The sequence below is a fragment of the Paenibacillus terricola genome, from assembly GCF_014779765.1.
Lineage (GTDB): Bacteria > Bacillota > Bacilli > Paenibacillales > Paenibacillaceae > Paenibacillus_T > Paenibacillus_T terricola.
In genome coordinates, this window is the sequence record NZ_JACXZA010000010.1 from 1 (window position 1) to 115,343 (window position 115,343).

The 115,343-nt window shown below is 50.6% G+C and carries 98 protein-coding genes, 5 tRNA genes and 1 riboswitch (1 of these 104 running past the window's edge); of the genes, 15 read left to right on the top strand and 88 right to left on the bottom strand.

Annotated features, from left to right (window positions below; genetic code table 11):
- Positions 1-433: 433 nt before the first annotated feature.
- From H8B09_RS27800 to H8B09_RS27855, 12 genes are all read right to left on the bottom strand, one after another.
- Positions 434-2,077: a cellulase family glycosylhydrolase gene (locus H8B09_RS27800; RefSeq protein ID WP_224754090.1), complete on the bottom strand. Its 1,644-nt coding sequence runs from the start codon at positions 2,075-2,077 to the stop codon at positions 434-436.
- Between the two features lie 45 nt (positions 2,078-2,122).
- Positions 2,123-3,679 carry a response regulator gene (locus H8B09_RS27805; RefSeq protein ID WP_191206856.1) on the bottom strand — a complete coding sequence of 519 codons (1,557 nt, stop codon included), beginning with the start codon at positions 3,677-3,679 and terminating at the stop codon, positions 2,123-2,125.
- Positions 3,654-5,564 carry a sensor histidine kinase gene (locus H8B09_RS27810; RefSeq protein ID WP_191206857.1) on the bottom strand — a complete coding sequence of 637 codons (1,911 nt, stop codon included), beginning with the start codon at positions 5,562-5,564 and terminating at the stop codon, positions 3,654-3,656. The genes H8B09_RS27805 and H8B09_RS27810 overlap by 26 nt, the downstream gene beginning before the upstream one ends.
- A 79-nt stretch (positions 5,565-5,643) precedes the next feature.
- Complete coding sequence (locus H8B09_RS27815) at positions 5,644-7,359, bottom strand: type 2 periplasmic-binding domain-containing protein (RefSeq protein WP_224754091.1); 1,716 nt, start codon at positions 7,357-7,359, stop codon at positions 5,644-5,646.
- A gap of 96 nt (positions 7,360-7,455) precedes the next feature.
- On the bottom strand, positions 7,456-8,280 hold the full coding sequence (locus H8B09_RS27820) for a carbohydrate ABC transporter permease (protein WP_397376104.1): 825 nt from the start codon (positions 8,278-8,280) through the stop codon (positions 7,456-7,458).
- Between the two features lie 82 nt (positions 8,281-8,362).
- Positions 8,363-9,331, bottom strand: a complete 969-nt coding sequence (locus tag H8B09_RS27825; protein ID WP_191206859.1) for an ABC transporter permease — start codon at positions 9,329-9,331, stop codon at positions 8,363-8,365.
- Positions 9,332-9,583: 252 nt separating this feature from the next.
- Positions 9,584-9,669: transfer RNA gene (locus H8B09_RS27830), tRNA-Leu, on the bottom strand.
- Positions 9,670-9,714: 45 nt separating this feature from the next.
- A tRNA-Lys gene (locus H8B09_RS27835) sits at positions 9,715-9,790 on the bottom strand.
- Between the two features lie 76 nt (positions 9,791-9,866).
- Positions 9,867-9,941, bottom strand: a tRNA-Glu gene (locus H8B09_RS27840).
- A gap of 178 nt (positions 9,942-10,119) precedes the next feature.
- Positions 10,120-10,210 (bottom strand) — tRNA-Ser (locus H8B09_RS27845).
- Position 10,211: 1 nt separating this feature from the next.
- A tRNA-Asn gene (locus H8B09_RS27850) sits at positions 10,212-10,287 on the bottom strand.
- 44 nt (positions 10,288-10,331) lie between these two features.
- On the bottom strand, positions 10,332-10,796 hold the full coding sequence (locus tag H8B09_RS27855) for a SprT family protein (RefSeq protein WP_191206860.1): 465 nt from the start codon (positions 10,794-10,796) through the stop codon (positions 10,332-10,334).
- A gap of 113 nt (positions 10,797-10,909) precedes the next feature.
- Here H8B09_RS27855 and H8B09_RS27860 point away from each other — a divergent pair, with 113 nt between their 5' ends.
- Together H8B09_RS27860 and cmpA are read left to right on the top strand one after the other, a co-directional pair.
- Entirely contained in the window at positions 10,910-11,263 is a 354-nt protein-coding gene (locus H8B09_RS27860; RefSeq protein WP_191206861.1) for a hydrolase/acyltransferase, read from the top strand.
- Positions 11,264-11,461: 198 nt separating this feature from the next.
- A complete protein-coding gene (cmpA, locus tag H8B09_RS27865) occupies positions 11,462-11,599 on the top strand; it encodes a cortex morphogenetic protein CmpA (RefSeq protein WP_191206862.1) in 138 nt (45 codons plus the stop codon).
- A 276-nt stretch (positions 11,600-11,875) separates the two neighbouring features.
- Here the strand turns inward: cmpA and H8B09_RS27870 are convergent, their stop codons facing one another.
- The 4 genes from H8B09_RS27870 to uptA form a co-directional block, all read right to left on the bottom strand.
- Positions 11,876-14,122 (bottom strand): Tex family protein, encoded by a 2,247-nt coding sequence (locus H8B09_RS27870; RefSeq protein ID WP_191206863.1) that lies wholly within the window; start codon positions 14,120-14,122, stop codon positions 11,876-11,878.
- A gap of 58 nt (positions 14,123-14,180) precedes the next feature.
- Entirely contained in the window at positions 14,181-14,822 is a 642-nt protein-coding gene (locus H8B09_RS27875; protein ID WP_191206864.1) for an MBL fold metallo-hydrolase, read from the bottom strand.
- 4 nt (positions 14,823-14,826) lie between these two features.
- Positions 14,827-15,399: a thioredoxin family protein gene (locus H8B09_RS27880; RefSeq protein WP_191206865.1), complete on the bottom strand. Its 573-nt coding sequence runs from the start codon at positions 15,397-15,399 to the stop codon at positions 14,827-14,829.
- A 174-nt stretch (positions 15,400-15,573) separates the two neighbouring features.
- Positions 15,574-16,188 carry an undecaprenyl phosphate transporter UptA gene (gene uptA, locus H8B09_RS27885; RefSeq protein ID WP_191206963.1) on the bottom strand — a complete coding sequence of 205 codons (615 nt, stop codon included), beginning with the start codon at positions 16,186-16,188 and terminating at the stop codon, positions 15,574-15,576.
- Positions 16,189-16,344: 156 nt separating this feature from the next.
- Here uptA and H8B09_RS27890 point away from each other — a divergent pair, with 156 nt between their 5' ends.
- Both H8B09_RS27890 and H8B09_RS27895 read left to right on the top strand, forming a co-directional pair.
- Positions 16,345-16,800: a cupredoxin domain-containing protein gene (locus H8B09_RS27890; protein ID WP_191206866.1), complete on the top strand. Its 456-nt coding sequence runs from the start codon at positions 16,345-16,347 to the stop codon at positions 16,798-16,800.
- A gap of 79 nt (positions 16,801-16,879) precedes the next feature.
- Complete coding sequence (locus H8B09_RS27895) at positions 16,880-17,191, top strand: dehydrogenase (RefSeq protein WP_191206867.1); 312 nt, start codon at positions 16,880-16,882, stop codon at positions 17,189-17,191.
- A 179-nt stretch (positions 17,192-17,370) separates the two neighbouring features.
- Here H8B09_RS27895 and H8B09_RS31135 read toward each other — a convergent pair whose 3' ends face one another.
- The 8 genes from H8B09_RS31135 to yyaC all read right to left on the bottom strand — a co-directional run bounded on the left by H8B09_RS31135 (position 17,371) and on the right by yyaC (position 26,504).
- Complete coding sequence (locus H8B09_RS31135; protein ID WP_191206868.1) at positions 17,371-18,972, bottom strand: O-antigen ligase family protein; 1,602 nt, start codon at positions 18,970-18,972, stop codon at positions 17,371-17,373.
- Positions 18,973-19,069: 97 nt separating this feature from the next.
- On the bottom strand, positions 19,070-19,888 hold the full coding sequence (locus H8B09_RS27905) for a PilZ domain-containing protein (RefSeq protein ID WP_191206869.1): 819 nt from the start codon (positions 19,886-19,888) through the stop codon (positions 19,070-19,072).
- Positions 19,889-20,043: 155 nt separating this feature from the next.
- A riboswitch (cyclic di-GMP riboswitch) is annotated at positions 20,044-20,135 on the bottom strand.
- Between the two features lie 43 nt (positions 20,136-20,178).
- Positions 20,179-21,261, bottom strand: a complete 1,083-nt coding sequence (locus tag H8B09_RS27910) for an HD-GYP domain-containing protein (RefSeq protein ID WP_191206870.1) — start codon at positions 21,259-21,261, stop codon at positions 20,179-20,181.
- A 125-nt stretch (positions 21,262-21,386) separates the two neighbouring features.
- On the bottom strand, positions 21,387-23,156 hold the full coding sequence (locus H8B09_RS27915) for a histidine kinase N-terminal 7TM domain-containing diguanylate cyclase (protein ID WP_191206871.1): 1,770 nt from the start codon (positions 23,154-23,156) through the stop codon (positions 21,387-21,389).
- Complete coding sequence (locus H8B09_RS27920) at positions 23,156-24,328, bottom strand: class I SAM-dependent methyltransferase (RefSeq protein WP_191206964.1); 1,173 nt, start codon at positions 24,326-24,328, stop codon at positions 23,156-23,158. The genes H8B09_RS27915 and H8B09_RS27920 overlap by 1 nt, the downstream gene beginning before the upstream one ends.
- A 45-nt stretch (positions 24,329-24,373) precedes the next feature.
- On the bottom strand, positions 24,374-25,081 hold the full coding sequence (locus H8B09_RS27925) for a DUF6483 family protein (protein WP_191206872.1): 708 nt from the start codon (positions 25,079-25,081) through the stop codon (positions 24,374-24,376).
- A gap of 13 nt (positions 25,082-25,094) precedes the next feature.
- Positions 25,095-25,916 (bottom strand): alpha/beta fold hydrolase, encoded by an 822-nt coding sequence (locus H8B09_RS27930; protein WP_191206873.1) that lies wholly within the window; start codon positions 25,914-25,916, stop codon positions 25,095-25,097.
- A 36-nt stretch (positions 25,917-25,952) separates the two neighbouring features.
- Complete coding sequence (gene yyaC / locus H8B09_RS27935; RefSeq protein WP_191206874.1) at positions 25,953-26,504, bottom strand: spore protease YyaC; 552 nt, start codon at positions 26,502-26,504, stop codon at positions 25,953-25,955.
- Between the two features lie 209 nt (positions 26,505-26,713).
- Here yyaC and H8B09_RS27940 point away from each other — a divergent pair, with 209 nt between their 5' ends.
- Positions 26,714-26,938 (top strand): DUF1128 domain-containing protein, encoded by a 225-nt coding sequence (locus H8B09_RS27940; RefSeq protein WP_191206875.1) that lies wholly within the window; start codon positions 26,714-26,716, stop codon positions 26,936-26,938.
- Positions 26,939-27,075: 137 nt separating this feature from the next.
- On the opposite strand, the gene H8B09_RS27945 is transcribed toward H8B09_RS27940, so the two are convergent.
- The 4 genes from H8B09_RS27945 to H8B09_RS27960 form a co-directional block, all read right to left on the bottom strand.
- Positions 27,076-27,540, bottom strand: a complete 465-nt coding sequence (locus tag H8B09_RS27945; protein ID WP_191206876.1) for a hypothetical protein — start codon at positions 27,538-27,540, stop codon at positions 27,076-27,078.
- A gap of 276 nt (positions 27,541-27,816) precedes the next feature.
- A complete protein-coding gene (locus H8B09_RS27950) occupies positions 27,817-29,403 on the bottom strand; it encodes a UDP-glucose--hexose-1-phosphate uridylyltransferase (protein WP_191206877.1) in 1,587 nt (528 codons plus the stop codon).
- 39 nt (positions 29,404-29,442) lie between these two features.
- On the bottom strand, positions 29,443-30,432 hold the full coding sequence (gene galE, locus H8B09_RS27955; protein ID WP_191206878.1) for a UDP-glucose 4-epimerase GalE: 990 nt from the start codon (positions 30,430-30,432) through the stop codon (positions 29,443-29,445).
- Between the two features lie 52 nt (positions 30,433-30,484).
- Complete coding sequence (locus H8B09_RS27960; protein WP_191206879.1) at positions 30,485-31,657, bottom strand: galactokinase; 1,173 nt, start codon at positions 31,655-31,657, stop codon at positions 30,485-30,487.
- 250 nt (positions 31,658-31,907) lie between these two features.
- Between H8B09_RS27960 and H8B09_RS27965 the strand changes: the two genes are divergently transcribed.
- Positions 31,908-32,762, top strand: coding sequence for an AraC family transcriptional regulator (locus H8B09_RS27965; RefSeq protein WP_191206880.1), 855 nt, complete (start codon positions 31,908-31,910; stop codon positions 32,760-32,762).
- Positions 32,763-32,782: 20 nt separating this feature from the next.
- Here H8B09_RS27965 and H8B09_RS27970 read toward each other — a convergent pair whose 3' ends face one another.
- Positions 32,783-33,841, bottom strand: coding sequence for an asparaginase (locus H8B09_RS27970; protein WP_191206881.1), 1,059 nt, complete (start codon positions 33,839-33,841; stop codon positions 32,783-32,785).
- Between the two features lie 175 nt (positions 33,842-34,016).
- On the opposite strand from H8B09_RS27970, the gene H8B09_RS27975 reads away from it, so the two are divergent.
- Complete coding sequence (locus H8B09_RS27975) at positions 34,017-35,258, top strand: NAD(P)/FAD-dependent oxidoreductase (protein WP_191206882.1); 1,242 nt, start codon at positions 34,017-34,019, stop codon at positions 35,256-35,258.
- Between the two features lie 56 nt (positions 35,259-35,314).
- Here the strand turns inward: H8B09_RS27975 and H8B09_RS27980 are convergent, their stop codons facing one another.
- A complete protein-coding gene (locus H8B09_RS27980; protein WP_191206883.1) occupies positions 35,315-35,875 on the bottom strand; it encodes a hypothetical protein in 561 nt (186 codons plus the stop codon).
- A 312-nt stretch (positions 35,876-36,187) separates the two neighbouring features.
- On the opposite strand from H8B09_RS27980, the gene H8B09_RS27985 reads away from it, so the two are divergent.
- The 4 genes from H8B09_RS27985 to H8B09_RS28000 all read left to right on the top strand — a co-directional run bounded on the left by H8B09_RS27985 (position 36,188) and on the right by H8B09_RS28000 (position 39,243).
- A complete protein-coding gene (locus H8B09_RS27985) occupies positions 36,188-36,523 on the top strand; it encodes an STAS domain-containing protein (protein ID WP_191206884.1) in 336 nt (111 codons plus the stop codon).
- 17 nt (positions 36,524-36,540) lie between these two features.
- A complete protein-coding gene (gene rsbW / locus H8B09_RS27990) occupies positions 36,541-37,020 on the top strand; it encodes an anti-sigma B factor RsbW (protein WP_191206885.1) in 480 nt (159 codons plus the stop codon).
- Positions 37,017-37,790: a sigma-70 family RNA polymerase sigma factor gene (locus H8B09_RS27995; protein ID WP_191206965.1), complete on the top strand. Its 774-nt coding sequence runs from the start codon at positions 37,017-37,019 to the stop codon at positions 37,788-37,790. The genes rsbW and H8B09_RS27995 overlap by 4 nt, the downstream gene beginning before the upstream one ends.
- A gap of 142 nt (positions 37,791-37,932) precedes the next feature.
- Positions 37,933-39,243: a CorA family divalent cation transporter gene (locus H8B09_RS28000; protein WP_191206886.1), complete on the top strand. Its 1,311-nt coding sequence runs from the start codon at positions 37,933-37,935 to the stop codon at positions 39,241-39,243.
- A 117-nt stretch (positions 39,244-39,360) separates the two neighbouring features.
- On the opposite strand, the gene H8B09_RS28005 is transcribed toward H8B09_RS28000, so the two are convergent.
- The 4 genes from H8B09_RS28005 to H8B09_RS28020 all read right to left on the bottom strand — a co-directional run bounded on the left by H8B09_RS28005 (position 39,361) and on the right by H8B09_RS28020 (position 43,493).
- Positions 39,361-40,536, bottom strand: coding sequence for a fused response regulator/phosphatase (locus tag H8B09_RS28005; RefSeq protein ID WP_191206966.1), 1,176 nt, complete (start codon positions 40,534-40,536; stop codon positions 39,361-39,363).
- Between the two features lie 222 nt (positions 40,537-40,758).
- A complete protein-coding gene (locus H8B09_RS28010; RefSeq protein ID WP_191206887.1) occupies positions 40,759-41,223 on the bottom strand; it encodes a disulfide oxidoreductase in 465 nt (154 codons plus the stop codon).
- Positions 41,224-41,226: 3 nt separating this feature from the next.
- Complete coding sequence (locus H8B09_RS28015) at positions 41,227-41,961, bottom strand: DsbA family protein (RefSeq protein WP_191206888.1); 735 nt, start codon at positions 41,959-41,961, stop codon at positions 41,227-41,229.
- A gap of 185 nt (positions 41,962-42,146) precedes the next feature.
- On the bottom strand, positions 42,147-43,493 hold the full coding sequence (locus H8B09_RS28020) for a GH1 family beta-glucosidase (protein WP_191206889.1): 1,347 nt from the start codon (positions 43,491-43,493) through the stop codon (positions 42,147-42,149).
- 270 nt (positions 43,494-43,763) lie between these two features.
- Here H8B09_RS28020 and H8B09_RS28025 point away from each other — a divergent pair, with 270 nt between their 5' ends.
- Positions 43,764-44,570, top strand: a complete 807-nt coding sequence (locus H8B09_RS28025) for a lipase family protein (protein ID WP_191206890.1) — start codon at positions 43,764-43,766, stop codon at positions 44,568-44,570.
- Positions 44,571-45,056: 486 nt separating this feature from the next.
- On the opposite strand, the gene H8B09_RS28030 is transcribed toward H8B09_RS28025, so the two are convergent.
- The 17 genes from H8B09_RS28030 to efeO all read right to left on the bottom strand — a co-directional run bounded on the left by H8B09_RS28030 (position 45,057) and on the right by efeO (position 65,568).
- Entirely contained in the window at positions 45,057-45,425 is a 369-nt protein-coding gene (locus H8B09_RS28030) for an EamA family transporter (protein ID WP_191206891.1), read from the bottom strand.
- A 33-nt stretch (positions 45,426-45,458) separates the two neighbouring features.
- Entirely contained in the window at positions 45,459-46,097 is a 639-nt protein-coding gene (locus tag H8B09_RS28035) for a hypothetical protein (protein ID WP_191206892.1), read from the bottom strand.
- Between the two features lie 947 nt (positions 46,098-47,044).
- Positions 47,045-47,821 (bottom strand): GTP cyclohydrolase II, encoded by a 777-nt coding sequence (locus tag H8B09_RS28040; RefSeq protein WP_191206893.1) that lies wholly within the window; start codon positions 47,819-47,821, stop codon positions 47,045-47,047.
- A 336-nt stretch (positions 47,822-48,157) separates the two neighbouring features.
- A complete protein-coding gene (gene trhA, locus H8B09_RS28045; protein WP_191206894.1) occupies positions 48,158-48,796 on the bottom strand; it encodes a PAQR family membrane homeostasis protein TrhA in 639 nt (212 codons plus the stop codon).
- A 4-nt stretch (positions 48,797-48,800) separates the two neighbouring features.
- Positions 48,801-49,199, bottom strand: coding sequence for a hypothetical protein (locus H8B09_RS28050; protein ID WP_191206895.1), 399 nt, complete (start codon positions 49,197-49,199; stop codon positions 48,801-48,803).
- The gene (locus H8B09_RS28055) at positions 49,196-49,942 is read right to left on the bottom strand and encodes a pirin family protein (RefSeq protein WP_191206896.1); all 747 of its coding nucleotides are present in this window, start codon (positions 49,940-49,942) and stop codon (positions 49,196-49,198) included. Before H8B09_RS28055 ends, H8B09_RS28050 begins: the two co-directional genes overlap by 4 nt.
- A gap of 45 nt (positions 49,943-49,987) precedes the next feature.
- On the bottom strand, positions 49,988-50,683 hold the full coding sequence (locus H8B09_RS28060) for a lipase family protein (protein WP_191206897.1): 696 nt from the start codon (positions 50,681-50,683) through the stop codon (positions 49,988-49,990).
- A 291-nt stretch (positions 50,684-50,974) separates the two neighbouring features.
- Positions 50,975-51,832, bottom strand: coding sequence for a P-loop NTPase family protein (locus H8B09_RS28065; RefSeq protein WP_191206898.1), 858 nt, complete (start codon positions 51,830-51,832; stop codon positions 50,975-50,977).
- Positions 51,833-51,997: 165 nt separating this feature from the next.
- Entirely contained in the window at positions 51,998-56,221 is a 4,224-nt protein-coding gene (locus H8B09_RS28070) for a glycosyl hydrolase 53 family protein (RefSeq protein WP_191206899.1), read from the bottom strand.
- A 199-nt stretch (positions 56,222-56,420) separates the two neighbouring features.
- Positions 56,421-59,306 (bottom strand): glycoside hydrolase family 3 C-terminal domain-containing protein, encoded by a 2,886-nt coding sequence (locus H8B09_RS28075; RefSeq protein WP_441343353.1) that lies wholly within the window; start codon positions 59,304-59,306, stop codon positions 56,421-56,423.
- Positions 59,307-59,448: 142 nt separating this feature from the next.
- Positions 59,449-60,405, bottom strand: a complete 957-nt coding sequence (locus H8B09_RS28080; protein WP_318152801.1) for a TRM11 family SAM-dependent methyltransferase — start codon at positions 60,403-60,405, stop codon at positions 59,449-59,451.
- A gap of 15 nt (positions 60,406-60,420) precedes the next feature.
- Positions 60,421-60,672 (bottom strand): hypothetical protein, encoded by a 252-nt coding sequence (locus H8B09_RS28085; protein ID WP_191206900.1) that lies wholly within the window; start codon positions 60,670-60,672, stop codon positions 60,421-60,423.
- A 33-nt stretch (positions 60,673-60,705) separates the two neighbouring features.
- Positions 60,706-61,005: a hypothetical protein gene (locus H8B09_RS28090; protein WP_191206901.1), complete on the bottom strand. Its 300-nt coding sequence runs from the start codon at positions 61,003-61,005 to the stop codon at positions 60,706-60,708.
- A complete protein-coding gene (locus H8B09_RS28095; protein WP_191206902.1) occupies positions 61,006-61,230 on the bottom strand; it encodes a helix-turn-helix transcriptional regulator in 225 nt (74 codons plus the stop codon). It lies immediately after the preceding gene.
- Between the two features lie 163 nt (positions 61,231-61,393).
- Positions 61,394-63,259, bottom strand: a complete 1,866-nt coding sequence (locus H8B09_RS28100) for an FTR1 family iron permease (RefSeq protein WP_224754093.1) — start codon at positions 63,257-63,259, stop codon at positions 61,394-61,396.
- Positions 63,260-63,388: 129 nt separating this feature from the next.
- Positions 63,389-64,687 carry an iron uptake transporter deferrochelatase/peroxidase subunit gene (gene efeB / locus H8B09_RS28105; RefSeq protein ID WP_191206903.1) on the bottom strand — a complete coding sequence of 433 codons (1,299 nt, stop codon included), beginning with the start codon at positions 64,685-64,687 and terminating at the stop codon, positions 63,389-63,391.
- 8 nt (positions 64,688-64,695) lie between these two features.
- Positions 64,696-65,568: an iron uptake system protein EfeO gene (gene efeO, locus H8B09_RS28110; protein ID WP_191206904.1), complete on the bottom strand. Its 873-nt coding sequence runs from the start codon at positions 65,566-65,568 to the stop codon at positions 64,696-64,698.
- A 274-nt stretch (positions 65,569-65,842) separates the two neighbouring features.
- Between efeO and H8B09_RS28115 the strand changes: the two genes are divergently transcribed.
- Positions 65,843-66,829 carry a spermidine synthase gene (locus H8B09_RS28115; protein ID WP_191206905.1) on the top strand — a complete coding sequence of 329 codons (987 nt, stop codon included), beginning with the start codon at positions 65,843-65,845 and terminating at the stop codon, positions 66,827-66,829.
- Between the two features lie 101 nt (positions 66,830-66,930).
- Here the strand turns inward: H8B09_RS28115 and mmsB are convergent, their stop codons facing one another.
- The 18 genes from mmsB to H8B09_RS28205 form a co-directional block, all read right to left on the bottom strand.
- The gene (gene mmsB, locus H8B09_RS28120) at positions 66,931-68,091 is read right to left on the bottom strand and encodes a multiple monosaccharide ABC transporter permease (RefSeq protein WP_191206906.1); all 1,161 of its coding nucleotides are present in this window, start codon (positions 68,089-68,091) and stop codon (positions 66,931-66,933) included.
- Between the two features lie 6 nt (positions 68,092-68,097).
- Positions 68,098-69,627: a multiple monosaccharide ABC transporter ATP-binding protein gene (gene mmsA, locus H8B09_RS28125; RefSeq protein WP_191206907.1), complete on the bottom strand. Its 1,530-nt coding sequence runs from the start codon at positions 69,625-69,627 to the stop codon at positions 68,098-68,100.
- 102 nt (positions 69,628-69,729) lie between these two features.
- The gene (gene chvE / locus H8B09_RS28130; RefSeq protein WP_191206908.1) at positions 69,730-70,806 is read right to left on the bottom strand and encodes a multiple monosaccharide ABC transporter substrate-binding protein; all 1,077 of its coding nucleotides are present in this window, start codon (positions 70,804-70,806) and stop codon (positions 69,730-69,732) included.
- A 162-nt stretch (positions 70,807-70,968) separates the two neighbouring features.
- Positions 70,969-71,163: a hypothetical protein gene (locus H8B09_RS28135; protein WP_191206909.1), complete on the bottom strand. Its 195-nt coding sequence runs from the start codon at positions 71,161-71,163 to the stop codon at positions 70,969-70,971.
- A 263-nt stretch (positions 71,164-71,426) separates the two neighbouring features.
- On the bottom strand, positions 71,427-71,663 hold the full coding sequence (locus H8B09_RS28140; protein ID WP_191206910.1) for a hypothetical protein: 237 nt from the start codon (positions 71,661-71,663) through the stop codon (positions 71,427-71,429).
- Positions 71,664-71,946: 283 nt separating this feature from the next.
- Positions 71,947-72,558, bottom strand: coding sequence for a LysE family translocator (locus tag H8B09_RS28145; protein WP_191206970.1), 612 nt, complete (start codon positions 72,556-72,558; stop codon positions 71,947-71,949).
- Between the two features lie 446 nt (positions 72,559-73,004).
- Positions 73,005-74,216 carry a response regulator gene (locus H8B09_RS28150; protein WP_191206911.1) on the bottom strand — a complete coding sequence of 404 codons (1,212 nt, stop codon included), beginning with the start codon at positions 74,214-74,216 and terminating at the stop codon, positions 73,005-73,007.
- A 74-nt stretch (positions 74,217-74,290) separates the two neighbouring features.
- Positions 74,291-76,186, bottom strand: coding sequence for a cache domain-containing sensor histidine kinase (locus tag H8B09_RS28155; RefSeq protein ID WP_191206912.1), 1,896 nt, complete (start codon positions 76,184-76,186; stop codon positions 74,291-74,293).
- 18 nt (positions 76,187-76,204) lie between these two features.
- On the bottom strand, positions 76,205-77,212 hold the full coding sequence (locus tag H8B09_RS28160; protein ID WP_191206913.1) for a substrate-binding domain-containing protein: 1,008 nt from the start codon (positions 77,210-77,212) through the stop codon (positions 76,205-76,207).
- 151 nt (positions 77,213-77,363) lie between these two features.
- Positions 77,364-78,647: a galactokinase gene (locus H8B09_RS28165; RefSeq protein ID WP_224754094.1), complete on the bottom strand. Its 1,284-nt coding sequence runs from the start codon at positions 78,645-78,647 to the stop codon at positions 77,364-77,366.
- 184 nt (positions 78,648-78,831) lie between these two features.
- Positions 78,832-79,893, bottom strand: a complete 1,062-nt coding sequence (locus H8B09_RS28170; protein WP_191206914.1) for a glycoside hydrolase family 53 protein — start codon at positions 79,891-79,893, stop codon at positions 78,832-78,834.
- A gap of 29 nt (positions 79,894-79,922) precedes the next feature.
- Positions 79,923-80,801, bottom strand: a complete 879-nt coding sequence (locus tag H8B09_RS28175) for a carbohydrate ABC transporter permease (protein WP_191206915.1) — start codon at positions 80,799-80,801, stop codon at positions 79,923-79,925.
- A gap of 21 nt (positions 80,802-80,822) precedes the next feature.
- Positions 80,823-81,716, bottom strand: coding sequence for an ABC transporter permease (locus H8B09_RS28180; RefSeq protein WP_191206916.1), 894 nt, complete (start codon positions 81,714-81,716; stop codon positions 80,823-80,825).
- Between the two features lie 971 nt (positions 81,717-82,687).
- Positions 82,688-84,403 carry a type 2 periplasmic-binding domain-containing protein gene (locus tag H8B09_RS28185; protein WP_191206917.1) on the bottom strand — a complete coding sequence of 572 codons (1,716 nt, stop codon included), beginning with the start codon at positions 84,401-84,403 and terminating at the stop codon, positions 82,688-82,690.
- A gap of 116 nt (positions 84,404-84,519) precedes the next feature.
- Positions 84,520-86,169 (bottom strand): response regulator, encoded by a 1,650-nt coding sequence (locus H8B09_RS28190; protein WP_191206918.1) that lies wholly within the window; start codon positions 86,167-86,169, stop codon positions 84,520-84,522.
- Positions 86,166-87,968, bottom strand: a complete 1,803-nt coding sequence (locus H8B09_RS28195) for a sensor histidine kinase (protein ID WP_191206919.1) — start codon at positions 87,966-87,968, stop codon at positions 86,166-86,168. The genes H8B09_RS28190 and H8B09_RS28195 overlap by 4 nt, the downstream gene beginning before the upstream one ends.
- Positions 87,969-88,165: 197 nt before the next feature.
- Entirely contained in the window at positions 88,166-89,182 is a 1,017-nt protein-coding gene (locus H8B09_RS28200; protein WP_191206920.1) for a DUF4097 family beta strand repeat-containing protein, read from the bottom strand.
- 169 nt (positions 89,183-89,351) lie between these two features.
- Positions 89,352-89,855 (bottom strand): YfbM family protein, encoded by a 504-nt coding sequence (locus H8B09_RS28205; protein WP_191206921.1) that lies wholly within the window; start codon positions 89,853-89,855, stop codon positions 89,352-89,354.
- Positions 89,856-90,230: 375 nt separating this feature from the next.
- On the opposite strand from H8B09_RS28205, the gene H8B09_RS28210 reads away from it, so the two are divergent.
- On the top strand, positions 90,231-90,902 hold the full coding sequence (locus H8B09_RS28210; RefSeq protein ID WP_191206922.1) for a 3'-5' exonuclease: 672 nt from the start codon (positions 90,231-90,233) through the stop codon (positions 90,900-90,902).
- 34 nt (positions 90,903-90,936) lie between these two features.
- Here H8B09_RS28210 and H8B09_RS28215 read toward each other — a convergent pair whose 3' ends face one another.
- From H8B09_RS28215 to H8B09_RS28255, 9 genes are all read right to left on the bottom strand, one after another.
- Positions 90,937-91,509: a ribonuclease H-like YkuK family protein gene (locus tag H8B09_RS28215; protein WP_191206923.1), complete on the bottom strand. Its 573-nt coding sequence runs from the start codon at positions 91,507-91,509 to the stop codon at positions 90,937-90,939.
- 244 nt (positions 91,510-91,753) lie between these two features.
- Positions 91,754-92,497: an ABC transporter permease gene (locus tag H8B09_RS28220; RefSeq protein ID WP_191206924.1), complete on the bottom strand. Its 744-nt coding sequence runs from the start codon at positions 92,495-92,497 to the stop codon at positions 91,754-91,756.
- Positions 92,497-93,243 (bottom strand): ABC transporter ATP-binding protein, encoded by a 747-nt coding sequence (locus H8B09_RS28225; RefSeq protein ID WP_224754095.1) that lies wholly within the window; start codon positions 93,241-93,243, stop codon positions 92,497-92,499. The genes H8B09_RS28220 and H8B09_RS28225 overlap by 1 nt, the downstream gene beginning before the upstream one ends.
- Positions 93,244-93,475: 232 nt before the next feature.
- The gene (locus H8B09_RS28230; RefSeq protein WP_191206925.1) at positions 93,476-94,141 is read right to left on the bottom strand and encodes a response regulator; all 666 of its coding nucleotides are present in this window, start codon (positions 94,139-94,141) and stop codon (positions 93,476-93,478) included.
- On the bottom strand, positions 94,138-96,495 hold the full coding sequence (locus tag H8B09_RS28235; RefSeq protein ID WP_191206926.1) for an ATP-binding protein: 2,358 nt from the start codon (positions 96,493-96,495) through the stop codon (positions 94,138-94,140). The genes H8B09_RS28230 and H8B09_RS28235 overlap by 4 nt, the downstream gene beginning before the upstream one ends.
- A gap of 72 nt (positions 96,496-96,567) precedes the next feature.
- Positions 96,568-96,750, bottom strand: coding sequence for a competence pheromone ComX (comX, locus tag H8B09_RS28240; RefSeq protein ID WP_191206927.1), 183 nt, complete (start codon positions 96,748-96,750; stop codon positions 96,568-96,570).
- A 186-nt stretch (positions 96,751-96,936) separates the two neighbouring features.
- On the bottom strand, positions 96,937-97,851 hold the full coding sequence (locus H8B09_RS28245) for a polyprenyl synthetase family protein (protein ID WP_191206928.1): 915 nt from the start codon (positions 97,849-97,851) through the stop codon (positions 96,937-96,939).
- Positions 97,852-98,055: 204 nt separating this feature from the next.
- Positions 98,056-99,048 (bottom strand): lantibiotic dehydratase C-terminal domain-containing protein, encoded by a 993-nt coding sequence (locus H8B09_RS28250; RefSeq protein ID WP_191206929.1) that lies wholly within the window; start codon positions 99,046-99,048, stop codon positions 98,056-98,058.
- 298 nt (positions 99,049-99,346) lie between these two features.
- Entirely contained in the window at positions 99,347-101,902 is a 2,556-nt protein-coding gene (locus tag H8B09_RS28255; protein ID WP_191206930.1) for an alpha-L-arabinofuranosidase family protein, read from the bottom strand.
- A 284-nt stretch (positions 101,903-102,186) separates the two neighbouring features.
- Between H8B09_RS28255 and H8B09_RS28260 the strand changes: the two genes are divergently transcribed.
- Positions 102,187-103,095, top strand: a complete 909-nt coding sequence (locus H8B09_RS28260; RefSeq protein WP_191206931.1) for an ArsR/SmtB family transcription factor — start codon at positions 102,187-102,189, stop codon at positions 103,093-103,095.
- Positions 103,096-103,172: 77 nt separating this feature from the next.
- Here H8B09_RS28260 and H8B09_RS28265 read toward each other — a convergent pair whose 3' ends face one another.
- The 10 genes from H8B09_RS28265 to H8B09_RS31145 all read right to left on the bottom strand — a co-directional run.
- Complete coding sequence (locus H8B09_RS28265) at positions 103,173-103,424, bottom strand: peptidoglycan-binding domain-containing protein (protein WP_191206932.1); 252 nt, start codon at positions 103,422-103,424, stop codon at positions 103,173-103,175.
- 160 nt (positions 103,425-103,584) lie between these two features.
- Complete coding sequence (locus H8B09_RS28270) at positions 103,585-105,003, bottom strand: PDZ domain-containing protein (protein ID WP_191206933.1); 1,419 nt, start codon at positions 105,001-105,003, stop codon at positions 103,585-103,587.
- Positions 105,004-105,124: 121 nt separating this feature from the next.
- Positions 105,125-106,105 carry a carbohydrate ABC transporter permease gene (locus H8B09_RS28275; protein ID WP_191206934.1) on the bottom strand — a complete coding sequence of 327 codons (981 nt, stop codon included), beginning with the start codon at positions 106,103-106,105 and terminating at the stop codon, positions 105,125-105,127.
- Between the two features lie 6 nt (positions 106,106-106,111).
- Complete coding sequence (locus H8B09_RS31140) at positions 106,112-106,993, bottom strand: carbohydrate ABC transporter permease (protein ID WP_191206935.1); 882 nt, start codon at positions 106,991-106,993, stop codon at positions 106,112-106,114.
- 2 nt (positions 106,994-106,995) lie between these two features.
- Complete coding sequence (locus H8B09_RS28285; protein WP_191206936.1) at positions 106,996-109,344, bottom strand: DUF5696 domain-containing protein; 2,349 nt, start codon at positions 109,342-109,344, stop codon at positions 106,996-106,998.
- 11 nt (positions 109,345-109,355) lie between these two features.
- Positions 109,356-109,973, bottom strand: coding sequence for a Yip1 family protein (locus tag H8B09_RS28290; RefSeq protein ID WP_191206937.1), 618 nt, complete (start codon positions 109,971-109,973; stop codon positions 109,356-109,358).
- Positions 109,970-111,445 carry a hypothetical protein gene (locus H8B09_RS28295; RefSeq protein ID WP_191206938.1) on the bottom strand — a complete coding sequence of 492 codons (1,476 nt, stop codon included), beginning with the start codon at positions 111,443-111,445 and terminating at the stop codon, positions 109,970-109,972. Before H8B09_RS28295 ends, H8B09_RS28290 begins: the two co-directional genes overlap by 4 nt.
- Before the next feature lie 12 nt (positions 111,446-111,457).
- On the bottom strand, positions 111,458-112,321 hold the full coding sequence (locus tag H8B09_RS28300; RefSeq protein WP_191206939.1) for a carbohydrate ABC transporter permease: 864 nt from the start codon (positions 112,319-112,321) through the stop codon (positions 111,458-111,460).
- Positions 112,322-112,328: 7 nt separating this feature from the next.
- The gene (locus tag H8B09_RS28305) at positions 112,329-113,288 is read right to left on the bottom strand and encodes a carbohydrate ABC transporter permease (RefSeq protein WP_191206940.1); all 960 of its coding nucleotides are present in this window, start codon (positions 113,286-113,288) and stop codon (positions 112,329-112,331) included.
- A protein-coding gene (locus tag H8B09_RS31145; RefSeq protein ID WP_191206941.1) for an extracellular solute-binding protein crosses the window boundary here: on the bottom strand, positions 113,285-115,343 show its 3' portion. The gene runs 968 nt beyond the window's last position; the window shows 2,059 of its 3,027 coding nt (coding positions 969-3,027); its start codon lies off the right edge, out of view; its stop codon occupies positions 113,285-113,287. The genes H8B09_RS28305 and H8B09_RS31145 overlap by 4 nt, the downstream gene beginning before the upstream one ends.

A 115,343-nucleotide genomic window follows, 5' to 3' on the forward strand; every position in this document is an offset into this window, starting at 1 on the left:
AACTCTCCATAAAAGAAGTGCTTGTTTAGCTCATTTAAAACATTTAAACTGACAGTTTCGCTCGTTGTTCAGTTTTCAAAGAACAATTTCGACAACTTTTACATCTTACCAGATGTTAATCAGCGTGTCAACAATTTCTTTTCGTTTTGTTTCGACAACGTTCATTATCTTATCACATGATCGTGTGTCGCGCAAGCTCTTTTTTCATTCATTTATCGAAGTTATTCACTTCAACATTTGATTATTTTCAAGCTCGCCGGCGCCTACGTTTCTCGGCCGGAATTAGAATATATCATGAATCAGTCATGCTTTGCAACTACTTTTTATCATTTATTTTAATTAATTAATCGAATACTACTATATATAAAACATACATACTAGAATTAATAGAACCGAACCACGATAACATTCGCACGGTCCGGTTCTATCTCTACTATACAATATCAATCCATTCAATCTGAACGGGTCCGCCAACTGCCTCAATAACGATACGATGAAGACCAGCATCAAGCACAACCGACTCTTCCAATCTAACAATCGTCCACTCATCGTTATTATGTTGAACAGTATCCAGCTGCCACCCATCAAGGCTTACCTTAAGCCCGCTCCAGCTGACCGCTTCCTCTGATCCTCGCAGATGAATCTCAATCCCATAAGAGGCTGTCTCATCAGACTCTTCATCGCTGCTGTTATTACCCGAAGTAAACTCATAGGCCAGCCAGTCTCCTGCAGCCAATTGCACACACAACCGCTGATCCAGTTTCCAAGGCCGCCCTCCGTTATGCTGGAAGTCCGCTATCTTCCGATCACTATTAACAAACCGAATATCGGTTCCATCGTTCACACGGAAACCAATGTTCTGCTCGGCCCTTGCACCGATCTGAAAGCCAATCCCCGCACCTTGGTAACCATAGAATATAGCAGGGATCCGCACTGGCGCTCTTCTGAACAGCGATTGAACCACTTCAGCATGGTAGGTACAGTTCTCAATTGCGATATTATCCAGGTAGGCCCACAGAATCTGCTCTGCTTCTTCTCCGCTCGGCCGCTCACCGCCAGCCAAATAATCCGCCAGACGATCCCAACCTTCCGGCTTGTTCACCGAGCATGGCGAATTGATTGTGTCCATCTTCTTCCATGTCCAGAAGTTCCAAGAGATCTCATGATCCTCGAAAAGACGGAAAGCGCCTGAATACCAATCGATATTGTTCTCGCCGCCTTCGCCCATGAAGATCGGCGCATTCCAGCGCTTACGATCATTGATATACTTCTGAATGCTTTCAGTATCCGGGTTATTCCAATACTTGTGGAACTGCAGAAGCGTATTATCATCTATCATTTCATCAAAAACGGTCCAGTCCGTCGACCAGTGCGCACCTTCGAGAATAATCATATGTTTCTGGTCAACTTCTCGGATCGCCTTCACGATATCCCGATACAGCGGCATAAGCGCAGGATTAAGCGCCGCATTCCAATTCGGCAGCGGCTCGTTCAACAGATCATATCCCGCTACGATCCATTCATCCTTGTAGCGTTCAGCAAGCTGCCGCCACAATTCGATCGTCATGCGACGATAGGTCTCATCCGTATACAACTCAGATTGATCATTCTCGGAGTCGTCAATATTGGCTCCCGTCTGTCCGCCTGGCGCTCCATGCAGATCGAGTATCGCATATACATGATATTGGCGGCACCATTCTATGCAGAGGTCGAGGCGACGCAAATTGTTCCCCTTGAACCGTACCGGTTCTCCTTCCTCTATAAATGCCCGCGCATTGATCGGGATACGAATCGAGTTGAAACCCTCCTCCGCAATCTTGCGAATATCCGCTTCCGTTGTATAGCGGTCATAATAGGTCTCCCAGAACTCAGCTGCCTTCTCTTGGCCAATCAAACCTTCAATCATCCGCTCGATCCGTCTTGGGCGGTCGCCCTGCTCAGGGAATTTCCACATGTTGCCTTCTGGCAAGAACCAACTGCCGAGCCCTACACCTCGTAAAATAAATGGTTCACCATCGCCATTCACAAGCCTGCTGCCCTCAACACTCACAAATCCCGCTACTCTATCGTTCGTCAAAACCACACTGATCCCCTCCCATCATTGCAGTTATTGAATCCCCTATTATTGGTCGGCCAGCGATTCATTCATCGCACGATACTCAAGCGGCGAGACACCCTCGATTTCCTTGAACACGCGCGTAAAATGCTTCACATTCTCAAAGCCGACACTCGCGCTAATCTCATACACTTTCATCTCCGACGTCATGAGCAGCTCCTTCGCCTTCTGAAGCCGCAGCTTGCGCAGATACGCGACGAACGTCTCGCCTGTATGATCCTTGAACGCTTGACTGAAATACGAATAATTAAGCGATACATGATTAGACACCATCGCCATATTCAGATCTTCATGATAATGCTCTTGAATGTAGCTAATGGCGCGTCCGATCTCACTTCGGTCGTTATAGACCGAGCGCACTTGGCGGACATAGTCATTAAGCAGGAGCAGCAAGCTCTGCACACTGTAATAATAATCATGGAATGGAGCGTTATATATATCTCCGACCGTCCGATGCAGCTTCAGAATTTCTAGCGAACCTTCACCATAAACCTGAAAGACTTTATCGAACACATGCTCATTCAACAGATGGCTGATACCTTCTAAATAGCTAATGTCGTATCGGATAATGGTCTTAATATCGAGCACATGCTGCAACAGACGTTTTATATCCGCTTCTCGGTCAAGTCCAAGCATATTGGATATTTTCTGTATATCTTCAATCGGGAGCTTATACGATTTGCTCTTGTCAGCAAATTCCTCTGCACGAATGACGTCAGGCGAAGTCTGAAGCACCGAATAGGCTACTGCTGCAACAGCCTGCCTATATCCATGTCTAACCGCTTCCATCCGTTTTATCTGCTCGCTGACGCCAGCTTGAAACCCGCAAGCAGGATGTTCTTTCATATAAGTAGACAACCGTTCAATTGTATGAGAATTGCCCGTAATGATAACGAGACGTTCTTCTCTGTCGTAGAAACGAATGCAGTAGCGCTCATTCTCGTAACCAATCATTTTATCGATGCGATTCATGAAATCGTTACGCTCAACCGCTCGGCTGCCGCTATTCATTCGTACGATTACGACTTGGAATCCTTCATCCATCCAGCACAATGCTGCTCTTTCTAACAGACTGCGGATCTCTTGCGCAGAATAGCGATCATGCATCAGTACATTCTGAAGCTGCGTAATGGCGAACTCCGCCTTCAGCGCAATCGTATTGCGCAGCTCATCCGCCGCTTCATTCTTCTGCTGCCAATCCTCCTCCAGTCGACGGAGCACTCGGAACAACTCTTCTCTTACGATCGGCTTAAGCAAATATTCTTTCACGTCGAACCGAATTGCAGCCCGCGCATATTGGAAATCGTCATGCCCACTCAATATGACGATATCAGCACGAATACCCCGTTCCTGCATGCGTTGAATAAGCGTAATACCATCCATTACAGGCATTCGAATATCAGTGATGACGAGGTCTATTTCCGTTTCCTCCAGTACCTGTAGAGCTTCTTCCCCATCCGCAGCAAAATAAAATGTGTACGCTCCGGTAAACTCTCTATCGATCATCGACTTCAAGCCGGCTCTAATGTTCCGCTCATCATCCACGATTAATAGGTTTCGCATACGCATCATTACCTCCGGCTATGTTCAAATACGGCAGCACCATGGTCACTCGGGTATAGTTGCCATACACACTATCAACTCGAATGCCGTGCCCTTTGCCATAATTCATAACGATCCTTTGATCCACGTTGCGAAGACCGATCCCGCTGCTTTCTCTCTCCCCGGAATTGGCGGTGCTTCGCATCTCCTGATAAACGGCGTCATCCAATCGGATGAACATGTTCACATCTCGCAGTCTGCTTTCCTCGATGCCGTTGCCATCGTCGATCACTTCGATTACCAAATCGTCATTCAGCGCGTAGGCTTTAATCGTAATCGTCAATTTCCCTTTGCTTCGATGTCCGAAGCCATGCTTCACCGCATTCTCCACAATCGGCTGCAGCGACATCTTCAGCACTTCCTGCTCCTTATAAACCTCCGGAACTTCCACGTTCAGCTCGAGGCTATTATCATAGCGGATATTCATTATCGCGATATAGTTCAGAATATGAACAAGCTCATCCTGCAGCCGAACATGATTGCTCGTCCACTGCAAGTTGTACCGCATCATACCGCCAAGTGACGTCAATGCATCGGATATGGCGTATTGCGCTTCGACCTCCGCCAGCATTTTAATATTCTCAAGCGTGTTATATAAAAAATGGGCGTCGATCTGATTCTTGAGCGCATTAAGCTCCGCTTCCTTCGTGGCAGCTTGACGGCTTACCGCCTGCGCAATCAGCTCATTCATCTTCTTCAGCATCTGCCTGAAGTGAAACGCAATCTCGCCGACCTCGTCCATGCTCGTAATGGCAATATCTACATTGAAGTCGCCCTTGCGCACCTTCTTCATGGACTCTCGTAATATCTTCAGCTTCTTCAAGATAAGCGAGTGAAGCAAATAGGAAATCATCGACAGCAATGCGATGAGTATGATCGTTGCAATAATGATCGTATTCCGTTGCTTGCTGATGTCGGCAAGCGTGCTCTCTGCCGAAACAATATTAAGTAAATAACTGTCTAATTGTCCGAGATGACTGTATATGCCAATATAAGGCTTTCCTTCATACGAGAAGGAGAAGCTCGAAGATTCCTTTTCAATGCGATGAGATTCGAATTGCTTTAAGACTTCCATGACAGGAAGCTTCTGAAACAGCGGCGACGAATCCTTCGTATAAGGTACGCCGTCCCTATTCACGACGATCATTTGGGAATCGTTATCCTGCACATCGCTGAACGTCTTCATAAAGAACTTGTTAATTTCCATACTGACTTCAAGCACGCCATTATGTCGGATATCATCGGCATATTTGCGCTCCCGCAGCAAAGACACATAAACCGACAGCGGAACATCGTTCCCGCTCTCAAGAATGCTCTCCGTACTGCGGCTGATATCCCACCATACGATGCCATTCTGCTGAATGACCGTATTGTACCAAGGTTTGTTCTTGATCCGATCCTCTTTGAAGATGACGGGCCAGAACTCGTGTACATTCGGATTAACGGTATAACGCCGAATGTTCGCAATGCTCGGATTGTTAAACAGAAAGTATTGAAACATGGAGAATACCTTCGTCTTAAAATCAACCAAACCCGCCGTGTCAAGCTCAACGCCGCTCTCAAGATAATCTTCGATGTCACTGTTAGAAACGGCTAATTGCGCTGTACGTTCCATTACCTCCATGTTGCTGAGCACATTCGATTTCTCGATCTCGAGAATGATGTTGTTCTTCTTCGTTAATTCCTTGATCGTGTTCAGATAAACATTGTGGAACAAATACCACGAAACGAGAATGATCGGAATGAGAATAATGCAAATAAAAGATAGGATCAGCTTGAATTGAATCGACATTCGGCCGATTTCCAGCGAAACCTTGGAACCCCATTGCCGAGCAAGTCTTATCATGAATGCGCACCATCCTTGCCCGTTATTGTAATAAGCCTGAAAGTCTGCACGGGCAGGCTTTCAGGCTATCACAGTATGATTACTTATTAAAGGCTTGAAGTTTGGCTATGTTCTCTTCGTATTTGGTTTGACGGTAAGCGTCAATCTTGTCTTGTTTGTTGTTATTGCGTTCCGTTACATATTTGTTCCAGATCTCATCAAATTCCGCATCCGATTTCGCGAGGAGCAGCTTCGGCAGCGCTTTGCCCCAGCTGCGCGTATTCTTGCTGCCTGCGATGCCTTCTTCGGAGTTCGCGGGCGCATCAAGGTTGTCGAACTCGGACATACTGATCGACTTGCCTTTCGTCCAGTCTTCCATTTGCTTCGCCGGATCAACGCTAGGCGGAGCCCATGCCAAGTTCATGTTCGTATCCATCAGCATCCAGTACGTGTAAGAAGCGCCGTACTTCTGGTCGAATGCCGCACGGTCTTTGTTGAGCAGGTCGATAACTTCCGGCTTGAATTGATCTTTGCCGTCGATCGTATCGTACGTTACGCCTTTCTCGCCGAGGAACATGTCTTTGTTGCCCTCTTCTGAGATCAGATACGTCAGGAACTCGATTGCTCTCTTCTTATCTTTAACATCCTTGGAGATGAGCGTTACTGTCCAGCCGGAGATGCCAGGGCCAGAAAGCGTTGGCGCCGCTTTCGCCGAGTTCGCCGGTCCGTTAACTGCAATGTAAGCCGAGTTTGGATCTTTCTGGTAGAGCGAGATATTCTGCGTTGCAAAGTCAGAGCGTTGGTACAGCATTGCGAAGTAACGGCCCTGCGCGATTTTCTCTTCCATTTGCGGACGCTTGTCGATGAAAATATCTTTGGACAGCAGGCCGTCTTGGTTCGCTTGGCGGAACGTCTTCAGCCAGCTAATATATTCCGGATCCAGGCGGCGGTCATACAACTTGCCATCCTTCTCTTGCGGAATCGCCAGGAAGTTCTGCAAGTAGCCTTCGAGCGAGTAGTTACCGTTCTCCGTGAACTCATGCAGGCCGAGCGGAATAAGCGGCTGACCGTTTACTTCCGGGAATTTCTCTTTCGCTAATTTCAGCGCATTCAGGAAACCTTCTGGCGTGCTCATGTCCGGGCTGCCGATTGCTTCGTACATATCTTTACGAACGACGAACGTTTGGTTCGACGTGAAGTTGCTGCCGTATTTCTCATAGTCAGCAGGCGAAGACGATGCGTTAGGATAGCCGTATACATTGCCGTTCGGCTGCGTGTACCAGCCCAGTTTAGCAGGGTCTGCTACTTTGATGAAGTACGGATCGTATTGGTCTGCCAATTCGTTAAGCGGCAGTACAAGATCGCCTTCGATCATTTTGCGAACGCCTTCTTCATACCACCCAAGGGTGAGGAAGTCAGGCAGTTTGCCGGAAGCGATCATCGTATTCAGCTTCTCGTTCTCGTTGCCTGCAGGTACGATGAAGTTGATATTTACGCCTGTTTTCTTCGTGATATATTCGGCAGTGGCGTCTCCGCCCCATTTTTTATTAAACCAAGAGAAGTTAATATACCAGTCAAATGTAATCGGGTCCTTCGCATCTGCTTTCCAGCCCGGCTCATCCGCATTGGCCGGCGTAGTTCCCGCTGCGTCAGTGCCTTTATCCGTATTGTCAGTCGTCGCTGTTTCATTAGTCGTCTTCTCATCCGACTTCTTCTCGCTATCGTCGCTGCTTCCGCAAGCCGAGAGAGAGAACACCATCGTGAATACGACAGTCAATGCCATCATCGAGGTCCACAGTCTACGTGTTTTACTCATTGATAAGTCCCCTTTTCTGAGATTCTGAAATAATTGCATTTATTAGCAACCCGTACATCTTGAAGCGCACGGACTGATAATTAAGGTTGAACGGGATTAGCCTTTAATGGAACCAATCATGAAGCCCTTAACGAAATACTTCTGCAGGAAAGGATATACAATGACAATCGGCGCTGTCGTAACAACCATTGTCGCCAGCTTAAGGGATTGGCTGGTAACCGATACAGATACACCGCTTGGCATTGCCGCCAGCATCTGATTCGAGCTGGACTGCGCGACAACCCGGTACAGGAACGTTTGAATCGGCTGCAGATCCATATCGTTCATGTAGATCATGCCGGTGAAATAATCGTTCCATTGATACACGCCATGGAATAACGCGATTGTTGCAACGACCGGCATCGATACCGGAATGATGACTTTGTAGAAGATCTGGAAGTCGTTCGCGCCATCGATTCTTGCCGCTTCCTCCAGACCTGCCGGTATTTCCCGGAAGAAGGAGAGGAAGATGATAAGATCAAAGAAGCTGAAGGCTGCAGGAATAATATAGACCAGGAAATTATCGAGCAGATGCAAATCGCGAATGAGCAGGTAGTAAGGAATGAGTCCGCCGCCGAAGAACATCGTAATCGTACCGATGAGCATGTACACCTTGCGGCCGATGAGCTCCTTGCGCGAGAAAGCGTACGCTACCATTGCGGTAAAGAAAACGTGAACGATTACGCCGACTACCGTCTTCGCTACCGTAATCCACATTGCCGTCATAATGCCATCGCTGCGGAATACGGCATGGAAGCTTGTCAGACTGAATACTCGCGGAATCCAGTAGATGCCTCCGCGCATTGCATCCTCCCCGTCATTGAATGCATTGACGAGGACATACCAGATGGGATATAGCGTGATGAAACATATGATAAGCATCAGAAGGGTTACGAGAATTTCAAATGTAAATTCCGATGCCGACTGCCTTTTCGAAGAAAACATCCTTAGGTCACCGCCTTGATCAGAATAGGGACGTGTTGTTCAGGCGCTTCGTAACGCTGTTGGCACCAAGCAGCAGGATCAGCGCAATGACGGACTTAATCAATCCGACTGCCGCCGCATAGGAATATCTGCCGGACAACAAGCCTACCTGATAAACATACACGTCGATGACGTTGCTGGACGTTTCATTCAGCTGGTTGCGGAGGACGAGAATTTGATCAAAGTTCGAGTTCAGTACGCCGCTAATGGCGAGAATGAACAAGATCGAAATCGTCCCTTTGATCGATGGAAGCGTAATATTCCACATCTTCTGCCCGCGACCCGCTCCATCAATCGTTGCTGCCTCATATAGTTCGGGAGAAATGCTCGAAATAGCAGCCAAATAAATGATCGCCGACCAGCCGAGCTCTTTCCAAATATCAGATGTAATGACAATGCCCCAGAAGTACTTCGGCTCTGCGAGGTAAGTGATTGGTTCTTGAATAAAATGAAGCGCCATAAGCACTTTGTTCACGATACCAACGTCTGAAAGCCAAGTTGCCATAATGCCGCCAAGAACGACCCAAGATAAGAAGTGAGGCAGGTATGTAATCGTCTGTACCCACCGTTTGAATATCATGGAACGCAATTCATTCATCAACAATGCGAACAATATCGGCAGCGGAAAACCGATCACGAGCTTAATGAGGCTCATGCCAATCGTATTCTTAATGACATAGCCTAAGCTGTCATCTTCAAGAAACTCTTTGAAGTGATCGAATCCAACCCACGGCGCTGCCGAGATCGGGTGGATGATGTCGAACTCTTTGAACGCGATTATGATTCCATACATCGGGATGTAATTGAATACAATCATCCATGCAACGCCTAGCAGCGCCATCACTTGCAAATATCGCTGCGCGATTAGTTTCTGCACCCATACTTGAATGCTTGATCTGCCGGTTGCTGTTTGATGCGAACTCGGCTTCGTTTCTGCCTTGACGCTCATACCCCAGGTGCACCTCCATTTCGCTCTGTCTTTCTTGCGAAAGCTCTTACACTTGTAAGTGTAATCGTTTACATCGAGCAGTTATAGGTGTGAGATTTCAGGTATGGTGATGTTTTTTTAGGAACTTGCGCGATACGATGAAACCAAGGCAAGCTGGCCTTGCAGCCGTCAAAAAGTGCTGAAAACAAAAAAAATCACTCTGCTCTATGCCACAATCGGCACAGTAACAAGTGATTGTTGTTTGATTCATTATGGTGCGGTAGAGAGGACTCGAACCTCCACGGGCGTACGCCCACTACCCCCTCAAGATAGCGTGTCTGCCATTCCACCACTACCGCACATTTAAAGAAAACATCGCATTCGCTTCGAGGGTAAGAAGCAAATGGTGAGCCATGTAGGACTCGAACCTACGACACCCTGATTAAAAGTCAGGTGCTCTACCAACTGAGCTAATGGCTCATAATATTTAACCCCGGGGTCCCCGAAAAGTAATCGGAATAACCTTCAAAGCAGCTCTTCACTTTTTGGGGTGTATTGGTGACCCGTAGGGGATTCGAACCCCTGTTACCTCCGTGAAAGGGAGGTGTCTTAACCCCTTGACCAACGGGCCTTACTTTGCTCAACTCACCTGCTTAAATCAGGCGACTTGAAGATCATACCACGCACGAGCTTGTTTTGCAAGTACTTTATCTTGAATGTTCGAGCATCTTACCGATACTCGACATTTGAACAAAATAAAAAGACCGATCGATTGCACGGTCCTTCACCTGCAAATCCGAGAAAAAATGTGGCGGAGAAGGAGGGATTCGAACCCTCGCACCACTTACGCAGTCTAACCCCTTAGCAGAGGGTCCCCTTGAGCCACTTGGGTACTTCTCCATGGCTCCCCGAACAGGACTCGAACCTGTGACAACTCGATTAACAGTCGAGTGCTCTACCAACTGAGCTATCAGGGAAAATCGTGCAGTGACAATTAATAATTTACCACGCCCGTCCTACCCTAGTCAAGCGTTTTAAGTGATAATTTTCCCGCGCATTTGCCGCACCGATATCGAGTCGGATCGAGACGCCGCCGCCGCAAATATTCCATCCCGCATGCACCGCATACAAGCTTGTACTTAAATGGCTTCGGCTTACGCGCCTCACGCTCCGGCAGCGTACGACAGTACCGGGATGCTCCCACTTGAGTGAGCAGCTGCTTGAAATCTTGGTCGCGATGCTGATAGCCGCGCTTCATAATATGAAGATGATAATGGCACAGCTCGTGTTTTATTATTTTCTCCGTCTCCTCAGCTCCGAACGCCTCAAGCTGATGCGGACTAATCTCAATATTGTGCGATCGTGTAAAATATCGTCCGCCCGTCGCCTTCAGGCGGCTGTTAAACGTCGCGCGATGCTTGAAAGGTCTGCCGAACCACTCCAGTGATACTTGCTCGACCCATGTCTGCAGCGTTTCATCATTCATCGATAATCTCCTCCACCTACTTGAATTGTAAAGGCGGGCTGCGATACACTTCAAGTAGAAGTTCGATCTCGTTCGAGCTGTTTTTGTTATTAGAGGGGAGAATCTGTACTATTATGCCAACTATGCGCTACGTTCTGATGAAACAGAATGAAACGGTTCATTTCGTCGAAATGCCGCAATCGCACGCTTACCAGCTTAGCGCGCTCAATCTGCGTTTGCATAAAGAAATCGACAAGTTGACGGCCAGCAACGTCCCTGCGCTCCCGTACGCTATCGCGGAGTGCGACAACGTCGAGCTGCATGATACGAGCATTCAAACGATCTCCGGATTGGATTACTTGAACAAGCTGGAGCAGGATTTTGCCCAAATTAAAGAGCAATCGTACCCGCTCATCTCGCTGCTGACAGAAATCCGTGCCCTTCAAGCTCAATTGGAGCAATGGTACGAAGAAGAATACGAAGATTAAACAAGAGAAAACGCACTGCACCGTCCTACGAAGGTGCAGTGCGTTTTGTTATGCAGGAAGCTCGATCTTAATAAAATGCGAGCAATTGAGATACGTCGTGACGAATTCGCGCGAATGAAATCGTTTCGGACCTGCACATCGCCCCGCCCCTGCCCATATGCTATTCATACAGTACGGTCCGGGAGGGGGACGACGCAAATGCCGCAGTGGCTGTGCAATCAACTGATGCGCGCGTACCAGAAGAAGGACGTTCGACAGATTCGTCTGCTGAATGACTGCTGGTATTTCTACCGCGCTAAGCAGCGTCCGAGTGAAGAAACCGTTACAAGTAACTAGCGTATTCTACCCGCCTAAATCCTCTCTGCAAGGAGGACCCATGGGACTGCCGCCCCCTGAACCCCGGAATGGGGAACGTGGGATTGGCAGAGACGCCGTCGCATTATTGAGCGGCAGGAATCGCGTGCCCTTATGGGCACAACTTACTGTGTGACGTAATAAATGATCATAGATCGCAACTCAAAGTGAAATAGCTTTCCGATGCGACATTTACCTTATTAATACTCTCAAAAAAGCCGATCCCATGCAGGATCGGCTTTGTACTACATACCTCTTCTAGTCAGGCTTGACCATTGTAAGACTTACGCGGCCTTTCTTGGCGTCGGCTTCGAGAACCCAGACGGTTACGGCATCGCCAACGGATACGACATCCGTTGGATGTTTAACGAACTTGGTGCTTAAGCGCGAAATATGAACAAGGCCGTCATTCTTGATGCCGATATCGACGAAAGCGCCGAAGTCGATAACGTTACGGACCGTGCCTTGCAGCTCCATGCCTGGCTTCAGATCCTCGAGCTTGAGCACGTCTGTCCGGAAGATCGGCGGCGGCAGCTCCTCACGCGGATCGCGGCCCGGACGCTGCAGACTGTCGATAATGTCACGAAGCGTTGGAACGCCTACTTCAAGCGCGGCAGATAACTGCGCCACATCGGCTTCAGCCAGCTTCGTACGCATCGACTCCGATCCAACGTCCGACAGCTTTAGCCCCAGTGCACGGAACAGCTTGTCCACAACAGCATACGACTCCGGGTGAATCGGCGTCCTATCCAATGGGTTATTCCCATCCGGAATGCGGAGGAAGCCTATGCACTGCTCATATGACTTCGCACCCAGCCGAGGTACCTTCGACAGCTCCTTGCGCTGCGCAAACTTGCCGTTCTCTTCGCGATACTTCACGATGTTGCGGGCAATCGTCGCATTGATGCCCGCTACGTAGGACAACAGCGATGGAGACGCCATATTCACATCGACACCAACGTGGTTAACGGCTGATTCTACGACGCCGCCCAGACTTTCCTCTAACCGTTTCTGGCTGACGTCATGCTGGTATTGGCCAACGCCAATCGCTTTGGGCTCGATCTTCACGAGCTCAGCAAGCGGATCCTGCAGACGGCGTGCAATCGAGACCGCACTCCGCTCGGATACGTCGAGCGACGGGAATTCTTCCGCTGCAAGCTTGGAAGCGGAGTAGACTGAAGCGCCCGCTTCGCTGACAATCATATATTTCAGTTCATCCGCGCCTGCTGCTCCTGCCAGGCGACGCTTGCCGATCAGATCGGCGATGAACTGTTCGGTCTCGCGTGACGCCGTACCGTTGCCAATAACGATGAGGCTAACGTTGTATTTGTCCAACATGCCATTCACGATCCGCTCTGCTTCCGCCACCTTGTTGTTCGGAGGCGTCGGATACGAGACCGCTACTTCGAGCAGCTTGCCGGTGTCATCAACAACAGCAAGCTTGCAGCCTGTACGATATGCCGGATCGACGCCTAGGACAACCTGCCCATGAACAGGTGGCGACAACAGCAGGTTGCGCAGGTTAACGGAGAAGATCGAGATCGCATGTTCTTCCGCCTTCTCTGTCATCTCGCCGCGCACTTCACGTTCGATCGAAGGTGCAATTAACCGTTTGTAGGAATCCTCGATAACCGAAGCAAGTACAGTCTGAACCTGCGGTGCGGTATACTTGCGGATTACATTACGGTTCAACCAGTCATGCACGCGGTCGGTCGGAACGTCGAGCGCCACGCGCAGCACCTCTTCGCGTTCGCCGCGGTTAATGGCGAGCACACGGTGAGGCGGCAATTTGCGTACCGGCTCTTGGTAAGCATAGTACATTTCGTATACCGTCTCCGCGCTTGCATCCTTCGCTTCAGTCCGGAGTACGCCCTGATCGTGTGTGAACCTGCGAATCCAAGTGCGGATTGCAGCGTCGTCGGCAATATTCTCAGCGAGAATATCCATGGCGCCCTGCAGCGCTTCCTCTGCCGTATTGACGCCCTTGTCAGCATCGATATAGCGGACTGCTTCCACTAACGGGTCTCCTTGCTTCGGCTGGGACCAGATCCAGAGCGCAAGCGGCTCAAGTCCGCGTTCCTTCGCAACGCTCGCTCTCGTCTTGCGCTTCTGCCGGTAAGGACGGTACAGATCTTCGACCTCTTGCAGCTTGCTCGCCGACTCAATACCGCGGCGCAGCTCATCGGTCAGCTTGCCCTGCTCGTCTATGAGCCGGATAACCTCGCGCTTGCGGTCCTCCAGATTGCGCCGATATTGCAGCTTCTCTTCAATATCGCGAAGCGCATTCTCGTCGAGCTCGCCCGTCATCTCCTTGCGATAACGCGCAATAAACGGAATCGTATTGCCTTCATCGAGCAGCGACACGGCTGCCTTCACCTTCGTCAGCGGTATGGACAGCTCGGCAGCAATATCGCGGATAATCCGTTCCCGTTCCGCTGCTGCCTGCTCATCCGAAAGTTTCGTTCCATTCGCTTCTGTCGGTGCATCCTGCTTCTCAACAGCCACGTAAGCAAGCCCCTTCCCTATCTTGTACTCATATTAAAGACCGTGACAACCTCTTCAACTAGCGGTGTAAGCCAACGAACGGATTGTTCGCCTTCTCGAATCCGATCGTCGTCTTCGGACCATGACCAGGGTATACCACGACGTCATCCGGCAGTTTGAACAGCTTAAGCCGAATCGAATCATACAGATCCCGTTCACGTCCGCCAGGCAGGTCTGTACGACCGACGGACGCGCGGAACAGAACGTCGCCGCCGAACAGATCGGAGCCGCACAGCAGGCTGATGCTGCCGGGCGAATGGCCCGGCGTATGCATAACCGAGAACTTGCGGCCGATCAGCTCAAGCGTCTGACCTTCGTCCAATGCATATTCCGCCGGATCCGTCGTCAGCGGCGGGGTTACGTCTTTCCATCTCGTAGAGCCGTTCAACTGGGGATTAACGAGCCATTCCGCCTCCAGATCATGAATGTATACCGGGCATCCTTTCGCCTTGCGCACCTCGTCTACCCCGCCCATGTGGTCAAAATGCGCATGCGTCAGCAAAATCGCCTCGATGTGAATCGACTCGATCCGTTCAAGCAGGCGCTTCGGTCCCATGCCAGGGTCGATAATGACGCCTCTCTCGCCGGATTCATCCGTCAGTAAGTAACAATTCGTCTGCAGCGGGCCAAGAGAGAAGGTTTGAATGTTCAGCTTCGTCATCGGCTTAAATCGTCGTGAGCAGCTGACGCAGCTCGCTTATAATATCAGTCTGGTAGGCTGTGCCTTCGCCTTCGCCATAACGACGCATAATCTCTTCTCGCGCCGCAGTCAGCTTCTGCTGGTAGTCCGACGCTTCACGATCAGGATTGCCCAGCTTGAAGGCGATCATCGGCTCTTGCACATGCTTCGTACGAGGGCCCCATTGACCGCGCACGACACCTTCTTTATCGGCAAAAATAACAATCGGAATCGAGCGTCCGCCCATCGTCAGAAACTCGTCCATCGTATCGAGATGCTGCTCCATGATGAGCACTTCCGTCGGTATGCCGCTTACAGCGAGCGCCTGAAACACGACGGGAACGTTGCGAACGACATCGCCGCACCAGTCCGCAGCAATGATTAAGCAGTTCAGATCATCCCGGCCATTAAGCGATTCGAAATACTTGCGATCCTCCTTATTCGGCCATTCGAAGGTTTCGTATATGGAACGGAATTGTTCTTGATTTTTGGTCATGCCTTCGATGAACTGCTTCGGCGAAATGCCTTGGCCCAGCTTAGCACCTACATTTTTACCCATGATGGCGAACCTCGCTTTCATATCCGATATAATTAATCGTTATTCTTCTTATTATTGCGTGATCAAAAAGATCGGTTTTCAGTTATTGTAGCAGATTTAGGCAGATACAGGCAAAGAAACGAACATGCTCTCAGCCCAAGGGCCGGTCCATGTCCGCTTCTTAGAACAGATGTATTAAGATGATTTCTTGTTATTGCGCGAACGTACAATTTTGAACACAACATACACAATGAGGAGACCAAGCGCGATCAGAATGCCCTCATGAATATACTTGCCCGCTTCCTCTTCGATCGTGTCCCAATTGTCGCCGAGGGAGCGTCCCAAATAGACGAACAGAATCGACCACGGCAACGAGGCCAACGCTGTCAGCAGCGTGAATATGCCGAACGGCATGCGCGCCATACCTGCAGGAACGGAGATGACCTGGCGCATAACCGGAACGAACCGCGCTGTGAAGACGATGCCTTTGCCGTATTTATTAAACCAGCCTTCTGCAATGTCGAGATGCTTCTTCTTAATCTTCAGAAACTTTCCGTACTTCTCAAGGAATGGACGACCGCCGTAGCGACCGATCGCGTACAAAATCCAGTTCTGCAGGACGGCGCCTAACGTACCGAAGAGCACGGCTCCTAAGAACGATATTCTCCCGTCGTACACCAGGTAACCCGCATAGGCAAGCACGACCTCACTCGGAATGACCTCTACCATTAAGCCGAACAAAATGCCGAAGTAGCCGAGATCTTTCATCCACTCGAGCATCGTTGCCACTACATCTGACAATACGTGCATGGTTTCTCCTTCCGCCTCTCCCATAGGCATGTCTTATCTTTGCTTCGTATTCTAGCATACCCGCATACCAACTCCAAGTGCCGGAAGGGGCATGTTCAGACAGGCCTGCGCATAGACTAGCCTCGAATAGATACGTATAAGCGGAGGAGAAGTTGCATGACTAAATTTCTCGTAGTGAAAAAAAGAAATTTGCAGATCGCCGGCGCCTTTCTCGTCATGACGTTGTTGGTAGCCGTGCTATGGCGGGTACACTTGACGAGGGTTGAGCCTGCTGCGGCTGCGCCAACCGATGGGGTGCAGGTGTTTACGCTCGTAACAGGCGAGTTCGAGACGACGGATCGTAATGGCAAGATGCTCGAAGCGTACATCTTCAATCCAGGCTCGATCGTTGTTAAGAAAGGTGTGCCTGTAGAGCTGCGCATTATCGGCATCAGCGGCGACACGCATCCGTTCGTCATCGAAGGACTCGGCGTGAAGGGCGAAGTGAAGAAGGGCGAAACGACCGTCGTCCGCTTCACAGCTGAGCAAGCGGGTACGTATGAACTTAAGTGTCTGACCCATGCGGATATGCGCAGCGACGGGCCGATGGTCGGGTATATTCACGTGCAGTGAGGTTGGAGGCTCGCTTAAGGCTAGTGTCCGCCTGTGAAATCGGTGCATACGATAGCCGTAGAGAGGAGGCGGTTGTCGTATGAGGCCCACGAACGAGAAGCATGCTTCCGGGTACCCGACCGCTCGCAAAATCAAAAGAGCTTGCAGCAACGAGCTGTATCGCACCGCCAAGCGGATGAACAAATGGATTCCGAAGGAGAAGGTGGAGGAAGCCGAGAAGCTCTACTTCAAGAAGGTAGCGCTTAATCTGCCTTGGATTCACGAGAACCAGAGCAATCGCAAAGTATTGTCGGATTGGTGGGACGAGAACGTCAGCGCCGAAATCGCCGAGCTGTGGGAAGTCGACCGCGCGGCGCTATGCGAAGCGTTCCGGCACGCGTTCGGGGGATAAGAGCCGAGTTGTAGGACCGGAAATCCGAACACGGGTGTGCGTCAGTTTGAACACGGGTGTGCGTCAGTTTGAACACGAGCTGCTATGTGAGGCGATCTGGCACGTGTTCGGAGGATAACAACCGAGCTGTAGAACCGGAAATGCGAACACCGAGTGTGCGTCAGTTTGAACATGAGCTGCTATGTGAAGCGGTCCGGCACGTGTTCGAGGGATAATAACTCGTAAGTCGAGTTCGCTCGTTCATGGGCATCCACTCCGTATGCGGCAATCGCAAACAACAGCAGCCACCAGCAGCCGTAGCTCATATCGAAATCAATCGCTGCGTGCAGCAGCATGACGAGCATAGGCGCCAGCAGAATGCGATACTCGCCTGCACGCCAGACTGCGGTAAGCAATGCGCCGAATAGCAGCAGCAAGAGCGATAAATCAAGCAGGCCGCCATTGAGCGCAATGTCGAGGTACCCGCTGTGCACCTCGTTAATGCCAAATCGCTGGCCTGCGAGATGCCGCCAGGTGTCACCGCCGCGGCCCATTAGGGGCGCTTCCCGCCATAGGCGAAGCGCCTCTTGGTATAGAGACGCGCGCGAAGCCGCCGTCTCGTAATGCGCGCCGAGCCGCGCGTAAAGCTGCTGCGGCGGCAGCGCAGCCAGCGCGGCGAGGCCGCCTGCGAGCAGCGCAGCGCTCGCAGCAAGCGCGCGGCCCTGCCGCGCTGCGCCTGGGGCGAGCAGCCTGCTTCGCAGGGCTGCAAGGCCCATGGCGCCGGCTGCGAAGCAGCCGAGCAGCGCAGCCGCGCGCAAGGCGCCGCTGGCGGGCGCCGGCGCCAGCGCGATGCGGCAGGCTAGCGCGCCGCATACGCTGGCCCAGCCTGCGCTGGCCAGCCAGAGCGCCAGCCTGCGGCCGCGCAGCAGCAGGCAGCCCGCGGCTGCGCCAGCGGCGCAAGCAAGTGCGGCGCCGCGCGACTCTGACAGCAACAGCGCGAGCAGCAGCGGCGAAGGCAGACAGGCTCCCGCAAACAGCATAAGCCGATGCGTCATACGCGTTGTCCCTATCGCGAGCAGCAGCAGCAGCAAAGCAGCGGCGAAGGCGCCTTGAGCGTTCGGATACTGCAAGAAACCCGACAGCCTTGTTCCGATACTTGCGATTCTTATATCGGAATCCATAAGCAAGAACCCTCTCAAGAGTTGGGATGGCAATTCACCGAACCAACCTAAGACCGAGACGGGTCCTATTAACACACCCATTGTGATAAACAGGCCACTAAGTGTCACAGAAGCTGAAAGCGTGTCCCCATGGTCACTTGCAAAAGACTGCGGTGCAGATCGCCAGCGCCTTTGAAACAGCAGCAGCACAACCCCGGCAGCTCCGAGCCAGCGAATACTCATCTGTGCAGAGGCAGCGGAATAGGGCAGCTGTCCCTGGAGCAACAACTGTCCTAGACTCGAGATTGATAACCCGAACAAACATAGAAGCATAATCTCGGCCAGACGATTATTACTCCCCTTACACCAAACCCGATCAGATAAGGACAGTCCTCGTTTATTCGAACGCCATGTATGAAGAAACGATGCACATGCCGCGCTAACTACCGCTGCAAGCGAGAATAGAGATGCTGCTCCATCCTCATATAATCCAGCCTGTACAATCGCAGCTCCGGCTGCAGCAGCCACTGTACCAGCAGCCATCCCCTTCATAAACGGGCCTTTTCTATCGAGCAAGCTATCAAAGCCATAATCGTTATGTCGGTTTTCCCGCTGTATCCACTTCTGTTTCGGCTCCTGCACCCTTTACCCCCACTCCCTAAGCAGCAAATGTCTATATACTACTACTTCTGATAAGCAGTATTGCCGCCTTAGTCAGGGATAAAACGAAAAAAACCGCTCAGTTGTCTGAGCGGTTCGCTTTGTTGCGACTCAATTGTTTTCTGCGATTCTTGTAGAACACGCCGACCTGCTCGCGAAGAATGTATGCGCGAAGAGCACGCTTCTCCAGCTCCGCCATCTCTTCGAAACGAGCGCCATAATATCGTCCCTCCGATGTATTCTCTGAACGAACGATTGAAAGCATGCACCGAATGACTCGCTGTCCTTCAATTCGAAGCTCCGCTTCGACACTTTCCCCCGTCATCAGCGGCACTGTCGGTTGTTCAACCAGAAAACCGATGCCTGAGTTGCTTACATTACATACGCGGATCGGCGTTCCTTCCCAATCATCATGCTCAACCCCTGCTGCATGAAGCAGCTCATCCAGTTCGGCAAGCAGCTCGTCCGACATCAATCCAGCATTCGATGGCGCAATTAGTTGCTCCAGTTTCCGTTCCGTTCTCGGTGATTCCTCATCCGGAATCCGAAGCTTGCCGACAGCGGTCACTTCAACCCTTGGACTTTCCCGCTTCTCGACAAATTGAAACGCCCTCGGCGGAAAAATAACCGCAATCGAACCCTCATCCTTGCCAATAATCGTGGATTGGAGGCGGTGAATACCCACAGGAGAATAAATAGTAAGCTGCACGGAATCTCCTAGCTCGAACCGCTTGTATTCATTCAGATCAATGCCTAGCAGTTCTCCTTCCACATAAGTGGAGATGCCTGTTGTGACATAGTCCTGTTTTTCAACAATCGTTCTGCTATGGACAAGCGCCTTCGGTGCAATCATCTCTTTATCCTTCTTGCGAAGCTCTTGCCCGCTCCTTATCGACATTAACCTGAACCCCCTTTAATGATGGACTGCACAAGATTCTATTTACGTTCTTGAGTGACCAATGATAAAGCCAAACTTGACATCCTCGTTAAAAAGCAAACAAAAAAAGCCGCATTCAACAGAAGCCGCTCCAAATTAATCACGCAGGGAGCGAATTCGGTAACCAGGCTGCCAAACGCTGCTTCTGCAATCGTCAGGCCCTATGGCTTTGCGTCCTTGTCTTTCGACAAGTTTGCTATTATCGTTCGATATCCGCTTATTCAATTAGTGTGCTCTATCTAGGTGTAAGGTTACAATTCTTTAACGATAAGGATGCTGACTTCGTTCTTCAGATCGATCTCGTATGGACTCGCCGGTCTGGATCCGTCTGCTTCCTCGACAACGCGCACAATCGGCCGATGAACGGCAAGTGAATTATTCGCCGATACAACTGCGATCTGTCCTGTATTAAGAAGAACGGACGTTGCTACGGGGTATACAGAAATATGCTTACAGAACAGCTTGACCAGTTCGAAATCAAAATAGGTGTTGCCGGCTGCGAATATTAACTCAATCGCTTCCGACGGGGTATACCGCTTGCGGTGCGGCCTTGGCGATGTAAGCGCGTCATACATGTCCGCTAAACCGACAATCTGAGCGTGTAGATGAATCTCGTCACCCTTTAGACCTCTCGGATATCCCGACCCGTCGAATCGCTCGTGGTGCTGCAGCGCACAGTGCGCAGACAACAGGGATATATCGTGCTGCTTACGGAGAATGTCGAAGCCATCCGTTGTATGCTTCGCGACGACTGCCCGTTCTGCGTCTGTAAGTGCCTCTTGCTTGTTAATCAGCTGCGAAGGCACTTTCGTCATCCCGATATCGAACAATAGCGCGCCAATGCCTAACTCCTCCAACTGCATCCGATTGTAGCCTTTGGCAATGCCGATGATACCGGACAATACCGCAACGTTCACGGAATGCTGGAACAAGTAAGCATCAGTCGTATGGATATTCGTCAGATTCACCATGACGTCGCCGCGCACCATAACGTCATTAAGAATTTCTCCGAATACCTGACGCAGCTGACGTCCCATCTCTGGAGCAACCGCTTTGCCCTTCATGAAATTCTGATCTTTCAAATTGGCCATCGTCTGATAGATAGCATTTACTGCTTTTTGACGTGTCTTCTCCGAGATTGCCTCAGGCGGCTCAAGGTCATCGGTAAAAGCGTCCTCAACGAACAGCACGTCGATGCCAAGCTTGCGAAGTCTGTCAATAAACCGCTCGTTCAGTTCAACGCCCACGCCGAGGAGAACATTCCCATTGTCCTGCAGGATCGGCTTAGCCAGCTTGTCCCCAGGCTTAATCTGATGAATGTTTACCTTCTTCATACTAGGTTCCCGCCTTCTTCATGCCAATAAATATGGAATACCCTTCTATTGTACCATGACCATCTGCCTAATGACTACGTGCACATTGTGCACATGTTGATCGATTTTTCTTCATACTCAATCAATCAGATTGGATGATGGAACAGACGGCTAACCACTTGATTGCGGCCTGCGTTCTTCGCGATATAAAGCGCTTCATCCGCTCTCGCAAACAACTGCCGCAAATAGGCGGCTGATTCGATTGCATTCGCCGGCTGCAGCGTCTCGTCTGCTACAACTCCCATGCTGATCGTCACCGACAACTTCTTGACACAAGCATCGAATGGTTCAGATACAAACTCGCTTCCGGCTGCCGCTTCCGATTCAGACACTTGATTCCACTGAACGATATCTTCATTCCACAGCACTTCGCTATTCTCGACCGCTCTGCGAATCCGTTCTGCAGCTTCCGTTGCCTTCTTCATGCCAGCTCCAGGCATATACACCGTAAACTCTTCTCCGCCATACCTTGCCAGCACATCGTTTGGTCCCAACATCGCGCGGATCGTCTCCGCTGTTTGGACAAGGATCATATCCCCTGCCAGATGGCCATATGTATCGTTGACCGATTTGAACAAATCAATGTCAAACAACAGCACAGCAACCGGTTTACCGTACATAGCCATCGTAGGAAGCTCATTCTCCAGCCTGTTCAGCAGATAGCGGCGATTGAAGCAGCCCGTCAGACTATCTGTAACCGCCATCATCTCCAGCTTGCGATTAGCTGCGGACAGTTCTTCCTGCATCTTCAGCAATTCTTGATTCTGCTGTTGAAGCGTCTCGTTCTGCCTGCGCGTCTCTTCCATAAGCAGCCGATAATCCGTAACGTCCTGAATCGTAATAATACGTCCTGCCGTCTCTTCGTTATTAGCTTTGATTGGTGCGGATACAACGACAACATGACGTTTAGCCGTTGTAAATGAGGGAACGAGCACCTCCATCTCCAGACGTTCTGGCGAATTCGCCTCGTGCCATTCGATGAACAGTTCGGATTGGTCCGACACGGCTCTCATCGTACTGAGCATAACTCGAATATCGAATTTGTCTCCGACGCGGAATGGCATAACCGGACGCATGACACGATTTATATCGGCAACATTACCCTGTTCGTTGACAACAACGATTCCGGAAGACATGGAATTGAATACGTCCTGCTGCGCAAACTGCACAAGATCGAACAAGCGATTGCGTTGGATCGCAATGACAAAGTAAAGTCCGCTTAATGTCATGCCAAGCGACATTAGGCCCGGAACTACATGTCCCTTCGATTCAAATATAACATTAACGAAAATATCAATGATGCCGAATAGCAAAAATAAAATAAGTCCGCGCAGTGCCATCTGCACCTGCTTCCGGAGCTGTTCCACACAGCCACCGTTGTGAATGGCTCCACGCATGAGTACAATCGCACGCGCCATATAAGCACACAGTACCGCTACAAGCACCCAGAACAACGGACCATACTTCGCCTCTGTCAACCGCGTTCCTGTCTCTCTGATGAACCAATGAGAAGGATTAATCATGACTATACTCGCGGTTAATATAGACGGGATGGCAGAGACGAGCAGCCTTAGCTTGTTGTATACGTAGGATCGCCCTGTCAGGAAAATCGCGAATACAAACCAACCGTAACCTAATACCGCCAAGCAGACGTACATGATTTTCATAATGTACATCCGGTAGTCCGGCGCCTCCGCCATATAGAGCACCGTCTGACCAAGCGGCCAATTCAGCATGAACATATGGAACAGCAAATAAATTCGATGCAGCGTCGTGAAGGACCCCCGCACGAATACGAGTACAAAGAGAACAAGCAGGATCAAATAGTTGGCAAATTCAACCCAAACGCCAATCATCACTTTTCACCTTCGATTACCGGCCGAGGACGCCTCTCTTCACCCAGCGCCTTCTCCAAATAGGGATCAATAGACAGCATATTGCGATATTGAACATACTCGTCCCACTTGCGACGCTTGACTGATTCTGGCACTTCTGCTGCAACTGCCCGAATAAGCAGATTCTTGGGCGTATGCTCGGGATCAATGAACTCGAGCATCTGCACTTTATAACCAACCGACTCCAACAGCGCGCCGCGAGCGGCGTCCGTTGCCAGCGCTGCGAACCGTTCCTTAAGCAGGCCATGCGAGAGCAGCGGTTTCAAATTATCGTTCTGTATTTGACGGAACAGCTCATGCTGGCAGCAAGGGACCGATAGAATGACTTGAGCTCCCCAACCAACCGCCTTCGCCAGTGCCGCATCCGTTGCCGTATCACACGCATGGAGCGTCACGACCATATCGGCAGAGGCTGACTCCTTGTATTCGGCAATATCGCCGACTTTGAACTTGAGGCCTTCGTAACCAAGCTTGTCCGCAAGAGACTGACAGAACGCAATGACATCCGCTTTCAAATCTAGACCGACCACTTGGAGCTGATAGCCCTTCTCGATGACTAACAAGTGATACAGCGCAAATGTCAGATACGATTTGCCGCAGCCGAAATCGATGACCTTAACCGGCCGATCCGTCGGCAGATGCGGCAGCACGTCAGTTACCATCTCAAGGAAACGGTTAATCTGACGATACTTATCCATCTTGCTGTCTTTCACTTTGCCTTCGGCTGTCATAATGCCAAGCTCTATTAAGAACGGTGCGGGTGCGTTGTCTGCCAGCACACGGTTTTTCTTCCGATTATGGTCTGCCGTTTCGGCGGCTTGGCTAGTAGCAGGCTTCTTCAGCACCGCTGCCTTGCCTTTCTTGCTGAACAGAATTTGATAGTCAGCTTCCTTCGTCTTAAACAGCGCCTGTCGGTAATGCTCCTCCAGCCACTGGGCGACACGTTCACCTGCTTGCGCCGCAGGCACATTCTCATGCTTCGCTTTGTTCGGATAATGAAATTCAAACTGATAGTGCAACCCATCCTTTAATTGTACAGGACGGATTGTCGTACGAGCAGGTGCGTCTCCATCTTTGCGGCGAAGTTGACTGAGCGTCGCTTGCAGCACCAATCCTTCATCCACCCAACGCATCAAATCTAACCGCCATTGTTCCATAAAGCTATTACATTCACTCCTTCATCGATCAAGCTCTTCTAAGCCGAGCAGCAGTTCCTCGCGAGGCAGTCCGCCCGTCTTCAGCTGATCGTCATTCAATAACAATAACCGGTTATAGAAAGCTTTCAGATCGCTTTCTTTGCCCACGCCGTCCTCATACATGGCATATAAGTAATTCTCCGCCTTGTCATACCATCCTCTTCGCTCACAGGAAGTCGCCGCTAACAGCCCAGTGCTGCGGGGCAATCTAGCATTGCCCAACCGCTCCATCAACAATGCCGCTTCATCCGACTTAACCAGTGAAGCTTGTTCGCCAGACTCTTCATGCACTGCCTCGGCGGATAAACCAAGCTCATTAGCAAGTACGCTTGCATGCGCCTCTTCTTCTACCTCTGCCGCTAGCAGCATATGAAGAGCCTTCCCTCTTAGCGCAGTGGCTTCAGCATCGCGCCCCAACTCTTCGAATGTATCCGCTTCTGCTGACATTAAAGTACCAAGCGCACGCAAGTCTTCAGGGTCAGCAGTCCCCCGCTGGCTCAACATACTGATTAGATCTCCAGCCGACAGCTTCCGGGCAAGCTCCGGCTTCATCCGCAGCAGCTTCTCCAGTAAGTCGCCGGACAACGCAAGCGCCTCTTCTTGCTTCTGCTGCTTACGCAGCCCCATCATTTGGCCAAGCGTATCGGTCATACTTTCGATCATACGCATCATATAGTCACGCTGAAGCATGTGCCGTCTCCTCCTAGATGGTTGCTAAGAATTGAAGTATACCCGCGGTAAGCTCCTCTGGCGCTTCGAGCATCCCCATATGTCCGGCTGACTCGAGCAATACTTGGCTAGTGCCTGCTCTATTCGTCGTGAATGTACGCTCCACCGGGATAATGCCATCATTCGCCCCAGCTACAAGCAGCAGTGGTTGAGTCGACGTCTCCAGCACGCTGCGGCGATCTGGACGATCCTTCATGCCCAACGCTGATGCTTGCCCGCCTTGCGCGGATGTGTCATATCCGATATCAATCGCTCGCGTAACCAACTCAGCGGATGCATTCGGTGCGAACAAGTTCGGTACAAGCCCTTCTACAAACGTCCGAATTCCCTGCTCCTCGATTTTCTGAACCGTGCGATCTCTATTCTCGCGTGCCGCTTCACTATCTGGCAGTCCGGTCGAATGAATGAGTCCGAATGCACGAAGACGACTTGGATATTGCTCTGCAAAGGCAAGTGCGGTATAACCGCCCATTGAATGCCCAAGCAATGCGATCTGTTCCAGCTGAAGTGCGTCGGCAAGCGCTAGTACATCTTGCGCCAACGCCTCCATCGTATAAACAGATGATACAGGCGCAGAAGACTTGCCATGACCTCTTGTATCCGGCACGATTACTCGCGCGCCTTCCTTCGACAGCTGGGGTACGATCTGCTCCCAGTAGGCCGAACTGCCGCAGTACCCATGCAGCAAGACAACGTTTACCTTCGCGCCACCTTCAGGCATCGTATCGACATATGTGATTGTCAGTTCGCCATTATGTACAACAACAGAACGATCTGCTAGCGAATGTTTGTTCATGATAACTCCTCCTAGACTTACATATCGTATATCGTATTAAGGATGTCCACGCAGCGCTATATCAATCGCAGCAGCTGCCGACTCCGCCATTTGCATCACAAGATGAAGCGATGTTGCTTGTAAGGTTTGATACGGTCTAGGTCCTTGTCGATTTACAACGCCTGCAATGGAATAGTCTCCAACGGGAGCCAAATTCAATCCGATGCCTTCACCAGGCTTCAGCGGGCCTTCTGCAACGGCGAACATACCGATGGATTCGGGTTTGCCCAAGCATGCATCAATGGCAATGACGATGGCCTCTGCTGGCTGATGGATTCCTTCATGTGCAATCCGCTTCGCATCAAGCGGCTGTTCCATTGTTCCATTAACATTGTTCCAGCCCCTCGACCGCAGGGCAGTGCCAACTAACGGACCGAATGCATCACCCGTAGAGCAGTCCGTACCTATGCAGACGAACGCTACTTCCCGGCCCAACCGATGAGCCGCAGCAGCCGTTCTTAACAGCGTCTTAATACCGCTGGCATCAACGGTTATGGACACCCGTTTGGCAGCAGGCTGTGGCTGCCGATTTTTGCTGCGAATTCCCATAATAACGCTTCCGATCCTTTCCTACATTCCTCATCCATGATACTTGATTTCATAAGGATCAGCAATGAACGGCAAGCCCCATTACGCCTTTATCGAAGCTTATCGGGGATAAGCGGTGCAATTTGGCGATGAACCAATCTAACTTTTTGAACACGAACGATAAGACATGGTACAATACAGCAAACGATGGAATAGAGAGGGATCCTAACATGAACTTAAATGAGCCAACAATTAGCAATATGGCGTTTATGATCGATGAGATTAAATCCAAGCTGAAGATGGCAACCGCTGCCGCAATGCAGCCAAGCCACTTCGATCTCAAACGCTACGAGGACATTAAGGATATATATGAGGTCATTGCTTCCAAACCAAACTTTAGCATCTCGGAAGTTGAGGCGTTGGTTTCCGAACTGGGCAAGCTTCGGAACCAATAAGTCAATAAGTTTAAATATTTAAATTATTAATTACATTTTATAGCATGGATGAACATTATTCTACAAATAGCAACAAAAACATACCGTAACGAAAATAAGACCGAGGCTCGTGACGAAGCCTCGGTCTTCTGTATCATTTATTGCTCATTCTCGCTTGCTTCTGGTTCTGGTGTCGCAGTTGGCGCAACCGTCTCAATCGACAGTTTGACCGAAACCTGCTTGCTCTCACCCTTCAAGAACTGCGCCGCACGCTCCAGCTTCTCTGCCAGTTCGTTACCGCTCAGCGTTACGTTCAGGTGATAGGAGAAGTGATCACCAGGCTGTCTCGAAGCGCCGTAGCCAGCTTGTGCCGCGAAACGATCTCCGCCATACATTGCTGGAGCGACTGCCTCTCCCGGGAAAAATTTGTCGGACTTGTTCACAACGCGCTCATAGATACGCAGCTTCTTCAGCAGCATATAATATTGTGCGGAATGCTTGAAGCCCCAAGCATCACGAATGTCCTTCAGTGTGTAGTCCATCTTCCAACGCTTCAAATGCTCGATTTGTTCCTCTGTATTCAACTTCATGAATTCTTCTAGTGGAAAAATTGCGCTAGACATCAGTTACTCCTCCAATCGCTATTTCGGCTTGAAAAAATAAGTTACAAAATGACCAAACATCATATAAAAATCATTTAGTATTATTTTCTATAAAATAATACCATAAATATTATCTAAAGGCCAATAGTGCAAAACGAATAATTTCAGACATCGTTCGCGCGAATTAGTGCAATATACATAGAAAAACCGCTCCTGTTTGCCACTTCATGACGAACAAGAGCGATTTATTGTATATATTATATTTCATTAATCTTAAATTATTTGAATGAACTACAATTATTGTTCGCGCAGGGAGAGCGACGCCATGAAACGGCGGAATGCCGAGCGGCCTTCCTCTGTTGTTTTATAGACGCCGGCATCCTTCAGAACAGCAAGGAACTTGTCGCCCGTCTCCTGCTGCAATACAGCAGCAGCCTGCTCCGTGCTAAGAGTATTGCCGTAACGTTCGAGCAGTTCGCGAATCCAAGACGCATGCGAGCGCAGTGAGAACGCATCCGCGTCTGCATCCGATTCACTCCATACCTTCTCGCCAGTTAAGTAAGCTGCAATTGCTTCAAGCTCCGACTTCAAACGGCCAGGAAGAACAGCCAGACCCATAACTTCGATCAAGCCGATGTTCTCTTTCTTCACGTGATGAAGTTCGCGGTGCGGATGGAAAATGCCATCCGGATGCTCTTCGCTTGTCCGGTTGTTGCGGAGCACGAGATCCAGTTCGTATTCGCCGTTGTTCAACCGTGCAATCGGTGTAATCGTGTTATGCGGAATACGGCTGCCGTCCGCGCCTTCGCTGTATGCAAGCACATCCGCGTCTGCATCGGAGTATTCGCGCCATGCATCCAGAATTCGATTCGCTGCCGTCATCACAGCTGCGCTGCTGCTGCCATTGACGCGTATAACCGACATTGGCCACCGTACGATTCCGAAGCGAACATTCGCTGCCGAAGGATCGACGAACGACGCTTCAACCGGCGCTTCTTCCATCGGGAACGTATGTCTGCCCGCCTGGAAATGATCGTGGTGAAGAATCGAACCGCCAACGATCGGCAGATCGGCATTCGAGCCGATGAAGTAATGCGGCATAGCATCGATGAAGTTCAGCAGACGGCCGAACGTCTCATGCGAGATACGCATCGGCGAATGCTCGCCTTTGAGCACAATACTGTGCTCGTTGTAATACACATACGGCGAATATTGGAAGTACCAGCGTTCCCCGCGAAGATCCAGCGGCAGTACGCGAAGGTTCTGACGCGCGGGGTGATCGGCTCTGCCTGCGTAACCGACGTTCGTCTCGCACAGCAGACATTTCGGGTAGCGACTTGGCGGGAGCGTCTTAAGAAGCGCAATCTCCTTCGGATCTTTCTCCGGCTTGGACAGATTGATTGTAATCTCCAACTTGCCGAATGTCGTCTCGTGGCGCCAGTACTGGTTCTTCCGAATGCGGTTCATTTGAATATAGTTCGAATCGATATTCAGCTGATAGAAGCGGTTTGTCGCCGCTTCAACCCCTTCACGCTCCGCCGTTGCGCGGAATGAAGCAACCACTTCCGACGGGCGCCCCATCAGCATGCCCATGATGCGGGCATCCAGCAGATCACGCTGCGTGAGGGTGTCGTCCGGAATGAGCCCTGTCTCTGCTGCGAAGTCAAGCAGCGGCTCAAGCAGCGTTATCGGACTATCCAACTCTTCTTCCGGCAGCTTTCCTTCATACGGAGCTGTGAATTGGAACAATTCAAGCAAGGCGTTGCGGGTATATGATTCATCAAGCGGATCAATCATTTCACGCTGCAGACCGAAGCGGACAAGCCGTTCGATCAGCATGGATGCCTGATCAGCATCAATTGCAGCATGTAGTTGTTCTGTCATAGCTGTCACTCCTTCTATTTAGAGGCCGAACACGCACTATTAGTTCTTGCCGTAGCCGTTCGGATTCGCCGAATGCCACTGCCAAGCGCTGCGGATGATGTCATCAAGTTTGTCGCGCTTCGGCTGCCAGCCGAGCTCCTTGCGGGCACGGTCGGACGAAGCGATCAGAACGGCAGGGTCGCCTGCGCGGCGAGCTTCCATGACGACTGGAATTTCCCGCTCCGTCACATTGCGCGCAATATCGATAACTTGCTTCACGGAGAAGCCTTGACCGTTGCCAAGATTGTAGACCGCGCTGTCTTCGCCGCGGCGGAGACGGTCAACTGCAAGCACATGCGCATCAGCTAGATCGCTGACATGAATGTAGTCGCGGATGCACGTACCATCCTCTGTTGGGTAGTCGTCGCCGAATACCGAGATGTGCGGACGTTGACCAAGCGCAGCTTGCAGCACGATTGGAATCAGGTGCGTCTCCGGGCTGTGGTCCTCGCCAATCTTCCCGCTAGCGTGTGCGCCAGCTGCATTGAAGTAGCGAAGCGACACATAATGGATGCCGTGAGCGGTGTCGAACCATTTCATCATTTTCTCCATCGCCAGCTTCGTCTCGCCGTATGCATTCGTTGGCACCGTGCGGTCATGCTCATCGATTGGAACGCGCTCCGGTTCGCCATATGTTGCAGCCGTCGACGAGAAGACGATGCGCTTCACGCCGTTCTTGTTCATTGCTTCGAGCAGGCACAATGTGCCATACACGTTGTTGTGATAGTATTTGCCCGGATTCGTCATGCTCTCGCCGACGAGCGAGTTCGCTGCGAAGTGGATAACCGCGTCGATCGAATTCTCTTTGAACACTTGATCGAGGAATGCTTCATCACGAAGGTCGCCTTCGTACAGCTTGCCGCCAAGCACCGCTTCACGATGTCCCTGCTGCAGATTGTCAACAATGACGATTTCTTCTCCGCGCTCCAGCAATGCGGCTACTGTATGCGAGCCAATGTAGCCTGCGCCACCCGTTACTAATACTGCCATACCGAATCTCTCCCTTATTTTAGAGGTAGTTCAAAATAGATTATCTGAAAGCTTATACAAGCTCTTCTACGCCGTTGCCGATGCTGCAAACGTAGAAGTCGGCCGTAAGGCCTGTCGCTTCGTTATACTTGCGGCCCACTTCTTCCTTGAAGCGCTCAATCGCATCTTCATGAACAAGCGATACCGTGCAGCCGCCGAAGCCTGCGCCTGTCATCCGCGAGCCCAGCACGCCTTCAACGCTGCGCGCGGCTTCAACCATTGCATCCAACTCAGCGCCAGTTACTTCATACAGGTCGCGCAGCGAGTCATGCGAACCATTCATCAAGCGACCGAACGCTGCCAGATCATTCGCCTTCAGCACTTCAATCGAACGGAGAACGCGATCGATTTCTTCTACGACGTGACGCGCGCGGCGGCGAACCGTCTCATCTTGAATCAAATGCTCGCTTGCTTCGAACTGCTCCAGGCTCAGCTGGCCAAGCAGCGTAAGCGATGGATGCGCCTGCTGCAAATCCGCTACCGCCTGCTCGCATTGACCGCGGCGCTCGTTATACTTCGAGTCCGCCAGACCGCGGCGTTTGTTCGTGTTGCCGATGACAAGCTTGTAAGCGTCCGATTGGAACGGAATCAGATCATATTCGAGCGTGTCGCACATAAGCAGAATCGCGTGATCCTTCTGTCCGTTCGCAACAGCGAATTGGTCCATGATGCCGCATTTGACACCGTTGAACTCATTCTCCGAGCGTTGTGCCAGCTTCGCAATTTCAACCGTGTCGATCGGCTGGCCTGCTACGCTCAATAGCGCGAACGCCGTCACAACCTCAATCGATGCTGAGGAGGACAAGCCAGCTCCGTTCGGTATCTCGCCATGATAGAGCAGGTCGAAGCCGCTGCTGAATACAACGCCGCGCTGCTGAAGCTCATGAACGATACCCTTCGGATAGTTCATCCAGTCATCCTTCTTGTCGTAGACGATGCTTCCAAGCGATACTTCACCGCGCAGCTCGAAGTTCGTCGATGCGAATGCCAGCTTGTTGTCTGTACGCGGACGAAGCAGCAGCGTTGTACCGAACGTCAGCGCTGCCGGGAACACATAACCGCCATTATAGTCGGTATGCTCGCCGATCAGGTTCACGCGTCCTGGTGCATGGAAAACTCGGATTGTATCTTCGGACCCGCCGAAAAGCGTAATGAATTGCTGTTTCAGTTGTTGTAGGTTAGCCATTGTAGCGATCACATTCCTTATCTTATCGAAATGAATTGCTGTTATCTGTATCCAGTATAACGGAATCAGCGAATGATCGAAAATGGCGTGAAGTGCTTTTCACATGGATTTATGTGACTTCATTCCTTGCATGATTCGCTATCCTATTGCACAATAAGGATAACTTAGCGTTTAATACACTATAAGATGTGACTTTAATATTATGGTAAATTTATGAACATGCACTTTATGTAATAGGGAGATGCGAACGATGAAGCATCCGTATACGTATACCGTTGCCTCTAACCACTCTTCCGAACGTTTCCATGGGCTGAACGTATTGTTCGCCGGCGAAAGCCAGACGAAGCCAGGTCACAAGGTTGGGCCGAAGGTTTACGATTATTACCTCATGCACTATATCTTATCGGGAAGCGGTACCTTCACGGTCGATGAGACGCCCTACGAGCTTAAGGCAGGGGATACGTTTCTAATCGAGCCGGAGCAGTTGATCCGGTATACTTCGAGCGACTCTGAACCTTGGATGTATCGGTGGATTGCTTTCGAGGGGAAAGAGACGGACAAGCTGCTGGAGTCATGCGGTTTCCGCGGATCGAATCGGGTGCTTCGGCAAGAGGCAGACCGGCGGACCCGTGTATTGTACCGGCACGTCTATCAGTCGCTGCGGGAAGGCGGGGTTATGGCCGCTGTGGAAGCTGCAGGCTACCTGCAGCTTCTATTCAGCATGTATGGCAGTAAGGCGGCTGGACTAGAGGGCAGTGTGGAACGCAGCGAGAATGGCGGCGAGACGCTTGTCCGCCAAGTTACGCACTACTTGTCAGCCCAATTCGCCATGCCGGTCTCCATCGAGCAAATGGCGGAAACGCTTGGCTATAACCGCGCTTATCTGTCCCGAGTGTTCAAGCGTGCAACAGGCATGACACCCGTCACTTTCCTGCTCCGGCTTCGTATCGATAAGGCCCGTCTGCTACTACGGGAACGCCCTGAGCTTACGGTTGAGCAGATCGCCGCATCCGTAGGCATTCCCGATGCCCTCTATTTCTCCAAGCAATTCAAACGGATCTACGAGCAGTCGCCCTCTTCTTATCGCCGCGACATTCTTCAATGAGCGGAATGCCCCGACTGCGCTTATTGAGCGTATTGCAGCTTAACGATGGACTCCCGTCTTCCGATCAACCGGCCTGCATCATTGTACATGGAAGACGGGAACGATTCGCCGATCTGCTGACTTAGCTGATCGGCTGCACTAAGGCTCAGCAGGCCAGCGCTTGCAAGCTGCTGTAAGGAATCGGATAGAATGACGGGCCAGGCCGACTCGCTGCCGTCCGACATTTTGACAATGATGCCGAGCCCTTCCTTCCTCAATCCCAGCGCAAATACGCCTTGGGCACCGCTCTTGGCAACGCAGTTGTTATTGCGAAGCAGCAGGCTCGCCAGCCTTCCCGTTCCTTCCACGAGATCAGGACGTGCATTCATTGCGCTTGTAATGCGGTCGAGCATCGTCCGTACATCCTCTCCAAGACTGACAGGCGGGGCCGCCAGTCTTGCATAGAGCAGCGCAAGTCTGCTTAACGGAATGGTGTACACCGGCAATCCGCAACCATCGAACCCACCCGTCAATTCTGCAGCAGCAAGCCCCGTCAATTCTGCGATCCAATGGCGGATCGATTGCTGGATCGGATGGTTAAGCTCGACATAAGTGTCCAATGGCCATTCCTCCAACCTGCAAGCAGCAACCAGTCCAATATGTTTGCCGGCACAGTTGTGGAACAACTTGCGGGGCTTGCCGCCCGCTTGGATGTACGCATCACGAGCTTCTGTATCGAGAGGAAGACCCTCATCAAAGACAAGCTGCTCTTCTTTCACCCCTAATTCGCGCAGCATCAGCTCCAGCATCTGAACATGTACAGGTTCTCCTCGATGGGAAGCTGTCATCATCGCGATCGCCGCTTCCGGCAGCCCTTGGATATCCATAACGCCTGCGCTAATAATAGGCAGCACTTGAACAGGCTTTGCTGTCGACCGCATAAAAGTCGGAACTTCCGCTTCCCCCGCCCATGCGGCGAGTGTTCCCTCTGCATTCACAACAGCAATATGACCATGATGCACATTCTCGGTCTCTGCGCCCCTTATCGTCACAGCCAGCGGAATACCGCCGGTCTCCACTCGTTCTGCATTCGTACCCATCCGCTGCATCCCCTCTCGAACAGCTCCATCACACTGCCGTTTTGTGCTTATCGCTCAGTAATGTTCCCGTCCTGCTATCGATTATATTCGGCTCTTGTCGATGCAAGGACATCGATCCATGATGGAGCATTGGATAACTAGAATTGGACATAGTAAGAACGGGAGTGATTGTTGGATGACGAGGAAACAATTGCACGCAGGTTCTATGTACTGGCCGACCACAACAACGAGGCCCGCCCCATCCTATGACATGCTCGGAGAGCGGTCGGTTCAATGCGACGTCGCGATTATCGGAGGCGGCATGTCAGGCATATCGAATGGCCATGCTTTTGCCAGCCAAGGTTTGCGGACTGTTGTCTTAGAGCGGGAAACGATTGCCGGCGGCAGTTCTTCAGCCAATACGGGGCTAATCCAGTTCTCGAATGACATCATGCTGACCGACCTGGCTGATCAGATTGGAGAGCATCGTGCGGTCCTCTTTTACAAAGCGTGTAAAGATGCCGTTAAGCAATTAGACGCCTTAACCGAACGTCTTCCGCAAAGAGGAGGCTTCAAACAGCGCTCCAGTCTTTACTTGGCCAGCTCAGAGCAGGAAGTGCCCAAGCTGAGAAGAGAATACGAAATTCTTCACAAACACGGTTTCGATGTAGAATGGTGGTCTTCGCAGCAAATTCGAGCCCATTTCCCATTCACGAAGCCTGCTGCAATTGTAATGCATGGCGATGCGGAGCTTAATCCGTTTGTGTTCATTACCGAGCTTGCTGAGGATGCTGTTCGGCAAGGCCTCACCATTTATGAACATACCGACGTGGTCGCACAACACACGAATGATGATGGGCACCTGCTTACCACTTCCGATGGTGGGACCATTGCAGCCAAACATGTCATATTCGCTATAGGTTATGAGCCGGAGGAATTGCGCAGCAAGCTGATTAAGTCCGATCTGAATCGAAGCTTCGTTATCGTGACCGTGCCTCAAGATGCTCCGCTGGTCGTCTGGCATGAAAGGATGATGATCTGGGAAACCGCCCGGCCTTATTTGTACATGCGGACGACACAGGATAATCGTATAATCATCGGCGGATTGGATGAAGATCCATCAGAGCCAATCGAGGGCGCAATCGCACGAAACAAACGAAACGACAAACTGCATGACCGTTTAATGCAAATGTTTCCGACTTTAACAGCGCCAATCGAGTACGAATGGAGCGCTACGTTCGGCGAATCGTGCGATGGCCTTCCTTTCATCGGACGTGATCCCGTGCGCAGTAATGTATACTACTGCCTCGGTTATGGCGGCAATGGTACGGTCTATAGTCTAATTGGCTGTCAACTGCTGTACGAGCTCATTCAAGGTCGCTCTTCGCCAATTGCGGATATTGTGCGTCTAGATCGCCCATCCATTCTTTCGATATAAACAACTGCAGCCGGCCTTCCTGCTACAGGATGACCGGCTGATATAATCGTTATGCTCTACACGACTTGTGTCGCACCCGTCGCTCGGTAAATCGCTTCAGCATTGCTTAACACCGACAATTCCGGACCTCCATCCACTTCCAGGAGCGTCTTGCTTTCTGTGGTTGATGCCATCACCGCTATGGAGCCATTCTGAACCTCCGTGCGAACCACATCAAGCTTCTCATCTTCAACGCCCAGCGAGGACAAGATGCGGTCGTAGGTTGATTCATTGCCATCCGTGCGAACCCCGGCCAGATAAGCGGCTGCCGCATAAGGCATGCCTCCGGTATAGTTGATACTGCCAAAAGCGACGCCTGCAGCAGCAACAGACGTGCCGATGAGAGACGATTGGCGGAAATCGCCATTCGAGTAGCCATCGGAGTGATTGCCGGTTTCGTCAACGATATCTCGCAGCTCATCCACGTGCATTCCGCACTCCGCCTCAAGCGTGCGGGAGTGATAGCCATCCTTGGCGATAACTCTAAGCTCGCCAGTCGTAAACCCTGCCTGCAGCAGCTGCTGCACAGCGGTAGTCGCATTCCGTTCCGATGCGAAAATGCCGATTTTGCTTGCCATATCGAAACCTCCTTGCCGTTCACGGGAAAACCGTGGGCTGCCGTGAATCCATGAGATGGGATAAATCGGTTACATTATGCCCTGTTTCACATCTCGTTATTTGCGGTTATGGTTATTTAATAGATGTGAATGCCTCTATCGGTCATTCATGGACGAGCGACCGCGCTTAGAAGCAGATTTTATCCACATGTAAGACTATATTTCATCTCGCCAATAAGAATTAGTTCTTTTCTTTAGGCTTGAAATCTTATAAATTCTTATTGGTAATACAAAGATAAACGTTGTGCATTCCATTGAAGTGGGGTATCGGTTATGAAATCACCCGATAAATTTTATCTAAGAACAGAGAATCAGGAAGGGCGCTGTACCGTATATCTGAATGGCGAGCTCGACCTTGAGACCGCATCCCAGATGCGCGCCGCTATGTCTACGCTTGTGGAACTAAGCGACCGAGAGCTCGTGCTCAATTTGCGCGATCTGCGCTATATCGATAGTACGGGGATCGGCATTCTTGTGTCCGTTGTGCGGGCACGTCATGCGAAGAACGCACCTTTCCTTGTTGAGGCAATTCCGCCGAATATACGCAAACTATTCGATATGACCGGCATTTCACCATTCCTGTCCGGCTCATCGCCATCATCGTACTGAAAGGAGATCATGATGCAATGCTTATGAAGGATGATATCATTACGATCTTCGTTCCAGCGGCAGCAGAATACGTCGATCTTGCTCGTCTAACCTTATATGGGGTCGCAAGCAAAATGGGCTTCTCCTTCGAGGAGATTGAAGATATGAAGGTTGCGTTGTCTGAGGCATGCAACAATGCGGTGCTCCATGCCTACGGCGACATGCCTGAAGGCACAACGTTCTCAGCGCCTGAAGAGCAGCCTCGCGTTGAGATCCGATTCATCAAACAAGCCGATGCTTTATCCATTGTCGTGAAGGATGACGGCAGCAGCTTCGATGCGGCAGCAGTGGCGCGCAGTGCCGAATCGCTGCATGGCAAGGCAGTCCACGAGCTGGAGGCTGGCGGACTTGGACTCTACCTTATGCAGGCTTTGATGGATCAGGTGGAAGTGTCGAGCGGCTCAGGTACGCAGGTCATGATGACCAAACGTTTGACCAAAAGCGGGGAATGGGCATGACCTTCCCTCCGTCCCGGCAGCTTCATGATAGCGCCGCGCGGATTGCGGAGTACCAGAGGAATCCGACCAATGAAGCTGCAACGATATTAATTGAATATCACGCGCCCATCGTTCGAATGGCTGCAAGCAAGATTGCGCGGAACCGTCCAGACTTGTATGAAGATCTCATTCAGGTTGGCCAGATGTCGCTTCTGCGGCTGTATCGGCAGTACGACCCAGCGATTGGCGTGCAGTTCGAACCTTATGCAATGAAGAGCATCATCGGTCATATGAAGAACTATCTTAGGGATAAATCTTGGTATATCCAAGTGCCCCGTCGTATTAAAGAAAAAGGGATCTCCGTTCAGCAGACGATCGATGAGCTGACCGTTCGGCTGGAACGCTCGCCTAAGGTCGAAGAGATCGCCGCTCACATGGAGCTGACGGTCGAAGAGACGCTCGAAATTCTTGGCGGACGCGATCTATATCATTACGTTTCGCTCGATACGCCAATTAGCGAAGAAGACAGCACAACGACGCTTGGCGAGCTCCTCCACTCGCAGCTTGACGAGTATGAGCATATCGATAAGAAGCTGGACATCGAAGCAGCGATGTCCGCACTGAAACCGGAGGAACGACAAGTGCTCAAGCTCGTATTCGAGGATGGCGTGCCTCAACGTCTCATTGCCGAGCAGTTAGGCGTCTCCCAGATGAGCATTTCGCGTATTCAACGCCGTGCCATCGAGAAGCTCCGGAGAAGCTTAACCGAATCCAATAATCCCGATCTATGAATCAGCGCACCGACGAATGACGCATTAGCGGCATGATCGGTGCGCTGTTCTCGTGATTTACGTTGAACACTTCCACTCATTCGGGTTATGATGGAGAAATGAGAAAACCTCTACCGGTATCGATTCTAACAGGAGGCATTGTATGAACGAACGAACGTTTCGATTCCCAGCCGGCTGGGAGTGGCTGCAGCTTCGGCAGCCGTTCGCGGAAGACCTGCACCAGCAATCGACCGACGCTCGGGACGACGTGCAATCGCAGCTTGAACTACTACCATCGATGCCGTCACGAGCCAAACGGACGACTATAGACAAGCCCCTGGAGGGCGGAACTCCAACTGACCTAGCCCATAAACGCGAACAGCTGCGGCATGAACAGGCACAAGAAAGACTGCTTGCCATGAAGCAGCGCATGCCAGAATGCTCGGCATGGCTGGACGACTGCTTCGAGCGAAGCGCGAATCATATTGTTGTTCATCGGCTTGAAGATGGTGAACCGCTCCTATATGGAACACTGCTCGTGCAGCTGTCCGACGATAACAAAGATATTCAACCGCTGCGTTATTGGGTGACGGCCCATCAACTTACGACCATTCACGAGGATTGGCGGTTGTCGATTCGAACACAGCAGCCCCCTTGGAATATTCAGCTGCAGCAGTGCAAGAATGGCGGCGAGGCACTTGCGACCTTGATGAGCGTCGTACTTGAACAGCTGCATCATGGTCTGGACAGCTTCGAGAAGAAGCTAATGGAACAGGAGCAAACTTTGCGAAGTCGCGATCAACAGATCGAACGGATGAATCTATTGTTTGATTGCCGTTACGACCTGCTCCATTGGCAGCGGTTGTTCATACCCGTGAATGAGCTTCATAACGCATTGAAAGAAGCGTTTGCGGCCGGTACTGTTATCAATAGCGAGGCGTACACCCGCCTTCAGCATAAGCTGGAGCGTATCGATACGCTTATTCAGGCGTATGCAAGAGAGCTCGACACGCTCATCGCCATGGGTGAGGCTGCATCGACGCAGCGCGGCAATGATACGCTGAAAGTACTGGCTAACGTCGTTCTCCTGCTTATTCCAACGATCGTCGTTGGCGCATTGTGGGGCATGAATATTCGCAGCCTTCCTTATATGGATAAGAGATGGAGCTTCCCTGCCATGTGTGTGATCGACCTGATCATAACCGCAGTCATTTGGCTGCTCCTGTGGCGGGCTCATTGGATTGGCCGCAGGCCAAACCCTCCTTCCCCAGTTACAGCTGCAGATGCAGGGCATAAGCTAGCGGAGAACAGTCCAGCCTCAACTGACGGGTTGTCGCGATCGCGATCGCGAAGCCGCCGCAATGGGGGCAAGAAGACAAGCAATGAAGCAGCAACTGATCGTCGTGCTGCATCGCTCACCATGATGAATCTTGCGGATCCCAACGCCGTCGACAAACCGCGCAGCCGTCAATGATTCCATATATTGATGAAATAAACAAGCCTCCTGTATCGCCGACTTGTCGTTCGGTGAACAGGAGGCTTTATTTGTAGGCCCCCACTTAAAGAGAGCGACACTAGCGCATCTTATCCATTATTTCAAAGCAATCCACAGCAAACACTGGTCGTCCGAACGTCCACGGCCATCAATCGGTTCACCGAATAGCGCTTCTCGCCAATCATCAGGGAATCGATTGTAATCTTCCAGACCGCCGCTCGTTAACTTCATACCAAGTCTTTCGATCGGATCTTCTTCAGCATCGTCCGTCCGGTCAAGTAAACCATCTGTTACAATGACGATCCGATCGCCTGGCGCAAGTCGGAGTGACTGCTTGTTAACGGTTATCCCTTCGAACAGCCCGATGGCTGGACTGCCCCCTGTAAAAGGCTCCACCTCACCGGAACTCGACCTCAGCAGCAAGCCTGGAGGATGTCCGGCATTCACATATTCCGCAACGCCGCGCTCCATGTCGATCACCATATAGATGCCAGTGAAGTAATACTGAATAAGCTGGTCGGAGAAATGCAGCTGCATCGCCCGACGGTTGAGCTCACGCACAACATCCTCAGGATCGAACAGCTTGCTCATTACTTCCTTCAGCACGGACGCGATAAACATACAGACCAGCGACGATGAAATCCCATGGCCCATCGCATCGATTACGGCTACTGCATATCGGTTCTCATCGATCCTATGCCATGCATACAGGTCGCCAGACAACTCCTCCGACGGACGATAGATCGCATCAATGACGATCTGCTCATTCTCCAGTCGCTGCGGCAATACCGCGTATTGTACCTCTCGTGCAAGGCGCAGCTCATCCCGCAGCCTCCGATCCCGTTCCCGATGCCAGTTCTTCTGCTGCTTAAGTCGAAGCGCTGAACGAATCCTCGCCATCAATTCGACCCGATTGATCGGCTTCGTCACGTAATCCGAAGCGCCCGCATCGAGCGCTTCGGCGAGCTTCTTCGAATCGCCGATGGCCGTTACCATAATGATCGGAATATCCTTGAGCCGCTCCAAGCCCAGAATCGTTCGGCATGCCGTGATGCCATCGATTCGAGGCATCATCATATCGAGCAGGATAAGATCCACATCCGGCTCTTCATAAGCTGGCTTAAGATCCGTTCCATCTTCGCTTACACCAAGCAGCTTATATAATTCAACAGCCGAGGAGCAGGAGCTTAAATTACGATACCCTGCCCGCTTCAGCATTTCTTGCACGACGGTTACATTCATTGCGTTATCGTCGACTAGGACGACCCGCATATTCAGTCTGCCGTTGCTCCGTTCTTGACCTTGCATCGCATACCCTCGTTTCTTCTTACGCAAGTCCGCATTGTTATGTTATTAATACCCGCCCCTACAGCAAACGAATCAATAAGAAGCGCTGCATGGATGCTGGATAAGGCAAAGCAGCCGCACGACGATAACACAAAATAGCTGTTCGGACAGTCTATAATAGACCATTCGAACAGCTATTTACGGCTATTATTCGGCTGCCGCTTCCAGCGCTTCTTCGCGCTTGTAAGCACGATTCGTAAGCCATAGGTTACCGGCGATCAAGATGAAGGCAACAAGCGCCATCAGAGGTATCGTAATAACACCGAACCAGTCGAGATAATCTTCATTGCATGGAACGCCGTCGGTGCACGGTACCATTTTATAAAGACCAGGAACCTTCTGCTCTGCATAATGCCAAGCGGAGATGCATCCGCCGATAATGGCAAGCGGCAGTACATAGGAAGCCATCCGTCGATCGCCCCGATACGCCGCCATTCCGAGCAGAATGACCTGCGGGTACATGAAGATCCGTTGGAACCAGCACCACCGGCATGGGGTAAAATGCATGACTTCGCTCAAATACAAACTGCCTGCCGTTGCCGCAATGCTGACGATCCAGGCCATGTACAGGCCGTAGTTATAAAAGAAAGACGAGCGATTGTCATCATTCATCGATTATTGACCCGCCTCATCAAGATCCTTCAATGCTTTCTCAACGGCTGCTTTCACTGGCTCCCAATAGAGCGTATCGGAGCCGCCGACCTTCGTTCCGTTGACGAACAGCGTTGGAGTACCTGTAATGTTGAGCTGACGTACGCGGCTCATATGATCGGACAATTCCTTGGCGTACGTCTCATTCTCAATGTCGCTGCGCAGCTTATCATAGTCGATATTCAGCTTCTCATCCTTCGCAAGCTGGACGAGATAATCGACGGTTGCCCAAGGTTCACGTTCATCAGGCTGCTTGTCATATAACGCCTGGTAATACTTCCAGAACTCATCGTTGCTTTGATGATACACAGCTAATCCTGCCAGCGCCGCAGTCTTCGAGTCTGCGCCGATGAAGTGATAGTTCATGAACGACAACGATACGATGCCTTTATCGATATATTCCTTAATTAGTTCAGGTTTAACGTCCTGCGAGAACTGCTGGCATGCTGGACACTTAAAATCACCGAACTCAACAATTTTCACCTTTGCGTCTTTACTTCCAAGCGTAGGGATGTTATCAAAATCAAATTCTGCTGGATCCGGCTTTGGTGCTAATGCAAATAACAAAATAATGGCAACAAGGAGGATACCGCCAGATGCCCACATCAATGTTCTAACTTTCTTCTGGCGTTCTTTGCTTCTTATTCGTAAATCCTTACGGTTCTGCTTGTAAGTTGATTTGCTTACTGCTTGTCCCACTCTAATTCCCTCCGATCAATATAAGTGCACAGATAGATCTATTATACCTGCCCAACGTTAAATTAACATTAAGAGGTTGTCAAAAAGTACGCTTTTGATCACGAAGAATGAAAGAAAAAGGAAAAGAAAAAGCCAGCCAGCAGGATTGTGAAATCCCGCCCGCCGGCTTGTCCAATGCTAAATGCTTATATTTTGAACCAGTTCAATGCTGCGACTTTGCTGTAGAACTTGAAGCTGTCCTTCGGCGTACGAACTTGCGTATCGTAATCGACATAGGTCATGCCGAAGCGCATCGAGTAGCCAAATGCCCACTCGTAGTTGTCCATCAGCGACCATGCATAGTAGCCTTTAACGTTGACGCCGGACTCAATCGCACGGGAAACCGATGCAAGGTGCGATTTGATATAACGGATACGGCGGTCGTCATGCACTTTGCCGTCTGCGGACGGCTCATCGTTATAACATGCGCCGTTCTCTGTGATGTAGATTGGGATCTCGCCATAGTTGTTCTTCAGAAACATAAGGGCGTTGTATAGACCTTGCGGGTAGTACGTCCAGCCGATGTCTGTACGATCCCAGCCCATGTCGACTTCTTCCCAGTCGAACAGACCTTCATTTTCTTTGTAGCGGCCAACTGTACCCGTGTAATAGTTAACGCCAAGGAAGTCGATTTTCTGCGAAATGTCTTCCATATCGCCCGCTTGAATCGGCACTTCAACGCCTTTGCCGCGGAACCATTCAACCAGCATTTCTGGGTAATGGCCGTGCATAACAGGACGAATAAACCATTCATTCAGCCAACCTGCTTGACGCTCGCAAGCATCGATATCTTCTTGACGCGTGCTGTAAGGCTCACGCCATTCCATGTTTGGCACAATACCGATCTGGCCTGCGATGCCAAGCTCGCGGAATTTGCGAACGGCACGGCCATGCGCCACGAGCAGATGATGCGATACATTCGTCGCCAATTGCAAATCGCGGTTGCCTGGCGCATGCTCGCCAAGGTAGTTGGACAAGAAGGATACGCACCATGGCTCGTTGAACGTAGCCCACAGCTTAATTTTACCCTTCAGCGATTCGAAAACGATTTCGGCATATCGAACGAAATGATCGATCGTTTCACGGTTATCCCATCCGCCACGATCCTGCAGCGCCTGCGGCAAATCCCAGTGATACAACGTGCACATTGGTTCGATGCCGTATTTAAGAAGCTCGTCTACAAGACGGTGATAGAACTCCAAACCTTCTTGATTCACTTCGCCAGAGCCATCTGGAATGATACGCGGCCATGCGATTGAGAAGCGGTACGTTTGGATGCCCATATCGGCCATCATCTTCACGTCTTCCGGATACTTGTGGTACATGTCGCAAGCGACATCGCCGTTATCGCCCATGAATACTTTGCCTGGCGTACGTGCGAACGTATCCCAGATCGACAGCCCGCGGCCGCCTTCTTGATACGCGCCTTCTACTTGGTACGAAGCAGTTGCTGCTCCCCATTTGAAGCCTTCTGGAAACTGTACAATTGCCATCTGTCAGGTGTCACCTTTCCTATACCTTATTGGATATGCATTATGACCTTCTTCTCAGTATAGTGCCAAATGTCACAGCATCCTATGTGTGATTTTGTCGCTTCCTGATGCAATTTTGTCGCTCTATGTAGATTTATGTCGATGGTTCCGAATTCACATTCTTCTTCATAAACTATGAAGTAAACCTCTTTCAAGGTCGCTTGAGGATCCGCGATCGGGATAAGAGGTGGGGAACTGTCTGTGTGGCGCGGCTTAGGGAGGCGATGGCAGATGGCATTAAAAAACAACGATGATGGGCAGCAGTTCGACACACGTACGGCTTTGTTCTTGGCTGCAGTATGCGGCCAAACCTATGTACAATACGGCAGCCCTGACGGATCATTCCTAGTCCCTGCAGGCTATCGCGTAGCGGGCTCGTTCAAGGCACAGTCCTATGAGGATAAGCCCGAATATTTTGGCTTCGTGCTTGAATCCGACCGCACGGTTATTCTTGCGTTCAGAGGCTCCGGCTCTGCGATGGACTGGGTATCCGACTTTATCTCTCAACAAGTTACGTTCAAGCCTGTGAAGACATCCTGCCAATCGCACAAAGGCTTCACTGATATATATATGACGTGTCAGCAAGACGTTCGCTCGATTGTTCGATTAACTGATCCCGACAAGCCGCTGTTCGTAACGGGACACAGCCTCGGCGGTGCGCTTGCAACGCTGGCTGCATTCGATATCTGCGTGAATACGGGTAGAGAACCTATTGTCTATACGTACGGTTCTCCTCGTGTTGGCGATGTGAAATTCGCCCGTACTTATAATCGCTCCATCAAACAGCATTGGCGGGTGCAGAATGAATACGATATTGTGCCGCATCTGCCTCCGCTCGTCTACCGGCAGCCGAAGACGAAAAACATTTTCTATTACATGCATGTCAGGGGAGAAGTTAAGCGCTCGTTCCGTATGGGCTCGGTATCCGGCAATCATGTGCTTAGCAGCTATTTCGCCGACCTGGCGAAGGAGGACCCAGCCTATGCCGCGATGCTCTGTGAGGGGCCGCCGGGTTGGTGTCCAACGTTCCCCTCCTGATCCTCCCTATGGGAGGACCCAGGGGCGGAGCCCCTGGACCCCTATTTCTAAAAAGTTCTAAAGATAAGATTGAGATTAAGATTTCTACCCACCCAAACCCTCCCTGCAAGGGAGGGCCCCAAAGGGCTTGTGCCCTCTGGACTCCTCACAAAGACGCTGCTTTGATCATTTTGGCTCGTGTGCCCGCTCTTGCCGCCTTGCGGCAAAGCTTCTGGATAACTGTATCTAGATACGTTACTACGTCTGCATAGTTTGTTCTAGCGTGTGCATCTGTCACCGCCCATTCATGAGATTAAGATAAGCTGCACCATTTGGTCATTTAAAGCCTATATTTACTTCATATATAGATGCAAAAAAGGACGGCGAGCGCCGTCCAAAAAGGGGGCTATACTTGTGCTTTTGCTTGTACGTTCGCACTTTTGCGGCGCAGCGGGAAGTTGAGCAGCGCGGCGGCTCCGATTCCAGCGAACGTGAATAACAGCGTCGTCAGGCCGCTTCATCCAGAGGTGTGCCGTTCCAGCCAACAACAAGCACACACAGCACTGCAGCTATCCATCCTCGCGGTGCTATGCGTTCCCTGAATAGCCAACTGCCAGCCAGCAGCAATACGACAGTCTGGACAGGCTGCACAAGAATATTGCCATACGAGTATCCGATCTTAAGGGCGATATTCTCGAAGACGTAATTGACCGCTTTGCCAGCCGCGCCAATCCAAATCCATTTCATCCCTAGCCGGATCTCCACTTTACCATCCCGGATGAACAAATAGAGAACCAGGCAAATGACGCCGAAGAAAAAACGTGCAAAAGAAATGATGGCGCTGTCCACCATCGTCGACGCCGTCTTGACGAGCACGCCAACGAAGCTCCAGGCCAGCGTTCACATTAGTTACAACTGTATTATTCCAGAAGGAGGAGCAGGAAGTGGTTTATTTATACTTCTTACAAAGTTATTGGTGGAGACTAGCCCTAGTCCATTAAATACTACCGATGATAGTTGCCCTGTAGAACTAATGTAATTAATAACCAAGTAATTTCCTTTTTTCATCACCCTACCGCCCGCACCTGATATACGAGCTGAGAATTGTTCGTAATTTCCAGTCAATACACTTCCGCTATGTCCCCTAATAATAGCATCTGTTTGTTCAGTAGCCCAATTATTATACTTCATAGCTGTAGCTGTTTGTATATCTTCTAATTTGATTTGAGCCACTAACCCCTTGCCCTCAAATATCAGTGCATCCTCGACCAGCAGAACGGCAACCCGTTTGCCGATTCCAATCGGCAGCCCATGAACGTGCATTGCATAGAGTCTCTCCTGAATGCCTCTATGTCTATCAGAAGCCTTCCGCTTAAAATAATTTGCAAAACAGATAGCTAAAATGATTGATAGAATCAAGGATGACATATATATCGGAACAAAGGCATCGTTGTCTTGATATGTCACAAACCGGCTTGCAATAAACCCACATCCAAAGCACGCAACCAAAACTAAAAACCACATACGCTTATAAAAAGGAAGTTTCATCGTTTTAACTCCTATTCACGTAGTATAAATACTACACCCGTCACAGATCGAGTCCTCCATCATGAGTCCAGGTGCTATGCTTTTGATATCTTTAATGTAACTGGCGATTTCCTCCTCAAACAATAGGATTTTTTAAAATAATACAATGAAACTTCTATTTATTTCTAGATAGAAATCGGCTTCGCCATAAAAAAACTTGTTCATTGAAATCATACTCAGATGCAATCCAAAAAATCTAAGGTGGACGAGAAAGGGACAAACTTGTAAATTTCGGGATGAGCCTTCACCTCCTTGGTTTGTTATTTTGTGAGCGTCAGATGAACTTCTTCATCAAACGAACCGCCAATGGGCAAACACAATCCTGAAAGAATACCACTGGAACCTAGATCCTTTACCCGTATAACATAGTTCCACCGTTGCAATATGCAAATCCGAACCGTCAATAGCCAGTAATCGATATCCTCGTTAATCCTTGATATTCGTATACGATTGCGTAAATTTGTGAAACAACATTCCAGAACAGATGGCAGGATTTTATCCCGCTGTTGAACAAATGCAGAAGTGGTTGCGGTGTTTACGTCATAACCCTGCGATTCCAAGAGTTCCTTGTATAGATGTTGCCGCCCATTGTGATTAGGAGTTGCATTACGATTTCAAAGGGCAGTTTTTCTTTCGGGTAAAATCTTTATTAGGGTTTTTGACATAAGGTGCTGGTTCGGCTGACATTTCTCGTATGAGACTGCGTACTCATTCTTTGGCGAAACCTCCTCGTTTTCTCAAGGGGCTTCGAAACACATTTTTGACTACATGTCAAGTCCTATATCTCTTAATTGTAAAAAAAGAGCAGGCTATCTTTACGATAACCCACTCTTGGACTTAATTTTTGCCTTGTGCCTTATCTTAATCATATTGGGCGAGCGCCCGTCCTTTTTTGTATTGATATGCTGCTATGATGTTGGGTTTGTTCTGCTGCTGCTGTCGAAGTGGCCGGAGCGGCGTACTTTTGTTTCCAAGTAACGTTTGTTGAACTCGGATACATCGCCCCATAACGGCACTCGTCCGGATACGTCCGCACCTGAAGCGACGAGAGCATCAAGCTTGCGCGGATTGTTCGTGATGAGCGTAACCGGCTTCGAACGAAGCTGCTTCAGTACTTGAATCGCATCGTCGTAGCTGCGGATATCGTCCTGGAAGCCAAGCTGCAGGTTGGCATCCACCGTATCGTAACCCTCTTCTTGGAGCACGTAAGCCATCGCTTTGCTGAACAAGCCAATGCCGCGGCCTTCGTGGTTCGCCAAGTAGAAGAGCGCGCCATTGCCGTGCTTGACGATCATCTTCATCGACTGCTCCAGTTGGTAGCCGCAGTCGCAGCGTTTGCTGCCGAAGATATCGCCCGTGTGGCAGATGCTGTGCATGCGGATAAGAGCATCCGGCGCGTTCTCGAAATCGCCGTACACGAGTACGCTGGACTGCTGCATCTCTGCAAGGTTAGACGCCGACAAACGCGAAATGATTTGCTCGGTCGTCTGTTGATCGTCCTGGCATGTATCGCCGGCCATTTTGTCGCAACGAAGCCAGCAGTACCATTGGAATATATGCGTTTCGCCGCCCAAGGAAACAGGCAGTCGGACTGGGCCGACCAAATAAATCATTTTGTCGCCGCTTGGCACAGTCGTAATTTTGCGTTTCAATATGGAAATAATGTCCGTCTGAATGGTGTGCATGCTTCTGCTCCCCTCCACCATCGGCGTTAGTTCTATCTAGTGTTGCCTGGCGGTATTGATCAAATTCATTTGCGTGTTGTGGTTACTTTTTGTAAGTATATAAAAGTATATGAATATACCAACCATTTGTCAAATCAAGAACAGCGTTTGGACATCCATTTTTAGTAAAGCATGACCTTCGTGTCATTTCATTGTACGCGCTGGTGAGCCGATTGTACTAGCCCTTCTCCCTCAAACCTTCTTACACCACGTATATTCGCTTCACGTTATCGATCTCCTGCCCGAACCAACAAGAGAGGACTCCCCGTACGGAAGCCCTCTCTTGGATGTCGCGCCTTATAGGATGAACAATAAAATCGCAAAGAAATGAAGGATCGAACCGCCAAGCACGAACAGATGCCATACCGCATGATGGTAAGGAAAGCTTCGCCACATGTAGAATACGGTACCGAATGTGTACAGCAGTCCTCCCGTGATGAGCAGATGCAGTCCGCCTGGCGCCAAACCTTCGACAAGCGGTCCCCAAGCGATGACAATAATCCAACCCATTGCGATATAGAGCAGCGTCGAGGTGAACAGAAACCGGCTGGCAAAAAACGATTTGAACACGACGCCGGCAATTGCAACTCCCCATACCACGCCGAAGAGCGACCACCCAAGCGCACCCTTTACAATATGGAACAAAATCGGTGTATACGTCCCGGCGATAAATACGTAGATGCACGAATGGTCGAGCACCTCGAACAAATTTTTTACTTTGCCTTCCGGGAAGCTATGCACAAGCGTCGAGGCTGTGTACAGCAGCAGCATCGACGTCCCGTAAATCGTAAAGCTCACGACGTGAACCGCCGTTCCTTTCCATGCAGCGAACACGATCAGCAGCACTAAGGCGGCAATGCTCAGAGCGGCGCCAAAGCCATGCGTAATCGCGTTCGCGACCTCTTCACGCCTCGTATAAGTGTGCGTGTTAGCCATACCGTTAAACCTTCTCGTTGGAGTACGCCATATAGGAGCCAACGTTCAGCGTTAGTGCAGCTCGATCGGCATCATAACCGACGATTGGCTGATGTTCGTCGTACATCCAATATTTTTGAATCGAGCCTTGACCCGATGCTTCTTCCGCTGGTAATGCCTCAAAATAAAATAAATTCAAAAACGGCGCGTTGCTTGCAACAAATGCTGCATCCTCGGCATTCACCCCAGTGACCTCAATCGTCCACCGGTCATCCGATTCGCGGACGTCAATTGCAAGCCCTGCAATGGCCGTATCTATAAGCAACCTGCCAATCGCCAGCTTAATGAGTACTTTCGATCCTGCAGGCGGAGGTGACTGGTGCCCCGGGCGCTTCGGCTCATGCGATGCCTGTGTTCCCGTCATTGCTGCTCGCCTCCTTGACGCACCGGCTGCGGTGTCATATCGACCAGCAGCGCAAGCAGCGGATGCTCGCCGATTGCCGACAACCGGATGTTCGTTTCATCCGTCATCCGCACCGTGTCGCCCTCTGATAACGTGTTCGATGTGCGATTAATGGTCAGCTCCGCAGATCCTCTGGCAATGTACAAATAGTGCAGACGCTCCGCTTGCGCTTCATAGCTGACCACTTGACCTGGTTCCAGCTGGGTCAGTTGAATGGAAATATCCTGATGGATGGACGCGATGTTCGGACCTCCCTCACGATTTACAACAGGCAGCCAGCGACCGCGCAATGCATTCGTATCATAATGAGTCGTTTCATAATCAGGTGCAAGACGCGCCTGCTCGGGCATGAACCAGATTTGAAGCAGCTCCACCGGCTCTTCGCCCGGATTCACTTCCGAATGAATGATGCCTGTCCCAGCGGTCATCCGTTGTATGCCGCCGAATGTCGTCAGCGCCGTATTGCCCGCACTGTCTTCATGCTTCAGTTCGCCGCGCAAGACGACGGATACGATCTCCATCTCGCGATGCGGGTGAGCGCCGAAACCTCGACCGCCTGCGATAATGTCATGATTAAAAACGCAAAGAGGGCCGAAAAGCCGGTTACTCTCGTCAAAATAACTGCCAAACGAGAAATAATGCCGGCTTTGCAGCCATCCAGCGTCGTTAGAAGCGGTCTGTGCCGCCCTGCGAATATCGATCATAGCCATCCCTCCGATACTACTAGTTAATACCCTTAGTGTATCGGATCAAATCCAACCGTTCAACCGGCTTCGAATTCTGTCGATGGTTTTGTCTAAATTACATACCTCATCCGCATCGACGAATGGATTAGCGTGTTTGAAGTAATCCGCATGGCCGCCCACGATCGGCATACCTTCCACATAACCAGGCGCGTATTTAAAATGGTTCCACTGCGGCACCGATACCCGTCTGCCGCTTCTGCTCCAACCACCCCAACTGCCGATCCGGCTGATTGGATCGTTCAGCTTGCCATTGGCATCAATCGCATGAAAGTAGCTGACGCGATCCTTCAGCACTGGCAGGACGCGAATACGCGGCGAACCGATCTGCACAACGCGGAAGTCCTGAAGCACGCCGTCCTTATGCAGCTTAACTGCCGCTTGATAAGCTGCCGCACCTCCGCCGCTATGACCGACCAGCAGTACTGGACCGCTGCCCTGATAAGTCGCCTTGATCTCTTCCGCAGCCTTGCGTCCGCCAATGCGAAACAGCGGCGGACGATTCGTTAAGTCACTGCCTACTTCAAGCACTTGCGCCCACAGATTACGGCTATTGTTGCCATACGGGAACAGCACATGAATGTCCAGCTTGCTTGTTTCCTGCTTTAGCATATTCTCGAGCTTGCGACAGCATTCATTGAACATTTGATTCGCCGTCGCTACGCCAGCCATTAAGTAAACCGTCAAGGGAGTCGTCATCATCGTTAAGTTCCTCCACGTATGTCTAGGAAGATAAATAAGTCGTACCTACATTATTTGAAGTACGCATGCGGTTTCATACAGACACTTGTGTATCATTTCGATCCCAATGATCCGTTTAATTTACAATACCTTATTCCATTCACAATTGAAAACTGCCAATGAACTCGCGATAAAATACGAATAGGAGGTCCCAATGTCCGATCAGCTTCTCTAATCAACTGGCAGCTGTTCTAACAAAAGTAAAAGCCGCGGAGGCGCTCCCCGCAGCTTGTAAATGCATGAACTCCCACTCTACCCATTGACGCACATTCGTTCCGTAATAATGCCCGTCAGAATTCGTTTGTAGTGATCTCGATCAAACGAAGAGTTGTTTACTTTCATTTTGGCAATAGATAGCCTGTTAAAGATGATTTGTTCCAATTCGCTTCTTGCATTAAGCACATGGATCGTGCCTTCCAACCCTTCATAGCCTTGCCGCTTACCATACCCTTGGTTTGTGTAATAATCAATAAACCCTTCCGACCATTCTTGCGGCCGTTCGTCTACAGCCTTTCTGAACGAATGATCAAGGTCGTTCTGATCGACGTAAATAAGCAGTGGATTCAGCTTCTCTGCAGCAGATGCCAGCTCTAAGACATAGCTGACTACGTCTTCTTCATCCGCACCATATTTGATCATTCCCATCGTAACAGGGTTCTGGATGAAGCAGCATTCAAATATGTACGTGTCCGAGCCAAGTACAGCACGCTCAGCAAACTGTTTCCATCGATCGACAATGAGCTTTCTATTCTGGCCTAACGATAATTCATATATGTCCTTGGAAGCACACGCTTGCCTCAAGTCATCGGGAACAACTGAGCCGAGTTCATTAAATAATTTGCGATATTCCAAGAAGCAGTTGTCACCCAGTCTTATCGTACGTTCATTTACAAGATCTCGGAAACTGCGATCAAGAGCGTTTAGCAATTCATCATATTCAACTTTATTAAAATAAGCCACGCCATCATAATCCGCGGGATGATCCAGATTTCCTTCGAGGATCAGCTGTGAATGTATGTTCAATTCTTTCATAATTTCATGAACCAGTTGGGCCGTCGTCGATTTGCCCGATCCCGGCAGTCCTTCAATCAATATCAAATTCGGTCTCACCATCATGCCTCCTGAAACATGTCAATGACTGGGATTCGTCTATGGCTATAATGATAACATTTGAGCAAACCCGTATACAACGATAGGACAATTACTTAGGAGGACTCCTGTGACCACAATAAGCCGCGTCCAGTTGCTGGACGCGGCTTATCGGGTTAACTACTCTTACTTGCCAGATGCCGCTTCAATCGCTTGGAATGCCCAATGAGAAGCTGGAACGTCCGACCATGTCGGAGTTGCAGATTCTTTGTTCGATTCCAATTGGAGAATGCGATTAATGATCGTAACCGCTTCTGCACGGCTTAAGAATTGGTCCGGCTTGAAGCTGCCGCCCGGATAACCGTTCATATAATCCGCTTCAGCTACAAGCGAGATATACGTTGCGGACCAGTGACCTGCTGTATCCGTGAATGTCGCGGACGAATCACCTTCAAGTCCAAGCCATCTTGCAACGATGGCTGCCATTTCTGCTCTTGTAATAGATTTGGCTGGCTTGAAGCTGTCATCCTCATAGCCCGTCATCAGACCCGACGCGGATACGCTAGCGATCGCATCCGAGGCCCATCCGAAGGATGCGTTGTCTGTGAATTTGATTCCCTCTGCAGAGCTGTCGGCATCCGTAACACGAGACAGAATGGAAGCCATCTCCGCGCGCGTTACCGCTTGGCCAGGACGGAATGTGCCATCCGGATAACCATTCACATATGCCTCCTGCGAATTGTTAGGCTGCTGTTGCTGGTGATCTGCCCAATTATCGAGATGAAGAATTGCGAAAGTGCTGAATTTGGTCACATGGAATTTCAGACTATATCCGCCTTTTGCATCCTGCACAAGCTCCGGCTGCAGCAGCTCTTTCTCACCGTCGCTATGTTCGACATAGATAGCGAGATTGCTTAAGAATGCTTCACGCGCCGATGCATCTGCTGGAATCTTATCACTAGGAATCGGCAGCATGACATCAACAGGCTTCACATTCGATTCAATGGCTATTGGCTGGCCGATTACTTGCGTTCCACCGTTCCCAGCTGCCGCAACGACAACCTTCTCGCCTTTCGCGCGATTAAGGACGTCCTGCGACTCCGAGCTGCTCTTCAGCGGCGTAATCGACAATACCGCTTCTCCGCTCAGCGAATGAATCGTATCCTTCGACACGATAACCGATGCGCCGCCAGCCGTAATTTCAAGGCCAACGCCGCCGGATGCCAATGCTTGAACGGTATCGGCAGGCAGTTTGACATTGATCTCGGATACTTCATCCTTCGGATCTGGAATTACGATCTTTACAGAGTCACGTCCGTCAGCGGCTGCCTTCTGAACCGCATCTCTTGCCTTATCGGCTGGCAGACTGAGCTCATCCTTCTTCGTGCCATCTGACTTCGTCGTCCGCTGCACATCAACCGCTGTACCGCCATCCAGTGTAATCTTGATTACCTCTTTGCTGGAGCTAGTACCCGAGTTAGTGGTTGTTGACGTTGGCACATACTCGCCGGCGTAGCTCAGATAGAAATCATCAAGCGTTCCCCATGCGCCAGCGTCTGCCTTAATATTAGCTCCGATCGTGATCGTGCCGTCTGTAACGAGAATGTTCTTGATCTCAGGCGTGTTCCATGCAACCCAGCCATTCACGCCGGTAGCTGTTTTCACTTCTGTACCGCCCGCAATGGCGAACAAGCTCATATCCGGGTTAGCAGCGTCGCCGCCTTGGATATTCATCGACAGGTTGTAGTAACCTGTCTTCAGACCTTTAATCGTCTGTGCAACCTTGAAGTTAACGCCTTCGCCCGAGTAGAAGTGAAGCGAGTAGTTACCTGTCTTCGCATCGGATGCTTTGTCCTGATAATCCGTATGTTCTTTAACGCCTTCTGGATACGTAATCTCCCACATGTCGAGATTGCTATGCTCAAAGCTTCCGTTAACGACATAGTTCTGCTTCTTGACGGTTAATTGCGCCTTAACCGTATGACCGTCAGCCGTTACGCCTTCAATGCTGTAGCTTCCTGCGCCGCCAGCTACTGCCGCTTCAAGCTGCGTCTGATTCCATGTTACCGCTGCGGAGCCAGTCGTGCTGTCATTGTACGTTACTGTAACGCTCGAAGGCAGAGCTATCGTTTCGCCTGCAATCGCCGTAACCGAAATATCCTTGATCTCGTCAATGCGCCGTTCTGCAACCGCACCGTTATTCACGTATTGGAACACTTTGAGCGATGGAAGCGGATGCCCGTTGAAATCGAACAACGCTTGGTTATCGACAGCGCTGCCGCCATACCATTTGCCAGCGTCAGCCGGGTCATATTCGCCTGCGTAGCTCGATGCCCAGCCAGAGCCGTACTTCTCCCATTTCAGCTTGTTCTGCTCAAGCTCGGAAGCTGGGCCGACCGGCAGCCATGCCGGTTCCCAATAGAATACGCCTAGTCCTGCAGCGCCTACATTCGCGACAGCCTCAATGACATTACGAACAGCAGTCGCTTGTCCTTGCACGGTAATCGGATAATTCAGCGTCTGACCGCTGCTTTGCGGAGCCGTATTGCCGTGTCCATCCCCGTCAGCTGCTGTATACGCATAGGATGTCTCGGCTACCATGACTTTCTTGCCATACGTATTCGCTACATTCTTCAGCACTGACGTCAAATTGCTGAGCGTACCGTGCCAGAACGGATAGTAGGAGCTTGCGAAGACGTCATAGTCGACGTTGTTGTCTTTCAGTTTCTTCGCATAATCTTCATAGCGTCCTGCAGTTTCTGGATTTGTAAAATGCAGTGCGATCAGAATCGAAGAGTTGGTATCCCGGATCGCTTTGCTGCCTGCATTAAACAACGCACTGATGTTAGCCCAGCTCGTCTCTCCGACGAATCGGCCATTCGTTTCATTGCCGACCTGCACCATGCCGATGTCGATGCCTGCATCCAGCATTTCCTGCAAGCTTGCCTTCGTATAGTCGTACAGAGCTGTCTTTTTCTCTTCAAAGCTGAGGTTCGCCCATGCTTTCGGCGTATGCTGCTTGCCTGGGTCCGCCCAGAAATCGGAGTAATGGAAGTCGACTAGCAGCTTCATCCCATTCGCTGTCGCACGTTTGCCGATCTCGATTGCATGGGCAAGATCGTTATCGCCGCCGCCATATCCCCGGCCTTGCGAATCGAAAGGATCGTTCCATACGCGCACGCGAACATAGTTGACCCCATCGTCGTGAAGCGTTTTGAAAATATCCTGCTCAATGCCTGCTTCATTGTAGAACTTCACGCCGCTCGCTTCGAGCGACAGGATACTGGAAATATCCACGCCTTTAATAAATTCTGCCGACAGCCCGTCTACTTTCTTCACAAAGATGTCGGCTTGCTCTGGCTGCTCCGTATTCGTGCTCGTCTGTGTCAGCTTGAAGTCATCCAAGTAGCCCCAGGCATCAGGTTCTCCGCTAATGACTGCGCCGACCGCTACATTCTTCTTATCCGCTGAGAGAACAAAATCGAAGCTGACCGTTTGCCAATCCTTATCGCCAGTCGTCGCCGTCGCTGTACCTACTGCGTCACCAGCGAACAATTGAATTTTGCCGGCTTTGGCGTCGGTTCCGCCCATAGAACGAACCGACAGCTTATAGCTTCCTGCTGGAAGGGCAGCCAGCGTCTGCTTGACGGTGAATGTCTGGCTGCTTACGGCCGTATTCATGATCCAGTAATTAAGAGAATACGCTCCTTCATCAGGTGTTACGTCAGGTTGACCCTTCTGCTGCATCTTAACACTATCCCAATCAATCGGATTGAACGCCCATGCGCTATTCGACCAAATGTCCGATTCGAAACCGCCATTCATAAGCTGTGACGCCGCTGGTTGAATCTTCTCCAGCTTCACGTTATCCAGATACCCCCACGCGCCAGGCGCCCCGCTAATGACAGCACCGATATCAAGATTCGTTGCAGCCTCGGCAAGATCAAAGGTCACGCTGACTGTTCCCCATACCGTATTGCCAGTCGTTGCCGTTACAGCACTTGTCGCAGTGCCTGCGAACAATTGAACATTGCCAGCTGCAGCATCAGCCCCGCCCATAGAGCGTACCGTCAATTTATAACTCCCTGCTGGCAGCGAAGTTATCGTCTGCTTGACGGTGAATGTCTGGCTGCTTGCAGCCGTATTCTGAATCCAATAATTAAGGGCTTTCGCTCCTTCATCAGGTGTTACGTCTGGTTGACCCTTCTGTTGAATCGTAACCGTGTTCCAATAATCACTAGGACTTATCGTCCATGAATCGCCCGACCAAATGTCCGTTTCGAATCCACCGTTGACTATACCTGCATCCGGTGTACTCGCAGCTGATACAGATACAGCTCCCAAGCCGAACCAAGATGAACTGAACGCCAACAGCAAGGCCATGACCGTGCTTATTGCTTTTCTTCTCACGTTCAAATCCCCTTTCTCTCGTCATCATGATGATTGCGCCGATGAAAGCGCTTATCATTTAGACTATAGCAATCGTTGGGATTTCCGTGAACGTGCTTATTCGCAACATTTTGTATGCAAATGCAAGGACATGCGCCAAAAGGCCGCTTCGCGCCCGGATACCCGGCGGACGAAGCAGCCTTTTTCTGAAAGCTATTACTTATACTTGAAAACGCAGGCGATTCAATCGAACCGCGCCCTCAAGCTGTACGAATACGGTATGCTGACCGCTGATCGACACGATGCTGCTGCCAATAGCTGCCCAATTATGCCATTCCCCCGTGGAGGCGACTGGATAAACGGCCGCCACTTGTCCATCAATTGCATCTAGACGGACCGTAATGATGCCGCCCTTCGGATCTCCCGAAGACACCTTTGCTTCGAAGAAGGATGTACCTGCTTCAAAGTCAACATGGTCAAATCGGATCCAACCGGCACCGTCAACCGGCGCGACAGCCGTTCCGCCCTCACGACACTCCTCGAGTCGTACGGACTCATACTCATTGTAGTTCTCCGCCCAAGTCCAAGCGGATAAGCTGCGTAGAGGTACTGTCTCACCTTCGACTTGAATTCGTGCGCTTAGACGAATATCCGCAGACGATCGACCGATCATGATCGAGTATTCACCGCTCTCCACGCAATACCGTTCACGCGAGACATCCCAGAATGCAAGCTCCGAGGCTGGCAGCCTGAACGTGATGCGCTGGCTTGCGCCCGCTTCGACGCGAACTCTTGCGAAACCGCGAAGCTGCTTGATTGGACGTTCGACAGACGATTGCTCCGCACGAATGTACAGCTGGGGAATCTCGTCGCTCGAGATACTGCCAACGTTATTAATGGTGAACGACAGTTCCAGTACATCCGCATCTCCCCGCAGCATCGTACTGCTAAGCGCAAGGTCGCTGTAAACGAATGGCGAGTACGTAAGGCCGAACCCAAACGGATAAAGCGGCTCCCCGTCAAAATATTGATACGTCCGCTTTCCTTTGCGAATATCGTATTCGAGAATGCTTGGAAGCTGCGACTCCGAAGCATACCATGTCATCGGCAGTCTGCCCGCCGGCGCATAATCGCCGAACAACGCCTCTGCGATTGCTGTGCCTGCTTCCTGCCCGCCATGCGGCATATAAACGATCGCCTTCACGAGCTCGGCAAGATCGCCGAGTGTATATGGATAGCTGCCGACAATGACGACGATCGTGTTCGGATTCGCCGCAGCCGCGCTGCGAATGAGACGCTGCTGCGAAGGAGGCAGCTCCAACCCATAACGATCGATCTCTTCTTTCCCGTTCAGGACCGGATTGTTGCCGACGAACACGATCGCTGCCGATGCCTGAGCAGCAGCCTTCGCTGCTTCTTCTAACCCATCCTGCAGGACGACACGCTCGTACAAGCTGTCGGACGTAAGCTCCGCTTCTCTCGCCCCAACGCTTAACTCGCCGTTGTCCCCGGTAACAATCGGAAGGCCATTCCAACTGAGCATCCGATAGACCGACTTGTCAGCATCCTCAGCCGAGCTATTCTCCTGCGGCACGAGCTGGAAGCTTTCCTTGACGAACCAGCCAAAAACTTCATCGGCAGACGCCGTCGCCTGCTGGTCCCCCTCTGTGGAGACGTATTTACTATTCGATGCTGCGAAGAACGTATTCGCATTCCAGCCCCAATCGTTATGGGCAAAGATCTCTGCGTCCTTCAGATCCGCAGAAGCCGCGACTACACTAGGCTTACCGCCTTCCGCTGCTGCTTGAACCTTCAAGAATTGACCGTTTCGAACGGATCGCCAAGCGATACGATCAAGTCCATCGGTTTTCGAAACCGTTTTCGAACCAAGCCGTGCTTGAATGCCTGCAAACGGCGATATCGCATACGGCAGTTCGCCGCAGTACCAGCCACGAAACATCTCGTCCGCAAGAGGTCCAATGACCGCTGCTGAATCCAGCTGCTCTGCCGATAAAGGCAGCAGATTGTTCTCGTTGCGCAGCAGAACGATCGACTCTCTTGCTGCTTGGAGCGCCGCTTCGCCATGCTCCTTCGATGCTACGACCGACATCGGAATCGACTTGTATGGATTGTCTTCTGCCGGATCCATCATGCCAAGCATGAACCGTACACGCAGCATATTCGTTAATGCTTCATCGAGATCGGCCTCCGTTAGTAGCTGCCGTTGCAGTGCTTCACGTACCGCACCGCATACGAGTTTCGCATCGTCAGTCAACGTATCGATACCCGCTTTAATAGCTGCCGCAGCCGACTCCGCATGGGTTTCATACCGTTTGTGGAAATCAACCGTCTGCGACAAGTCGCCTCCATCGCATACCGTGAAGCCGCGCAGTCCCCATTCGCCTTTCAGTACGCCGCGAATATCGGCATGCTCCAGCGCTGGCGTCCCGTTGATCTCATTGTACGCTGTCATGATCGACAATGCGCCGCCTTCCGTAAAGGCTGGCTCGAATGCCTTCAAATAATATTCTCTTCGGTTGCGCGGATCGATGCTAGAGGAACCGTCCAGCCTGCCGACTTCATTGTTATTGCCATAGAAATGCTTGGGCGAGGCAACCATCTTCACATACTTCTCATGGTCCCCTTGCATCCCGCGAATCAGCGATGCTGCCAGCTTGCCCGTCAGATGCGGGTCTTCGCCGTATGCCTCTTCATTACGCCCCCAGCGCGGATCGCGCTCCATGTCGATCGTTGGCGCCCATCGCATGAGACCATGGCGTCCGTCGTTATTATTCAGCGCACGCGCCTCATCGCCCATAATGCTTCCGATGCGCTGCATCAGTTCAGTGTTCCAAGTATTCGCTAGCCCGATCGGCTGCGGGAATACGGTTGCCGCTGTACCGCCACGCGTAACGATACCGTGTGCAGCCTCGCCGCCAACCCCTACTTCCTCCAAACCTAATCTTGGAACAGCAGCTTGATGCGTCGGCATTAGTGAGATTTTCTCATCTAAGGTGAGACGCGATACAAGATCGGATACTCGCTCGTCAATCGTCAGACTCGTATCTAAGTACGGATACTTCATTTGCAGTGTCAATGGCCACACTCCTTGTATCGTAATCGTATTGATAACGCTGTCATAACTATTCGACTTGCGGGATCGAAAACCCTTTCGGTCCCGTATATTTTGTGAGCAACAACTCATAAGGCTTGTAACCCCCGCTTGCTAAGCAACGCTCAAGGCATGGTCACTCCGTCTTATCATGGGCGACCAAATACAAGTATCGGACGAAGCTGCTCTTGCGTACTTGGCAGTCATCTGTCACCTGCCAGCCCGTCTGCGCCAGCTTATGTTCCAGAGGCGAGGTTGCGACAACTACTGCTCTTGGCGCAAGCCGTCCAAGCGAGCTCAGCATCGCAAGTTCTTCTTCCTCGGGCAGCTTGGAGCACAGATTGTAAGGCAGGTCCAGCACGGCTGCATCGTACCTCCCCGCAAGCGTCAGCATGTCCGCCTTTACAGCCAATGTTGTTGGGTAGCCGAAGTGAGCCAGATTGATTCTAGCTCCCCGAAGCGCCAATGGATTACGGTCGAACCCCTGCATCTGAATGCCCATCGATTGCGCTTCAAGAACGACAGTCCCGATGCCGCAGCATGGATCCACCGCAAAGATACCTGTCGGGTCTGGTACGGCGATGTTAGCTACAGCCCGCGCCACACGGGTACTGAGTGCCGTCGAATACTTCTGCGGCTTCTCGTTATGACGCAGCCATACAGCTTCCCCTGCCTCTGCCATACCCAACACCCAGCGTCCTCCTAAGTACGCAACGCCGAACAGCCGATCTGGCTGACGCATGCTTGCCGTCCCGCGGATGACCGCGCCTATCCGACGTTCAATCGCCCGCTTCTCTTCGAAGTCGGGATTGAAAGGCGAATCGCCCGTATCCGCGTACAGCACCTTAAACGTCCCGCCGCCAGCATCGAGTCCAGGTGCCTGCTCCGCCAGACCATCCAGCGTTTCGCTTGCCGCTTCCACTTCAATTCGCATCTTGATAAAAGGGCTCCGCGACGGCGGCACCTTACGTGTGCTCACCACATAGCGGAAGCCCTCAAACTTCGCCCATTCCATCTTCGGAATACCGAGCAGCGCGCGCAATTCCATGCCGCACAGCTCTGCCTCATCTTCGTGATGGGCATATACATACACATACTCGCTCATCATCTATTCGTACAGTGCGTCGCGCAGCCGAGTCGACATCGTCGACATCGCCTCTGGCTTGCGCGCTGCTGCGCCGCTCTTGCCCTTCAATCGGTGCAGCTCGCGCTTCGCGCTCGCAAGCTCCGACTTGCACTGCGCCAGCTCCTGTTTGAGCGATTCCACTTCGCGCTGCAGTCGTTCATTATGTTCCGCAAGCTGTGCGAATTGTTCGCTGCTTGCCTCATTACTATCGTTTGGTCGTACCTCGTTTGCCATAGCCGATCATGATCTCCTTCGTGACACGTACGTTTATATTTTGCGATTATAATAGACCGTGATGCCAGAATAGACGATACCTGATATTGCGATACAGAGCACGATGCCATTCTTGAACGTCTCGCCTTCAAATGAAAGCGATGGAATCCGCCCAAGCAGGATGCACACCGCGATGCTGAACACGAGAACAAGGTAAGCCTTCTCTGATGCAATCTGCAGAATACGGCTTCTGCGCTCATCCTTCTCCCTCGGAAAAATAACTAAATAGTACACCAAAGATACGCCGAATGCCAACAAAATAATCGGTGTCATAATCGTCATGAACAAGTTCATTTAAGAATCTCCTCCTATACCGGATTGATATTGAAAGACGAGGTTAATATCCGTATCGAACAGCTCCGCCAGACGAAAGGCAAGCATTAAGGATGGATTGTAGCGATTCGCCTCCAGCGAGACAACCGTCTGCCGGCTGACGCCAAGCCGTTCGGCCAGCTCCTTCTGCGACCATTTGCGCTGGGCACGAAGCACGTGGATGTTGTTCATAAGCGAGCCTTCCATTACGAACCTCCTTCCATAGGATTCCAATTTATGATCTGAGTGTAATATAATTTTGTCATAGTGTCAAATATATATTACACTTTAAACACAAAATAGGCTGCCCGCCCAGCGCGTATAAAGCGTTGGACAAGACAGCCTTTCAATGGTTGCTCGATGTTATTGTTTATCGAATAGGTGCCGATACACTAGCCAACCTTGCTGCACGCATGCGTGCAATCAGAATCTGACCCGCAATATAGGCAAGCACGGCAAGCTGTGGAATGATCGTCTCCCATGTCGGATAAATGCCAAGCCAGCTTATGGACGGCACCGATGCCACATGATGCGATGGCAGCGTTCCCGCCACTTGAAGCGAATGAACGCTTTCGCCCAGGAATCGGAACACGAGATAATAGATCAATACCGATGCCGTCAGGAAGAACAGACGAATCGGCAGCTTCACGCTGAATGTAATAATGATATATCCAAGCGCGATAAGCAATGCGAATGTAACGCCGAACCCTAGCGCTAGCTGCCCTGGCGCGATGGACGGCGCCATTCCGATATAGAAGATGGTCGTCTCTGCCCCTTCGCGCGCAATCGCAAGACACGAAACGGCGAACAGCGACCACAGGCTTCCGCGACGGAGCGCTGCACCCATCGTCTTGTCAATGTATTGATTCCAAGCCTGCAGGTTCGCTTTACCGTGCAGCCAGCTGCCCACGGTAAGCATAAGAATAACCGATCCTAGACCCGCGTAACCTTCGATCATCTCGCGCGTGCTGCCCGAAGATGCCTTCGTCACTACGTATGTGAGCACCAATGCCATCACGCCGCTAATGAGGAAACCGGACCATACGCCCGACCATACCCAGCCGCGTTTGTTCTGATTGCCCGTCTTCTTCAAGTAGGATAAGAGCGCTGCAAGGACGAGAATCGCCTCCAACCCTTCCCTGAACAAAATCGCGCCAGCATCCCATGCCGTATATTTCGCATCCGCGACAAAAGGTGTCAGTTCGCTCTTCATTTGCTCGACGAGCGCCTCCGCCTTATCAAGCTGCGGCGGATTAGCCACCAAATAGCCTGGAGCCTCTGTCATCTCGATCTCGATGCTCCGATAGACCGAAGAGGAACGGATCGATACTTGGCCTTCAACGTTCGGCCACATCGTAATGAACGACTGCAGCTTCGCCTCCGCTTCAACCGCACGCTCCGATTGGATCAATGCAGTTGCTTGATCCAACACTGCGATCAAATCCGCAACCGTCAGATCGGAGTTGGCCGATGCAGCTGCAAGCTTGCCTGCAGCGTAGTCGTTCAAATAGTTGATCAGCGTTTCGGTCTCTGTCTTCGCCTGATTCGCGCGCGGCGGTTCCGCTCTCAGATCGATCCGAATCATGCTGATATGCGTCTCGATGCTGCCGTAGACCGTCGTATTATCCTCGCGAATGGACTGCTCGGATTTAGCCCATGCGCCCTCCAGTATCCGATAATCAGCATTCGCAGCCGACCATTCCTCGGTTTGGATATGACCGAGCAGCGTGCGAAGCGTTGGCACAAGGCCTGCCGCCGCATCCGGCCCAGTCGGCGTATTATCAGCTACCGATGCCTTCTTATAGGCATTGACGGCACTCGCTAGCGCTGCAAGCGTCTTCTTCGCCGCGGCGGGGTCTGTCTTCGAATCTGCAACAGCCAGTGCTGCGGCGTTGAACGCTTCATCGACCTTCGCAGCCAGCTCTGACTTCCCGGCGTTCACCGTCTGCCATTCACCGCTAGCTTCATTGATTGCTTGGACGGCTGCCTCGTGGTCGTCGCGTCCGATATCGACAAGCGCCCCGCCGACAAGCGGGAGGATCTTCCCGAGTGTCTCTGCCTGCGCTTCATCCAGCTGCTGTACATTACTTGCCTCTGCTGCATATGCAATTGCTGAACTGCTGACAGAAGCGATAATCAGAACCGCTGCCGCTAGTAGAATCATTATCCTTTTCCATTTACTCCGTTGGCCCAGCATTCTCGTTGCTGGCTGCTTCAGCTGTTGACGTATCCACATGCGAGCACCGCGTCCTTTCTCCTACCTGCTGTGAACAATCGAACAGACCGATCCAGCTTTCAATCAGCCGCATCGGTCTGTTCCACTGCTATTGCTATCTATATGAGTCCGTATGCATGACAGAATAATCTAGAGCAGCGTATCTCCGATATAGCCGCCTTCCTTGACTCCTGGGAAGCAAGCAAACAGCGCGCTGCCGTTATGCTCGATATACTCGTTCAGACGGTCGCTCGCAGCAAGCGTACGCTGCATCGGAATGAACTGCTTCGCCACATTGCGATTGAACGCAACGAACAGCAGCCCTGCGTCCAGCTGTCCCGTTCGTGTATCCAGACCGCTTGAATAAGAGTAGGAACGTCGCAAAATTTGAACTCCGTTCTCCTTCGCGACGCGAATATGCGCCCCCACCGGAATAACAGGCTTGCCTTTCTCGTCCTTCTTCTCCAAGTCTATCGGATCAAATTCTTGCTCGCCGCCAAGCGGCGCGCCGCTCGTTCGATAACGTCCGAACGTCGCCTCTTGCTCGCCAAGCGTCGAACGATCCCATACCTCGACGCGAATGCGGATGCGGCGTACGACCATGTAACTGCCTCCCGCCATCCACTGTGGACCGTCGCTGGACTGCGTCCAGACAACCTCATTCATCTTCGCTGCATCGGTAACGTCAGGATTGCCCGTTCCGTCCTTGAAGCCCATCAGGTTGCGTGCCGTTCCGCCGCTTGGGTCCGCGCCGCTAGTTCGTTGGAAGCCTTCCTGCGTCCAGCGAAGCGCTGCCTTACCGCGTGCAACACGGGCCAAATTCCGGATCGCGCGGAACGCTACTTGCATATCATTCGCGCAAGCTTGAACCCCAATGTCGCCGCCTACCCATTCCTTGCGCAGCGCATCACCGTTAAAGGCTGGCAGGTCTTGAAGCTCAGCAGGTTTGCGGTCAGCAAGGCCAAACCGTCCGTCGAAGAACGATGGCCCGACACCAAACGTCAGCGTAGTCTTGGATGGCTGTAATCCCGCGGCTTCACCCGTATCCGAAGGCGGTACATTCAAATTCTCGTTATCTTCACCTAACATGCCGCCCTGCGTAATAACAGCCGCAGCAGCCGTCCAATCCTTGAACAGCTTGCGCACTTCATCAATAGAGGACGCTGTCACATCAAACGATGCGAAGACGACGAAATCCTGCGCCGGCGTTACAATACCTGCTTGATGCTCCCCATAGAAAGGAATCTCTTCATGGTAGCTGCTATTCGTGGGTGAAGCAGATGCTGAAGCGCTGTTGTCTTGATTTGATTTGAACAAAGCGCCGACACCGGCGCCGCCGAGCAAGAGCCCCGCGCCGCCAATACCGGCCATCTTCAACAGATCGCGACGGCTGATGTTACGACTGCCATCCTCGCGATTGCCGTTATCTTGTTTGCGATTCGCTGCCATAGCTGCTGTTATACCCCCAGCGCTTTGCCCATCTGGGACAGCGGCTCCGCCAATGCGTCGAGCGCTTGGCTCAGCTCACGCGTATTGTCTTCCTTCAGTTCCGTGAACAACACATAGCCGTCCCCGGATTTATATTTAGCCAGCAGCGCTTCAAGCGCTGTGAATTTCTCGCCAATCGACTTCTCCAGATCCGCATCTTGGCTGGCAAGCTCTGGCTTCAGCAGCTCATAAATCTTCTTCGCGCCCTCTACATTGGCAACGAAATCATACAGGTCCGTATGCGAATAACGTTCTTCTTCACCTGTTACTTTGGACGAAGATACTTCGTTCAGCAGTTCAACAGCACCTGTCGTCAGCATAGCCGTATCGACTTCAACCGTCTCCATGAGCGCACGGAGCGATTTGACGTCACTCAGCAGACGATCTGCGAACTCCTCCGTACCTGCTGTCTTGTTATCTTCCCATAGACCTTTCTCGATTCGGTGGAAACCGCGCCAGTCAGCAGCCTCAACATCGCCATCGCGTGCGTCGATGTCTGGGTCGAAGTTGCCAAGCGCTTCAGCGATAGGCTCGATACGCTCATAGTACATGCGCGTCGGAGCGTAAAGCGCCTTCGCCTGCTCCAGATCGCCGCCTTTCACGGCTGCAACGAATTTCTCCGTCTCTACGATGAGCTGGTCGCTCTGTTCAATCGAGAACTGGCGGTATTGCTCAAGTACATCCTTCAGCTTGGCATTCAAATCAGACGAATCGGATGAAGTCTGTGCCGTATCGGCTGGCTTAGCCGCCGTGTCCGTTTCCTTGGAATTATCAGAAGAACAGCCTGTGAATACAACAGACATGGCAAGTACGAGTGATGCAAACATCAATTTGGCTTTCATAACAACGACATCTCCTTAGGCGGTTATATGTATTCGTTCACTTAGAACGGAATGGGCACGCGATATAAATCTCATCACGGAGTATATTCGAAAGTGATAATCATTGTCAATAAGTATAACGGCATAGCATTCCCTTTTCTACAGGATATCGCTAACATTACTCAACTGTTAGAACTTGTTCACAAATGGGCTGTCTCCCATACGGACGGGCATTATGCTGCATAAGGTATGAAATGAGAGCTTGTACGTTTCTTTGGGATGGTTCAAGGAGGAGATGGCATCTGTGTTTGTGTTCGAATTTGAGGTGGGCCTCATTGCAGGGATATGCATGATAGGAATCATCGGGCGAATGCTGTACTGGAGAAAGCAGTGGCTTGAATCTTTTCTACGGACAGATGAAGAGCCGGATGGCTGCTATCAGGTCGTCATGCGCACACGGTCCCCTTATCACAAGATTGCAATTGCAGAGAGTGAAGGCGTCTATCATCTCTATGCCGACGGCATGAGGATGATGAGCACGAATGAAGCCGAGGAGCAGTATGCAGAGGCCATGGTTCACGTACCGATGGCTGCTGCTGTCAATCGAGAGGCTGTGCTCATTATTGGCTCCGGTACGGGGACTACAACCCGCGAGATGCTTCGCTATGAAGACGTAGAGACCCTAACAGCCGTTGATCTCGATCCGATGATCGTCGAACTTGGGATGAACTATGAACCTTTCGTCAGCTTCACGAATGACGCACTGCATGATATACGCGTGAACAACGTACTAGGGGATGGCCGTACTTATATCGAGAACTGCAGCGACCGCTGGGATGTCATTCTCATCGATCTGCCCGCTCCTTCCTCATTGGCATTCGAGTTGTCCAAGCTTTTCTCGGTTGAGTTCTACCGGCTGCTCAAAGCAAGACTTAACCCCGGCGGAGTCATCGCAATTGCATGTCCCCTCGTCTCGCTCATGCCGGAGTATGTCGCAGCCGTGCAAGCTACGCTGAGAACCGCCGGGTTCATGGTCACCCTCTATCATGCGAATGATGTTGTCGACTTTGCAATTAACAACGTCATCTGTCTTGCCACCTTGAGGCCAATGCCATTGGAATCGATCAAGCCCCTTAAGGAGCTCAACCATTGGTCTAAGGAGCAGTTGGCTGACATGTTCGTCATCCCCCGTTATCTGCGTACCGATTGGGACGAGGATGAGGTGCAGACAGACCGAAACACGCTGCTGATCGATATCGTTGAGCATGAGTTCGACGACTAGTTGGGATAGTGCACCGCACATTCTTCAGATTCACACAAACGGTTCGCATCACAAAAGAGCGGCCCCTGTCTTATTCAGGACCGCCCTTTTCATGACTACTATTAGGAAGACTTGTTCTTGTTGTAGATATCGAAGCCAACTGCAGCGAGCAATACGAGTCCTTTGATGCCTTGCTGCCAGTCGATGCCTAGACCAATGAGCGACATGCCATTGTTCATGACGCCCATTACGAGACCGCCGATGATAGCGCCGATAACCGTACCGATACCGCCGGATGCCGATGCGCCGCCAATGAAGCTAGCTGCGATAGCGTCAAGCTCGAAGTTCGTGCCTGCTTTTGGCGTAGCCGCATTCAGACGAGCTGCGAAGATGAGACCGGACAATGCTGCCATAACGCCCATGTTCACGAATACCCAGAACGTCACTTTCTTCGTCTTAACGCCGGACAGGCTTGCTGCCTTCTCATTGCCGCCGAGCGCATAGATATGACGACCCATGATCGAACGGTTCATAACGAACGAGTAGATGACAACGAGTGCGAACAGAATAATGAGAATGTTCGGGATGCCTTTATACGATGCAAGCACATACATGAACAGGTTAATAACCGCAACGATAACGACAAGTTTGGCGATAAGCCCTTTGCCGGACGACAGCTCGAATCCGTAACGCTTCTGCAGCCTGCGGTTGTATACTTCAATGCCGATATAAACAAGGGACATGACGATGCCTATTATAATAGTAAGGAAATTTAGCGAGCCAACTGTAAAGTCAGGCAGGAAGCCCGAGCTAATCTTCTGGAATGCCTTCGGAAACGGTGCGATCGACTTGCCGTCAAGGACGATCATCGTCAGACCGCGGAACAAGAGCATGCCTGCTAGGGTTACGATGAATGACGGTATCTTCACATAGGCGACCCAGAAGCCCTGCCATGCACCGACGAGCGCGCCGAGTACAAGCGAGACAACAATCGCCAAGTAGAACGGCATGTTCATGTCGACCATCATGATACCCGCTAAGGCGCCTATGAAGGCGGCAACGGAGCCGACCGATAGATCGATGTGACCGGTGATGATGACAAGCACCATACCGATGGCGAGCACGAGAATGTAACTATTTTGCAAAATCAAGTTCGTGACGTTCAGCGGCTTCAGCAGAATGCCGTCGGTCAGAATCTGGAACAGTACCGTAATAAAGACGAGTGCGATAATCATGCTATATTGGCGCATATTGTTCTTGAACATGTTAAGAAGTGTACCCATGCTGCATTACCCCCTGCTCTTCGTCATCAGCTTCATCAGCTTCTCTTGCGTCGCTTCCTCACGGGTGACCTCACCGGTAATACGCCCTTCGTTCATGACGTAGATCCGGTCGCACATGCCGAGAATTTCGGGAAGCTCGGAGGAAATAACGAGAACGCCTTTTCCTTCCGATGCCAGCTGGTTGATGATCGTATAAATTTCGTATTTGGCTCCAACGTCAATACCGCGTGTGGGTTCGTCTAGAATGAGGATATCCGGCTCGGACAAAATCCACTTGCTGAGCACGACTTTCTGCTGGTTACCGCCGCTCAAGTTGCCGGTCTTCTGATGAATGCCGCTCGACTTGATATTCATTTTTTTGCGGAAATCTTCTGCGATAACGACCTCGCGGTTCTGATTCACCACGCCGCGCTTCGACAGCTTCGGCAGACTCGTCAACGAGATGTTGCGCTTAATATCATCGATGAGGACAAGCCCATAGTGCTTGCGGTCCTCGGTTACATAAGCAAGACCTTTGTTAATCGCGTCGCTGACGGATTTGAATTTGATTTCTTTGCCATCCTTGAACACTTTACCGCTAATTTTCTTGCCGTACGCGCCCCCGAACAAGCTCATCGCCAGCTCCGTGCGACCCGCTCCCATCAGCCCCGCAATGCCGACTACTTCACCCTTGCGAATGTTGAAGCTGACATTGTCGATGACCTTCTGGTCTTCGCGCTGCGGATGGTAAACGTTCCAATTCCGAACGTCCAGAATGGTGCCGCCGATGTTGGATTCCCGCTCTGGGAAACGCTGCGTCAGATCACGACCGACCATGCCTTTGATGATCCGGTCTTCATCTACTCCGTCGAGCTTCTTGTCCAATGTCTCGATCGTCTTGCCGTCGCGAAGAATCGTGATGGAATCGGCAACCCGCTCGATTTCATTGAGCTTATGCGAGATGATGATGCTCGCGATGCCCTGCTTCTTCAGCTCGAGCATGAGCGCCAGCAGGTTGTCGCTGTCATCCTCATTCAGCGCAGCAGTCGGTTCGTCCAGAATGAGCAGCTTAACGCGCTTGGCCAGCGCCTTGGCGATCTCTGCAAGCTGCTGCTTGCCGACGCCGATATCTTTGATGAGCGTGTTCGGCGATTCATACAATCCTACCCGCTGCAGCAGCTCTCTTGTGCGCAGCGTCGTTTCGTTCCAGTTAATAATGCCGCCGCGGGAACGCTCGTTGCCGAGGAATATATTTTCCGCAATCGACAAGTATGGGATGAGCGCAAGCTCCTGGTGAATAATAACGATACCGAGCTCTTCGCTTTCTTTAATGTTGCGGAACTCGCATACCTTGTCCTTGAACAAAATGTCGCCCGTATACGAGCCGTGCGCATATACGCCGCTCAACACCTTCATCAGTGTCGACTTCCCTGCTCCGTTCTCGCCGCACAACGCGTGGATCTCGCCTTCCTTGACCTTCAGGTTAACGTCCTCCAGCGCCTTCACGCCCGGGAACGTCTTGGTGATGCCGCGCATTTCTAAGATGTATTGGGACATGTTCGCACCTTCTTTCCATGGAAACAGCTTAGAAGAGGGCACTGCTGTTGTGGTTGCCTGTGACTGCGCATGGCCCTCTTCATCGGCCGATTTGTATTACGATTATTTGGACAGTTGATCTTGCGTGTAGAAGCCGCTGTCAACGAGAACTTGTTTATAGTTAGCAGCGTCTACCGATACTGGCTCGAGCAGGAACGAAGGCACAACCTTCACGCCGTTGTCGTACGTTTTCTCGTCGTTGACTTCAACTTTCTCGCCTTTTACGACTGCGTTTGCCATTTGAGCCGCTTTCTTCGCCAGCTCACGCGTATCTTTGAATACCGTTTGCGTTTGCTCGCCTGCGACGATCGATTTCACCGAAGCCAGCTCCGCGTCTTGGCCCGTAATGACTGGCAGCGGCTTGCTCGCCGAGCCGTAGCCTACGCCTTTGAGCGAGGACAGGATGCCGATGCTGATGCCGTCATATGGCGACAGAACTGCATCTACGTTAGCGTTTGCATAGTTCGCGCTAAGCAGGTTGTCCATACGGGATTGTGCCGTTGCGCCATCCCAACGAAGCGTTGCGACTTGCTCCATCTTCGTCTGGCCGGATTTGACTACCAGTTTGCCGGAATCGATGTAAGGCTTGAGTACCGACATTGCGCCGTCGAAGAAGAAGTAAGCATTGTTATCGTCAGGCGAACCTGCGAACAGCTCGATGTTGAAAGGACCTTTGCCGTCTTTCAGGCCGAGCTTCTCTTCGATGTACGAAGCTTGCAGCACGCCAACTTTGAAGTTATCGAATGTTGCGTAGTAAGTGATGTTGTCCGTTTTCTTGATGAGTCGGTCGTACGAGATAACCGGGATGTTCGCATCAGCTGCTTTCTGCAGCACGTCCGTCAGCGATTCGCCATCGATAGGCGCAACGACAAGCGCTTTAACGCCCTTCGTAATCATGTTCTCGATCTGCGATACTTGGTTCTCAACAACGTCCTCAGCGTATTGAAGGTCCGTACCGTAGCCGAGCTTCTCGAGCTCTGCCTTCATGCTTGCACCGTCATTCACCCAGCGCTCAGACGATTTAGTCGGCATCGATACCCCAACCGTACCGTTCGCGCCATCCGAGCTTGAGCTCTTGCCGCATGCAGCCAGCATAATTACCATGGAGAGCGCCATTACTAATATCAACATTTTTTTCATTCGTCGTTTCCCCCTCGACCTCTATGAAATTAGTTCGATGATTTTGGCCCCCGATCAACGGGTGCATACGCAGTATATCAAGCAGGTCCACATGCGGTATTTACAATAAATCAGCACTTTTTATAAAAAACGAACTTTGTTGTGAAGCGCTTTCAATTAGGTTTATGGCGCACTCGGCAGCGTTGGCCCTTCTCGTAGGTGCACTTTTGCACCTAATAGCGCTCTCAGCGGCGCTGGCTCTTCGCGTTGGTGCACTTTTGCACCTACTGGCACTCTCAGCGGCGCTGGCTCTTCGCGTTGGTGCACTTTTGCACCTACTGGCACTCTCAGCGACGCTGGCTCTTCGCGTAGGTGCACTTTTGCACCTACTGGCTTAGGGTTTTTAACAAGAGCAGTGGCAAGCCGTCGATAATTTATGCAGCACAAAAAAACAGTCGATCACAATGATCGACTGCCCCGTAATTATCGTCTATCCATTTTTATAGCCCGAAATGCTCCCGGACCAATCGAAACTGTTCTTCAACACTCAAATCAGTCGTTCTCTTGACCGTCTTGATTCCAGCCTCGATACAGGCTTTCGTAATCGCATTCGAAAATTTCACATTGGTCTTATTGGCATGCTAGACCGTTGCTACTCGATCTGCAGTAAGATTAATGACGTCCAATATCATCTTGTGATCTTCCCTAAAGAAATATAACCGCTCGATCTCATCATCCGACGTATAGAGGCATATCATTCTTTCTTTAGGAATGAAGGGCAGAATATGTTCCGGCATGATCCCCAGATCAATAATGATGGGGCGATCGGCAGGCATTCGCAGCAAATCAACAACGAAGAATTCCATCATTTCTACCACAAGGTCACACAACCATTGATATTTGACATCCGTAGGTCTGTTAAACCACTCATCCCAATCAAGACCGGGATGCGGATCCTGAAGAGCATTTCATAACTTCATCTGGCAGCGTTTGAAAGCCTAACTCCTCAACGAACTTCTTGGTCATGGTGGTCTTGCCCGCGCAGCAGCCGCCATTCAACCAATATACATGTTTTAATTGTTCTCTCAGATATACTACATTCAAGAAAAATAAAAAAACCGTCCTCAAATTGGGACGGTTACATGTGCTGCATCATTCACTCTAACCAAACAAACTAAGCAATGCATATGCACCGAACGAAAAGATGATCAGTCCTGATAGCCGGTTGATCCAGGTTAAAGATGATGTGTTGATACGCTGATTAAACAGACCTACAATGGAGCTAAGAATTAGCCACCAGAGAGCGGAACCGGTGAACACACCGATGACCAACGTTAGTGCTGAAGCTGAACTCGTTTGCGTTAGGCCTAATCCTGAGAAGATGCCAATAAAGGATAGGATCGTAATAGGATTCGTTAGTGTGAGTAGAAATATCGAAGAATAGGCACCAAACAAATGTCTGCCTTGAACATTCGCCGGTTTATCCGAAGCGATAGATGTAAAGGTTCGAACGCCTAGATAGCAGAGGAACAATCCGCCCGCCAAATGCAGCCAGAACTGCAGCCCCAGCAAGAAATTCATAACAATCGATACCCCGAGTCCAGCAACAAGTCCATATACAGCATCCGCACTCGCTGCCCCTAGGCCCGAAAGCAACCCATTTACTCGCCCTTGCGCCAACGTCCTCCGGATCACCAATACCCCAATCGGCCCAACAGGCGCCGCAATCGACAACCCAATGACAATCCCCTTCAACAACAAACCAAACTCCACCACGAATCACCCTTCATACGACAACATAGCCCATTCACACCAACTAACTAATTTTACCAAACAAAGAAACAGCTCGCATAGAGCTGTTTCAGTCCAATCATTAAATAAATATAGCGAGCTTAACAGCAAGCTTGAAAATCATTCATGCAGCGAGCTGAATTATAAACAGCGAGATCCCCCTAGTTCCCACCCTCCGCGGAGCGGAGTGATGTTTGCGCATGCACCCAAGTATGTCAGGGAACGAAGCAGGTGAAAGATTCTGGAGAAACGAAGCTTATGCTTCCGAAGCAGCTTTTCTCCGAAAAGCTTTAAGTGTTCGCCTTTGTGTCCGGATTGTCTCCTCTTCTGATCTTACATAATCAGAACAATCTGGACACAACAGCGATCGGAAAAACTTTCACCTTCGTAGTGACCGCTCCTCATAGTAAGTTTTTACCCCTGCCCCTTCAGTCGAAGGCCCCGCCCTTCCGATATTGAATCGGCGACACGCCATTCATCTTCTTAAACGCCGTACTAAAATAATGCTGCGTATCGTACCCGACCCGCTCCGCTATCTCATTAATCGATAGCTCCGTCCCGTTAAGCAGCTGCACCGCCTTCTTCATCCGAAGCTGCGTCAAATATCCGACGAATGTCATACCCAATTCCTGCTTCAGCAGCCGACTCACATACACCGGCGATGCCTGCAGCGCATCCGCCATCGATTCCAGCGTCAGCTCCGAATCGCTGTAATGCTCCTGCAGAAACTGCTTCGCACGTCTCACGAGCGGTGACAGCGTCATATCGCGGTAAACCGCCGATTTTGCAGTCTCATACGTTTCTGCCAGCTTATCTAATGGCCCGTTGAACGTCTCTGCCTGTACCTGCACGGGCAGCTTCAGATGTGACCTCACGGCTTCCTCGATTTCCGGGAATATGCGATCCGTAGGCTCTCCCCAGATAATCATAACCGTCAGCCCCGCATCATCGCGGAACAACACCTTCTCGTAACCTTCCAGCAGCTCTGCAGCAATATTCTCAATCGCGAAGCGGAATAGCTGCCGCTCTTTCTCTGGCATTAACGGCGCACCGGTGACCGTCTCCGGCCAACGGATAACGCCTACAATCTGAGGCGAAGACCCAGGCAGCATCAGGAAGCGAAGCTGTTCCTCCACCTCCGCTTCTGTCAGCTGACCCTTAATCCACTCCAGACAGAACCTCTCCCGCAGCAGCGGAAAATTACGCGTAATCTGCTTCGAGGCATGCTCAAGATGCTGCTGCTGCGTACGGCTATTCGCCAGATCTTCACGGATACGTGTCAGTACTTGCGTCAATTGCTCGGGATTCGTCGGTTTGAGAATATAATCGTCCACGCTGAGCCGTATCGCTTCCTGCGCATATGCAAACTCGTCATGGCCTGTAATAATAACGATTCGGCATTCCGGCAGCTTCTCCCGAATATGCTTCACGAGCGTTAATCCATTCATAATTGGCATGCTCAAATCAACGAGCAGCACATCGATTCCCAGTTCGATGGCCAACTCCAATGCCTCTTCCCCATCTTCCGCTTCCGCTGCAACCTCCATATCGAGCGCTTCCCACTTCACCGCATCTCGAATGCCCCAGCGGATAATGGCCTCATCATCTGCGATGAGCACCTTCCACATGGCAGCGTCCATATCGTTACACCCTCCCCAAACTGAATAACTCATTCTCAGTCTTTATCGAACTAACGCCCGCAGCCCGCAAGATCCTATTTGTCCAAATAGCGAATAATCGGATGACGGATCGTCACGACCGTGCCTTGTCCTACTTGGCTCTCAATCTTAACGCCATAGATATCGCCGAACGCAATTCTTACCCTGGCCTGCACATTCATCATGCCGTAGCCGCTTCCGCCTTCACCGCCTGACGAACTACCGCCGCCTTGTGAGGAACCACCCAGCAACACATCGGCAGCAGGTTTATCTGCATTCTTGCCGTAGGTTTCCCGCTGTATGCCTATACCGTCGGGCGAACCGCCTTCCGAGGAGATCGATTCGAGCTTGCTCAATAGACGTGCCAGCTTGTCCGGCGGAATGCCAGCGCCATCGTCTGCGACACGCAGCAGCACCGCACCGTCTTCTTCCTTAGCCGACACATCGATAACACCAGGACCGCGGCGCTCTTTAACGCCATGATAAATCGCATTCTCGACAATCGGCTGCAGCATCAGCTTCAGCACATACAAGTCAGCAACAGCTGGATCCAGTGAAACCGTGAAGCTGATTTTGCCGCTGTAGCGCGTCTGCTGAATGTTCATATAGCTGCTGATATGCTCGAATTCCTCCGCTAGCGGAATCATGTCGCTTCCCCGGTTCAGTCCGATACGGAACAGCTTCGAGAGCGAGCCTACGACATCCGCAACATCATCCGCATTGCGCCGCCGCGCCATCCATTGAATCGTATCAAGCGTATTGTACAGAAAATGCGGCTTAATATGCGCCTGCAGGCTGCGAAGCTCCGCTTCGCGTTTTTGCCGTTCCTGCAACTCCGTTAATGTGATGAGGCGATTGATCTGCGCCAGCATGAGGTTAAAGCTCCGTCCCAGCTTGCCTACCTCGTCCTGCCGGTCTCCCCAATATCGTATCGTAAGATCGCCGGATTCTGCTTTTTGCATAAAAGACATCAGCTGACCGATGGGCCTCGACATGGAATGGGACAAATAATACGATGCCGTTATGCCGAGCAAACAGACGAGAAACGCGAAACTGATAACATAGAACCGGATTTCACGCATTTCGGACACAGGCTCGTCGCTCGGGAACACCCCAACTGTCATCCAATTGGTGAAAGGTGACGTCCGATAAATAAACTGCAGACTTCGACCATCCACCTTAGCCGAATACGTACCCGAACTGGCTGGCGCTATGCCGTTCTCTGCCGGAGGTTCCGGCAGTGTCTGCAGCAGCGGATGGTCCGGTGCATAAATTGTATCGCCGCTGTCATCAACCACCATCAGATAACCGGATTTGCCAAGCCGCACATCCTTCACGGTTTCCGCGAAGACACGCAGCTTCAGATCGATCATAATAACACCTTTCACATCCTGGGTAATCGGATCGACAACCGCACGGACGAAAGAAACGACCTCACTATCTTTATAATCAACGTGGGAAGCTAGATTGCGTCCCGAAGGATGCCCGATGATACGGAAAATCCCTTTACTCTGTACACCTTGCTTGTACCAGTCGTCCTCCGTCAAGCTTTTCGTCGACCGCACGTACATTTCATTACTGATGTAACTGCCCTTATCATTCGCAATGACGATGCTTGCTACTTCCGTATGCAGTGTCGTGAAGCCCGTCATAAACGTGCGAATGGCCATCTCGTCATATTTGCCATGCTCCATAAACTGATCGACGTTCGGATCGAAGCTGATCAGATACGTCATATTTTGCGCGTTCTCGACGTAGTGCTCCAAGTTATCATTTACTTTGCCGATCATCTGAATCGTATAATCGTTAACTTGTCGCTCGATAATTCGGCTTGCCGTCCAATCGATCAAGACGCCAAGACCGATGGCAGGCAGAATGCCGATCAGCAGAAAATGAATAACGAGCTTGTACCGAATCGGCTGATTGTTTAAGGAGAAGCCGCTCCATTTCATAAAGGACCGTCCCCCCGCCTATTTCGCATAGTATTCGTCTACATTTTGCTGCGTCACGACGTTAATGCCTGTATCGACCTGCACCGGAAGCGGCGACATCGTCGTCGTCTGCCAACTCGCAGCCTGTACGAGCTCATGCTTCATGTGGAACAGAAACTGCAGCGACCAATAACCCATGCTCCACGTTCCTTGCGCCATTGTCGCATCAATTCTGCCGTCCTTCACCATGTCCAGCGTCCCTTTGTCCGTATCGAAGCTGACGATCTTCACCTTCTCGTTGCCAAGCGATTGTATCGCATCCCCCACACCAACGCCGCCATTAGCCTCTGTTATAAAAATACCGCGTAAATCCGGATATTTCGCGACCAATTGGATGGCTGCATCATGCGACGTGGATCGCTGCGCCTTCGCATCGACGACCGCGACCACCTTCATATTCGGGAACTCCGTACGAATCGTATCTTTGAATCCTCTTGTCCGATCCTCGAGATTCATCTGGTGCGGCTGATACAGAACAGCGACATCGCCCTCGCCGCCTGTCAAGTCAGCCATCGTCCTCGCAGCAATAACGCCGGCGCGGTAGTTATCGGTTGCTAGCAGCGAATAGGCCCTGCTCTCCGTTGTACCTGAGTCGAACAACACGACCGGAATGCCCTCCTTGATCGCTTTGTTAATCGTCGGATTGAGCGCCTCTGGATTAATCGCAGTCAACGCTATGCCCGCTGGCCGCTTCGCAATCACCTGCTCAAGTACCGTGATCTGCTCCTGCAGATCGTACTTCGTCGCGCCGCGATATTCGACGGACACATTAAGCGCCTCAGCTGCATCCTCGAACCCTTTGAGCACGCCTTTCCAGTAGTCGATACCGGATTGGAACGTCACCATTACGTATTTCTCGTCAATGCTGCCCCGAAGACCGCCCGTCGTCTCCCATGGATTGTCATCGTTCTTGCTCGTTTGATAATTGATGACATACACAATAAAGGACATGATCAGTAAACCATAAATAAACATCAGCTTCTTCAAGCGATGTAACCCCTTTCATCTTTCGAGTTGTGCGAATAAGGCCTTTAGACAGTATATCCGAAACTTTGTGAAAAAAAAGAGCTTGTCTCTATCTCATGCTGCTGCATGATATGGAGACAAGCTCTTTACACGAACCGCTTCAGTCGTACATTTAGATCGCCAGACAGATTGCACCTTGCTGACGCACATTGATCGTGAACGTCTCCGTACCAAGCGCTCCGCCGATAAATTGGGCATACTCATTCGCCTTAGCATCTGGAACAATCGCAAGAATGACACCCGCGAAGCCGCCGCCGTGAACGCGGCATGCACCGTCGCCAATCTTGCGCAAATATTGCTCCGTCAGCGCAAGGGCAACCGTTATGCCCTGTTCGCGCGGGTCAGAGTCCCGATAGCAGTTCTGCAGCCATTTCCACGACGAGTTGCCCGACTCGGTAATAAGAGCAAGGAACTTACCGATCTCATCGTTTCGAAGCGCTTCCGCCTGCTCGTCCACCCGACGATTCTCCTCTAGAAAATGCAGCGCCCGCAGCACCGCACGGTCGCCTGCTTGCTCACGAATCTTACCCAGATTCTCGTAAATCTGTTCTGCCGTAATGTCCCGACACACCTTACCGCCGAGAATACGAGCCACCTCGAACATCTCGTTAGGCACTGCTGCGTAATCAGCCGTCAGATCGGCATGATTGCCGCCAGTAGCAACGATGACAAGCGAATAACCTTTGTCACGGAACGGGTAGTCGATCGGTTCAATGACAGGCTGGGCCGGGTTCTTGAAATCAATCGTAATGAGGCCGCCATAAGCGCAGGCCATTTGATCCAGCATACCGGATGGCTTGTTCCAATAACGGTTCTCCGCAAATTGTCCAATGCGCGACATCATAACGGCATCCAGCACGCCATCGTTATAATACGTGCTCAGAATCGTGCTGACGAGCATTTCGAACGAAGCCGACGAACTAAGGCCCGACGCCGACAGCACATTACTCGATACGTAAGCATTAAAGCCACCAATGTGGTAGCCGAATTCGAGGAACCCTGCCGCAATGCCGCGAACGAGTGCCGTCGTGCCGCCCTCGCCCTCGATAGGTCCCAGCTCGTCCAAATCGACGACCGTCTGACCCGGGTAGCCTTCGGATACAATCGTAATGCGGCGATCCGATACAGGCGCGGATGCAGCAATCGTATCGAGATTAATGCTTGCTGCAAGTACTTTGCCATAGTTATGGTCGGTATGGTTACCGCCAATTTCGCTGCGTCCAGGCGCACTGAACAGACGAACGTCATCAGCGCCGAACAATTCCTCGTATTGAGTCAGCAGCGAGCCGTAGCGGCTCGTCTGCATATCAAGCATATCCTTGCCGTAAAGGTTGGTCAGCATTTGCTGACCTTCCTGCGATGCGATGCGTTCCTTCATCAATTGCGTAGCTGCCATATCGGTCATCTCCTTGATCGTGTCAGTTAACATTTCTATTTTACAAAAAAGCGACTGTCCCCTGCCACCGCCAATGACGATGACGATAGGAACCGCCGCTTTAACGCGCCTTCGCGTACTTGTATTCGTGCCAACTGATTCATTTCCTGCTGCTGCTCGTAAGCTTTTGTCGTTTGTTGATCGCTTATCCTTGCGGTACGTTCTCCGGTTCCTTCAGCGTCTCCAGCGATTTCAGCTTCCGTCCTTCGAAATCGAACAGCGTCAGATTCGACCAGTTATTGCCATGCCCAACGGACCATTCCGGCTTGGATGGAATCCAGCATGGCTCCCAATAGTGGAAGCCGATGCCGCGACCGTTCGGCGTCGATTGAATGACGCTAATGAAATCGCGCAAATAATCCGATTGCCCCTGCACGCTTGCTGGATAGCCAGCATGCAGCTGTTCCTCTTTACTGACGATAAAAGAGAGCTCGCGATTTTGTGCAATCGTCCACGGGTACGCTGTTTCAACAACGACGATGTCTTTATCATAGCGGAGCGCAAGATCCTTCAGATTGTTCTTTAGATCATCCAATGTGCCATGCCACCACGGATAGAACGACAGACCGATCGTATCGAATTGGACGCCAAGCCGTTCGAACCGATCATAGAACCGCCGGCTTGCCGCATTGTCGCCGCCCCGGTCAATATGGATCATGATGTTCAGATCAGGCTCAACCGCCTTCGCTGCCTCGATGCCCGCCTTCACCAACGCTGCGAACTTCTCCCACTGCACATCGTTGTCATTCGCCTCACCATCGACGCAGCCATCTCCCCATAGCATGCCCGGCGTAATCTCATTGCCGATCTGGACCATGTCAGGCATCGTTCCTTGTGCCTGAAGCTCGGTTAATACGAGACGAGTATAATCATACACGGCTTGCGTTAGCCTTTCAAAATCAAGCGACTCCCATGCCTTCGGCTTCGTCTGATGCGCCGGGTCTGCCCATACGTCCGAGTAGTGGAAGTCGAGCAGAAAATGAAGCCCCAGTGCCTTAATTCGCTTCGCCATAACGAGTGTCCGCTCCAAGTTGCAGAAGCCGCCCGGCGGGTCATTCCAAATGCGAAGGCGGATGGAATTGACGCCATTCGCCGCCATAATATGAAGGCAGTCACGCTGCAGGTCGCCCTCGTAGAAAGCGCCTCCGCCCTGCTCGATCTCATCTAGAAACGATACATCCATACCTTGAATTCGTACACTGCTCATCGGAACAGACAACCCCTTCGCCATGCTAATTATTCTTTAACCGAACCAAGCACGAGACCTTTAACGAAGAACTTCTGCAAGAACGGATAGACAAGCAATACTGGCATTGCGCCGATGAAGATTTGTGCCGCGTTTACCGTTTTCTGCGAAATGAGAGCCATACTCGCCGGGTCCAAACTCATCGAGGTTAGATCTCGTTGAATAATAACCGTCTGCAGGAATGTTGCCAACGGATACTGGTTAGAGCTGTTCGTATAGAGCAGGCCGTCGAACCAAGAATTCCAATGGAACACGATGCTGAACAAGCCGAGCGTTGCAATCGCCGGCATCGACACTGGCAGGAAGATGCGGAACAATGTCCTGAAGTGACCAGCTCCGTCGATCATTGCAGCCTCTTGCAGTTCCTTCGGAATACCGCGGAAGAAGTTCATCATCAGAATCGTCAAGTAGATATTCACCGCGCCCGGAAGCACGAGCGCCCAGAACGAGCCCATCAGGTGAAGCTTCTGAATGACCATATAGAACGGCACCAGTCCACCGTTAAATACCATCGCGAAGACAAAGATCCAAGAATAGATCGTCCGGCCTTTGAATTCGCTGTTCTCCTTCGCAAGCGGGTACGCCGCCATAAAGGCGAGCAGCAGCGTCAGCGACGTCCCAAGAACAGTACGCTTGACCGATACCCAGAGCGAATGCAGGAAGATCGGATTATCGATCGTCTTCTTGTAGGCTTCCAGCGTGAATTGCACCGGCCAGAGGTTTACAAGATTGGCATCCGCGGCCGACTTGGCACTGAACGATACGGCCAGCACATGGACCAACGGAATGATGCAAGCGATCGACAGAAGCAGAAGACCGATGGTGTTGAATACCGTGAATACTCGGTACGATAATGTTTTATGATACATGTCTCTCTCCCTCTCACGTCATTAGAAGATTCGGTAATTGGCCCATTTGTACGCGATCCGGTAGGACACAAAGATGAGCACCATGCTGATGACCGATTTGAACAATCCGATTGCCGTCGCGAAGCCCATGTTGCCTCCGAGAATACCAATTCGGTAAACGAACGTATCGAGAATGTCTCCCTTATCGTAGACGAGTCCGTTGTACAGGTTGAAAATTTGGTCGAAGCCTGCATTGAGCACGTTGCCGAGCGCAAGCGTGCCTACGACGATCGTTATCGGCATGATGGACGGGATCGTAATGTGCAGCGTTTGCTTCAACCGGCTTGCGCCGTCAACCTCGGCTGCTTCGTACAGTGCCGGGTTAATGTTAGCCAATGCCGCCAAGAAGACGATTGCGCCGTAGCCGAACTCTTTCCATACATCCGAGACGATGACCGTTACGCGAAACCAATTGCCATCACCCAGGAAGAAGATCGGTCCGATGCCTATCGATTCGAGAATCCGATTAATGAAACCTCCATCGGTCGACAGAACGTTGAGCAGAATGCCGCCGAGAATGACCCACGACAGGAAGTGCGGCAAGTAAACCATCGTCTGTACGTACCGTTTGAACAAATCTTTGCGTACTTCATTCAAGAAGATCGCGAATGTGAAAGGCGCTACCAGATTGAAGAAGAGCTTGAGCACGGCGATAACGACCGTGTTCCAGATCACCTGCATGCTGTCCTCGCGTTCGAATAGAAATCTGAAGTTATCCAGCCCAACCCACTTCGACCCTCCGATGCCAAGCCGCGGTTTAAAGTCCTGGAATGCCATGACGATACCCGCCATCGGCAAATAACTGAAAGCGATCAAAAACAGCAGTGATGGCAGTACCATCAAGTGAAGCGGCCAGTATTTCTTTAGATGTGTCATTCGCTCGTTCCCCCTGACTCGAGTCTCCAATGTAAACGTTTATGTTCGAATTATAGCAAGTGGGCTAGGAGGGTTAGTAGACATCAAACCCAACATAAATGGCACAATTGCAACCAATGTGTTGGACCTGCCTAAGTCCTCCCTGCAAGGAGGATTCTAGGGGCTCTGCCCCTTGGACCCCGTTGATTTAAACACCTGGAATTTATAGGGGCTCCGCCCCTTGAAACCCTGTGTTTTCCTAACTAGATTGATATTTCTAAACATTTACAACCAGATTTTCTACCCACCTAAATCCTCCCTGCTAGGGAGGACCCCCGGGGTTTCCAACCCCGGGACCCCGGAAGGGGCTGTCGGCAGGACTTAGGCGCGGTTGAGTTGACTCCGTGCTTGGGGACGCGTGCCCTTGCAGGGCACAGCTTTCTTTCGAGCTTTATTTCCTCCCTCCATCGCATGGGAGGACCCCCGGGGTTTCCAACCCCGGGACCCCGGAAGGGGCTGTCGGCAGGACTTAGGCGCGGTTGAGTTGACTCCGTGCTTAGGGACGCGTGCCCTTGCAGGGCACAGCTTTCTTTCGAGCTTTATTTCCTCCCTCCATCGCATGGGAGGACCCCCGGGGTTTCCAACCCCGGGACCCCGGAAGGGGTTGTCGGCAGGACTGAGGCGCGGTTGAGTTGACTGCGTGCTTGGGGACGCGTGCCCTTGCAGGGCACAGCTTTCTTTCGAGCTTTATTTCCTCCCTCCATCGCATGGGAGGACCTCCGGGGTTTCCAACCCCGGGACCCCGGAAGGGGCTGTCGGCAGGACTTAGGCGCGGTTGAGTTGACTCCGTGCTTAGGGACGCGTGCCCTTGCAGGGCACAGCTTTCTTTCGAGCTGCTTTGAGTTGTGTGTGCCGATACAAAAAAATGTCCCACATTCACCGGAGTGATGTGGGACATTTCTCATACGGATCGGAACAATGCCGAGCCTATGTTATTTCTTGATGCCGTCGTACCACGTGTTAACTTCCGTCGTGATTTGGTCGCCGCCGGAGCTCTTCCACGTTTCTACGAATTTGTCGAACGAATCAGCTGGCTTCTCGCCATAGATGATTTCGTTGAACGTTTGAGCTTCGATCTTCTTCAGGTAGTCGAATTTCGTCTTCATCGTTTCTGTCGAAGGACCTGTGTACATATTCATCATGCCAGCGTCCTTCTGACCCATGAGCACAACTGCTGCTGCAGGCGTTTCTTTACCGAAGTTGTTCTTCAGGTCTTTCTCCATACGCGTCGTTGCTTCTTTGCCGTCTGCCAGATTGAGCAATGCTTTCATCTGAGCGTCTGGAATACGAGCGCCGTCGCGAACGAGCAGATAACGAACCGTACTCATAGAGCCACCCGAGATGTTATCGTCGCCGTATACCGCGTTGCCGTTAGCGTCAAGCTCATAGTCATAGCCTTTGAACAGGCCGTTCTCGAACGGACCGCCCGGCTGCGGGTCTGCCATATTGTCGAACATGTAATTTTGGTACGTAAACAGTGCTTCCGGATTTTTCATGTCCTTATTGATCAGAATTACGCCGTTAGAGAATGCAGTGCCATGGCGGCCTACTTTTCCATCCGGGCCTGCTGGCAGTGCGATTGGCTTCCATACGGCATTCGGATCATTCTTCACCGTATCTTGAAGCGGCCATCCGCTCATCCAGTAAGGGCCTGGGATAATGCCTGCCGTGCCTGCAACTGCTGGCTCGGACGTTTTGTTCTCATCCCACAGTGCTGCTTCCTTCGGAATGAAGCCTTTCGTATACCATTCGTTCAGCTTCTGCAGACCTTGCTTCATGCCTGCATTCACCGAGCCATACTCCAGCTTGCCGTCTGCGCCAACATTCCATTGCTGTGGAATCGTACCATATGCGCCGAAGATCCATGATGGATCGCCCATCCAATTGTTCATCGACGATTTGAAGCCGATGCTCAGTGGAACAACTTTGTCTGGAGCAAGACCACTCGGATTGTTGTTCTTGAACGCTTCCATAACCGTTTCAAGCTCTTCGATCGTCGTAGGAGCTTTCATGTTCAATTTATCCAGCCAGTCCTGGCGGATCCAGAGCAGGTAGTCGTTGTTGTATGCATAATCAAGGATCGGAATCGCCATGCGAGCGCCATCGCGCAAGTATGGATTCCAAACATTCGAGTCAAGATTCATCGCTGATTTCCACGTGTCATTCGCATACTTGTCGAACAGCGCACCAGCGTCTTGGAAGGCGCCGGAGTCGATCAAGTCTTGGATGAGCTGTGGGTCTTCGTTGCCTGCAACGATTACGTCTGGCAATTCTTGACCCGACGTCAATGCTAGGCGAAGCTTAGTCGCATATGCATTGTTCGTATTCGCAACGGACCAAAGCGATTTAATCTCTATGCCGAGCGTGTCCTTCGCCCATTTCGTAGCGACGTTATTCTCGATCGTCTCGCCGTTCTTGAATTTCACTTCAGGGGCAACAGCCCATACAGTGGAGATCGACACCGGAGGATCGTATTTATCTTTATATGCACTTGTCTCTTCCGAACCGGTCTCCGTTTTCGTTCCAGTCGTCGTTCCTGTGGAATCAGTCGTTTTCTTGTCATCCTTGCTGCCGCCGCATGCTGCAAGTGCAATCATCAGAAACAGAGAAAGTGTCAACAGTAGTGTTGCTCTAACTTTGGCTCTCATGTTGTTCCCCCTTATCATATGTTTACGTTTTCATTATAGAATGGGGGTGCCAAGCGGCCTATGTCATAAATCGAACATTTCTGCACCTTTGACAACCATTTGATCGTTATGAACGCTTAATCTGCCATGTCGCGGAATTCTTGCGGTGTCATGCCGTAATACTTCTTGAACATTTTGCTGAAGTATTGCGGATTCTGATACCCGAGCTCCGCGGTAATTTCGTATATTTTCTTATTCGTCTTCTTAAGCATGTAATGCGCTCGCTCCATCCGCATTCGAATGATATATTCGCTGAGGCTCTCGCCAGTGTCGGCCTTATAGATTTTGGACAAATAGACGGGGTGCAAATATACCTTATCCGCAATCGTCTTAACGGATGTATCCTGACCTAACGTTTCTTCTACAATTTCCTGCACTTGCTTCACCAGATGCGTTCGTGTTGATGATTCGGTTGATGACAGCTCCGATTCAAGCTTGCCAAGCATACTAACCGCCCAACCGCGAAGCTTGTCCTGCGAATGAATGCCTGAACGGTCCAGCAGCATATCGAATGCCGAATGGTCGATATCGGTCATGAACTGCCCCCGCTTATGCGCGCTGTACATGAATGCATTAGACACATAGAGGAATACCTCGTACAGATGCTCTCTTGAACGGGTTGTCCGTCCCAGCAGATCAAATACTTCATGGATTTTGTCACGAGCAGAGCTCCACTGCTTGGATTCGAGCAAATGCAGCAGCGTCGGCGGCTTATGAAGCTGCTCCAGCGCTTTCGCGGGAAGCGAGCGATCCACCATTTCTTCGAGGAAATGAATCGAATGGTTTTGATCAGCCCCCTGCTCATTCAGGAAAAATGCGCTTAACGCACTGCGATAGCCGTCTGCCACTCCTTCAGGAAACGAGAACCACCGTGTGATAAAACAGGACGTCTCCGAACGCAGAAACTTGCTCGTCTGTTCTTGGAAACGAACAGCCGCCTCAGATAATTGCTCGCGGACGGCCGGTCCAGGCTGCTCGACTGCGCCATAACGCTTCCTGCTGTTGTCCTTCATCTGGGCGAGCAGTACGAGGCAATCATGCGGCGTTTTGCCGCACCAGACACGGAAGCTTCCGCCGAATATTTCCTCGGCAATATTGCCGACAGCATACTCCATCAGAGAAGCAGATTGCGCGTCAGATTCGTCGAACGGGGTGCTGTATTGGATTAACATCAGCACTGCTGGCTCATCGACGGAAAGTGTAATTTCATACTGCTGGAGCTTATTTTGTACCAAAGCGCCGTTTAGTTGATGCCCTAACAGCAAGTCATGCAGCAGATGGTTACGAAGCACTGTATAGTCCGATTTGCGGTCATACATAAGTTGGTTGTACTTATCGGCTTCTTTCCACTCCTCATGCAGCTTCTCAACCGCATTGGAGATGCTGACGACGAATTCATCATCGTTCACGGGCTTTAGAATATAATCTGCAGCCTTGAGCTGCAGCGCGCGTTTCGCATACTCGAAATCCGAGTGTCCCGTCAGCAGCATGCAGCGTACGTTCGGCCACCGCTCGGCAATTTCTGCAATAAGCTCGAGCCCATCCATTCCCGGCATCCGAATATCGCTTACGACAATATCAATCTCCTGCTCTTCAAGCAGCTGCAGCGCTTCTTTCGCTGATTCCGCTTGATATACGCTACGAACGCCAAGATCCTGCCATGGAATCGTTCGCGCCAAGCTTTCTGTTACGTATGACTCATCGTCCACAAGTAATATATCAATCATTGTCCTGCCTCCTGATCCAATGATGGCGTGTCTTGTTGTCTCGCCTCTGCCTCCAGCAATGCTACCTTAGCTGAATCGCTCCATTGCAGCACTACCTTAAAACCTCCCATTGCCGATGTTCCAAGCGTCAAGCCTGCCGATTCGCCGAATTGCAGCTGCATGCGCTGATGCACATTCCATAATCCGCAGCCCATCTCTTCTTCCATCGGTTTCGACAGCTTGTATTGCAAGACAAGGATGCTCTCTGCATCCATCCCGATGCCATCGTCTTCAACGGTCAGCTTATAGCTGCCGCCGTCTGATTCGCCCGTAATACTGATGCTGCCCGCTTCTGCGCTTGACTCAATCCCATGTATAACGGCGTTCTCGACCAGCGGCTGCAGAACAAGCGGCGGTATACCTGCATCCAGCATTTCATCTGCAATTTGGACCGTCACTTCAAGCCGCTTCATTCGCAGCTTCTGAATATCCAGATAGTGATGAACGAAGTCGAGTTCTTCCGCAAACGGGACCACATCGCGCTCCTGTCGTGTCGTATATCGGTAGTAAGCGGCAAGATTTTGACTCATGGCCACAACCGCCCGATAATCCTGAAGCTTCGCCATACTCGAGATGAAGGAGAAACAGTTGTAGAAGAAATGGGGATTAATCTGTGATTGCAACTGCTTCAGCTTTGCCTCACGTACACGAATCTGCTCGACGTACACTTTCTCGAACAACTCCTGAATTTGGGCAACCATCAAGTTAAATCGAGTGAACAGAAACTTGAACTCCGACGCTCCCTTGCCTTTGGATTCCAATCGCACCGAATAATCACCGCTGCGAAGTTTGTGGAAGCTGACAATCAGTTTCTTCACGGGCACTTGCACTTGGCCATATAACAAATACGCGGCAAGGCAGCTCATCAGCAGCAAGCAGCCAACCGAGAAGTAGAACAAACGGTTCGATTGATTGATTGGCTTTAGAATATCCGCAAGCGGCGTATAGTCGATCAAATACCAGCCTGTCGTCTCCGACAGCGCCATATTAACAAGATAATCCTGACCATTGAGCTTAACCGTATGACTGCCAAGCTTGGAGTTGGACTCGCCTTCCTGAAGCTGCAGCTGATTGACGAGCTGCTGCGCCAATTGTTGATCCGATGATCGATTATAAATAAGTCCGAGCTCGCTGTTGTAGTAGAACGGATCGCTGCTGCCTGAGCTTTTGAACTTATCAAGCATATCTTGAATGCTGCTGCTGTCGAATCGAACCTCAATGATCGTATTCGCATTGGCAGGGTCGGTATATTTGGAGTAGGAGGAGGCTGTGAACCAGCTGAATTGGAAGGAGCCCTCCGCCAGCTTCTTCACCTGCCAACCCCACTTAATGCGCTTCTTCAGATCCGCTTCATCGTAACTCTTCGCGTCGTTCACCGAAACGACCCGATGCAGCGTAGGCGAGTAGATGTAGAGACTGCTCTTCCAATTGGATGAGCTTTCTTGAATGCCCAGCTTCGTCTGGATCCGCTTCACAAGCGAAATCGTATCCAGATTGAAATACTCGCTGGTCAGGAAAATTTCCTGAAAGCTAGCAATGTCCGGATCCTGAATGAGCAAATTAGGCCATAGCGATAAATTCTCGACATTCGTATCCACCTGGTTCTGGAAGAATACTAGCTGATTCTCAGTCGATTTGCTCAGCTCCGAGCGAAGGACATCGGTGCTTGTCATGTTCGAGTAGAAATATAATCCGATAATCGGAAGCAGCATGACAACAATGAGGACAACGATTTTGGAAAATAAATTGTATCTCGGCATCTGTGGCCTCCAGGCAGCAAGTTAGTCGATAATTATGCCAGATCGTCCATGTAAAAAGGACAATCTGTAACATCATTGTAGTGGACAACCGTGTTGACGGAAAGCGATTTCTCATGAGTATTGTCGGTCAACGACTCTGAAACGCCAAAAAACCTCCAGGGTCTGAAGCCCCAGAGGGTATAATTCGCGAGCCTTAATTAGCTCTTATGAAGCGCATAATTGCCTGAACCTGTGCGGATTTGAAGCTTAAAGATGCCGTCCCCGAATCGACCAGCCATTCGCGACGAATCATCCGTTCGCTCGGTCATAATTAAACCATTTCCGCTTATATGTCCGTTGCCAGAACCTGTGCTGCATGCAACAGTCACATCCGTGTTGCCGGATGCTAAATGAACATCAATATTGCCGCTTCCCGTCCACAGCTCGCTATCCCCAGTCATCAACAGTCGATCAATCCGGATGTTGCCCGAGCCCGACTCTGCTTTAACAGAGCTGCCGCCGTCTTTCAGCACAATATTACCACTGCCGGAGTAAATGCTTGAATGTACGGCCTCAAACCGCTGTGAGGCGATATTGCCAGAGCTAGTGTTCATCTCCAGTCGTTGTTCAAGCCGTATGTCTTCAACCGTCAGGTTGCCGCTGTTCGTGTGTATGAACGATTCGCCAGCCGTTAACCGCTCTGCCGTCACATCGCCAGATCCCGTATGCAGGCGCAGCATTTGTTCCAATTTCAAATCCATTGCCCTTATGTTGCCGCTGCCAGATTCGATGACAGTCGACTTAGCGACGAACTGCGATACTTTCAAGTTGCCGCTGCCCGTCATCAACCGAATACTGTCCCAATCCTTCGCCGGAAGCTCGACTTCTAGATTCAATTCAAGCTGTCCCCAGTTCATGATGCCGCCTTGCTCAACTGGCTCACGAATGCCAATATGCAGCCGATCGCCTTCCCTATGCGTCTCAATGCCGAATTCATCGGCCGAATGCTGCCTCGCCCAGCCCGTCAGACGTATGCCGATGCTGCTGCCTCCGAATGTTCGAGTGACAGTAATGTTCGCAGACTCAACCGACACGAAGACGCTTCGAATGCCTTTCGCTTCTGGCATCGCATAGTGATCCACCCGTTCTTTGCGCCAAAATAAAAAAGATCTGCCACTCTTCGAAGGCTTACCCGATTCTTGCTTGTGCTCTCCCCGTTGCTCCGTTGCAGACATCTGTCCCGCTCCTTTTCCGCCGCTTCTTCGATCAGACATGGAAGTTGTTAAATTCAGACTATCATTCTCGAAGCACCTGGAACAATCGACTCGGGATTGGTTCTATCTCCGTCTGCAGACGGATTGTTGAAGCTATTACACACTTACATCCGACATCCTCTGTTTATTGTTATGTAATATACAACAGCATCGCTTCTTGGTTCGCTGCCGCATCTCGGTAATAAGCAACCAGCTCTCGATAATAATCCATGACATATTCGAGTTCGCCATCATCTTCCCAGTCTATCGAAGGATAAATGTCCATCTCCGTCATTTGCTCCGGATTATAACGGCTTTGCAGCTCGACCTCCGTAATCCCCTGCAGCGCATCGCTTATCTGCTTGACCAGTTCGGGCGTCAAATAACGAGTCGGGTTATATTCCCCACTCTCCATCTCATCTTCGTCAGGCTCACCGATCGCAGTTCCACCAAGCACTGTATGGACAAGCGGCTCCTCGCCCTCCCATGCCGCACCATTCAACAGGTAATGAATGGCATGCCAGGACTTGTCCAAATATAACGACTGATCTACCTCTTCTTCACCATAAAGCACCTCTTCAAGCTCAACTTCACCTTGAAGTAATTCATTTAATAATGCCGGCGAAATCCGTTTCAAATTGCCAACCATACTCATCGATGAGTCCTCCTATACGGTGATCAGTCATCTGCAGATAGCAGACGTTAGAAGATTTTCCAGATATATAGGAGTAATATAATTCCATTTCCTCTCTTTGTCCATCTGCAATTTAATCGCTCTCTCTTCCCTCTCACCCATGCAATTTGCCGATTCAAAAATGTGCTGATTTGTATCTATCGGCCCAGTTATTCACGTGATTTACCATCTCCCTTCGATTAAGCTGCCATGTTACAATGAGAATACCTCGATCGAGGCCATTCGGGGATAAGCGACCTACAGCTTTGCGGAGCATCGCAGCTTCGTAAGCATAAGGCAAATATTATCGCCAATAAGAATTCGGCAGCGATTGAAGACAGAAAGGAGTGTGACGGTATGCGAACTTATATTGTTTACGATCTAGAATTTACCGTGCTCCGCAAGCAGCAGTATTCGGCCGATATTATCGAGATCGGCGCTGTTAAGTTAACAGACAGCGAACAAGGTCCGATAGAAATCGATCGTTTCCAAACCTATGTTAAACCGGAACGCAACAAAGTGATTACAGCTCATACGACTGAATTTACCGGAATAACGCAAGAGCAAGTAGATAGCGCACCTTCCTTCCGTGACGCAATCGAACAATTCCTGCACTGGATCGGCAACGACACGTACTACTTATGCTCGTGGGGCCCCGATGACAAGCAGCACTTCGTCCGTCAATGCCGCGATATGAAGCTGGACCTGAAATGGCTGTGCAACATGAATGATCTGCAGCTGTTCTATACGAAGCTGCAAGGTAATGATGCAAGCCGTAGAATCGGCTTGGCCAAGGCGCTTGAAACGGCTGGCTTAGCTTTCGATGGCGCGCAGCACCGTGCGCTTGATGACGCAGTTAATACTGCACGGTTGTTCATCCGCATGTTTAACCAAATTACGCTAGAGCATAATAACGCATCCGATGATCCGCTGTACGAGACGAAGCTTGTCTACTCCAGCGTGGAAGAGGATGACGACGATAACAACCCTTTCCGCCATCTTGCCTCTTTATTCGGTAATCCTAAGTAGAAGCCCCCTGGAGGGGCTTCGCCTCATTCATCCCCTACATAACAAGCCGTACCGGACGTTTCGTGAATCGGTTCGCATACGCTGAAGCACCATATGAATCCGGCTTCGTACGCGGCGTATAAATCCCCATCGCCTTCACCCGATTGACCATTTCTTCTACGTACGCCCATGTCGGATTTCGCAATGGCTCCGTTCCCGCGTCTATATCAATGAAGGCTTCGAGTGCGGCCCCTTGATACACATATGGGAGAAGCAGCCCTTCGATAGCGGGAAGCACCGTTCCCGCGAACAAATAACCAGTATCCTGCGACAATGTTGTTTCGAACGATAGCTTTTCTTTTAACGACAATAACGGACGTTTCACAATGGACTGCCGATAGCATGCCCATACGCCTTTCCCTACTCTCCGAATGATTACGCCTGTTATAAACTTCGTATACGTGCCGAACACCTGGCTATCCGTCCCGATAACGAATTGATACGACGCTCTCACATCCGAGGAAACGAACCGAGTCATACGAGCGTATACATCATCTAGCGTCATTCGGGATTCCGACGTATTCTGAAACAGCATCTCATCGTTGTAAGGTACGCTCTTCTTACCCATTGTTTGTTGTCGCCACCTGTTCGCACGGCTGCCTCCTGCTTCCTTACTAGGAGGAGACCGCGGTCATTGTTCGTTATACTGGGACAACAGCTCAAATAAAAAGTCGCCGTCAAGAGACCACGGCGCATACTGCGTCGGGCATCTTATGTACGGCGACTTGTGATTACGTTAATTACTGCGTTCATTACTGCATCTATCTATAGCGTAGCGATGAACCTTGCTTCTTGTCAACCCGGCATCATCACTAGGCTCTGTCCCACTTGTAGAAATTGCGTCCAAGAATAATTCCTAATACCAGAATGGCACCCAGTACGACTGCGTCCCAAGTGCTGGAGGATGTAAATAACTTGCCTGCCCAACCATTCTGCAGCAAATGTACCGCATATCGAAGCGGAATGAATAGAGACACGGTCTTCAGACTGCTGGGAAGCGAATCAATCGGAATCGTTGCACCTGACAGGAACAGCATCGGATATAATGTAACGAATCCGATCGCCATTGCACTATGGAATCGATGAAAGAACCTTGCGACAATAAATCCAACGGAGATGAAGGCTGAAGCTGCAAGAAGCATAGATAGTACGAACTGAGCGACATTCAATTCGATTGGGGCATTCAGTCCTAGACGACCGATCAGAATAATCTCAAGCGAACCTACTACAACCGCCAGCATTCCCTTAATCACCATGGCCTGAAGAATAAGCACCGAACGTACAGGCGTACCTATTAAACGCTTGTATACGCCCTTCTCCCGATCAATGACCGCCTGCAGACCAACAATGAAGAAACCGGCTGTGAATAAAACGATGCCGATCATCCCTGGGATGTATTGATTGAAGTACTGCATATCTTCTGCGTGCTGCGTCTCGAACAGTTTGCCGAAGAAATAGAAGCATAGGGCAGGCATAATAAAAACGAAGAACAATCCGATAATATCCCGAGACAGCAGCCTAAGCTCCATCTTAGTGTGCATGTACATGGATTGCATTAGGCCGATTCTCCCTTCCTCCTATGAACCCCTAAATATGTGTGCATCTCGCCCAGTGACTGTGTGCCAGCAGGCAGCTTATGCATAAGCTCCTGCGAAGTGCTGGACATCGACAACGTCCCATTCATAAGGAATGCGAGCCTGTCGCAATGTTCCAGCGCTTCATCCAACGACTGCGTCGTCATCACGAACGTCTTGCCTTCATTCTGCAGTCTTGCGATAATCGACCACATATCATCGATCGCCTTCGGATCTTCAAGACCCGTACTAGGCTCGTCCAAAAATATAATGTCCGGGTCGTTGACGAGCGCAATCGCTAATGCAACGCGGTGCTGAATACTATCCGATAAACTACGTACGTATTGATTCAAGTACTGCTTAAGATTCAACATCGAAATAATATCGTTCAAATCTCTTCTCTTCTTATAGTAAGAACGGAACAATTGTAAAGCTTCCATTACTTTGATCCGTTCGAAGAGCACGGTCGCTTGCAGTTGAAATCCGATCCGGTGATGCAGCTTTCTTGCGTCCTTCTTCATATCCATTCCGAGCATTTGAATGTCGCCCTCATCAGCTTGTCTGATGCCCATCAGCAGCTCAAGCAGCGTCGACTTGCCAGAACCGCTTGGCCCGACTAGTCCAAAAATTTCGCCGCGATTCACCTGCAGCGATACGCCGCGAATCACGGGAATCAATCCATATGTTTTCACGATGCCAGTGGCACGAATGACTGGTTGTGTATTCATTAAATCCCTCCATTCCTCAAAGGTAACCTGTTGAGAGCACCACCTTTCCTATTTACATGTTAAACCACCTGGAATGAATATTCACCGAAATCAGCCATGCATTTCCGCGCATAAACATTGCGTTTCACCGCATTCTCCACGCATAATTCTCTTTTTGTTTGCGTATAGCGCAAATAGAAAACGCCTATCATCCGACAGGAAAGTCAAGATAATAGGCGCAGTTACATAAACTTTAAACATTATACGTTATATCACGTTCATTGATGAGTCCCAGACGCCCAGCTTCAACAATTGCTTCCGAGCGGGATCGAACATTCAGCTTCTCGAATATTCGGGTCAGATTGTATTCAACGGTCCGTTGACTCATAAACAGCTTGGCCGCAATTTCCTTATTGCTGCTGCCCGTTGCTACTTCGCGCAAGATGAGCTGTTCCTTCTCATTGATCGATACCTCTTCGACGACCTTCCCATCCGATTGTTGGAACCGTACTTCGCTGCGCCGCAGCTGCTTGAGCAACTGGACAGGAACAACGGCTTCGCCTCGCAAAGCGCAGCGGATTACCGTAATAAGCTGCTCTCTTGTCGCAGCCTTGCTTATAAAACCCGAAACTCCTGCATCAAGCAGCATATTGTAGTGTGTCGCTAAATCATAACCCGTATAAATAAGCACAACCGCATCAGGATCCGATGTAATGACTCGCTTGGTCAGTTCAAGTCCGCTAATAACCGGCATATTCAGATCAAACAGCATGACATCGAATTTATGTTGCTCTAGTCGTTCCAAGGCTTCTACGCCAGAGAACACGATCGTAACCTGGATGTCGGGATCCTGTTCAATCATATGTTTGGTACCTTCGCCAACGGAAGGATGATCGTCAACCAACAGTACGCGAATCACGCAGTCTCCTCCTTACCAGTCTGATAATCGCAGCTATCCTCATCGGGAAGCGGAAGAATGATCTCTACCTCCAGCCCTTCGCCTGGCGCAGTGCGGTAATAGGTCTCTCCTTCAAGGCCGGATACCCGCTCGCGTATACCCGACAGTCCCATATGCTGAAAGGACGATTGCAGCCTGTCCATCTCCATGCCGATTCCATTATCTTTGTAACGATAACGAATGCACTGATGTTCATAATGTAAAAACAACTCCACATGCGTCGCTTTCGCATGCTTCATGCCATTGCGCAGCAGTTCTTGCGTAACTCGATACAACGTCAAGACATATTCATCGTCCATTTCCATACGTATGTCTTGATGCTTGAACGTTATCGTATAGTTCGCATTCAACTGCGCATGCGTACATAAATTCTCGATCGCTTCAATGGCTCCCATCTCTTTCAAGAACGGCGGTCGAAGCTCATTGCATGTCTCACGGATCTGGTGGATGACGTCAAGCAATCCTTCACGGATATCTTCCAGACTTGCTCTCGTCTTATCCGGGAGCATCGTATCATCATTCATAATCGCCTCCAGCTTCCGGTACCAGAGCAGTTGGTCCTGCAAAGCCGAATCATGAAGATCGCTTGCCAGCTTGCGGCGTTCGTTCTCGGACAGACGGAATAGCAGCCGGAGCACCCATGGCGGCGTTTTCTCGTCCTTCTTGGAATCAAGATCTTGTACTAACCCTTCGATCAACTGCAAATTCTGATGAACGAACCCGACATACGTAATAATCGTACGGAGCCATACCTTCTCATCATGATTGTACTCCATATGATTCTCTTTATCGCTGATCCAGACAAAATGCTGCGTCCCACGGCCCTGTCCGATCATGCAACAGTTGCCGTACTTCGTCTTCATGCTATCACCTGGGCTCAATCGGAACAATCCACTTTGCAAATCCGGCAGCAGCAGCTCGAATGGTATCTCGCCTCGACTGCGCTTCAGCGTAATAACATTACCCTCCAGATCCCGATCGATAAAACCAACCGATTGAATCGGCAGCAAGCTGAACAGTTCATCCATCAGACACTGCTCCAGGTCGCTTACCTTCATCACGCTGGATACTCGACGAGAGAAGCTCTCCAAGCTTTTCTCGAATTGATGAGCGCCTTTGATGACCTTATTGCGGAAGTTGCGATCGAGTACTTCCTTGAGATACAGCGTCAGTACGGTTGATGCGTATACGACCAAAATGACCTGCATCCATTGAAGCGCATGAATGCCTCGCTCTGCGAAGGCGAGTCCGATCCCAATCGAGATGAGCAACGTCGGAAGCAAAGCAATCAAGCAGAAATACCGCAGCCGGCTTACGATAAACTCGATATCCAGCAATTGATTGGAAGCAACCAAGTACAAGTAGGTCAATGGCAGCAGCAAGAGAAAGGAACTTGCAACACCTGCGTTAATAACATTGTCGCTATTCAGAAGAAACGGCAGCACCACAAAAAGAATCAATGGTAGAAATGATCCAATGTTACCGAGCATCATGTACTTCAGCAACGCTTGATGTGTTGTATTGCGATAACGAATATACATTCGAACTTGTACAAGCAATGCGATTGCCATCCCCGCTATGAAGATGGCCAGCGCTGCCCTCGAAGTACTGCCTGGGTCCCGGAGGAACGAGAATACGCCATATACTTGGATAAAGATAAATAGATTCCAGACGGAGACCAGTACATAGCTGGCGTAAATAGCCCCCCGATGGATGACTTGGATGCCCAGCTTACTAAAATAATCATGTAAGAAATGAAGAAAAAATACGGGGGCAAAGGTTAACATCAGCTTCATGATGACACCTGAGAATACGTCTCCCCTCGCATTGCCTCCAGCCGCCAAATAGCCTATCGCAACTGACATTAGAAATAATATTAATAAAAAGGCCGAACGGTCGTCCGACTTCTTATAGACAATGAAAGAGGAGAAAGTAAATAACAAAATAAAAGACGCCATTGGAATGACGGTTTGATTGAATGATACAGGTTGTTTGCGAAAATCAGTAAAATTAAATTGCATCGAATGCCCATTTCGTATAACTTCGACGCTTCTTGCATTTGCGATGCCGTAGAACTTCGTTAAGCTCTCATCATCAGGAGGCTGAGAGTCGACCTGCGTTATTATATCGCCTACCTGAATGCCCGCCTTTGCTCCCCATGAATCTGGATCTGTATAAGTAACAACCCATTTGCCATTCGATAGCTTAGAATTAATTCCTATGTATGGAACGGTAAACTGCAGGATCGTAAACCAGCCAGCTAATAGAAGCATAATGAACAAAACAATCCATGATCTATTATTTCTGTTAGTCATAGGAATATTGCTCCTTAAACAAGCTTAGCCGGCACGTGGAAGTCACGCTGCCGGCTCGTTCGTGCTATTCGATTAGGTTCCCGCCCACCATACATAGTTGCGAACTTGTTCTTTAGCCGTTTGTTGGCCCTTCATTATATCCATCATTGCCTGTTGTTCCGCAGCGCTTACACCAGCGAGTGCAATGCGGCCCTGCAGAAATTGACTCATCATTTCTTGGTTCTGCTTCAGTTGAGCGATTACATTCTTCAACATTGTTATTATCACCCTTTACTGTACATTTGTTTGGTTCTTTGTGCCTTGATCTAAATATACCATGACTAGGACAGGCATGCATCGTAATCTATACTGCAAGAAACCACATCTGCATTGCGGCCTTTTACAAAAATATTGAAAGCGCTCACACACAAGCCAATTGCGGGCTTCATCATGTCAACATGGTTATATGAAATTCCGTAATTGCTCCTTCCATTCCTCTGCGACAGGAAGCTGTTCAATTGCACCCATTACTTCGTACTGCTTCAACCTTCCTATAATAAGCGCATATTCAATGCAGCCGCAGCTTTGAATATAGTCCATAATGCCGTGTTTATCCGTAAGCAGTTCGTCCCTGGTTATCATACCATCGTAATAGCTTCTGACCGTCGCTGCCTCTTCCGATTGCTGCTCCAGTACGAACTGAATCGGGAGCGTCTGCTTGCGAGCTAAGAGATCATTGCGGGTACTCCAACGTTGAATGCCTTCTACATCATTATTAATTTGCGCTGAGACACCAAGCCCTCTGCCATAGCTCTCTATTAGTTCTGCATATTCATCCGTCATTAGAGCAGCTCCAACCAAACATGCTGAAGCAACTAATGCCCCGGACTTGTTCTCAATCATCGCCAGACATTCGTCCTCTGTCATCGTTTCGTTCAACAGATCTGCATGCTGACCATTCACTGCATTGAGAATGCCTTTATTCAATGCCTTTACTGCCGCCATTTTACGATGCATTGCAATGGGAAGTTCCATCAGAACATCAACAGAGAGTGCCTGCAATCCGATCGCTGCATTCAGCGCAAGCGCAGGAGATATTGCCGACCAGGGTACCTGTTCATTGTCCTGATCCTGCAGATCATCGTAGATATCAAGCGATAGAATCATTAGCTCCACCGCCGCAGCAGCCGCAGAGGCCTGTTGATCATTGCCGCCAAACATTCTGCAATGAAGTGCAGCAATTGTTCCGAACACGCCTCCCTCACTCTGCTTATAAACAATGAACTGATCCGTTAGTAATCGCAGTTCCTCGTCATGGAATGCTCTGGCTGCACTTTCACGCATCAGATCCATTGCTGATTGTAACATCATCGACATTGGTAAGGACTATCCTCCTTTATTATCTAATGTCATGGGGACACGCTCATCGATGTTACTTCATTTATTTCGCCATAAACGTACAAAACCCTCTATAAGTCACATTTCAAGCAACCGCAGTAGTACTACAAAAAGCCCCCTCCGGCCTATGTGCCGAAGAGGGCTTCGTCTAACCTATATGATCACGAGTGCAGCTTCTGCTTATTAAGAAGTCTTATCTACCATCATATTCGATAGTTCGCATAACCGCTGCGCAACTCTTGCCAAGTAATATTCATAAGAAGGCGTCATGCCTAGACGATTATTCATCATATGTATGTGAGACCAAGCGATGGACCGCATCGCTTCAAGCAGGTCCTCTTGTCGGACAACCGGCTGGCCCGAATAAGGGACATGCAGCATGCCCGCCTTCGCAAGCTCCTCGAGGTTAGCTTGTGCGTCTGCAACCATCAACGACCAAGCGGCAAGGACATCGTCTTGCGGGAGTTCACTACCAACCAATGACTGCGATGTCAAACGCGCTGACAAAGCACGTGCTTCATCTGCAGCCTGCGTGTCATACTGAACCTTCGCTTCCTTCGCATTCAGGAAGACGCTCCAATAATCGGCATATGCAGCAAAGAAGGAAGGAAGCTCATCTTTCAATACGCCAAAGCGTGATGCGGTAATGATCATAAGACTTACGGCCGATACCATTCGAAGCGAACGACTGCCCAGCGTCTGGCTGATAAGGACAGCCGACGTCTCGCTAGACCGTTGGAACAGTCTCTCACTGATCGGCATTGCCGCAACGCCACCGTAACGTGCAAATTCCGGTTCGTATTCAAACTCAACGGTACGCGAATTATCGAACTCTAAAGCGACGGTAGCTTCACGCAGCATGAACGGGTTAGCGTCTAGTACGTCCAGATCTTCAAGCTCATCATCAAGCTGCTGACGATCAGGCAGACTAAGCAGCAGCCGCTCCCCTGCGGCTCTGAGTCGTCTCATAGCGAGTTCTGTCGGGCGGAACAACCTCAATCGCAGGTGGGCGCCGCCTCCAGAATATCTTGAATAAAACCAGCTGCGCACTTCGCCCTTCTCGTGCAAGCGCATGACGAGCAGCAATAACTTGTCTAGCAATAAATGTTCCTGAAGCTTGGTCCCGCGGCAAAATAGATGCAGCGCTCTCCAGCCGTCATATCGGCTGTTCGTCATTCTTCCATCCCTCTTCTCTCTCTGCCTGCCTAATCAGCAGCCTATTTATTTATTGCTCTAATAAATGAATAAATGTGCTTTTCGTCACTTAACTGTTTCTATCATAATAGATTTCATAGCATTTCTAACCGAATATCGGGACCGCAATTACCACAATTATGTTGCGCTCAACCTTACTACCTAACGACAAATGTTATGCGTCATTCAATAACGGTCGAAAAGAATCTTGCGCATAACAAACAAGCGCCGTATCCCCTAATTACGGAATACAGCGCTTGGTCGTTATATCACTCTATTATTATTGTTTGTGATGAAGCCGAATAACCGTGATAGAATAAGGCTCCAGCGCGTAATCGAACGATTCCCCGGCATTCGAAATGACAGAAGTCACAGGCGCAATCAGCGTTGGCTCCATCAGTGAATTCTCCGCGTCAAGCGAATCTGCTTTAAGCGTGATGACATCAGCAGATTCCGCAATCGGTTGTTGCGTTCCCGCAACGTTAATATGCATCCGCTGTTGTTTCTCCGAAGTGTTGACGAGTTTAATAATCGTATCGCCTGTTTCTCGGTCGATTCCTGTCACGTGGAAGATCGGACCTGCATCTGGTTCTTCCGTCACTTCATGGATAAGCTGATCGTCCAGGTAGCAGCGAATCGTTCGACCCGACACTTCTACGCGAATATTGTACCACTGACCATCATTGACCCGCAGCGGCCATTCTTCGCCAATCGTAGCTTTTGAGCCGCTCTGCGCTTTCTCGATTGCAGACTTCGTATTGCCCCAGCCGCCGAGATTCCACCAGTAATAGTTGTCGCTATCCTTCACCGCGAACATGATAAGCATGCCTTCCGCTCCACCGGTCTTGCGCGCTCGCATCGTCATCGTATAGTTGGACCAATCGACATCGCCTGTCGTTGCGCGGACATTCGTCTGATCCGATGATTGTACATAACTGCCGTCTTGAACCGCCCAGTCGCCATTCATCGTCTGCCAAGTACCAGAATCCTTGTCGAACGAATCCTCCATCAGCACCTTGCTGCCATCTGCAGATGTTACTTTAACATCATCATACTCTACCTGCGTAGCCCACGAACCGACACCTACGCCGCCGCTAATAGGCGCTAGTTCGGCCTTTGGACCGCCCGTCAGCGCGCCCGGTACGAGCGTATCGCCTTTATTCTGTCCGAACAGCATCTGGACATAGTAAGATGGGGTTCCATAACTGGTAGCATGGTCGAAGACGATCGCATCCGGGTTCCATCTACGGTCGTTCACGTTGACGAACAGCGGCGCGTACGAAGCCATTTTGACAATATCCGAATTGCGTTCCATACCCGTCATGAATGCCGCTTCACCGAGTGCAGCAGCCATGTTGCCATTGCCCGCATCGATTGTAACTGCGTATTCACCTACATAGATATCCGGTCCATTGCGGTCATAGCTGTCATACTTGTTCGCGTGATTCATGAACCATTGCGGAGCGAAATAATAGTGCTCGTCGACCATATCGACCTTCTCGCCAGCATTATCCGCATTCGAGATAACGGTGATTTCCGGGTATTTCTCCTTGATCGCCCTGTAGAACTGCGGATAGCGCTGTACATATTCGCTCATCTGGAAGTTGTTCTCGTTGCCAACCTCGATATATTTCAGATTGAATGGTTCCGGGTGGCCATTGGCTGCACGCACTGCGCCCCATTTGCTCGTTACTGGACCATTCGCGTATTCGATAGCGTCAAGCGCATCTTGAATCCAGGTGCCAAGCTCTTCGATCGGAGACGTTGAATAGTTCGCGAACGGGTCTCCATCGTGTGAAATGCCGACGTTCGTTACGTATAGCGGCTCTGCCCCCATATCCTCAGACCATTGCAGGAATTCATGGAAGCCAAGCCCGTCAGTCGTCCGATAGCCCCAAATGTTGTTATGTCCCGCACGCTCAGCAACGGGTCCAATTGTTTCTTTCCAATAAAAGGCGTCTGCTTGCGTAGCTCCTTCAATGAAGCATCCGCCTGGGAAGCGAAGGAAAGAAGGCTTCATATCTGCAACCTTCTGCGCGAGATCGACCCGCAATCCGTTCTCTCGATTGTTCCATGTTTCTGGGAACATCGAAACAACATCAAGTACGAATGTACCAGTCGTGTTAGCCGATATGACAAAATAAGCACCTGTATCATCCGTATCAGGCGTCAGGGTAAGCGTATATAGCTTCCAGTCTTTCGTCAAAGCTTCCGTCTTCTGCTCTGCATATGTAACCGTACGACCCGCATCTTCTAGGCTGACTCGCAGTTGGCCATTGAAATCACTGCTTGCCTTTGCGTAGAACGATACCTTGTAGGTCTTGCCCTTTGTAACCGATAAACCCCAGAAGCCACCATTCGATGCACCTACCCAACCATTGATGGCTGTGCTGTCGACCTTCACTGCAAGCGCCTGTTTCTGAGCTTTGTTAAGCAAATGATCTTGCGTGATCTCGATATTACCTTCGCCATCGCCAGTCGTATATAGATTCCAGCTTTCAACTGACAAAGATGCATTCTCGAACGAACGGTTCATCAGCATCTCCGCATAGAGACCACCGTCGCCTGCATGGTTAATATCTTCGAAGAATGCGCCGTACAACGTTGGGCTAATTGCAATGCCAGGCTTACTCTCATCTATCGTAAGCTGGAACGGATCGATAGCTGTCTCTGGCGCTGCTTGCTGCTCCGCAGCCTGATCCGTCTGAACTGCAGGACCCGCTTCATCCTTCCCGTTATCTCCCGATCCGCCATAATAAATGGCCAATCCTGCCCCGAGCGCTACTGTTGCAATTGCACCCGATAGTTTGAGCCATTTCCCATTGTTTGCAACCATTCTAGCCTTCCCCCCGAAAGTTAATCGTGCTTGCCAGAAAATGTTCGTGCTTAGTTGATCGATTTCATATGAAACCAACTTGGAGTTAATACATGTGTTGAATGGTTAATAGTTTTATTGTCATTTCATATCGTAAGGGAATGGTTTAGAATTGTCAAACATAGGGCACAATTGTAACTGTAAAAACCTTCCTGAAGCGAACTGTTTCCTTGTCAAACAAACGTTTTCAATGTATCATTTTAATAAAGTCATTAACATTAATGTAAATGAGGTTTTATCCCAAGATGGAGATCATGATATCCGAAGATAATTTGCCCGTATTCGAAGCTTTATCGAGTCCTGTGCGCATCAAGATCATCGAGCTGCTTACGCAGCAACCTATGATTATGAAAGATCTAGCCGCGGCTGTCAGCCTTAGCAACTCGATCATTACGATGCACGTGAAGAAGCTCGAGAAAGCCGGCATTATTCATATCGAGATGATTCCCGGCAAAGGCGGCGGACAGAAGCTGTGCTCGCTAAGCACAGACCGAATCGATATCGCATTCCCGATAAAGGGCAGCGCCCGGATGAATCAGCATTCTTCTTCCGTCATGGTTGGACACTACACCGACTTCGATGTCAAACCGACCTGCGGCCTTGCGACGAAGCAGGGACTTGTCGGCGGCAGCTTTGATGAACCGCGCTACTTCTTGAATGCGGAACGCGTGGACGCCAAGATTCTATGGTTCTCTCAAGGTTTCGTCGAGTATAAGGTGCCGAACTATCTCATGGATAACGAAATTCCCGAAGAACTCGACATTTCGATGGAACTGGCTTCGGAAGCGCCGCTCACGAACGACAATTGGCCCTCGGATATTTCGTTCTACTTGAATGACATTAAGATCGGGATGTGGACAAGCCCCGGCGATTTCGGCGGCACGCGCGGACGCTATACGCCGGAGTGGTGGGGACTCCATATTAATCAATATGGCCTGCTCGTTCGGATCAAAATTACGCATGCCGGCACGTTCATCGATGGTCTGAAAGTATCCGACGTCACGATTGACGATATAGCAATTCGCAGCCTGCAGTGGAAGTTCAGACTCGCGGTGGAAGAGGATGCCGTCAATGTTGGCGGTCTAACGATCTATGGTTCCGGCTTCGGCAACTACTATCAAGACATTGCCTTTAAGCTTTACTATCGCACATAGTCAAGTGTGTGCTAACAACAAACAACGTGGCCCCGACATGGGAGCCGCGTTGTTTGTGTTTGTGCTGCAATCTATCGTTAGTACGAGTCGCCGCTTTCTTGCTTCTGCTGTCCGCCTTCTGATAATACATAATATTTGCCATCAATCGGCCCTGAGTAACTGCCCAGCGATTTTAACATCCCTTGAATGACATAGACGTCGGGTCCTTTGGCTCCCTTGCCAACAGCATGCATCGTGCTTGGCAGGCTAAAGATCAGCATAGCTGATAAGAAAATCGTTACTGCATATTTGCCCAGTTTCATTGTTCTCCCCGATTGACGTTGATTCATTTAATCTGGCACCATCCTTAAACTAGTTCATTGTATTGCCGCCACTTACTATCTCCCGCCTCTTTAATCGTAAGGCGATGTAATATTATCCAACCATAACTAATTTACCTAACTAAAAAAGCTTTCCCGACAGGCTTCACAGCCGTCGAGAAAGCTTCATCTAATTCTTCTTATTTTCACTCAGCCAGTTGAGAATATCATCAATCGTTGATACCGGAACAATTCGCATGGCAGGCGCACCACGTCTCGCTTCGTCTGCTTCGCTAGCCGGAACGAAGAATACTTCAGCGTCCGTGCGATGGACGGCATAAGCTTTCTGCATCACCCCGCCAACGGGACCTACGCTTCCATCCGGCTCGATCGTACCGGTTCCCGCTACACGCCAGCCGTGTGTTACGCCTTCAGGAGACAGCTGATCTATAATCGTTAGCGTAAGCATGGCGCCGTGCGATGGACCGCCAATATGCGCATAAGGGCGCTCGTAATCAACAGTGCGGGGAATATCATATTGATAGGCGGTTTGTACCGAAATACCGAACACAGCCCTTTTACTGCCAGTGTCTGCATCTTCCGCTTCGCCGGTTTGCACGAGTGCCGTCTGTGTATCGCTGCCGCGCACATAAGTTACCTGCACACTGCTGCCAGCCTTAATATCCGCCATTACCTGTGACAAAATAACAACATCGCTCGTTTCCTTACCCGCTACTCGAACGATTCGATCACCGGCCTTCAACGTGCCTTCTGCTGGCGCATTCTTCGATATCGCGGTAATCATTACGCCCTCCGCAACCGCTCCTTTACCAATTCCCAGCTTCTGAAGGGCAACCGCAGCAGCTGTAGTCTCCGCTTCAGACTTCATCGCCACAACTTCAGCATACGCTTCCCGCAGAGGCGGCTGATTCGGCGGAATCGGACTAAGCTCATAGGTCGATAACCAATGAGAAAGTACCCAATCGAGCGCCACCGCTCGGCGATCAAAAACGAGTACGCCTGTCAGCTTGCTGTGTGAGGTACCACCCTCAACCTTCGCATAATGATTCATATCCATCGTTAAACCCGGATACGTAACATTGTATCGAATCGGTGTTATGAATATAGCAAGCAGCAGAACCTGAACGACAATAGCAGATATACTTCGAGTCGGTGTACGCCGCATCCGGTTTCGTCGTCGGTAAGCGCGCTCAGATGCAGCTAAATCGATCATGACGAGTAACCAACCAACGCCAAGCAATCCCACCCATTCGACGATGCTGCGTGGAGCCGTCCATGAGAACCAGCAGGTCAATGCGCCGTCTAGAATAATAAGCACTCGAACAACAATGCGGCTAATCGAATGAGACACCGGTAAACTAATGACTGCCCCGATAGCCCAGCACAAAGCAATAATGGAAGGCTCATATAGAAGAAGATCAATCATCTCCAGCCAGGTCTTCCCGCCCGGCCAGCGCATCGGATCCGGGATCCAGATTAACTCAGCGGCTATTATTGTGATGAAGCACAGGATCAGGCCAACTACGTATAATACCTTCGATGTTCGCTGCATGTCTCCAGCCTCAGCCCTTCCCATGGTAATGTTCATAATCGTGGCACGTCCAAATTATAACATTCCCAATCAAAAGGAAAAAGCGCCCTCGAACTTCGTATATCGAAGCTCAAGAGCGCTTGGTTGAATCGTATTAAAATTAAAGTAGTTCCTCTTATTACTCGCCTGCGATACCTGTACGTTCCACACTCTCAACGAAGTAACGCTGCGTGAAGAGGTACAGAAGAAGGATCGGCAGAATCGTAAGCATAACGCCCGCCATAATCTGATTCTGCAGCGTTGGCGCTTGACCGATTGCGCTTGAAGCACCTGTGGAAGATGCGGCTTGCATCGAACTTACGTCCGCAATGCCGTTGAAGAACGCCATGCTCTGCGACAAGTTGAAGTACTCCGGTACGAGCAAATATAAGTTGGGCTCAAACGTATCGTTCCAATGCCATACTACCGAGAAGAGGAAGACAACGAGCATAGCTGGCTTAGCCAGCGGCAGCATGATTCCCCAGTACGTACGGAACGCGCCTGCACCGTCAATCCGTGCCGCTTCTTCCAGTACATTCGGCAGCTGACGATAGAACTGAATGAAGATCAGCACGAACAATGCACCTTTTAAGCCATGACCCATAACTGCTGGTACAACGAATGGCAAGTGCGTATTCACCCAATTCAAGTCAAGGAAGAACGAGAACAGGGGTACGACAAACGTCTGCGGTGGTACTAGGAATGTGAAGACAACCATCGCCAACCAGAACGTTTGACCCGGAAACCGATAGCGTGCGAAGCCATAACCGATAAGCGAGCAGCTAATGATCTGGAGCGCCGCACTGCCGAACGAGATGATGACGCTGTTCAGCAACGACGGCCAGTAGTTGAGATATTCGGCTGCCACCTTGTAGTTACCTAAGCTAAACATCTTCGGAATCCAACGAATCGTTGCATCCGCTACGTCTTCTGGCCGCATCAGCGACTTCGAAATAATATAAAGCAGAGGGTAAACAAAGACGAATGACAGACTAAGCAATACGAAGTAATAGAACGCCATGCCGATAATGTTCCGTGCTCGCTTAGCGGCAGTATGCTTCAAAACTGCATTCGACTTGATCGAAATTTCCGACAGGCTGCGCATTTTCATTGTTGTCATCGCTTCTTACCCCCTTCCTTCTGTAGCAGACAAGCTTCTGCGGAAAATAACAAATACGATTGCTAGTACAAGTGCGATCAAGCAGAAGTAAATCCATCCGAGTGCCGACGCGTACCCGAAGTTATTCTTCTGGAACACTTGCTGAGTGACGATATAATCCATGACTTTGTTATCAGCCTTCGTAAACATGTTTACGATACTGTATAGCGTATTGACGAACAACATTGGAGTTATCATCGGGAACGTGATTTTCCAGAAGCTTTCCCACTTCGTAGCGCCGTCCATCTTCGCAGCTTCATACAACTGCGGCGAGATCGTCTGCAAACCTGCGATAAAGATCAGAATTTGCACACCCGAGTCCCACATGACAAGCGTAAGCGAGTCTGCGTAGTCGAGCAGCTGTTCCAGCACGTTCCCTGGAATCAAACCGCTCAACTTCTCCTCTAGATCGCCTTGCGAGAAGATCGGAAGCTGAGCAGCGCCTTGCTGCAGCAGCTCCTTCAATACTGCACCAGAGGCGATGATAACCGGGAGGAAGAAGATCCCCCGGAAAATCGTCCGGCCTTTGATTTTGCCATTAAGCAGCAGTGCGCTGAACATAGCGAAAATCAGAATGAGCGGCACTTGCGTCAGCATCGTCGTCATCGTCGTCTTCAGAAGCGGCAGGAAGTCGATATCCGTTGAGAATGCTGTTCGATAGTTCAGCATGCCGACATAAGTCGCTTGCAGGCCGTTCTTACTGTTCTCCATATTGTTAAAGGAGAAGTACAACGAACGTCCAAGGGGATAGGCCATGAACAATAAGAAACCGGCAATCCAAAGCGAAATGAAGGAATAACCTTCTAGAATATGACGCCCTCTCATCGAGAGTCCGAGTTTGTTTTTCACGGTTATTGACCTCCATTCCGTACCGTGTAACCAAGCGCTGGTACAGTCACTCCGCCCACGATAGCGTCTGCATTGCCATAGTTAACGATGATTTGAGTGCCGCCATCATAGATTGTACGGAACACATCTTCCGAGAGCTTCTCATGATTCGTAATCGCCTTGTTAGCGATACTCTCATAGTATGAAGCCGTTGCCGCATATTCCGACGATGCGTTGTCGATCCACGATGTATATTGCGAGCTGAACAGGCGTGTTTCCAATGTCCGCTGAAGCTTGCTTGTTTTCTCATACGTAAGCTCCAGACTAGGAAGTGCACCATATTCCAACGCGCGAAGCTTTTCGACTTGAGCATCATCACGCAGGTTGATCGGCGAAGACGTATATGGAATTAACCCGTGTATTGCAATTTGATAGAACGGAACCGTCTCATCCAGATAGATGAAATGGCTTGAATCGAGCGGTGCGTTATTGATCTTATTCACATGACCAAGCGTATACGCGAATCCATAATCAACGCCAGTTGCGCCGACTTTGCCACGAATGGCATCGATCGCGCTAACCCATGTGCTTGCCGTCTGCTCACGTTGTGTGATAGTCCGCGGGTCAAGGTCAGAGTACAGATTATCGCCCCAATAGGATAGCTGCACACCATCAATGCCGAGGCTTGCGTAATCGTCCAGCTCTTTCATGACGTGCTTGTCAACGACGCGTTCCGGCTTCATCAGGTAGAACATCTCGAAGTCTTTATTCCAGCGTTCCGAGATGAAGTAGTTCGGATCTTCTTTCACTTGCTTATCCATACCGCGAATGGCGTCCTTGCTCTTGCTCATGCCGTCGCTCTCGGAATAAGCACGTGCGTAGTTCGCTTCCAAATATAATTTAATGCCTTTCTGCTTCGCATAGGCCGCAAGCTCTTTGAGCTCCTTGGAACCGCCAAGCTTCTTCTCGACTGGGAAATGATCCGGTTGATCGCCATACATGCCCTCATCGGACCAGCCCTCAAACGTCAATTCGAGATTCGTCATCCCTTTCGCCGCATATGCGTCGATAATGGATTTCGCTTGCTCAAACGTCGTCATTTTGATGAAGGTCGATCCAAGAATATCGTCACGAATGAGACCGCCGTACAGCTTGATGCTGAGCGGGTATCCGCTTTGCTCAACAGGTTGAACATTCTGTTCCGTCGTCAAGTAGTTGCGGTAAGCCTTCGCGAGGCCGACATAATTCGCATCTTGACCTTCCAATGTCACGAAGCGAACTTTGCGATCGCCTGGAATTCTTTCACCTTGGAAGAACGGAATCTGACCCGATGTACCGATAAAAATAACGTCCTGCTTCCGGTAAATGAACTCCGTCGAGGTCCGATACATCGGGATCGCACGGATACCGGATGGCGTTGCATTGATCTTCGCATCATATTGACCTTCCGTTACGATGCCAAGAGAGCCTACGCCATTGCGGTAGTTGCCGAATACCGGCAGCGCGATTTTCTCTTTGAAAGGCAGCGCACGCTCGTAGTCAGCCTCCATGTCAGTATGAGAAGGCGCTACATATGCGTCATCGTCGCCATAGATCATTTCGGAATAACCAGCGAAGAATTGTGGATGCTCCTTCTTATAAGTAATCAGTGCGCCTGAACCGTCCGGAATAAACAGCGCGCCTTGTTCATCGCCTGATGCAGCGTTCCAGAATGGAAGCGGCTCAATGCTGAGCAGTCTCGCTTGACCTTCTTCTTTGATCGAATCATTAGGAATCGTCACTTCAAGACCATTCTCCGTCAGACGATACTCAAGCGCGAAGCTGATCTCTTCCTTCAAATGGAACGATACTTTCGCGCCGTAATCCGTCTTCTCGATCTTGAATTTATTTTCTTTATCCTTCAGCGTATACGTCGATGTGGTATCCGCGCCCATCGTGTATTTCACGTGAGCCGGGGAATCCATAAATTTCTTATTGTTCGGCATCGTCGTCTTCGGCACCTGCGGTGATCCGAGCCATTGCTGCTGGGTCGCTTTCTCTACGACGCGAACGTTACCTGTTTTCTCATCGATGTACAGCTCGTACTTATCATTCTCCGACACTTTCGTCATTGCTGTAATTGGTGTCAGCGGTACGGCAGCGACTACATCCTCTGTATCTGCAGCTTCCGTATCGATAACGACAGGCTCCGAAGCAGAATCGGTGTTTGCTGCAACTGCATCAACCGCCCCACTGTCTGCTGTGTCAACGACCGCTGCAGCCTCCGTCTCTTCACCTTGCGACTCGCCTTCCGCTAGCCCGAGGTAAGGATACAGACCGCCGACGATGATCAACATCGCCGCGGCGATCAGCCATTTACGTTGTTTGAACATCCTCGCTCCTCCTACCTTCGGAAATTCAATTCTTGCACAAGCTCTGAGATAAAGTTGATTAACTGATTCATCAGGCCGAACAGCAGAATGCCGATAAACCAAATGATTGCGATGCCGATGATGCTCAGAATCGTAATCCAAATCACTTTCCATGGCTCAAAGTCATGCAGTACTTTTACTTTGATAAGCAGCAGCCAAGCGGACCAATAAATGGCCACATTAACGAGGAACGAATAGATCGAATTCTCATCAAGCGCCAGCAGGTTGGTCAACAATGTTACCGGTATGATCATCACGACATAAGGCACAAGCGCAAATGCGCTTCCTACGAATACTTCCTTGAACTTGCCTTCGCCATCGAGAATGGCGCTAACGCCCCAGTTCGCAACGCTCCAAGTCAGCCAAGGAACAACCAACCATACGAATTCCTGCAAGTACGAAACCTCGTACGCTTCTCTTGTCTGGAACGCATAGCCCGTTACGACGATGGAGACCATTTTGGCAATAAAAGCAAGCAACATAACGATGACCGCATCCATCCACCGAATTCGCTTCGGCTCCTGAATATCGTTGTAGAAGTTAAACGGATGAGTCAGTACTTGCTTCATCAGTTGAAAGGTTTGAATCATTGCGGGATTCCTCCTCCTTGCTGAGCGCCGTGATTAGGACGTTTCGTGCGAATACGGCGTGCAACCAGTCTCCAAACCCAAGGAATCAAGTAGCGCAGCAGTATAATCGCACCTACAAGAATGAGACAGATGGAGAAGAAGTGATCGCGCATATATTCCTTACGGTATTCTTTGAATGCTACGGAATAATCGCCCCTGGAGTTAGCAAGCTTAAAGTAGCTCATCGCTTCCTTGTAACGTTCCGCTTTGTACAGGGATTTGCCGATGGCCAAGTAAGCGAGCTCATAGTTCGCGTTCTCGCGAAGCACTTCATTCCACAGACTTTCTGCTTCATCATAGCGGCCGTCTACATAAAGAGCAGCAGCTTTCTGTACGAGCAGCGCAAACGGCGTCGTGCGGAATAGATCAATACGGTTACGTCCTTTGTCGGCAACGAAGATGGTTCCGTCCGATGACTCCGCGAGCGCGGATGGTGTAACGAACAGACCATTCTGCTCACCTATGCCGCCGAAAGCGAACAGCATATTGCCGAGCTTATCGTACTGGAACACCTTACCCGTCTGAAGGTCGAGACCTGTAAAAATACCATTCGAGTCAACCGCTACGTCGATGAACGAGGAGACCATGAACGGACCATTGCTCCAGCGGTCGCCAAACTGGCGATTGCCGCCGATCGTATCGACACCAACTGGCGAGAGACGTTTAATTTGGGTCGTTTCCGTCCCAAGCGTCGTCGTGAAGATGAATCCTTCATTATCGAGTACGGCGTTAGAGAACTCAAGTGGTTTGATCGTCGCCATTTGCGACTTCTGCGCATCCGTTGCGAACATGTTGCGCAGCAGGCGTCCCCAGCTGAAGCCGATATGGTTCGCACCATAGAAGCCTTTGAACGCGCCCTTCTTATCGATCTGGAGCAAGCCCTGCGTGTTGCCGTCAGATACGACGAACATGTAACCGCGCTTATCGACCAGCAGCTTCGATGGCGAATACGAGAACGTATCGCCAATCAGCGGGCTGTCAGGCTTGCCGAACTGTTTCAGATACTTACCGTTCTTATCGAACAATACGATGCGGCCATTCTTCGTATCCGCTACATATATCGTACCGTCTGGCGTTACATACACGCCTTTAGGTTCAGACAGTACCCCGTCGCCTTCCGAATCGCCGATCGTACGAACGTACTGCAGCGAAGAATCCAATTGGACGATGCGGCTGTTGCCTGTATCGACGACGTATACGGATTTGTCATCCGCGATGAATACGTCCTCCGGTGCATTGAATGCACCGGACGGCATACCGAAACCATCGATCGATTGTTTGTACATGTAGCCATTAATGGAGGCAACATCTCTACCTTTTGTGCTCCATATATAACCTTGGTAAGGCGTTGCAGCAGACGATTCGCCCGGGATGAACGTGAATAGGAGGGCAAATGCCACTGCAGCGGCCATTACTCTTTTCATGACTCTCATTCTGCGCCCCTCCTACTCTTTCAGACCCGAGTGTGCCATCGTCTGAAGCACCATTCGCTGCGTTACAACGAAGACAACAATCGTCGGGATAATCATTAACAAGCTCGCTGCGCCGAGCGTACCGACTCGGGCGATCACACCAACACCGCCACTAAGCGTAAGCACTGCGAACGGCAGCGTCTTCATATCATCGTCAGTCGTGTATACCTGAGCCGGATGCGGATCATTCCATGCCGCGATGAAGCTCAGCAGTGCGAAAGTCGAAATAGCAGGCTTCAGCATCGGCATAACGACTGCCCAGAATACTCTCCACTCGGATGCACCGTCCATCCGCGCTGCTTCCAGCAACGCGTCCGGCAATTGACGCAGGAACTGCGTCATCAGGAACATCCCGGTAGGCGCTGCCACGAACGGCAGGATGAGTGCCCAATACGTATTGATCAGGTGCAGCTTACTGATGAGCAAATATTGTGGAATTTGCACAACCAGCGGCGAGAACATGAGCGCAAGGACAATCATGTTAAAAATAAAGCTGCCGAAACGCATTTTGTGTTTAGCCAGCGGATAAGCTGCCATCGCGGAAATAATGACGCCGAAGACGACGATACAGCCGCTGACAAAAATACTATTAAAGATGTAACGGGAGAACGGTACGGACGTCGTCCCCGTAATGAGCAGCAAATCCCGGAAGTTCATCAATGTCGGGTTTTTCACGAAGAAGCGCGGCGGGAATAAGAACAGCTCGCTCGTCGGCTTGAACGCGTTGGAAATCATATAAATCAGAGGCAATAGCATCAGTACGCCGAGTGCCGTAAGAAACAGATACAGCACGATGCCGCCCCAATCGATTCTTCTGCCTTTCACAGTGCCAGTCATCGTGGTATCAGTCCTTTCCTAGCCATTTGAATATGAGACGATTGATACCGATCATCATGGCGAACAAGACGACTGCAATCGCTGCTGCATAGCCCATCTCGAACTTAATGAACGCATAATCGTACATATGGGTCATGATTGTATGGCCTGCGTACAGCGGAGACGGCAAGCCTACGAGCTGCAGACTGACGTCGAAGACAGTCAGCGAGCTAACGATCTGCAGTACGGCACCGAACAGCAACTGCGGCTTAACGGCTGGAATCGTAATGTAGAAGAGCTGCTGCCACCGGAAACGAATACCGTCGATCGATCCTGCTTCATACAGATCTTTTGGCACGTTCTGCAGGCCGGCGAGGAACGCTAGGAAGCCTACGCCCATCGACATCCAGAGCGATACGATGATAATAACAGGCACGATGGAATGAATATTTTGCAGGAAAAGATAAGGTTCGTCGATAATGCCAAGCTTCATTGCATAGTAGTTCAGCAAACCTTTGCGGTCGCCTGCGAACAAATACAGCCACACAACGGCCATTGCAGTCGCACTTGTAATAGACGGCGTATAGAAGCAAAGCGTATAGAAGAACCGGTATTTGATCGGAATTTGGCTGATCAGCCATGCCAGAATGAAAGACATGGCATAGCCTACCGGGCCTGTAATGAAAGCGAACTTCAGCGTAATGCCGACGGCTTTCAAGAAGATGTCGTCGTCTACGAACAGCAGCTTGTAGTTGGACAAGCCGATGAACTTAGCCGGTTCCATCATGTTGTAATACGTAAAGCTCATGCCGATCGAAGTCAATACGGGCAGAACCGTAAAGACAAAGAATAAAATTAAGAAAGGCGCAAGAAACATCCATGAAATGCGGTCTCTCTTCAAGTCGCTCCATAGAACGGCCAATTTGCCAGGCTTGCGAAGGCTGACCTTAGTCTGCTCGTTCAGAGCAGGCGATGATTGCGTTGTCATGGTTTGTCGCCTCCTTTCCCTTGATCCATTGCAGTGACACTAGCTGCGCTCGTTGCCGAGCTGGACGAATCTTTGGTTTCGTCCAACCCGAACTCCTCGCGTTTCTTACGCAGCTCTTTGTTGATCGAGCGAACGCCCTCTTCCACTGCTTCGCGCGTAATCTTACCGTTCAGAACAACCTCGTTCCAGATGTTTGCAATGTGACGAGTCGTGTAGTAGCCGCCGATAACGACCTCGCGTTCTTTGAACCAGTTCCATTGCTCCATGATGGCATTGATGTCTGAAGTCGACCAAGGCATTTCTTTGAGCGCCTCGATGTTCGCTGTATTCCAACGAGCTTCTACGCCGAGCAGCGATTCGAGCTCTGAGCCGAATCTCTCTTGCGTGTCTGCACTCGTCCACCATTTGAGGAAGTCCCACGATTGATCTTTCATATCCGTGCTCTTGAAAATGATGCCCGTCTGTGCCAGACCGCCAGTCGAACGGTTGATTTGCCCATCCGCTTGCTTAATGCCTGGCATCGGCTTCATTCCCCACCAGCCAGTCAGCTCTGGAGCCGCTGTCGACAACAGGACGTAAGTCGAGTAATCCGCAACCCCGATTGGCATTTCGCCAGAACGGAAGCGATTGTAGAAGTCAGCTTGCTTCTGGATCTTGTAGTTCGTGAACAATCCCGTCCACATCTTGAATGCATTGAGCGCTTCTGGGCTGTCCAGGTTCGATTTCTTACCGTTGTCCTTATAGAACTCACCGTTCTGTTGGAACAGGAATGGCGCGAACTCGTTGATCGCCAGCGCCGGGTTATTCGGCGAGTGCGGATAATAGAAGTCCATGCCGTTCTGCTGCAGAACAGGGATCATGTTCATAACTTCTTCCCATGTATCTGGGATGTCCTTTTCTGAATAGCCGAGCTGCTCCATAATATCTTTGCGGTAGAACAACATGTTGAAGTTCTGATTCTCCGGAAGAGCGAAGCTGCCGCCATTGTACTGATATGGAATCAATGCTCCTGGACGGAAACGAGCCGCGACATCGTCATAATCCGAGAAATCTTTCAAGTTAACGAGACCATTACGAACGGCATAATCGATTGGCACTTCCGCATCGACGCCAAGCGCTACGTCAGGTGCGATGCCGGACGTATTCGCAAGCAGGAGCACCTGCGAGTTGTTCGCCGGAATAACGTTCACGTTAACCTTAATGCCTGTGCTAGGCGTGAAATCTTCATCGATCATCTGTTTAATAATGTCGACCCAATCGCGACCGCGGGCGATCCATACTTCAAGCACTTTCTCGCCTTTGTACGAGTTGCCTACGTTGCTGTAGTCCTTCGTGAACGATGTGAAGAAGTCGTAAGCCATCGTTCCCGTACGTGTAAGCCAGCCCGCCGCTGGACGCGGCCACTTCTGCTCCGGCGATTTGACGATGAGATAGTCGAGCACCATGCTCTGCTTCGTCAATCCGCTCACCCACGTACCCAGCGACGACTGCAAGTCCGTAAACTGATTCATACGCGCTGGTATCGACTTCGTATCGTTAGCCATACTGAGCAGCACATCGCGAGCCTCGTACAGCGTACTAACTTCGGAGCTGCCTTGGTTTACGCCAAGCGCATACAAGCCTTGAATAACGTCGTCAAAATGCTTCGCCATCAATTGCAAACGAGGTACCAGGTTTACAATGTTGCGCTCCAGCGTCCAGTCGCCGTTAACGTCAGGGTTCGTACCCGTTACTTGGATAACCTCACGACCGATAAGAGACATTTTGCGAATCGTATTCGTTACCGTCTCGAGCAGCGGTCCAAGCGCTCCGACCTGCACTTCCATGCGGATCGTGTGCTTGCCCTTCTCGAGGTAGAACAGATAAGGATCGCTGTCATCCTTCGCGCCGAACTTGGAGATTTGCCATTCCGATTTGTACGGGAACGTCATTTCATTCATTTCTTTGAATGGGAACTTGCCGTCGATCGTAATCGAACGCTGAACGGGAATACCATTCAAGAACCATTGTCCATAGCGGGCACCAATCTCGTATAGGCCGCTCTCAGGCACTTCG

Coding starts and splice junctions, on each gene's coding strand:
- H8B09_RS27805 (WP_191206856.1), bottom strand. CDS start 3,679: ATGCGAAACCTATTAATCGTGGATGATGAGCGGAACATTAGAGCCGGC.
- H8B09_RS27810 (WP_191206857.1), bottom strand. CDS start 5,564: ATGATAAGACTTGCTCGGCAATGGGGTTCCAAGGTTTCGCTGGAAATC.
- H8B09_RS27815 (WP_224754091.1), bottom strand. CDS start 7,359: ATGAGTAAAACACGTAGACTGTGGACCTCGATGATGGCATTGACTGTC.
- H8B09_RS27820 (WP_397376104.1), bottom strand. CDS start 8,280: ATGCTTATCATATGTTTCATCACGCTATATCCCATCTGGTATGTCCTC.
- H8B09_RS27825 (WP_191206859.1), bottom strand. CDS start 9,331: ATGAGCGTCAAGGCAGAAACGAAGCCGAGTTCGCATCAAACAGCAACC.
- H8B09_RS27855 (WP_191206860.1), bottom strand. CDS start 10,796: ATGAATGATGAAACGCTGCAGACATGGGTCGAGCAAGTATCACTGGAG.
- H8B09_RS27860 (WP_191206861.1), top strand. CDS start 10,910: ATGCCAACTATGCGCTACGTTCTGATGAAACAGAATGAAACGGTTCAT.
- cmpA (WP_191206862.1), top strand. CDS start 11,462: ATGCCGCAGTGGCTGTGCAATCAACTGATGCGCGCGTACCAGAAGAAG.
- H8B09_RS27875 (WP_191206864.1), bottom strand. CDS start 14,822: ATGACGAAGCTGAACATTCAAACCTTCTCTCTTGGCCCGCTGCAGACG.
- H8B09_RS27880 (WP_191206865.1), bottom strand. CDS start 15,399: ATGGGTAAAAATGTAGGTGCTAAGCTGGGCCAAGGCATTTCGCCGAAG.
- uptA (WP_191206963.1), bottom strand. CDS start 16,188: ATGCACGTATTGTCAGATGTAGTGGCAACGATGCTCGAGTGGATGAAA.
- H8B09_RS27890 (WP_191206866.1), top strand. CDS start 16,345: ATGACTAAATTTCTCGTAGTGAAAAAAAGAAATTTGCAGATCGCCGGC.
- H8B09_RS27895 (WP_191206867.1), top strand. CDS start 16,880: ATGAGGCCCACGAACGAGAAGCATGCTTCCGGGTACCCGACCGCTCGC.
- H8B09_RS27905 (WP_191206869.1), bottom strand. CDS start 19,888: ATGTCGATAAGGAGCGGGCAAGAGCTTCGCAAGAAGGATAAAGAGATG.
- H8B09_RS27910 (WP_191206870.1), bottom strand. CDS start 21,261: ATGAAGAAGGTAAACATTCATCAGATTAAGCCTGGGGACAAGCTGGCT.
- H8B09_RS27915 (WP_191206871.1), bottom strand. CDS start 23,156: ATGATTGGCGTTTGGGTTGAATTTGCCAACTATTTGATCCTGCTTGTT.
- H8B09_RS27920 (WP_191206964.1), bottom strand. CDS start 24,328: ATGCGTTGGGTGGATGAAGGATTGGTGCTGCAAGCGACGCTCAGTCAA.
- H8B09_RS27925 (WP_191206872.1), bottom strand. CDS start 25,081: ATGCTTCAGCGTGACTATATGATGCGTATGATCGAAAGTATGACCGAT.
- H8B09_RS27930 (WP_191206873.1), bottom strand. CDS start 25,916: ATGAACAAACATTCGCTAGCAGATCGTTCTGTTGTTGTACATAATGGC.
- yyaC (WP_191206874.1), bottom strand. CDS start 26,504: ATGGGAATTCGCAGCAAAAATCGGCAGCCACAGCCTGCTGCCAAACGG.
- H8B09_RS27940 (WP_191206875.1), top strand. CDS start 26,714: ATGAACTTAAATGAGCCAACAATTAGCAATATGGCGTTTATGATCGAT.
- H8B09_RS27945 (WP_191206876.1), bottom strand. CDS start 27,540: ATGTCTAGCGCAATTTTTCCACTAGAAGAATTCATGAAGTTGAATACA.
- H8B09_RS27950 (WP_191206877.1), bottom strand. CDS start 29,403: ATGACAGAACAACTACATGCTGCAATTGATGCTGATCAGGCATCCATG.
- galE (WP_191206878.1), bottom strand. CDS start 30,432: ATGGCAGTATTAGTAACGGGTGGCGCAGGCTACATTGGCTCGCATACA.
- H8B09_RS27960 (WP_191206879.1), bottom strand. CDS start 31,657: ATGGCTAACCTACAACAACTGAAACAGCAATTCATTACGCTTTTCGGC.
- H8B09_RS27965 (WP_191206880.1), top strand. CDS start 31,908: ATGAAGCATCCGTATACGTATACCGTTGCCTCTAACCACTCTTCCGAA.
- H8B09_RS27970 (WP_191206881.1), bottom strand. CDS start 33,841: ATGGGTACGAATGCAGAACGAGTGGAGACCGGCGGTATTCCGCTGGCT.
- H8B09_RS27975 (WP_191206882.1), top strand. CDS start 34,017: ATGACGAGGAAACAATTGCACGCAGGTTCTATGTACTGGCCGACCACA.
- H8B09_RS27980 (WP_191206883.1), bottom strand. CDS start 35,875: ATGGCAAGCAAAATCGGCATTTTCGCATCGGAACGGAATGCGACTACC.
- H8B09_RS27985 (WP_191206884.1), top strand. CDS start 36,188: ATGAAATCACCCGATAAATTTTATCTAAGAACAGAGAATCAGGAAGGG.
- rsbW (WP_191206885.1), top strand. CDS start 36,541: ATGCTTATGAAGGATGATATCATTACGATCTTCGTTCCAGCGGCAGCA.
- H8B09_RS27995 (WP_191206965.1), top strand. CDS start 37,017: ATGACCTTCCCTCCGTCCCGGCAGCTTCATGATAGCGCCGCGCGGATT.
- H8B09_RS28000 (WP_191206886.1), top strand. CDS start 37,933: ATGAACGAACGAACGTTTCGATTCCCAGCCGGCTGGGAGTGGCTGCAG.
- H8B09_RS28005 (WP_191206966.1), bottom strand. CDS start 40,536: ATGCGGGTCGTCCTAGTCGACGATAACGCAATGAATGTAACCGTCGTG.
- H8B09_RS28010 (WP_191206887.1), bottom strand. CDS start 41,223: ATGAATGATGACAATCGCTCGTCTTTCTTTTATAACTACGGCCTGTAC.
- H8B09_RS28020 (WP_191206889.1), bottom strand. CDS start 43,493: ATGGCAATTGTACAGTTTCCAGAAGGCTTCAAATGGGGAGCAGCAACT.
- H8B09_RS28025 (WP_191206890.1), top strand. CDS start 43,764: ATGGCATTAAAAAACAACGATGATGGGCAGCAGTTCGACACACGTACG.
- H8B09_RS28035 (WP_191206892.1), bottom strand. CDS start 46,097: ATGAAACTTCCTTTTTATAAGCGTATGTGGTTTTTAGTTTTGGTTGCG.
- H8B09_RS28040 (WP_191206893.1), bottom strand. CDS start 47,821: ATGCACACCATTCAGACGGACATTATTTCCATATTGAAACGCAAAATT.
- trhA (WP_191206894.1), bottom strand. CDS start 48,796: ATGGCTAACACGCACACTTATACGAGGCGTGAAGAGGTCGCGAACGCG.
- H8B09_RS28050 (WP_191206895.1), bottom strand. CDS start 49,199: ATGACGGGAACACAGGCATCGCATGAGCCGAAGCGCCCGGGGCACCAG.
- H8B09_RS28055 (WP_191206896.1), bottom strand. CDS start 49,942: ATGATCGATATTCGCAGGGCGGCACAGACCGCTTCTAACGACGCTGGA.
- H8B09_RS28060 (WP_191206897.1), bottom strand. CDS start 50,683: ATGATGACGACTCCCTTGACGGTTTACTTAATGGCTGGCGTAGCGACG.
- H8B09_RS28085 (WP_191206900.1), bottom strand. CDS start 60,672: ATGGCAAACGAGGTACGACCAAACGATAGTAATGAGGCAAGCAGCGAA.
- H8B09_RS28090 (WP_191206901.1), bottom strand. CDS start 61,005: ATGAACTTGTTCATGACGATTATGACACCGATTATTTTGTTGGCATTC.
- H8B09_RS28095 (WP_191206902.1), bottom strand. CDS start 61,230: ATGGAAGGCTCGCTTATGAACAACATCCACGTGCTTCGTGCCCAGCGC.
- H8B09_RS28100 (WP_224754093.1), bottom strand. CDS start 63,259: ATGTGGATACGTCAACAGCTGAAGCAGCCAGCAACGAGAATGCTGGGC.
- efeB (WP_191206903.1), bottom strand. CDS start 64,687: ATGGCAGCGAATCGCAAACAAGATAACGGCAATCGCGAGGATGGCAGT.
- efeO (WP_191206904.1), bottom strand. CDS start 65,568: ATGAAAGCCAAATTGATGTTTGCATCACTCGTACTTGCCATGTCTGTT.
- H8B09_RS28115 (WP_191206905.1), top strand. CDS start 65,843: ATGGCATCTGTGTTTGTGTTCGAATTTGAGGTGGGCCTCATTGCAGGG.
- mmsB (WP_191206906.1), bottom strand. CDS start 68,091: ATGGGTACACTTCTTAACATGTTCAAGAACAATATGCGCCAATATAGC.
- mmsA (WP_191206907.1), bottom strand. CDS start 69,627: ATGTCCCAATACATCTTAGAAATGCGCGGCATCACCAAGACGTTCCCG.
- chvE (WP_191206908.1), bottom strand. CDS start 70,806: ATGAAAAAAATGTTGATATTAGTAATGGCGCTCTCCATGGTAATTATG.
- H8B09_RS28150 (WP_191206911.1), bottom strand. CDS start 74,216: ATGGACGCTGCCATGTGGAAGGTGCTCATCGCAGATGATGAGGCCATT.
- H8B09_RS28155 (WP_191206912.1), bottom strand. CDS start 76,186: ATGAAATGGAGCGGCTTCTCCTTAAACAATCAGCCGATTCGGTACAAG.
- H8B09_RS28165 (WP_224754094.1), bottom strand. CDS start 78,647: ATGGCAGCTACGCAATTGATGAAGGAACGCATCGCATCGCAGGAAGGT.
- H8B09_RS28170 (WP_191206914.1), bottom strand. CDS start 79,893: ATGAGCAGTGTACGAATTCAAGGTATGGATGTATCGTTTCTAGATGAG.
- H8B09_RS28175 (WP_191206915.1), bottom strand. CDS start 80,801: ATGTATCATAAAACATTATCGTACCGAGTATTCACGGTATTCAACACC.
- H8B09_RS28180 (WP_191206916.1), bottom strand. CDS start 81,716: ATGACACATCTAAAGAAATACTGGCCGCTTCACTTGATGGTACTGCCA.
- H8B09_RS28185 (WP_191206917.1), bottom strand. CDS start 84,403: ATGAGAGCCAAAGTTAGAGCAACACTACTGTTGACACTTTCTCTGTTT.
- H8B09_RS28190 (WP_191206918.1), bottom strand. CDS start 86,169: ATGATTGATATATTACTTGTGGACGATGAGTCATACGTAACAGAAAGC.
- H8B09_RS28195 (WP_191206919.1), bottom strand. CDS start 87,968: ATGCCGAGATACAATTTATTTTCCAAAATCGTTGTCCTCATTGTTGTC.
- H8B09_RS28200 (WP_191206920.1), bottom strand. CDS start 89,182: ATGTCTGCAACGGAGCAACGGGGAGAGCACAAGCAAGAATCGGGTAAG.
- H8B09_RS28205 (WP_191206921.1), bottom strand. CDS start 89,855: ATGAGTATGGTTGGCAATTTGAAACGGATTTCGCCGGCATTATTAAAT.
- H8B09_RS28210 (WP_191206922.1), top strand. CDS start 90,231: ATGCGAACTTATATTGTTTACGATCTAGAATTTACCGTGCTCCGCAAG.
- H8B09_RS28215 (WP_191206923.1), bottom strand. CDS start 91,509: ATGGGTAAGAAGAGCGTACCTTACAACGATGAGATGCTGTTTCAGAAT.
- H8B09_RS28220 (WP_191206924.1), bottom strand. CDS start 92,497: ATGCAATCCATGTACATGCACACTAAGATGGAGCTTAGGCTGCTGTCT.
- H8B09_RS28225 (WP_224754095.1), bottom strand. CDS start 93,243: ATGAATACACAACCAGTCATTCGTGCCACTGGCATCGTGAAAACATAT.
- H8B09_RS28235 (WP_191206926.1), bottom strand. CDS start 96,495: ATGACTAACAGAAATAATAGATCATGGATTGTTTTGTTCATTATGCTT.
- comX (WP_191206927.1), bottom strand. CDS start 96,750: ATGTTGAAGAATGTAATCGCTCAACTGAAGCAGAACCAAGAAATGATG.
- H8B09_RS28245 (WP_191206928.1), bottom strand. CDS start 97,851: ATGTCGATGATGTTACAATCAGCAATGGATCTGATGCGTGAAAGTGCA.
- H8B09_RS28250 (WP_191206929.1), bottom strand. CDS start 99,048: ATGACGAACAGCCGATATGACGGCTGGAGAGCGCTGCATCTATTTTGC.
- H8B09_RS28255 (WP_191206930.1), bottom strand. CDS start 101,902: ATGGTTGCAAACAATGGGAAATGGCTCAAACTATCGGGTGCAATTGCA.
- H8B09_RS28260 (WP_191206931.1), top strand. CDS start 102,187: ATGGAGATCATGATATCCGAAGATAATTTGCCCGTATTCGAAGCTTTA.
- H8B09_RS28265 (WP_191206932.1), bottom strand. CDS start 103,424: ATGAATCAACGTCAATCGGGGAGAACAATGAAACTGGGCAAATATGCA.
- H8B09_RS28270 (WP_191206933.1), bottom strand. CDS start 105,003: ATGAACATTACCATGGGAAGGGCTGAGGCTGGAGACATGCAGCGAACA.
- H8B09_RS28275 (WP_191206934.1), bottom strand. CDS start 106,105: ATGACAACAATGAAAATGCGCAGCCTGTCGGAAATTTCGATCAAGTCG.
- H8B09_RS28285 (WP_191206936.1), bottom strand. CDS start 109,344: ATGTTCAAACAACGTAAATGGCTGATCGCCGCGGCGATGTTGATCATC.
- H8B09_RS28290 (WP_191206937.1), bottom strand. CDS start 109,973: ATGATTCAAACCTTTCAACTGATGAAGCAAGTACTGACTCATCCGTTT.
- H8B09_RS28295 (WP_191206938.1), bottom strand. CDS start 111,445: ATGAGAGTCATGAAAAGAGTAATGGCCGCTGCAGTGGCATTTGCCCTC.
- H8B09_RS28300 (WP_191206939.1), bottom strand. CDS start 112,321: ATGACTGGCACTGTGAAAGGCAGAAGAATCGATTGGGGCGGCATCGTG.
- H8B09_RS28305 (WP_191206940.1), bottom strand. CDS start 113,288: ATGACAACGCAATCATCGCCTGCTCTGAACGAGCAGACTAAGGTCAGC.